Below are 113,752 nucleotides of genomic sequence, written 5' to 3'. Positions count from 1 at the left end.
CGAGCCTGGCGTAGGCCTCGGTGATCTGCTTGTCCAGGTTGGCCAGCTCCGTGGCCACACCCTGACGCGCAGACTGAGGCACGTTCGTCAGCTTCTGACCGACATCGGGGCAGGAGATGGTCGCCACCTGCGCGGCGGCGGCCTTGGTCTGGTTCTGGGACCAGCCGTTGTTGTTGGACTCGTGCGCCGAGGCGTAGAAGTTCGCCCAGATCAGCCCGCCCCCACCGAGCGCTAGGGCCGCCGACGCGGCTATGGCCTTGTTGGCCATCGACGAGCGGCGTTTACGTGTATTGCGTCCCATGGAACTCCTCTGACTTCCTTTTCCGGGCCATCGAGGCGCCCGACAGGAGTGAAGCGGCTCCCTCACTTACGGACGCCGTCCCAGGGGTGTTCAGCCGCCCCACAAACAAATCAGAGGTTTGCCCGGCACCGGGCCGACAACAGCCCGTTGAGCAGCAGGAGTTACAGAGAATGAGGGGTCGCTCACCGGTCTTGGTCGAGATACGCGAGCACCGCCAGAACGCGCCGATTGTCGTCGTCCGACACCTCAAGGCCCAGTTTGGTGAAGATGTTGGCGGTGTGCTTGGCGATCGCCCGTTCCGTGACGACGAGCTTGGCGGCGATCGCCGCGTTCGACCGCCCCTGTGCCATCAGTTCCAGCACCTCCCGCTCGCGGGGCGTGATCCGGGCGAGCGGCTGGTCGTCGGCCGCCCGCCGGGTCAGCAGCTGCTGGATCACCTGCGGGTCCATCGCCGTACCGCCCGCCGCGACCCGTCGTACGGCATCGACGAACTGCTCCGCGTCGAACACCCGGTCCTTGAGCAGATAGCCCACCCCGCCGGTGCCGTCGGCCAGCAACTCGCGCGCGTACAGCTGCTCCACGTGCTGGGACAGCACGAGCACCGGGAGCCCGGGTCTGTCCCGCCGGGCGTTCAGCGCGCACTGCAGCCCCTCGTCGGTGTGCGTCGGCGGCAGCCGTACGTCGACCACGGCGACGTCCGGTTCCAGTTCGGCCAGCGCGCGGGCCAGCTCGGGTCCGCTCTCGACGGCCGCGGCGATCTCGAAGTCGTGCGCCTCAAGAAGCCGTACGAGACCGTCGCGCAGCAGGAAGAGGTCTTCGGCCAGGACTACGCGCAAGGGATCTCCATGGTGACCATGGTGGGGCCGCCCGCGGGTGAGCTGACGGCCAGGACGCCGTCGAATGTACCCAGCCGCCGCTCGACCCCGGCCAGTCCCGAACCGGCCGTGATCAGCGCACCGCCCCGGCCGTTGTCGGTGACGCCGATCCGCAGCATCCCCTCGGTCTGGTGCAGGTCGATCCAGATCCGGTCGGCGCCGGAGTGCTTGACCGCGTTGGTGAGGACCTCGCTGACGGCGAAGTAGGCGGCCGACTCCACGGGCGCGTCCGGCCGGTCGTCGAGCTCCACGGTCACCTCGGTGGCGACCGGCAGCCGCAGCGCCAACGCCCGTACGGCGTCGCCCAGTCCACGCTCGGCCAGCACTGGCGGATGGATGCCGCGCACCAGGTCGCGCAGTTCGGTGAGGGCGTCCACCGAGGACTGACGGGCCTGCGCCAGGAGCCGCTTCGCCTGCGCGGGGTCCTTGTCGAGGAGCATCTCGATGGTGCCGAGATCCATGCCCATGGCGACCAGACGGGCCTGCGCACCGTCGTGCAGGTCCCGCTCGATGCGCCGCAGTTCGGCCGCGGAGGTGTCCACGGCGTCCCGCCGGGTCTCGGTGAGGACCCGGACGCGTTCGGCCAACTCGCCCTGACCGGCGCCGAGTACGGCGCGGGTGAGCCGGAAGTGGGCGGTCAGCAGCCGCGGTGCGAGCGGGACGAGGCCCAGCAGGACGACGGCCAGGGCGCCGGCGGCGAGCGCGGAGGCCTGGTCGGTGACATGCACGAAGCCGTACCAGTAGCCGCCGTCCAGCTCCGCGAGCGGCCGCCACAGCCCGGCCGCGACCGCGAGTCCCTCCAGCGGGTAGAGGACGAGCACCGCCGTCAGCAGCGCCGTCACGAACCCCGCCGTCATGTCCACCTGCAGCCACCGCAGATCCCGCCAGGTCGCCGGGTCGCGCAGCATCGCGTAGGTGCGGGCCCAGGCATGGGCGTTCTCCGGTATCGGCCGGTACGCCGACGGGATCCGCACCCCGCACCACTCGGCCGCGAGCACCCGCCGCCAGTCCGCGAAGACACGCACGCCCGTCAGCACCCAGGGGGTCGTGAAGACCCCGATCCCGACCGGGACGAGGGCGATGGACACCAGGCTGAGTGTGAATCCGAGCAGCGCCCCCGGCAGCGTCACCAGCGCCAGTGCGAGCCCCCGCACGGCCGCGAGCCCGATGCCCCGCGCCCTCGTACTCCAGCTGCCGTTCCGCGTCTCGATGGTCATACGGTCAGTTTCGTCGAGAGGGCGACGCGGGTCACTGGGTCTGGCCGCAGGGCCGGGGGGTGGTGCCAGGTACACCCTCCGCCGGTCTCACACAGTGAATCGCGCCACAGCACCACCCGGTAACACGGGGTTCACATTCGAGCAACGACCGGGAAATCGCCTGTTGACAGGCTCGCGGGCATCAAAGAGGCGGCGTTTCAGTGCCGCAGCGCCGCAGCACCCGCAGTGCGTAGACACATCCCCGAAGGAAGTGGCCCGTGACCTTCAAGGCTGAGTACATCTGGATCGACGGCACCCAGCCGACTGCCAAGCTCCGTTCCAAGACGAAGATCATGGCGGACGACGCCAAGGGCGCGGAACTGCCGATCTGGGGCTTCGACGGGTCCTCCACGAACCAGGCCGAGGGTCACTCCTCCGACCGTGTCCTCAAGCCGGTCTTCTCCTGCCCCGACCCGATCCGCGGCGGCGACGACATCCTCGTCCTGTGCGAGGTCCTCAACATCGACATGACGCCGCACGAGTCCAACACCCGTGCCGCGCTCACCGAGGTCGCCGAGAAGTTCGCCGCCCAGGAGCCGATCTTCGGCATCGAGCAGGAGTACACGTTCTTCAAGGACGGCTACCCCCTCGGCTTCCCCAAGGGCGGCTTCCCGGCCCCGCAGGGCGGCTACTACTGCGGTGTCGGCGCGGACGAGATCTTCGGCCGTGACGTCGTCGAGGCGCATCTGGAGAACTGCCTCAAGGCGGGCCTCGCGATCTCCGGCATCAACGCCGAGGTCATGCCCGGCCAGTGGGAGTTCCAGGTCGGCCCGGTCTCCCCGCTGGAGGTCTCCGACCACCTGTGGGTGGCCCGCTGGCTGCTCTACCGCACCGCCGAGGACTTCGGCATCGCCGCGACCCTGGACCCGAAGCCGGTGAAGGGCGACTGGAACGGCGCGGGTGCGCACACCAACTTCTCCACCAGGGCGATGCGCGAGGGCTACGACGCGATCATCACCGCCTGCGAGTCGCTCGGTGAGGGCTCCAAGCCCCTCGACCACGTCAAGAACTACGGCGCCGGCATCGACGACCGCCTGACCGGTCTGCACGAGACCGCCCCGTGGAACGAGTACTCCTACGGTGTCTCCAACCGTGGCGCCTCGGTGCGTATCCCGTGGCAGGTCGAGAAGGACGGCAAGGGCTACATCGAGGACCGCCGCCCGAACGCCAACGTCGACCCGTACTTGGTGACGCGTCTGATCGTCGACACCTGCTGCTCCGCGCTGGAGAAGGCCGGCCAGATCTGATCCCCGCCTTCGGTTTCCCGAGGGGCGCCCACCGGCCACGGTGGGCGCCCCTCGGCGTGTTGTCGGTGGGGCGGGCACGCCGGGGAAGTGTCCGAGCTGTGAGAGAAGGCTCCTGTCGCGGGCCCGTGTCTGCTTCAATAGGTCCATGGCCAGCTTCCAGAAATGCAGCGCGACGGGTCGCCAAGACCTCGAGCCCTTCTGGCCTTCCCGTCAGCACCACGACTTCGACCGGGTGTGTTGCCGCGCGATGAACGCGCAGGCCCTCTAAAGCCGTATACCCCGGCCTTCGGCCAGCGCGCAGACGTACGTCTCCCGACGACCCTCTCGCGCGAAAGAGCTGATCTCATGGCGACCACCCGTTCTCTCTCCACCGCCCCCCTCGCCACCCCGTCCGAGAGCGGCGCACGGCACCGACTCCGAGCCGTCCGCCCCGACGAGGTTCCCGAAGCGCCGGAGTTCCTCCCCCCGGGTGCCACCTGGCTGCCCGCGCCTCAGCACACCCTGCCCACGCTGCCGGGCCAGCCCCCGATGATCGGCTACCTGGTGCTCGTCCCGGCCGACCAGCACCAGCCCTTCCGGCCGGAACCGACGGTCACGGACGCGGACGCCGGCGCCCCCCTCGTACGGATCGACACCGTGCAGCGCACCGCCGAGGTGAACGGCAAGCAACTCGACCTCACCTACCTGGAGTTCGAGCTCCTCGCCCACCTCGTCCAGAACCCCCACCGGGTGCACACCCGCGACCAGCTGGTCACCACGGTCTGGGGCTACGGCCACGTGGGCGACGGCCGTACCGTCGACGTCCACATCGCCCGGCTGCGCCGCAAGCTGGGCGCGGAATTCCGGGGCGCGATCCAGACCGTGCGCCGGGTCGGCTACAAGTACACCCCGCCGACCGGCGGCTGATCGTCTGCCCAGGGCAGATCCGGGTTCCCTCGCGGCGCTCCGGCGGGCACAGTCACCGGCATGAGACTTCTTCTGCTGGGTGGTACGGAGTTCGTCGGCCGGGCCGTCGCCGAGGCGGCCCTGGAACGCGGCTGGGACGTGACCGTCTTCCACCGGGGACGGCACGCGCCCGTGGCCGGGGTGCGGTCGCTGCACGGCGACCGCACCGCGCCCGGCGGTCTCACTGCCCTGGCCGAAGGAGGCCCTTGGGACCTGGTCGTCGACACCTGGTCGGCCGCGCCCCGCGCGGTCCGGGACGCGGCGCGGCTGCTGCGGGGCCGCGCCGACCGGTATGCGTACGTGTCGAGTCGCTCGGTGTACGCCTGGCCGCAGCCGGCCGGACACACCGAGGACGCGCCCCTGGTCGAGGGCGCCGCGGCCGACGCGGAGCAGACCGACTACGCCCGGGACAAACGGGGCGGTGAACTCGCCGCTGTCGACGCCTTCGGCGCGGACCGCTCCCTGCTCGTACGGGCCGGGCTGATCCTCGGCCCGTACGAGAACATCGGCCGGCTCCCGTGGTGGCTGGGCCGTATCGCCCGCGGCGGGCGGGTCCTCGCACCGGGGCCACGGGACCTCCCTCTCCAGTACGTCGACGTCCGCGACCTGGCCCTGTGGACGCTGAGCGCCGCAGAGGCGGAGCTGAACGGCCCGTACAACCTGGTCAGCCCGCGCGGCCACACCACCATGGCCGAACTCCTCGACGCCTGCGTGGCCGTGACCGGGTCGGACGCCGAACTGCGCTGGACCGACCCGGACATCGTCCTCGACGCGGGCATCGAACCCTGGACCGGCCTGCCGGTGTGGGTCCCGCCGGACACCGACCTGCACACCACCCTCCACTGCGGGGACACCTCCCGGGCCGCCGCGGCGGGCCTGCGCTGCCGTCCGGTCACCGAGACGGTGTCCGACACATGGCGCTGGCTGCGGGAGATCGGCGGGGTGGCGCCGCAGCGCCCCGACCGGCCGGTACTGGGTATCGACGAGGAGACGGAGGCGAAGGCACTCGCGGCCGGCGAACGCTACTGAGTGGAGCGGTCGGTCTGGGCGAGGTCAGGCATCCTCGGCCGCCGCGTCCCGCACCCCCGCCAAGAACCCCCGGATCGCCGACCGTTCCCCCTCGTCGTACCCCTGGAGCAGCTCGACCGCCCGTCCGATCAGCGGTCCGAAGAAGGCCTGCCCCAGCTCCACCGCGCCTTCGTCCACCTCGACGACCACCTTGCGCCGGTCCTCCCGCCCCCGTACCCGCCGCACATGACCGGCCCGCTCCAGCCGGTCGAGCAGCGAGGTCGTCCCCGCAGAGTTGAGCCCGAGCTCCGCGCCGAGCCGCCCCGCCGTCATCTCCTCGTCCGCGCGGGAGGCGTCCATCAGGGCGATCAGGGCACGGACGTCCGTCGGATGCATGGCGTTGCGCTGGGCGAACCGTGCACTGTGCAGGCCGAGTTCGACGGTCACTGCGCGCAGGAGATGGACGATCTCCATCTCCGGTCCCGGGGACGGCATACGTACCCTCCAGTATTATCTCGCTCATTGAGTATCTTGCTGAGCGAGATAATACGGGAGGGATCGATGGGCAGGTATGACGGCGACGCGTTCGAGGCCGCCTACGACAAGGTGCTGGCAAAGTGGCCCACCGACCGGGAGGCGCTACGGGTGTCCACCCCGTTCGGCACCACCCACGTCAACGCATGCGGCCCGGCCGACGCGCCCCCGCTCGTCCTGCTGCCGGGCGGCGGGGGAGCGACCTCCACCTCCTGGTACGCCCAGGCCGCCCACCTCGCCCGCACCCACCGGGTCCTCGCCGTCGACCTGGTCGGAGCCCCGGGCCGCAGCGAACCGGCCGCCGACCGTCACCCCCGTACGGTCGCCGACCTGGCCGCCTGGCTGGACGCCCTCCTCGACGGACTCGGCATCACGGAGGCCGACTTCGGCGGGCACTCCTACGGTGCCTGGATCGCCCTGCACTACGCCGTGCACGCCCCCGACCGGATGCGCCGCCTGTTCCTCCTGGACCCGACCCAGTGCTTCGCCGGGTTCAAGGCGGCGTATCTGCTGCGCGCCCTGCCGATGCTGCTGCGCCCCACGCCGGCCCGGGTCCGCGCCTTCCTGGACTGGGAGACCGGGGGCGCGGCCGGCCTGGACCCCGACTGGCTCCGCCTCCAGGAGGCGGCCGCCGGTTTCCCCGCCGCCGGACCGGTCACCGGTCCCCGCCCCGCCCCGGACGCACTGCGCGTCCTGAACACGCCGGTCCTGCTGCTCGTGGCCGCGAACAGCAGGACCCATGACCCCTACCAAGTGTCGGCCCAGGCCGGCGAACTGCTGCCGCGGGCGGAGATCGACGTCGTCCCCGGCGTCTCCCACCACGCGCTGCCGCAGTACGCACCTCCCGAACTGGCCCGCCGCCTCAGTGAGTTCCTGGCTGAACGTCCGGAATGACCTCACCCCACCTTCTCGATCAGGGCCCGGCGGATGAGGAACTTGCCCGGCTCCCGCACCTGTTCGAAGGCCGCGTTGTTGAGCAGGGCACAGCTGCCGGAGACCGAAGTGACCTCCACCGTCGTGGACTTGTTGTTGTCCAGGTTGGTGACCTTCAGCTTCGTGCCGGCCGGGAACTGGTTGCTGGACGCGGCGGGCGCGCCGGCCTCACCGGAGAGCGTGACGGTCGAGCCGTTGCACACCTGCTGTCCGGAGGTGGCGTTCCCGGCGGGGGGAGCCTGAGAAGCGGGCGCGGACGCGGACGCGGCTTGTGAGGGCTGCCCCGCGGCGGCCTGGGAGCCCTGAGCCGACTCCCCGACCGCGCAACCGGACGCCTCCTGCTGCACCTTGATCTGCGCGATCACCGCTTCCCGGTTGGCGATCCGGGCCGCCGACTGTGCGTCGGGAGCGGTGCGTTGCCCCTCGATGAACCGCTGGTTGTTGCCGAGCGCGGTGGCGAGCCCCTGGCAGACCGTCGATTCCGCCGCCGTCTGCGGACTCTGCGCGGCGTTCGAGGTGCTGGCCATCACAAAGGCCCCACCACCCGCCACCGCCGCCGCGCTCACCAGCAGCGCGACCTTCTTCTTCGTACCGAGTGTTCTCCTGCGCGACATCCGCGCCTCCTGAGAGCTAGGGGAGCGTACGCCGCTATGTACGAGATACCGAACGAGGTTACTCAGTGGTTGCAGGAGTCATCGGACGTAACCTGCGTCACACTCCGCTATTTCCTGGCCAGGGCATCCCGTACGGCGTCCTCGGTGCGCCCGACCACCGCCGAGCCGTCGTCCGCCGTGATGATGGGCCGCTGGATCAGCTTCGGGTGTTCGGCGAGCGCGGTGATCCAGCGGTCGCGCGAACTGTCGTCCCGGGCCCACTCCTTGAGGCCGAGCTCCTTGGCGGCGGCCTCCTGGGTGCGGGTGATGTCCCACGGTTCGAGCCCGAGCCGGTCGAGCACCTCGCGGATCTCGTCCTCGCTCGGGACGTCCTCCAGATAGCGGCGGACGGTGTACTCGGCACCCTCCGCGTCGAGCAGGCTCATCGCGCTGCGGCACTTCGAACAGGCCGGATTGATCCAGATCTCCATGGGGTCCACGGTACGCGAAAACCCGTCTTCCACCTGCGTCACAGCACCCCCGAAAGGCCTTGTGGCCAGGGGCTTTTGTCAGTGGCGGACGGTAGAATGAAACCAGTGTTCGAGGGCGTCGCCGGGTCCCCGGTGGCCGCCCTTACCGCGACAGGAGGATGCCTGTGCCCGCTGCCGCACTGAAGCAGAAGCCGTTCCCGACCCAGTCCACCGCGAAGCACCCCGTGCTGCTCGACCTGCCGTACACCCCCGTGGAGAAGCGCCCGTTGCCGCCGGGCCGTCCCCGCGAGTGGTATGTCACCCACAACCGCCGCCTCAAGGCGATGCGGCTTGCGATCGCCCTGCTCGATTCCGGCGTCCACGTGCCGAACCAGGCCCGCAACGAGACGATCCGGGACACGGCGGAGATGATCGGCGTCCATCCACCGTCGGACACGACGTGCCACATGGTGCGGGCGCTGATGCGCTACTCACGATAGGCCGTGGTGCCGGGCGCCCTCCTGCTCTCCTGGGCGCCCGGCGTTCCGGTCAGCCGGTGGCCCCGGCCAACTCCTTCTCCAACGGCACCCGGAAACGCGGTGTCACGCGTGTCGCCCCCACCCACCCCCGCAGTCGCTCCGCCTCCACCGCGATGGCTGCCTCGGCCTCGTTCCCCACACCCTCCGTGTCCAGCAACCGCCAGACGATCTCCCCGTCGGGCCGCTGACCCCAACCTCCCACCACCCGCCCGTTCCACCACACCGTCGGTCCCACGTTGCCGCTGCGGTCGAACAGGGCGGGGCGCAGCGACGGCGCCAGGTACCAGTCCCGTTGCTGCCAGCCCATCGCCGTCGGATCGAGGCCGGGAAGCAAGGCCGCCCAGGGCTCCACGGGTTCCACGATCGGGTCGGCGTCGCCGTCGACGACGTAGGCCGGGCCTTCGTCGACGGACACCCGGACCGCGCGGATCGTCGTGAGCGCGCGGCGGACGTCGGTCACCCTCCAGCCCGTCCACCACTTCAGGTCGGCCTCGGTGGCGGGGCCGCACACGGTGAGCCAGCGCCGTAGCAACTCGGCCTGGGCCTCGGCCACGTCGAGTTCGGGATGCGGGGGTGCCACCGCCCAGCGGAACTGCGTGGAGATCCAGGAGCCGAGCGGCCGGCCGCGGACCACCTTGCCCTCCACGCCGAGCACCCTCAGCAGGCGGCTCGAGACGGAGTGGACGCCCTCGTAGCTCTTCCCGGCCGCGTACACGAACTGCTCCCGCAGCCGCGGCTCGTCCTCGGCGAGCTCCGCCGCCGTCGCCTGGCCGCGCCGGGCGAGCGCGGCCAGCGCCGCCTCCTCGACCTCCTTCAGCCAGGTCGCGTCCGGGGCACCGGCCTTCGCCATGTCCTTGAGGAGCTTGGCCCGTTCCCGCGCGGCGACCGTGAGGCCGGTCGAGGCGTGCACGACCGCGGTGAGCTCGGTCGGGAACGCGAACACGGTGTGCCGCATCCCGTGCATCCGCACCAACGACCGGTCCTCGTACAACGCCCGCTCGGTCTCGGCGACGGTCCCCGAGGGATCCACGAGCCGCGCGCCGACCGCCAGATACACGGTCGCGGGGTCGGACCCGTGCAGCGCGACCAGAGCACCGGCCACCTCCTCGGGACTTCCCACACGAGCCGCCCCGGCAAGCTGCTGCCGCAACGCCAGCCGAGCCCGCCGCTCGTCCACCCCGATGTGCCGTACTTCATCATCCAAGCCCATACAGCCATCCTGACCCAGGGCACTGACAACGCGCCCGAAGGGGCGCGGGCCGTGGAAGAAAGAGCTTCGCGCAGGGCAGGCATCACTCCGCACCTCGGGGGCTCCTCTTCTACACCACACCCACGCACACGGAGGCCCGTCATGGGCACCATCGTCATTTCCGGGACCGTGGTCCTGGTCATCCTGGGCTTCGGGAACCACACCTGGTGGCTCGTCGCCGTCGCCCTGCTCTTCGTGTACATGCAGTACGGCCGGGGCGGTACCTCGGCGTCCTCGCCGGGCGGTTCGTCCGGCGGCGCTTCGGGGACCGTGCCCGGCAGCTACCGGGCGTACCGCGACCGCCGTGACAAGCAGGCCAGGTGGGACCGCCGTTACCGCCGCGAGCACCCCCTGGAGTCCCGTCGGCAGGCGCGCGAGAGAAAGAGCTAGGGCTCAGAGGCCGGGGGCGCCCCACAGCGGGAACCAGCGGTTCAGGTCCTGCTCGATCCGCAGATCGTTCGTGAGCGCGGCCTTCACCCGCAGCTCCAGCGGGTTGTCGCGCCGCTGACCCTCGCCGGGGAGCGGCGCGAAGGGGTAGAAGCTGCCGCGCTTGTAGAGGTACACCAGCGCGAGGGAGCGGCCCTCGGCGTCCTGGAACCCGGCGAGCGAGCACAGCAGTTGCGGCCCGAAGCCGTTGACCTCCATCGAACTGTTCACCGCGTGCAGGTCGTTGACCAGCTGCGGCAGCTGGTCCGGGGTGCGCTCGGAGACCAGCCAGGAGTATCCGAAGTCGTCCCGCCGCAGTTCCACCGGCGGGCCCTCCCGGTCGGCGTCCGCGTCCAGCAGGGCCTGGACCTCCCGGTGCGTCTGCTCGAAGGCCGCCCCCTCGACCGTGGCGAAGCACACCGCCCCGCGTCCGGTCGGCGTGAAGGAGACGGCCGCCTCCAGCGTGACGGCCGCCGACGGCAGCGCGAAGAGCTGGTCGAGATCGGGCGCGACGGGCTTCGTGCGCCCGAGCAGGATGTCCAGCAGCCCCATCCTCAGCCCGCCTCACCTTTCCCGGGCGTCGCCGCCTCACCCAGCTCCACCGAGATCCGCCCCAGTTGCTCCAGCCGCTGTTCCAGGGACGGGTGGGTCGAGAAGATCCGCTCGATGCCGGGTTCCTTGCCGGTGGCGGGGGTGAAGTAGAAGGCGTTGAAGGCCTGGGCGGTGCGCAGGTCCTTGGTGGGGATGCGGGCGATCTCGCCGGAGACCTTGGTGAGCGCGGAGGCGAGTGCCGAGGGCCGGCCGGTGAGGTGGGCCGCGGCCCGGTCCGCCGCCAGCTCCCGGTACCGGGACAGCGCCCTGATCAGCAGGAAGCTGAGGGCGTACACGGCCGCCGAGACACCCATCACGGCGGCGAAGATCACGGCGGTGTTCTGGTCCTTCCGCCCGCCGAACAGCTGGCTGTAGAAGGCGAACCGCACGATCAGCCCGGCGATCACGCCCAGGAACGAGGCGATGGTGATCACGGCGACGTCCTTGTGCGCCACGTGCGACAGCTCGTGCGCGAGCACACCCTCCAGCTCGGCGGGATCCAGCCGCCGCAGCAGCCCTGTGGTCACACACACCACGGCGTTGTCCGGGTTCCGGCCGGTGGCGAACGCGTTGGGCATGTCCATCGTGGACACCGCGATCACGGGCTTGGGCATGTCCGCGATGGCACACAGCCGGTCGACCACCGCATGCAGCTCGGGATACTCCTCGCGTCCCACGACCTTCCCGCGCATCGCGAACATCGCGATCCTGTCGGAGAACCAGAACTGCGCCACGAACATCACGGCGACCAGCGCCACGACCAGCAGCCAGGACTTCAGCAACACGATCAACGCGGCGAAGAAGGCCACGTACAGCAGACCGAGCAGGAACATGGTGACCGTCATCCGCACGGTCAGCCGCCGGTCGTTCCGGAAACGACTCCGCATCTGCACCACCCCGCAGTCAGGCACTCGTCCCACCGTCCAGTGTGCACCTGGCCCCGCCCATGAAGAGGTCGCGATCAGCCCTGGGGCCGGCAAAGGCTCAGGCCTTCAGCCCGGCCTCCCACAGGCGCCGCTTCAGCACGTGGTCACTGAACAGATGCCGTGCCCGTCCCAACAGCTCACCCACCTCGACCGCCCCGCGCGGCACGTCCGCCGTCGGATGCCAGCGCTGCACCGACTGCCGGGCCCAGTGCCGCAACTTGTCGTCCGGATCGTCGACCAGCGCGACGGCGGCCCGCAGCCGTACGAGCCCGCCGTGCGCGTTGAGCAGCCGGAACGCGGAGACCCGCGTCTCCCGGGCCCGCTCCACCGCCAGCCGCTCCAGCAGCCACCCGTCGTCCAGCATCCGCGCGGACGGCACCAGCGCCAGGGTCGCCTCCCGCACCACACCGGGCGCGGGATCGTCGAGCAGCGCCCGCAGCCGGGGTACGTCCAGCACGTCCAGCGCCCGCAGCCCGCCCACGGCGCGCGCCCTGACCACCGGATCCGGATACGAGGTCAACGCCCACAGCACCTCGGCATCACGCCGGTCCCCGCACTCCGCGAGCCCGCTCACCACCCCCGCCGACAGCGCGGCATCACCGGCCTCGGCACACCGCCGCCGGTACCACTGCACCGGGTCACCCCCGGACTGCCGTACGACATACCGCGCACAGGCCCGCACCACCGCGGCCCGGTCGCCGAGAAACCCGAACGCCCGCTCCCCGCGCCCGGCCCGCCGCAAGGCGGTCACCCCGGCCGACCGCGCCCGCGGATTGCGGGCGGCGAGCAGCGGTTCGAGTACGTCGTCGTCCGCGTCGCCCTCCGCCACGGCGGCCAGGGCGGCCTCCGCGCAGAGTCCCTGGACGACCGTGTCCTCGTCCCGGGCGGCGCCGCGGGCCAGCTCGGCGGGGGAGAGGAAGCCCTCCTCGACGGCGAGCCGGTGAGCGAAGCGGCGCACGGCGCGGTCGGTATGGGTGAGAAGCGGAAGCAGCGCTTCGCGGTCCGCCGAGCGCAGTACCTTGTCGATCAGGCCGAGGGCGAAGTCACCCCGGTACCGGATGCCGATCCGCAGGGCGAGCGGGGCCAGCGCGACCGCGGTCTCCACGGTGACCGCCTCGGCCCACCGCGTCCGGGCCCGGTCCCGCACCGGTTCGGCCCAGTCCGCGCACCGGATCACGACCAACGGCAACAACCCCGGCCGCTCCGCGACCTCCCCCAGCGCCCACTCGCGGATCCTCCCGTCCCGTTGGCACAGGCCGAGCGCGAGTTGGCCGTCGGTCAGCGTCAGCCCCTGTTCGGTCCGCTGCCAGGCCGGCAGCCAGGTGCCGTCGGCCGAGGACCGGGCCCTGTGCCGCACCGCGTCGTCCAGCGCGATCCAGACAGCCGGGTCGGCCACGTCGAACATGGCCTCCCGCAGTGCGGTCCCCTTCGCGAGGCGTACCGCCGCCTGCGCCCCGTTCCAGATACTGCCCCGCACGTCCGCCCCTTACCTGCTCAGCGCGCTAGAACGGACGGAAGTCCGCATACCCCAGCACCAGGATGATCACTGCCACGGTCCCGAGGACGATGGCCGTCGACCTCCAGGACGAGCGGCTCGGTGCCCTCGGCTCCGGGTCGGCGCGGAACGGCTGGGGCTTCGGCGGGTTCTCCTTCCAGCGGGCGGCGAGCATCCGGGCCCGGGCGGACGGCTCTTTGAGCTCGGCTCCGTCGGCCCACTTGATGTCGAACTCCCGCTCGCCGTCCTCGTCCTGCGCGGACATCCCCGTATCCCCCGTCGTCTCCTGTCGAACAGCCGTGCAGGAAACGATACGACGGCGCCCCCGTCCCGGGAAACGGGAACGGGGGCGCCGTAAAACGCCGTAGGACTGGCCTACGGGTCGATCACACGTCGAAGTAGAGCTCGAACTCGTGCGGGTGCGGACGCAGCTGGAGCGGGGCGATCTCGTTCGTCCGCTTGAAGTCGATCCACGTCTCGATCAGGTCCGGCGTGAAGACGTCGCCCTGGAGGAGGAACTCGTGGTCGGCCTCGAGGCGATCGAGGACCGCCGGGAGGGAGGTCGGGACCTGCGCGACGCCCGCGTGCTCCTCGGGAGCCAGCTCGTACAGGTCCTTGTCGATCGGCTCGGCCGGCTCGATCTTGTTCTTGATGCCGTCGAGGCCCGCGAGCAGCAGTGCCGAGAAGGCCAGGTACGGGTTGCCGGAGGAGTCGGGCGCGCGGAACTCGACGCGCTTGGCCTTCGGGTTGGAGCCCGTGATCGGGATACGCATGGCCGCGGAGCGGTTGCGCTGCGAGTACACCAGGTTGATCGGCGCCTCGAAGCCCGGCACCAGACGGTGGTAGGAGTTCACCGTCGGGTTGGTGAAGGCCAGCAGCGACGGGGCGTGCTTGAGGATGCCGCCGATGTAGTAGCGGGCGGTGTCCGACAGGCCCGCGTAACCGGCCTCGTCGTAGAAGAGCGGCTGGCCGCCCGTCCACAGCGACTGGTGGACGTGCATGCCCGAGCCGTTGTCACCGAAGATCGGCTTCGGCATGAAGGTCGCGGTCTTGCCGTTGCGCCAGGCGACGTTCTTCACGATGTACTTGAAGAGCTGGAGGTCGTCGGCCGCGGCGAGCAGCGTGTTGAACTTGTAGTTGATCTCGGCCTGGCCGGCGGTGCCCACCTCGTGGTGCTGACGCTCGACCTGGAGGCCGGACTTGGCCAGCTCGAGGGAGATCTCGGCACGCAGGTCGGCGAAGTGGTCGACCGGCGGGACCGGGAAGTAGCCGCCCTTGTAGCGGACCTTGTAACCGCGGTTGTCCTCCAGCGCACCGGTGTTCCAGGCGCCCGCCTCGGAGTCGATGTGGTAGAAGGACTCGTTCGACGAGGTGGCGAAGCGCACGCTGTCGAACACGTAGAACTCGGCCTCGGGGCCGAAGTACGCGGTGTCGGCGATACCGGTGGAGGCGAGGTAGGCCTCGGCCTTCTTCGCCACGTTGCGCGGGTCACGGCTGTACTGCTCGCCGGTGATCGGGTCGTGGATGAAGAAGTTGATGTTCAGCGTCTTGTCGCGCCGGAAGGAGTCGACCCGGGCGGTCGACAGGTCCGCGCGCAGCGCCATGTCGGATTCGTGGATGGCCTGGAAACCACGGATCGACGAGCCGTCGAACGCGAGCTCCTCGTCCGGGTCGAACGCCTCGACGGGCAGCGTGAAGTGCTGCATGACGCCCGGCAGGTCGCAGAAGCGGACGTCGACGAACTTGACGTCCTCGTCCGCGATGAACTTCTTGGCCTCGTCGGCGTTCTGGAACATCCAGCTCCTCCTACTCCCGACCGTTCCTGGACCGGGGTGGTAGTTCGTTCGTGCGGCCAGTGCGGTGGCACACGCTGTCCACGACCCTAGGGACGGGTGGTTTCTCGGGCGTGACCCATTTGTTTCGCACAAGTTAACCGGACATCGTGGGTCCGGCCCCACCTGTCCGCATCCCGAAACGCTGGCAGTACCGTGGACCCGTGGACAAGAGGGATGCAATCGGATCGTGGCTCTCGGGCCCCCGCGCGGCCGCCGAGGACGCCGGTGTCGACTTCGGATACCGCGGACAGCAGCTCGGCCTGCCGGAGGAGGGGCCGGGCTCGATCGCCCGCCCCGGACGGCGGCTGGGCGCACTCGCCGTGGACTGGGCGATGAGCGTCCTGATTGCATCCCAGTTGATCACTCAGAGCTACGGCGGCCCGTCGACCTCGAACTGGTCGCTGCTGGTCTTCTTCGTGATGGGTGTCCTCACCGTCGGCACCATCGGCTACACCCCCGGCAAGCGCCTCTTCGGCCTGCGGGTGATCGCCCTCGACACCGGTCGCGTGAACCCGGCGCGCGCCCTCCTGCGCACGGTCCTGCTCTGCCTCGCCCTCCCGGCCCTGATCTGGGACCGCGACGGCAGGGGTCTGCACGACCGGCTGGCGAAGACCGTGGAAGTGCGTATCTGACGAGGTCCCTCTCTCACGAGGTCCCTCGTCTTTGTCGCGTCCTGACAGCCGCGGCGAGGAAGACGCGCAGCAGCTGACTACTAGTCAGTAGATCCGGGCTCCTGGCGTCTGGCACCCAAGCAACCGTTCCTGTGGACTGAACGGGAGTGAGCCCGTTCCGCCGCGCGCCCCGAACGGTCTTGGGCGAGCTGGTCCCCGGCGTACTCGACCCCGGAGCGGCGACACGCATCCTGGGCCCGGGAGGCCCCCGCGGCAAGGCCGCTGATGGACACAGCCCTCACGACCCGGCCAGTTCGGTACGGCCAGAGGCGACGGGGAGGCCCCGGACCATCCTCTGGCGGCCTATCCCACGCTGCCCTTCGACTCGCTCCTCAACGACCAGGGCCGGGAGGCCGTGAAGACCGCCAAGTCCGTCTGTCTGGCCGGCACCCTCACCGCCCTCGCGGGCAAGAGCATCAAGGACTTCACCACGGCCGGGATCACCCTCGACCAGCTCTACCGGCAGCGCGGCAGCGACGGCCGCATCTGGGGCCAGGTGCTGGACACCCAGAAGCTCGGCACGGTCCTGCAGTACCGCGGGGCCCTCGACGAAGTCATCCCCACCACCACCGAGGACGCCGTCCGCACCGCCTACTGCGCCGCGGGCGTGCGAACCGGCTGGAAGATCTACGCCGGCGACCATCTCCTCACCGACAACCAGGCCGTCGGCGACGTCGTCTCCTGGCTCGGCGACCGGTTCGCGGGCAGGCCCGCCCGGAGTGACTGCTGATCCACTACGACGATGGGGGCGCCCGGTGTCACACCGGGCGCCCCCATCGTCGTACGAGAGGATTCAGCGGGCCTTGGGTCCACCCTTGGGGAGCTTCATGCCCTTGGGCATGGGGCCCTTCGGCAACGGCATGTTGCTCATCAGGTCGCCCAGCGCCCGCAAGCGGTCGTTCGTGGCCGTCACCTGGGGACCGGTCAGCACGCGCGGCAGCTTGAGCATGGTGGTCCGCACCTTCTTGAGGGGGACCTGGCCCTCGCCCGTGCCGACGAGGATGTCGTGCACCGGCACATCCGCGACGATGCGGTTCATCTTCTTCTTCTCGGCGGCCAGCAGGCCCTTGACCCGGTTCGGGTTGCCCTCGGCGACCAGGACGATGCCGGCCTTGCCGACGGCCCGGTGCACCACGTCCTGACTGCGGTTCATCGCCACCGCGGGGGTCGTCGTCCAGCCCCGGCCGATGTTGTCCAGCACGGCCGCCGCGGCGCCCGGCTGACCCTCCATCTGCCCGAACGCGGCCCGCTCAGCCCGGCGTCCGAAGATGATCGCCGTCCCGAGGAAGGCGAGCAGGAAGCCCAGGATGCCGAGGTAGACCGGATGACCGATCAGGAAACCGATCGCGAGAAAGACACCGAGGATGAGGATGAAGACACCCGCGAGTACCAGGCCGATCTTCTTGTCGGCCTTGCGGGTCATCTTGTACGTCAGGGCGATCTGCTTCAGTCGCCCGGGGTTCGCGGCATCCGCCGCACTGTCACTTCTCGCCATGCCCCGAAGTCTACGTGGCCCCGCAGGCGCCGACGACGGCAGTGCCCACCGTCGAAGGGGACGGTTCAGGAACGGGCGATGACCGTCTCGGTGAGCGTCTGCTCCAGGACACGCTGCGCCTCGACCCTGTCCTTGGCGCGGCGGCGGTCCTCCAGGACGGACGTCCAGGCGTTGCGGCGGGCGGTCCGCTGACCGCTGCTCATGAGCACGGACTCGACGGCACGGAGTGCATCGGTGAAGGACGGGATGGCGGTGGCGCGAACCGGCGCGGCCTGCATGATAGGGGTCCCCCTCGGGAGTGGGCGGCTCTGGTGAGTGGTGCACGGGCTGTACAGCCAGGGTCACTGAATGGTGTTACCAGGGCGTGACCGACCGGTCAAACACCCATGAAGCCTTGATGTGCCGCCCGAAAACACGGACGCGGCCCCGATGGCCCCCCTATCTGCGGGGATGTCCGGGACCGCGTCGATCGGCCGCTACCGAGCGGTAGCTGCTTGTGCTCGGATTCACACGTTTGGAGTGGCACTCCGTGCCATCCGAAGGTGCTCAGAGAGGGCCCAAAGAGGGCTCAGACGGTGCTCAGACGGCCTGCGAAGCGACGTAGGAGCCACGCTTCTCGACGGCCATCTGGTAGAGCCGGCCCGCCCGGTAGGAGGACCGGACGAGCGGTCCGGACATCACACCGGAGAAGCCGATCTGCTCGGCCTCGTCCTTCAGCTCCACGAACTCCTGCGGCTTCACCCAGCGTTCCACGGGGTGGTGGCGCACGGAGGGGCGCAGGTACTGGGTGATGGTGACGAGCTCGCAGCCGGCGTCGTGCAGCTGCTGGAGCGCCTCACTGACCTCCTCGCGGGTCTCGCCCATGCCGAGGATCAGGTTGGACTTGGTCACCAGGCCGAAGTCGCGGGCCTCGGTGATGACCTTCAGGGAGCGCTCGTACCGGAAGCCGGGGCGGATGCGCTTGAAGATCCGGGGGACCGTCTCGACGTTGTGCGCGAAGACCTCGGGACGGGACTCGAAGACCTGCTGGAGCAGCTCCGGCACGGCGTTGAAGTCCGGGGCCAGCAGCTCGACCTTGGTGCGGCCGGCCTCACGGCCCGCGGTCTGCTCGTGGATCTGCCGGACCGTCTCGGCGTACAGCCACGCGCCGCCGTCCTCCAGGTCGTCGCGGGCGACGCCGGTGATGGTGGCGTAGTTCAGGTCCATGGTGACGACGGACTCGCCGACGCGGCGCGGCTCGTCACGGTCCAGAGCCTCGGGCTTGCCGGTGTCGATCTGGCAGAAGTCGCAACGCCGGGTGCACTGGTCGCCGCCGATGAGGAAGGTCGCCTCGCGGTCCTCCCAGCACTCGTAGATGTTGGGACAGCCGGCTTCCTGGCAGACCGTGTGCAGGCCCTCGCTCTTCACGAGCTTCTGCATCGCGGTGTACTCGGGGCCCATTTTCGCCCGGGTCTTGATCCACTCGGGCTTGCGCTCGATGGGGGTCTGGGCGTTGCGGACCTCCAGGCGCAGCATCTTGCGTCCGTCGGGTGCGACTGCGGACACGACCGGCTCCCTAGCGTTTGATTCTTCGGCGTGCTCAAGGGTACGCCCGTGGATTTGAAAGCCCGAGGCGGTGTTCAGGCTGCCGGTGTCTTCTCGATCACTCTCGGCTTCAGTTCCGCGTTCTCGAGTACGTCCTTCAGATGCCGCTCGACGACCGGCAGGACCTCGTCGATGGTGACGTCCCGGCCGAGCTCGCCCGCGAGGGAGGCGACCCCCGCGTCACGGATGCCGCAGGGGATGATCCGGTCGAACCACTTGTTGTCCGGGTTCACGTTCAGCGCGAAGCCGTGCATCGTCACGCCCTTGGCGACCCGGATGCCGATCGCCGCGATCTTGCGGTCCTCGCGGCGCTGCCCGGCGTTGGACGGGGCGTACTCCGGGCCGTTCATGCGGGGGTCGAACTCCTCGTCCATGAGCCGGGGGTCGAAGTCCAGGGAGAGCCCGCCGAGCGCCGGACGCGTCTCGACCGGATCGCCCAGCACCCACACGCCACTGCGGCCCTCGACCCGGCTGGTCTCCAGGCCGAACTCCGCGCATGTGCGGATCAGGGCCTCCTCCAGGCGCCGTACGTGCGCCACCACGTCCACCGGACGCGGGAGCTTCTGGATCGGGTACCCCACCAGCTGGCCCGGACCGTGCCAGGTGATCTTGCCGCCGCGGTCCACGTCGATGACCGGGGTGCCGTCGAGGGGGCGCTCGTTGTCCGCGGTGCGCCGGCCCGCCGTATACACAGGGGGGTGTTCGAGCAGCAGGACGGTGTCGGGGATCTCGTCCTCGAACCGCGCCGCGTGCACCCGGCGCTGCTCGTCCCACGCCTGCTGGTACTCGACCGCGTCCGCACCGAAGCCCATACGGACGAACCGCAACCCACTCACGGCAAGCGCCTCCCTAGAAGGTCGTAAGGCACGAAGGGTGCCCACGCCACTGTACGTCCGGCCCGCAGGCGTCAGCTCCGGGGTCAATCCTCACACGATCGGATGAACGAACGTCGAAGTGTGCGATCACCTGCTCACTCTCCGCTACATTCGCCGTTCGCGCAGGCCATAAGGGCTGCTCACAGGCAATCCGGGCACCACGTGGCCACGTGACAGCCCGAAAGGCAGGAGACCGCACCGCAGATGACGGAACGACCCGCGCAGCGCACTCCCAATCGACAGCTCGCCGCGCTCATCGCAGAAGCGGGGTTCTCCAACGCGGGTCTCGCCCGACGTGTGGACCAGCTCGGTCTCGAACATGGGCTGGATCTCCGGTACGACAAGACGTCCGTGACCCGGTGGCTGCGCGGGCAACAGCCCCGGGGCACCACGCCCGCCCTCATCGCCGAGGTCTTCACCCGGCGTCTCGGCCGCCGGCTCTCCGCGCAGGACCTGGGCCTCGACGCCTGCGCGCCCGTCTACGCCGGGCTGGAGTTCGCCGCGGGTCCCGAGGAGGCCGTCGACATCGTCAGCGGGCTGTGGCGCAAGGACTCCGGCAGCCACGCCGAACTGCGCAAGATCGCCTTCACCCCCGCCGGACTGGTCGTGCCGAGCCGTGACTGGCTGATCGGCCGCCCCGACGACAAGGTCGCCCGCGGCGAGCCGGTCGGGGTCCCTCCCCAGGGGCGCCCGGTGGTGCCACGGCAGCGGGGCCAGGCCGAACGCGTGCCCGGTCAGAAGGTCACCGGGGGCGACATCGCCGCGCTCGGTTCGGTCGGCGAACTCTTCCGCACCCTCGACGACCAGTACGGCGGCGGCCACGCCCGCCAGGCCCTGGTGCGCTATCTGGAGCACGAGTGCGAGCCGATGCTGCGCGGTACCTACGGGGAGACGACCGGCCGCAGGCTGTTCGCCGCGGCGGCGGACCTGACCCGGCTCGCGGGCTGGACGTCGTACGACATTGCGGCGCACGGTCTCGCCCAGCGGTACTTCGTGCAGGCGCTGCGGCTCGCGCAGGCGGCGGGGGACCGGACGTACGGGGCGTATGTGCTGGTCACGATGAGTCGTCAGGCTGTGTATCTGGGGCACGGGCGGGAGGCGATCCAGCTCGCGCGGGTGGCCCAGCAGGGCGTCGGTACGACGGCTCCGCCGGTCGTGCAGGCGCTGCTGCACTCGGCCGAGGCGCGGGGGCACGGGGTGCTGGGGGAGGTGCGGGCGTGCACGGCGTCCCTGGTCCGCGCGGAACGGGCCCTGGAGGCGGCCCGTCCCGTTGACGAAGTCCCGTACTGGGCGCGGTTCTTCGACGAGGCGCAGCTGGCGGACGAGTTCGGGCACTGTCACCGGGATCTGCAGCAGTTCCGGGCGGCGGCGCAACACGCCGAGCGCTCGCTTCAGTTGCGTGCGCCCGCGTATGCGCGGAGCCGGTTGTTCTGCCGGGTGGTCCTTGCCTCCGCGCGTCTCGGTCTGGGGGAACTGGACCAGGCCTGTGCGCTGGCGGCGGAGGCGGCGGGCCAGGCCGCTGAGATGCGGTCGGTGCGGGCGGTGGAGTATGTGCGGGACTTCGAGCGGCGGTTGGAGCCGTACAAGGACGCGGCGCCGGTGCGCGGTTATCGCGACAAGGTCGCGGCACTGATGTAGGGGCCGTCTCGCCGTGACTCCGACGGTCGTGTGTCGAGTGCGGCGTTGTCGTGGCTGATCGCGCGCACGCGGCGCAGCCGCATAGGGATACAGCCCCGCGCCCCAGAGGAGCGCGGGTGATCCTCACGCTGCCTGAGCTGTGGGAGTCGGGTCTGCGCGGTGCATCGAACCCGCAGCCCCCAGGTCTTTCAGGATGGCCGTCGCCGCCCTGTGGGCCGAGTGCAGGGCGCCCTGGACCGTGCTGGTGTCCCGGTGGTCGCCGCACACGTACAGGCCCGCCAGCAGGCGTACCGGGCGGCGCAGGTCGTGCGGGGCGGGCATGGCCGGGACCGCCTCCCGGGTGTGGTGGACCGCGAGGGTCTCCCAGCGGTGCGTCGGCGTGCCGTAGAGGCGGCCCAGGTGGGTGCGTACGGCCGTCTCCAGGTCCGGAGGAGGGTCGCCCAGGACCGTCGAGGAGATCAGGGCCCGGCCGGAAGGGGCCCGGCTCGGGTCGACCTCGCTGATCACCGCCGTGTGGGCCACCGGGCCGCCCCGGTCGGCGTCGAGCAGCAGCGCGGAACCCGTGCGGGGCGGTTCGTCCGTCGTGTGGTGGACGACCGTCACCGGGTGGAAGTCCGGCACCCGCAACCCCGGCAGCAGCTCGGCCGCGGCCCGCGCGTCCGTCGCCAGCAGCACCGCCCGGCACCGGACCTCGCCGTGCTCGGCCGTGGCCACCGATGTCGTCGAGACGGATGTGACCCGCACCCCTGTGTGCACGGTTCCCGTCGGCAGCGTCTGCGCGAGCAGCTCAGGAAGAGCCTCCGCGCCGCCCTCGGGCACGCACAGCCGCCCACCCGCGAAGGCCCGCAGCGCGAGGTCGGCGCATCGGCTGGACGTCGTCAGCGCGGGGTCGCACAGCAGTGCGGCGAGCAGGGGGCGCAGGAAGCCGTCGATCGTGCGCGCGGGCAGCCCCCGGGCCGCGAGCGACTGCCCGGCGGGCAACTCGGGGCGGGCGAGGAGGCGTTCGACGGGCACGGTGGAGAACCGGGTGAGCGCGGCACCGAGCCGGGCCTGGTCGACGGCGCCGCCCAGCGGCGCGGTCGCGCGGGCGGCCCTGGACGCGTTCCCCTGACCGGCACCGGGCAGCACCCGGAACGTGGCCCTCCGTGGTGCCGCCCTCCGGGACGCGGCCCCCAACCGCGGCCCCGGCATCCCCCGAGGGGCGCTCGCCAGGGCGCGCACCGCATGCAGTGCACCCCTTGTGCTCCGGGCGCGCGCCGGAGCGTCCACGCGGTGATGGCGTCCGTCGCCATGCAGCAGGACGCCCGGCGCGAAGGGCCGCAGCACGAGCCCGTCGAGCCCGGGCGCGAGCTGTAGTTCTGGATACGCCGTGGACAGCAGCCGTCCGATCCGGTCGAGCCGGAAGCCGTCGACCTTCTCGGTCGACATCCGGCCGCCCACACAGGGTGCGGCCTCCAACACTGCGACGGTCACTCCTTGGCTGGTCAGCCGATGCGCCGCGGAGAGTCCGGCGACCCCGGCTCCCACGATCACGACGTCCGCCTGGTACGCGGGCTCAAGCACGTGCCCCTCCTCGAGGTTGCGCGGCCGGTGGAGACGTCATGCCCCCAACAGGCTCCGGGGATACCCGAGTTCGGGTCGAGGGTAGGGCGGTGGCCGGTCGGGAACAGTCGCGCATCAACAGGGCACGGTCGCACACCGGTCGCATGCCGTCACAGACGGCCACCAGAGCCCTCACGCCGCCCTGATCGCCCCCTCGATGTCCGGGAACGCGAACGTGAACCCCGACTCCAGCAGCCGCGTCGGCCGCACCCGTGCGCTGCCCAACACGTCCCCGGCCATCTCGCCGAGCACGGCCCGCAGTACCGGCGCGGGGACGGCGAAGAGGGTCGGCCGGTGCAGCACGCGGCCCATGGCCTCGGTGATCTCACGGTTCGTCAGGGGCTCCGGGGCGGTGAGGTTGAAGGGTCCGGACAGTCCGTCGGTCTCCAGGAGATGGCGGATCGCGGCCACCTCGTCGTGCAGCGCGATGAACGACCAGTACTGCCGCCCGTCGCCCATCCGCCCGCCGAGCCCCGCCCGGAACAGCGGGAACAGCTTGCCCCAGGCCCCGCCGCCGCGGCCCACCACGAGCCCGGTGCGGGTGAACGCGGTCCGCACACCGGCCTGTTGGGCGGGCGCCGCCGCCCCCTCCCACTCCACGCACAGCTCGGGCAGGAAGCCCTGGCCGGCGGGGGAGTTCTCGTCGACGATCCGGTCGCCGGTCTCGCCGTAGTACCCCATCGCGCTGCCGTTCACGAAGACCCGGGGCGGCTTGTCCAGGGAGGCGACCGCCTCGGCGAGGGCCCGCGTGCCGTTCACCCGGCTGTCGTGGATCTGGGTCTTGTACGCCTGCGTCCAGCGGCGCGAACCGACCCCCGCCCCGGCGAGGTTGACCACGGCGTCGCACCCGGCGAGCCCGGCCGTGTCGACCCGCCCGGCCTCGGGGTCCCACCGGACCTCGGTCCCGTCCTTGGGCTCCCGGCGCACCAGCCGCACCACCTCGTGCCCGTCCGCGGTCAGGGACCGCGTCAGGGCCGAGCCGATCAGTCCGGATGCTCCGGCCACCGCGATTCTTGAAAGTTGCATGACCTCATCCTGCCTGGTGGGTGCCTAAGAGCGATGTCTGGTTCCGGTACCCCAACCGTAGGGTGGCGGTCATGTCCCAGCTGTCCATACGCCTCGCCCTCCCCGACGACGAAGAGGAACTGGCCCGCCTCGACCGCGCCGAATGGTCGCCCCTGCACGACGTCCTGCCGAAGCAGCAGCCGCCCTACCGGCCGTTCTTCGACGAGCGGCACCTCCCCGACGACTGTCTGGTCGCCGAGGCCGACCGCCGCATCCTGGGGTACATCCGTCTCGGTTCCCCGACCGGGCTCGAGGCGAACGCCCATGTGCGCCAGATCCAGGGTTTCGTCGTCAGCGCCCGCGCCCGGGGCCGCGGTGTCGGACGGGCCCTGATCCGCGCGATCACCGAGGAGGCCCGGCGCCGGGGCGCCCGCCGCCTCACCCTGCGCGTCCTCGGGCACAACACGCCCGCCCGGGGGCTCTACGAGTCCGAGGGTTTCGCGGTCGAGGGCGTGCTGCCCGAGGAGTTCTTGCTGGCGGGGGAGTACGTCGACGACGTGCTCATGGGGCGCCGTCTCTGAGGACCTGGTCGGCCGCGGCGGTCGTACGGCGTCTGCGCACCACGAGGCAGAGCGCGACCCCCGCCACGAGCAGCGAGATCAGGAAGAACACGGGCACGGGAGCCTCCGGGGTGCCATGCGGGACCGGTGCGGGACCGGTGTCATGCGAGACCGTGACCCCATGATCGGGGAGGCTGCCGCGTTACGACGTGACCAGCTCGCCCGTGTCCACCGGCGCCGTGGCGTTCGCAGCCTTCTCGGCATCACCGGCGACCTCGTCGACCGTCAGGACATAGCCCGTCTCGTCGTCGGAGGTGGAGCGGGCGAAGACCACGCCGTAGACCTGGCCCGAGGCGGTCAGCAGCGGGCCGCCGGAGTTGCCGGGGCGGACCGTCGAGCGGATCGAGTAGATCTCGCGGGTGACGGTGGCATCGCTGTAGATGTTCTGGCCGGTCGCCTTCACCCGGTTGGCCACCGTGGCCGCCTGGAGGTTCAGGTCACCGTCCTGCGGATAGCCCGCGACCACCGCGGAGTCGCCCCGCGAGGCGCTGTCGTCGAAGCGCAGCACCGGCGCCCGGAGATCCGGGACGTACAGCACGGCCACGTCCCGGTTCGGATCGAACAGCACCACCCGTGCCTCGTACGACTGCCCGACCCCGCCGACCCGGACGCTCGGTTTGTCGATGCCGGCCACCACGTGGGCGTTGGTCATCACGTGCTGCGGGGCGTACACGAAGCCGCTGCCCTCGCGGCCCTGGGTGCCGGAGGCGCCCTCGATCTTGACGGTGCTGAGCTTGGCCGCGTTGGTGGCGGCGGCCGTGACGCTGTCGCCGGTGGGCCTGGCGACCTCGGCCGTCGACTCGTTCTCGAACGGGTTGAAGACCTGCGGGAAGCCCGCCTCGGTCAGCGCGGAGGTGGCCCGGGAGAACCAGGACGGCGTGGTCTCCGGCATGGAGTCCTGGACGGCGCCGAGCAGGGCGGAGTCCCGGATGGCGGTGGTGACCAGCGGGGACGAGGACGCGCCGAGCACGCTTGCGGCGACCCAGGCCACGATGAGCACGGCCACGGAGTTGGCGGCGGCACCGCCGACCCCGTCCGCGACTCTCAGCGGGCCCTGGTCCAGCTCCCGGCGCAGCCTGAGCGCCAGCCGTCCCGCCAGCTCGTGCCCCACCGCGGCCGGGACCAGCACGGTCAGCACGGCGGTCACCGTCGCGGCCGTGCTCCCCGGTGCCACCAGGTCCATCATCCATGGCAGCACCCACACGCCCACGACCGCGCCGCCGACGAATCCGGCGAGCGAGACGCAGCCGGCCACCAGGCCGCGCCGGTAGCCGGAGGCCGCATAGGCGGCGATCACCAGCAACAGCAGGATGTCGAGCAGGTCCACGTGGCCGCCTTTCTCTCAGATCCTTTAGTACGCGGGCGAGGGTCTCAGTGATCAGTCACGCGCGTGCGTGGCGCCTGGAACCGGCCACGCGTGCGTGCACCTGGAAAAACGTTGCGGACCAGGACGATGGTTCCACCGGGTGGCACAGCACACATCGCGGACGGAGCGGATCCGGCCGAGAGTGGAACCATGCGTGTCCGAAGAGCGCGGGGGATGCGAAGACGGCGGACGGCCCGAATACGTGACGCGAGCCGGACAGGACTCGCGGCCCGAATACGCGACGCGAGCCGTATAGGCCTCGCGCTCCAAAACCATCTGTCCCACAAACGCCGCCCGGCGCCCGCTGCTGCCGGGTCTACGGTTCAGACCGGGGCGGAGGTTTCTGGCAGCCCTGCGGAGCCGGTCGCCCCGACGGCGTCTGCCGGGTCTGTGGCCGCTGCTGGGGAGGGGGTGCCTGCCGGACCTGCGGCCCCCTCACGGCCGGCGGCCGCCGACGGGCCTGTGGTTTCTGCCGGGCCCGCCGCTCCTGTCGGCCCGACGGCGTCTGCTGATCCCGCGAGCTCCTCCCGCCCGACGCCTACCGCCGGGCCTGAGGTTCCTCCCGGGCCTGCGGCTCCTGCCGGGGCGGAGGCTTCGGCCGGGTCCTCGTCCTCCGGTGGGCCCGCCGTTCCTGTCCGTCCGACGGCATCAGCTGGGCATACGGCCCCTGCACGGGTGGAGGCGTCTGCTGGGCCTACGGTCTCTGCAGGGGTGGAGGCGTCTGCTGGGCCTACGGTCTCTGCAGGGGTGGAGGCGTCTGCTGGGCCTACGGTCTCTGCAGGGGTGGAGGGGGCTGCTGGGCCTACGGTCCGTGCAGGGGTGGAGGGGGCTGCTGGGCCTACGGTCTCTGCAGGGGTGGAGGGGGCTGCTGGGCCTACGGTCTCTGCAGGGGTGGAGGGGGCTGCTGGGCCTACGGTCCCCTCACGTCCGGCGGCGGTTTCTGCTGGGGCAGCCGGCCCCGACGGGGTGGAGGCTGCCGGCGGGTCAGCGCTCTCCCCTGGGGCTGCCGCTTCAGTGCGGCCGACGGTCCCTGTGCGTCCCGCGACTCCCGTAAGGTCGGCGGCCTCCGCCGGGCCCGAGAGTCCCGTACCGACGGCGGCCTCCGCCGGGCCCGAGAGTCCCGTACCGACGGCGGCCTCCGCCGGGTCCGCGAATCCCGTACCGACGGCGGCCTCCGCCGGGCCCGAGAGTCCCGTCCGGTCGGCGGCCTCCGCCGGGCCCGCGACTCCCGTCCGACCTGGGGCTCCCGCCGACCCAGCGGCCCCCACCGGGCCCGTGGTCGGCGGCCTACCCGCCGCTCCTGTTCGGTCGGCGCGGTTGCTCCCGTTCGCCGTGCGCGTGTTGCTCGGGTGTGTTCCCGGGCTCGGTGCCGTCCTCGGTCTTGTGCTGTGTGTCAGCGGTGTCGAGCGCGCGGTCGACGCCAGGCCCGCCAGGGCTGCCGAAGTGGCCCGGCACGGGCTCGTCGCGCACCGCGCGGCCAGGCCGCACATCGTGCCGCGGTCGGTGTGGGCCGCCGGCACCGGTGAGGCGAACTCCGCCGCCCGCACCCCACCGCCCCCGCACTACGACGACAAGGTGCTCGCGGTCTTCGTGCACCACACCGACTCGCCCAACGACTACGACTGCGCCGACGTGCCCCGCATCATCCGCTACCTCGCCGCCGGCCAGACCGGCGCCCGGGACTGGGACGACATCGGCTACAACTTCCTCGTCGACCGCTGCGGCACCATCTACGAGGGCCGTGCGGGTGGCGTCGACCGGCCCGTCACCGGTGCCCACACCCAGGGCTTCAACCACCGCACGGCGGGCATCGCCGCCATCGGCACCTTCACCGCGGGCGTCCACGTCCCGCGGGCGATGACCGACGCGATCGCCGCGCTGGCCGCCTGGAAACTCGGCCTCACCGGCATCGACCCGCGCACCACCGTCCGTCTCACCTCCAGCAACAGCCTCAGCCGCTACGCCGCCGGCACCACCGCGGAGCTGCCCGCCCTCGCCGGCCACGGCGACGGCTACATGACGACCTGTCCCGGCGCAGCACTCAGGGCACGGCTGCCGGAGATCAGGGAGACCGCGGCCCGCCTCCAGGGCCGCACCTGAGCCGCCGAGTTATCGCCGAGTGCCGCCGCCGGGTCACCTGCGCCCGAGATACACCCCCAAGGCCCGCTGCAACACCCTGCCCTGGAGCCCCACCGGCCGTTCCCACTCGCCGAGGTACTCCACGACCCGGCCGCCCGCCCCCGTCTTGAAGCGGAGCCGGCCCAGCAGACGGTCCTCGCGGAGGGAGGGGTTCACCGAACGCAGGTCGTACGTCTCGGCACCCCCCGCCCGCGCATCGCACAGCATCCGCCACAACAGCGCGCTGCTGGGGCGCAGTTCCCGCCCCCGGCGACCGGACGCGGCGTAGGAGTGCCAGACTCGGGAACCGACGTTGATCATCAGCGCGGCGGAGAGCACCTCGCCGTCGTACTCGGCGAGATAGAGCCGCAGCCGGTCGGAGTCCTCGGCGTTCATGGCCTCCCACATGCGCCGGAAGTAGACCGGCGGGCGGGCCCGGAAGCCGTCGTGGGCGGCGGTCGCGGCATAGAGGCGATAGAAGTCGGGCAGATCGGCGGCCGTCCCCCAGGAGACCCGTACACCCGCCGACTCGGCCGTGCGCAGGGACTGCTCGAAGTGCGGTGCGAGGGCTCCGCGCAACTCGTCCACCGAGCGGCCCGCGAGCGGGATGTGACAGCCGTAGCGCGGCTGGCCGAGCCCGAAGCCGCTGTCCTCGTCCTGCGCGCACCGCCGCCACCCCAGCCCGCGCAGCCGCTCCCCGGCGTCCAGCGCGAACCCGTCGACGCCGGCCGCGGGCACCTCGCGCACATGGCGTACGTCGGGGTCGGCGATGCCCGCCGTCACCGTCTCCGCGTCCCAGTGCCGCACGACGACGGGTGGACCGATCCGCACCGAGAACGCCCCACGCTTCTCCAGGTGGGCGACCAGGGGATCCAGCAGGCGCTCCGGGCGAGGGCCGCGCCAGTCGATCGCCGGTCCGTCGGGGAGATAGGCGAGACAGCGCCGGGTGCCGGGCAGCGGCCGGTACAGGACGAGTGCCGTCGCGACCCTCGCCTCGCCCTCGAACCAGCCGACGCTCTCCGCCAGCCAGTCGGGCTTCACGTCGGCCCACTCGGGGATCTGGAGATGGCTCGCGTCGGGGTGCAGCCGCAGGTGGGCGAGATGTTCCTCGCGCGTGATCTCGCGCACATACGGGCTGGTCATGGGCGGGGTGCTCCTCTTCGGGGCGGCCACGGTAAGCCGGGAGTCACGCGGGGGCCAAGAGGCCGAGCCCTCACAGGTTTCTCGTAGGCGACTCAAGGACCACTCCGAAACAGCCGCCCTATCGTCATGCACACGCACTGACTGGAGGTGGGGAAGAAATGAACAGCAGTCACACGAACACCACGGAGAAGGCCGACGGATGGACCCGTACCGCGCGCGGCCCCTGGGCGGTCGTCTGCGCCGTCGCGGCCGTGATCCTCGGTCCGGCCGCCGTCACGGCGTCCGCGCTCGACCAGGCCAACGCGGCCCCGATGCACCACGCGGTGAAGGTCGACCAGACACAGGCGTACATCCCGGCGGACACGACCCGGCGCAGGGCCACGACGGCGGCCTGAACACAGCTGGAGCGGCCTGACCGGGACTCAGTTCCTGAACCGCTCCCACAGCTTGGGATACCGCTCCGCCAGTACCCGGTCGCTCTCCAGGTCGACCGGCGCGCCGAGCGGCTCGGAGGCCCCGGGCGGGATACCCAGGTCGGGAGCGACGGTACCGGTGAGCTGCTCGTAGGACTCGTCGGCCGCGTAGCCCAGTTCCTCGCCGTCGCCGTCGATCTCCTCGTCGAAGTCGGCCAGCAGGTCGGCGAGCGAGTCGGGGTCGTGCACGCCACCCTCGTACACCTCGCGCCCCTGGCCGATCAGCCAGCACCGGAAGGAGTCGAAGGCGTCGTCGCTCACCCCGTCCAGCAGGATGCAGGCGGCGCCCCACAGGTCCCAGGTGTACGCACGGTTGAAGCGGGCCTCGAAGTGACGGGCGAAGTCGAGGACCATGTCCGGGTCCAGCGCCAGGAGCCGGTCCACGAGCAGGTCGGCCTGCTCCTCGGGGTCTCCCTCGGCGGCCTCGCGGGTGGCGTCCACCAGCTCCCAGAACTCCGTCTCGTCCATCACGGGTCCAGCATCGGGCCTGGAAGGGTGGGGCGCACGTGGAGTGCGGCGGATTGTTATGTCCCGAACAGAGTCCCGTCCCTGCCGTACAGCCCCGCCAGACGTACGGCGTCCCTCGCGAACCGCGTCCGCAGGCTCTCCGGAGCCAGCACCTCGGCCTCCGGCCCCAGCGACGCGAGCTGAGCGTGGGCGACCTCCTCGGACTCCACCGGGAGGGTCACCGTCACCCACCCGTCGTCGTCCGGCGGTCCGGCGGCTGCCAGCGCCTCCCGGGCGGGACCGGCGGGATCGACGGCGTACGGCAGTCTGCGCGCCCCTGCTCCGGACAGCCGTACGACCACCTCGGCCCGCAGGATCGAGCGCGCGAACTGTTCGGCGCGCTCCTCCCAGAATCCGGGCAGGTCGAACTCCTCGTCGCGCTCGAACCGTTCCTCGGCGGCCGTCACCGCCATGAACCGGTCGATGCGGTACACCCGGAAGGTGCCGTTCCCCGGGATCCGCGCGCACAGGTACCAGACGCCCGCCTTGAGCACGAGCCCGTACGGCTCCAGCTCCCGCTCCACCTCGCGCTCCCGGCCCCGGTAGCGCGCGGTGACCGGTCTGTCGTCCCACACGGCGTCGGCGACGGCGGGCAGCAGCTCGGGGGACTTCGGCTCGGTGAACCAGTTGGGCGCGTCGAGATGGAACCGCTGAGCGGCCGTACGGGAGGCGTCGCTGAGGGAGGGGAGCAGCGCGGCGGACACCTTCAGCCGGGCGGCGGAGGCGGCGTCCTCGAGCCCCATCTCGCGCAGCGCTCCCGGCACACCGGACAGGAACAGCGCCTCGGCCTCGCTGCGCGCCAGGCCGGTGAGGCGGGTGCGATAGCCGCCGATGAGGCGGTACCCGCCCGCCCTGCCCCGGTCCGCGTACACCGGAACCCCGGCCTCTGACAACGCCTGCGCATCCCGCGTCACCGTCCGCTCCGACACCTCCAGCTCCCGCGCCAGCTCGGCGGCGGTCATGGAGGGACGAGACTGGAGGAGCAGCACCATTTTGATGAGGCGGGCAGCACGCATACGGCCATGATGCCGGGGGCCACTGACAGCGAAGGGGTACGGCGGCCGCCGTACCCCTTCATCGAAGCCCGGGCTCTTACAGCCCGTACTTCTCCCGTGCTTCCTTCACGGCCGTCGCCTTCACCTCACCGCGCCGGGCGAGCTGGGCCAGGGCCGCGACCACGACGGACTCCGCGTCGACGCCGAAGTGGCGGCGGGCGCCCTCGCGGGTGTCGGAGAGGCCGAAGCCGTCCGCGCCGAGCGAGGACCAGTCCTGCTCGACCCACTGCGCGATCTGGTCCGGGACCTGACGCATGTAGTCGGAGACCGCGAGGACCGGTCCCTCGGCACCGTGCAGCGCCTGACGGACGTACGGGACCCGCTCCTCGCCGCGCAGCAGGCCGGCGTCGGCCTCCAGCGCGTCACGGCGGAGTTCCGTCCAGGACGTCGCGGACCACACGTCGGCCGCCACGCCCCACTCCTCGGCCAGCATCCGCTGCGCCTTCAGCACCCAGTGGATCGCCGTGCCGGAGCCCAGCAGCTGGATGCGGGCGGCGTTGGCGGCCGGGGAGAGGCCCGCGGTCTCCGCCGTGTTGAAGCGGTACAGACCCTTGACGATGCCCTCGTCGATACCGAGGCCGGAGGGCTTCGCGGGCTGCGGAATCGGCTCGTTGTAGACCGTCAGGTAGTAGAAGACGTTCGGGTCCTCACCGGGCGCCGCCTCGCCGTACATGCGGCGGATGCCGTCGCGCACGATCGTCGCGACCTCGTACGCGAACGCCGGGTCGTACGTCAGCGCCGCCGGGTTCGTCGCCGCGATCACCGGCGAGTGACCGTCCGCGTGCTGCAGGCCCTCGCCCGTCAGCGTGGTACGGCCCGCCGTGGCGCCGACGAGGAAGCCGCGGCCCAGCTGGTCGCCGAGCTGCCACATCTGGTCGGCCGTGCGCTGCCAGCCGAACATGGAGTAGAAGATGTAGAACGGGATCATCGCCTCGCCGTGCGTCGCGTACGCGGTGGACGCGGCGATGAAGTCGGCCATCGAACCGGCCTCGGTGATCCCCTCGTTGAGGATCTGGCCGTTCTGGGCCTCCTTGTAGTACATCAGCTGGTCGCGGTCGACCGGCTCGTACGTCTGGCCCTTGGGGGAGTAGATCCCGAGCGACGGGAACAACGACTCCATACCGAAGGTGCGCGCCTCGTCGGGGACGATCGGCACCCAGCGCTTGCCCGTCTCCTTGTCGCGGACCAGGTCCTTGATCAGGCGGACGAAGGCCATCGTCGTCGCCACGTTCTGCGAGCCGGAGCCCTTGTCGAAGGAGGCGAAGGCCTTCTCGGCGGGGGCCGGCAGCGGAGCCACCGGGTGCACTCGGCGGGCCGGGGCAGGACCGCCGAGGGCCGCGCGGCGCTCCTGGAGGTAGCGGACCTCGGGGGAGTCGGCGCCGGGGTGGCCGTAGGGGACCACGCCGTCGACGAAGTCACTGTCCTTGATGGGCAGTTCAAGCAGGTCACGCATGGTCTTGAACTCGTCCACCGTCAGCTTCTTCATCTGGTGGTTGGCGTTCTTCGACGCGAAGCCCTCGCCGAGGGTGTGGCCCTTGACCGTCTGGGCCAGGATGACCGTCGGCGCGCCCTTGAACTCGACGGCGGCCTTGTAGGCGGCGTACACCTTGCGCGCCTCGTGGCCACCGCGGGAGAGGTGGAAACACTCGAGGATCTTGTCGTCGGACAGCAGCTTCGCCATCTCGACGAGGGCCGGGTCCTTGCCGAAGAAGTCCTGGCGGATGTAGGCGGCGTCGCGCGTCTGGTACGTCTGCACCTGCGCGTCGGGTACCTCGCGGAGCCGTCGTACCAGCGCGCCCGTGGTGTCGAGCCGGAACAGCTCGTCCCAGGCGTTGCCCCACAGCGACTTGATGACGTTCCAGCCGGCGCCGCGGAACTGGGCCTCCAGCTCCTGCACGATCTTGAAGTTCGCGCGGACCGGGCCGTCGAGGCGCTGCAGGTTGCAGTTGATGACGAAGGTGAGGTTGTCGAGGCCCTCGCGGCTCGCGAGCCCGAGTGCCGCCGTGGACTCCGGCTCGTCCATCTCGCCGTCACCGAGGAAGGCCCAGACGTGGGAGTCCGAGACGTCCTTGATGCCGCGGGCCGTCAGGTAGCGGTTGAAGCGCGCCTGGTAGATCGCGGAGAGCGGTCCGAGGCCCATGGAGACCGTCGGGAACTCCCACAGCCAGGGCAGGCGGCGGGGGTGCGGGTACGAAGGGAGACCGTTGCCGCCGGACTCGCGGCGGAAGTTGTCGAGGTGGTCCTCGTTCAGCCGGCCGTCGAGGAAGGCGCGGGCGTAGATGCCGGGGGAGGCGTGGCCCTGGATGTAGAGCTGGTCGCCGGACCCGTCGGCCTCCTTGCCCTTGAAGAAGTGGTTGAAGCCGGTCTCGTAGAGCCAGGCCGCTGAGGCGAAGGTGGCGATGTGGCCGCCGACGCCGTATTTGGAGCCGCGGGTGACCATCGCGGCCGCGTTCCAGCGGTTCCACGCGGTGATCTTCCGCTCCATCTCCTCGTCACCGGGCGCGGACGGCTCGGCGGCGGTGGGGATGGTGTTGACGTAGTCGGTCTCGAGGAGCTTCGGCAGCGCGATGCCGTTGCCCTCCGCCCTCTCCAGCGTGCGGCGCATCAGGTACGCGGCTCGGTGCGGGCCGGCGGCCTTGGCAACCGCGTCCAGCGAGGCCTGCCATTCGGCGGTCTCCTCGGGGTCCCGGTCGTGGAGCTGGTCGAGCTCGCTCGCCTGGATGGCGTGGGGGTCGGTCATGTCGCCGCCTTCCTCAGTCGAAGGGGGTTCCCTCAATCAGGCAGGGTTTCGGGGGTGCCCTTTGTCTTTGGCAGGACAGGGCGGAGGGCCCCGGTAAGGGCCCGTCGGCGACTCTAACTCGCTGATCGATGATCGATCAAAGGGTTGAGGGGCAAAACTTCTCGATGACGAGAAAGTAGGCACGGGGTGTCTCCAACGGAGACACCGGGTGCCTTGTTTTCGAAGGGTTTCCGCAGGTGAGCGCAGGTGCGCTCGGCTGCGTCAGGCCCGCGGCGCGCACCCCAGGACATGCGCCTTCACGATCTCCGGGATCCGCGGGTCCCGGCGCTTGAACGCCGCCACCAGCTCGTCGTGCTCCTCCGCGTACGACTGCTGGACCGTTCCCAGCCAGCGGATCGACAGGGCGGTGAAGACCTCGATGCCCAGGCCCTCCCAGGTGTGCAGCAGCACCGAGTTGCCGGCCGCCCGCACCAGCTCGCGGTGGAAGCCCACCGTGTGCCGCACCTGCCCCGTGCCGTCCGAGTCGCGGTCGGCCTCGTAGAGCGCGGCGACATGCGGTTCCAGGGCCGAGCAGTCCTGCGCCAGCCGCTCCGCCGCCAGCTCCGCCGCGATGGCCTCCAGACCGGCCCGTACGGGGTAGCTCTCCTCCAGGTCGGCCGCTGTCAGATTCCGCACCCGTACGCCCTTGTTCGGCGCGGACTCGATCAACCGCAGCGACTCCAGCTCGCGCAACGCCTCCCGCACCGGCGTCTGGCTGACCTCCAGCTCGGTCGCGATACGGCGCTCCACGATCCGCTCGCCCGGCTGCCAGCGCCCGCTGACGATTCCCTCCACGATGTGCTCGCGGATCTGTTCGCGCAGCGAGTGGACGACGGGCGCGGTCATGAGAGCTCCTTAAGGGCGTTTGACGTTTAGACAATAAGGCCGAGTGCCCGTCCGGGAGGGGCGCACGGGGGCGCTTTCATGCAGGTGAGACGAGGCTTACACGCTCCCAGCCGCACGACTTCTGTCAAGACGCGGAACCCCACGGCTCGGAGAAGTGTCGCGTGCGTCAGGGGTTCCCGCGCGGGGCGCCCCTTCGCACCGCAGGGGGACGGCATGAACGTCGGGGGACAGCGCGGACTGGCGTTCGCGGCCGTGATCGGCGCGATCGTCGCCGTGACGGGCTGCGGTCAGTCCGCCACACGGGCGACGGCCGACGTGACACCGAGCAGTACCGAAACGATCGAAGCGACCGAAGCGATCACCGACATGGCGGGTGCGACCCGGGCAGCGGCGCCGCCCGCGTCTTCGTCAATCCCGACGGGGCCAGAAGTTCGGGCACGTCGGCTGGGGCTTCAAGGTCCCGGGAACCGGCCGCTGGGTCTACGGCGCCGTCGAGAACCCCAGCGAGAAGCTCTCCACCCCACCCGGCGGCGAGATCGGAGCCTGGCCCGCGGACGGGTCGTACGACCGCATGCTCAGCGAGATGAGCCCGGACGCCTACCACCCGGGCACCTCCGAGCACCCCTACAGCCGCTACCGCTGCCCCAGGTCCTCAACCCACGAGGTGAACACCGCCTGGGCCATGATCAGCAAGGTCGAGGCCCGCGGCTTCTTCGTGGGGACAGGACGCTGACGCCCCGGTGAGACGACGGTGCCCCGTCCGGAGAGCTCCGGACGGGGCACCGTACAGGCACTTCCGAGGATTACAGGCCGAGTTCGACCTCGAACTCGCCCGCCTCCAGGATCGCCTTGACCGCGGTCAGGTAACGGGCCGCGTCGGCGCCGTCCACCAGACGGTGGTCGTAGGAGAGGGTCAGGTAGGTCATGTCGCGGATGCCGATGACCGTGCCCTCCTCGGTCTCGATGACCGCCGGGCGCTTGACCGTGGCACCGATACCGAGGATCGCGACCTGGCCCGGCGGCACGATGATCGTGTCGAAGAGCGCACCGCGCGAACCGGTGTTGGAGATGGTGAAGGTCGCGCCGGACAGCTCGTCCGGCGTGATCTTGTTCGCGCGGACCTTGCCCGCGAGCTCCGCCGTGGCCTTGGCGATGCCGGCGATGTTGAGGTCGCCCGCGTGCTTGATGACCGGGGTCATCAGGCCCTTCTCGGAGTCCACCGCGATACCGATGTTCTCGGTGTCGAAGTAGGTGATCGTGCCTTCGCCCTCGTTGATCTTGGCGTTGATGGGCGCGTGCGCCTTCAGCGCCTGGGCCGCGGCCTTGACGAAGAACGGCATCGGGGAGAGCTTGACGCCCTCACGGGCCGCGAACGCGTCCTTGGCCCGGGCGCGCAGCTTCATCAGGCGCGTGACGTCGACCTCGACGACCGAGGACAGCTGCGCCTGCTCGTGCAGCGCCTTGACCATGTTGTCGCCGATGACCTTGCGGATGCGCGGCATCTTGACGGTCTGGCCACGGAGGGGGGAGGCCTCCAGGGACGGCGCCTTCTTGGTGGCGGCGGCAGCGGGAGCGGCAGCGGCGGGAGCCGGAGCAGCGGCGGCGGCCTTCGCGGCCTCGGCGGCGGCGATGACGTCCTGCTTGCGGACCCGACCGCCGACGCCGGTGCCCTTGACAGCTGCCAGGTCGACGCCGTTCTCGGCGGCGAGCTTGCGCACCAGCGGGGTCACGTAGGCGCCGTCGTCACCGGAGGTCGCGGCGGGAGCCGGGGCCGGGGTGACCGGGGCGGGCGCGGGAGCCGGAGCCGCGGGCGCCGGGTCGGGAGCCGGAGCCGTCTGCTGCTGCGGGGCCGGCGCCGAGGGCGCCTGCGGGGCCGGAGCGGGAGCGGGCGCCGGAGCGGCAGGGGCCGGAGCCGGGGCGGGGGCGGGAGCCGGGGCGGGCGCCTCGGCGGCCGGGGCCGGAGCGGCGGGAGCCGGGGCAGCGGCCGGAGCCGCGCCCGGGGCGCCGATGACGGCGAGCTTCGCGCCGACCTCGGCCGTCTCGTCCTCGCCGACCACGATCTCGAGCAGCACACCGGCGGCAGGCGACGGGATCTCGGTGTCGACCTTGTCGGTGGAGACCTCGAGCAGGGGCTCGTCCTCCGCGACCTCCTCGCCGACCTCCTTCAGCCACCGGGTGACGGTGCCCTCGGTGACGGACTCGCCCAGCGCGGGCAGGACGACGTCCGTGCCCTCGGCGGAGCCGCCGCCGGAAGCGGCCTCGGCGGTGGGAGCGGGCGCGGGTGCGGCCTGCTCGGTGGACGGGGCGGCCTGAGCCGGCTCCGGGGCGGGCTCGGCGACCGGCTCGGCGGCCGGTGCCGGGGCAGCGGCGGGGGCGCCGGTGCCGTCGTCGATCACGGCCAGCTCGGCGCCGACCTCGACCGTCTCGTCCTCGGCGACCTTGATGGAGGCCAGGATGCCGGCGGCGGGGGAGGGGATCTCGGTGTCGACCTTGTCGGTCGACACCTCGAGCAGCGGCTCGTCGGCCTCTACACGCTCACCCTCGGCCTTCAGCCAGCGGGTGACGGTGCCCTCGGTGACGCTCTCGCCGAGCGCCGGAAGGGTTACGGAAACCGCCATGGTTTCGGTTGCTCCTTACGAATTGCGGAAGTCTGTGATCGTCGCTTCGTCGACCGAGGGATCAGTCGTGCGCGTGCAGCGGCTTGCCCGCAAGGGCCAGGTGCGCCTCGCCGAGCGCCTCGTTCTGCGTCGGGTGGGCGTGGATGAGCTGGGCGACCTCGGCCGGCAGCGCCTCCCAGTTGTAGATCAGCTGGGCCTCGCCGACCTGCTCGCCCATGCGGTCGCCGACCATGTGGACGCCGACCACGGCACCGTCCTTCACCTGGACGAGCTTGATCTCGCCCGCGGTGTTGAGGATCTTGCTCTTGCCGTTGCCCGCGAGGTTGTACTTCAGAGCGACGACCTTGTCCGCGCCGTAGATCTCCTTGGCCTTGGCCTCGGTGATGCCCACGGAGGCGACCTCGGGGTGGCAGTAGGTCACCCGCGGGACGCCGTCGTAGTCGAGCGGAACGGTCTTCAGGCCGGCCAGACGCTCCGCGACCAGGATGCCCTCGGCGAAGCCGACGTGCGCGAGCTGGAGCGTGGGGACCAGGTCACCGACGGCGGAGATGGTCGGGACGTTGGTGCGCATGTACTCGTCGACCAGGACGTAGCCGCGGTCCATCGCGACGCCCTGCTCCTCGTAGCCGAGACCGGCGGAGACGGGCCCGCGGCCGACGGCCACCAGCAGCACCTCGGCCTCGAACTCCTTGCCGTCGGCGAGGGTGACCTTGACGCCGTCCTGGGTGTACTCGGCCTTCGAGAAGAAGGTGCCCAGGTTGAACTTGATGCCGCGCTTGCGGAACGCGCGCTCAAGAAGCTTCGAGGAGTTCTCGTCCTCGACCGGGACGAGGTGCTTCAGGCCCTCGATGACGGTGACGTCGGAGCCGAACGACTTCCACGCCGAGGCGAACTCGACGCCGATGACACCGCCGCCCAGGATGATCGCGGACTTCGGCACGCGGTCCAGGACGAGGGCGTGGTCCGAGGAGATGATCCGGTTGCCGTCGATCTCCAGGCCCGGCAGCGACTTCGGCACGGAGCCGGTCGCGAGGAGCACGTGGCGGCCCTGGATGCGCCGGCCGTCGACATCGACGGAGGTCGGCGACGACAGCCGCCCCTCGCCCTCGATGTAGTGGACCTTCCGGGAGGCGACAAGCCCCTGGAGGCCCTTGTACAGGCCGGCGATCACGCCGTCCTTGTACTTGTGCACCCCGGCGATGTCGATGCCCTCGAAGGTGGCCTTCACACCGAACTGCTCGCTCTCGCGGGCCTGGTCGGCGATCTCGCCCGCGTGCAGCAGGGCCTTGGTGGGGATGCATCCCCGGTGCAGGCAGGTACCGCCGACCTTGTCCTTCTCGATCAGGGCGACGTCAAGCCCCAGCTGAGCCCCGCGCAGGGCCGCGGCGTAACCGCCACTACCACCGCCGAGGATCACTAGGTCGAAAACGGTGCTGGCGTCGTTCGCCACGTCACGTCCTCCATGCATGTGCGCCGTACGCCGGTCTCCAGTGACCGCGCGGCGGCTGGTGTCCGGCCGCTCTTTCTTCGGCCCTGTGGTGGGGGCCCTGTCCTGCCGAGCCCCATCTTCGCACTTGTCAGCTCTGAACGAGACGCCGGGCCGGGGTGTGAGACACCACACGCTCACATGAGAGGAGAGGGCATGGTGAGAGACACCTCAGGGGCGCGGGGCTGTATCCCTGTGCGGCTCTGCCGCCTGGGCGCGATCAGCCCCACGCCCCTGCACACTCCGTACGACCGATGGCACCGAGCTATCGGGCGACCATCACCCCAGGTCACCCGAGGCAGTCAACTCGGCGAGCCGCACCAACGTACGCACCGCCGACCCCGTGCCTCCCTTGGGCGTGTACCCGAACGGTCCGCCGTCGTTGAACGCGGGACCCGCGATGTCGAGGTGCGCCCAGGTGATCCCCTCGCCCACGAACTCCCGCAGGAAGAGACCGGCGACCAGCCCACCGCCCATCCGCTCACCCATGTTCGCGATGTCGGCGGTGGGAGAGTCCATCCCCTTGCGCAGATGCAGCGGCAGCGGCATCGGCCAGGAAGGCTCCCCCACCTCCTCGGCGGCCTCGTACACCGCGGAGCGGAACGCGTCGTCGTTGGACATGATCCCGAACGTCCGGCTGCCGAGCGCCAGCATCATCGCGCCGGTCAGGGTCGCGACGTCCACGATGGCGTCCGGCTTCTCCTGGGACGCCGCCCAGAGAGCGTCCGCGAGGACGAGCCGCCCCTCCGCGTCGGTGTTGAGCACCTCCACGGTCTTGCCGCTGTACATCCGCAGCACGTCACCGGGGCGCGTGGCCGACCCCGACGGCATGTTCTCGGCGAGCGCCAGCCATCCGGTGACGTTGACCTCGAGGCCCAGACGCGCGGCCGAGACCACGGCCGCGAACACCGCCGCGGCCCCGCTCATGTCGCACTTCATCGTCTCGTTGTGACCCGCCGGCTTCAGCGAGATGCCGCCCGAGTCGTACGTGATCCCCTTGCCGACCAGCGCGAGGTGCTTCTTCGCCTTGGACGAGGTGTACGACAGCTTCACCAGCCGCGGACCCGACGCCGAGCCCGCGCCGACGCCGAGGATGCCGCCGTAGCCGCCCTTCTCCAGCGCCTTCACGTCGAGCACCTGCACCTTGAGGCCGTGCTCCTTGCCCGCGGCCTGCACGATCGAGGCGAACACCTCGGGGTTCAGGTCGTTCGGCGGCATGTTGATGAGGTCGCGCGCGCGGTTGAGCTCCTCGGCGACCGCGGTGGCCCGGGCGAGCGCGGCCTTGTACGCGGCGTCCCGCGGCTTGCCGCCGAGCAGCGTGGCCTCGGCCAGCGGAGCCTTGCCGTTCTTCGCCTTGGCGTCGTTTTTCGAAGGCGCATTCTCCTTGTAGGCGGTGAAGGAGTACGCCCCGAGCAGCACGCCCTCGGCGACCGCGCCGAGATCGGCGGCGTCACCGACCGGGAGCACGAACACGGCCTTCTTCGAGCCGGTCAGTGCGCGGGCGGCGACACCGGCGGCCTTGCGCAGGGCCTCCGGGTCGAAGGAGGAGTCCTTCTCGGGCTCGGCGCCCAGGCCCACGGCCACCACGAGCGGCGACTTGATGCCGGAGGGCGCCGGCAGCTTCGTCACCTCGCCCTCGGCGCCGGAGGCACCGAGGGTCTCCAGAACGCCGGCGAGCCTGCCGTCGTAGGCCTTGTCCACGGCCTCCGCGCCCGGTGCGACGACCAGGTCCCCAGACTTGGACGCAGTGCCCTTGGCGACACCGATCACGATCGCGTCGGCCCGCAGGCCGGGCGCCGCGGAGGTGCTGAGAGTGAGAGCAGTCACGGTGGTGAATTCTCGCTTCCGATGTGAAGTTGCTGGGGTCGAGCGGGTGGGTCGACCGGGCCCGACGGCCGACCCTATTTCGTGTCCGAGCACGGGCCCCGATCGGGGCCTTCACCCCTGTCGGCGACCACCCGGGACGAGCCTACGCTCGGGTCGGCCGAGCGTACCCATGGCCGCGGCACACGAGATCATCCCTGGGTACGCCGTCGCACTGTCTGGAGCCCGTCCGTTGAAGCGCCCTCTCCTGCTGGTCACCGTGATCCTTCTGGTGGCCGGATGCTCGGCCACCCCCGACCCGGAGTCCGGCGACTCCCGTTGGCGGCCCCGCCCCGGCGTCGCCTGGCAGTGGCAGCTGACCGGACGTGTCGACACGTCCGTGGACGTGCCGGTGTACGACATCGACGGCTTCGACCAGTCCAAGGCCGTGGTGTCCTCGCTGCACGGCGAGAACCGCAAGGTCATCTGCTACCTCTCCACGGGCGCGTGGGAGGACTGGCGCCCCGACGCCGGGAGGTTCCCCAAGTCGGTGATCGGGCGCGGCAACGGCTGGGAGGGGGAGCGCTGGCTCGACATCCGCGCCACGGACGTCCTGGAACCGCTGATGGCGGAGCGCCTCGACATGTGCCGCGAGAAGGGCTTCGACGCGGTGGAGCCGGACAACATGGACGGCTACAAGAACCGCACGGGCTTCGTACTGACGGCGGCGGACCAGCTCCGCTACAACCGTCTGATCGCCGAGATGGCCCACGACCGCGGACTGTCGGTCGGCCTGAAGAACGACCTCGACCAGATCCCGGAGTTGGTGGGGGACTTCGACTTCGCGGTCAACGAGCAGTGCGCGCAGTACGCCGAGTGCGCGGACATGGAGCCGTTCATCAAGGCGGACAAGGCGGTCTTCCACGTCGAGTACGAACTGCCCACCAGCCGCTTCTGCGCCGAGTCCCGGCGGCTGAAGCTGAGTTCGATGCTGAAGAAGTACGAACTCGGGGTGTGGCGCGAGGCCTGTTAGACGTTCGAGGCCTGTCAGAAGTCCAGCGACAGGATCACCAGTGCCGTCGTCGCCGCCGTCTCCGCCAGCCCCCCGAACACGTCCCCGGTCACTCCGCCGAAGCGGCGCGTGCAGTGCCGTAGGAGAAGCTCGGCCGCTGCCACGGCGGCGGCGACCGCCAGGAGCGTGCGGACGACGTCGTACGACCCGAGGAGCGCCCCCGCCCCGGCCGCACCCAGCGTCACCGCGACGGCCACCGGTACCGCACCTCGAACGGGAACCACCCCCGCCACCGCGGCCCCCAGTCCCTCCGGCCTGGCCGGCGGGACCCCGGCGCGGGCCGCCAGCGTCAAGGCCAGGCGCGCGACTGTCGCCGAGACCACGGCCGCCGTCGCACCCCGCGCCCACGAGTCGCCGTACATCTGCGACAGCGCGGCCACCTGGGCGAGCAGCACGAACACGAGGGTGAGCACCCCGAACGGTCCGATGTCCGACTGCTTCATGATCCGCAGGGCGTCCTCGGCGGGCTTGCCGCTGCCCAAGCCGTCGGCGGTGTCCGCGAGGCCGTCGAGGTGCAGGCCCCGCGTGAGGACCGCCGGTACGGCGACGCCGGCGACCGCGGCGAGCAGTGCGGAGGAGCCCAGGGCCAGGAGCAGGAGGCCCAGCGCGGCGGACACACATCCCAGTGCCACCCCGACCAGCGGAGCGCACAGCATTCCGCCGCGTGCCGCCTCCCGGTCCCAGCGGGTCACCTTCACGGGGAGCACGCTGAGCGTGCCGAAGGCGAAGCGGAGGCCGTCGAGCGGGGGTGGGGTCATGGACACGTCGGCAGGGTAGCCCGGACGCCGTGGCCGCCGGGCGGCCCACCCCCACCGGTCGGAGACTGGGGACATGGGTCACTGGCTGGAGCGCAACATCGTGGAACCGGGCAAGCTGCCGTTGCTCCTCGCCCTGACCGCGTTCGTCCTGACCTTCCTGATCACGCGGGTCGTCACCCGGCTCATCCGGGCGGGCAAGGGTCCCTTCGGCAACGTCAGCTCCGGAGGGGTGCACATCCACCACGTGGTGCCCGGAGTCGCCCTCACCGTCGTCGGCGGCTTCGGCGCGGTCGCGAGCGGGCGGCACGGCTTCGTGGCCGGGCTGTGCGCGGTCGTCTTCGGCATGGGCGCGGGTCTGGTGCTGGACGAGTTCGCGCTGATCCTGCATCTCGACGACGTCTACTGGACCGAGGAGGGCCGCAAGAGCGTCGAGGTCGTCGTCCTCACCGCGGCGCTGGTCGGTCTGATGCTCGCGGGATTCTCGCCGTTCGGCGTCAACGACGTCACGCAGGAGGAGGCCCAGGACCGCGGCGGTGTCATCACCAGCGTGGTGGTCAACTTCCTCTTCGCGATACTCGTCCTGCTCAAGGGCAAGACCCGGATGGCGATCTTCAGCGTGATCGTCCCGCTCATCGGCCTGATCGGTGTCATCCGCCTGGCCCGCCCGGGTTCCCCCTGGGCCCGGCGCTTCTACCGCCGCCGCCCGCGCGCCCGCGCCCGGGCCACCCTGCGCGCCTACCATCGCGACAAGCGCTGGTCGGGCCCCCGCCGGAGGTTCCAGGATCTGATCGGCGGCAAACCGGACCCGACGCCGTCGCTGGAACGCCGCTGACGCGCCGCGGGGATCTTGGTCAGTGACGCGGGGCGGTCGGCGTCAATGCCGGTTTCCGGGGCCCGGGGCCGCACGGGCTGCGCAGGGAGAAGAGCGTCGTCCGGTCACCGACCGGGAAGGCGGCCGTGACCTACCGGGTCGTCAGCGGGGTCTCGCCGGTCTCCGGCGATCCGATCGGCGACCCGGAGGCCTGGCCGGGGGCGATCGGGCCGCTCGCCGAGGCGCGGGCGCATGGGTCGCTGCCGGCGGTGATGGACGCGGGACGTGGTCCGCGTCGGTGCCCGTCTCAGTGCTCGCCGGGCGGCAGCCCCGACCCGGCCTCTTCCCTCGCACGCCGCCGACGTGTCGCCGGGATTCCGCACAGCACCAGCATCGCCGCGATCGCCGCCAGGTGTTCCCTGCCGGCGAGGTTCTCCTTCACCAGCACCTCCGCCACCATCGACGCGATCACGGCGCCCGCGGTGACCCGGGCGCCGTAACGCAGGCCGAGGAAGACGGCAAGACCCACCACGGCCGCCGACGGGCCGGTGTCGACGACGTGCGCGTCCGAGGCGGACAGGCCGAGTGGGCTGTCGGGGCCCAGCCAGATACCCACCCGCGCGTACAGCGTTCCGGCGAGCGTGGCCGCGTAGGCCAGGGCGAGCGTCCGCCACCGGCCCAGACAGATCTCGGCGATCCCGAACACGAACAGGATCTGCACCAGCGCGCCCCACACCGGCAGGTCCAGGGCCGGCACGAACAGGGAGAGGGGAGTGCGGAGCAGGGCGAGCCACAACGGGTCCGCGGCGCGTACGGCACCGACGTCCTGGACGACGTCGTAGCCCCACGACTGGTTGTGCACGAAGTGCAGGGCCGCCGTCAGCCCGACGGCCGTCAACGCCAGGGGGACCGCCCGCCACTTCCGCCGCAGCAGCGGTCCGCGCACGGTGACGTACAGCGGCCCCCACTCCGCGCGGGCCCAGCGGGCGAGCGTCTTCATCCCATGGTCCTCATCTGTGCGTACTCAGGTGCTCCCGCCGCCGTAGCCACCCGGGCAGTCCCGGCACCTCCAGGAACCCCTCCGCGCGGGCCGAGGCGATGCCGATGCGCGGCAGGTCCGCGCTCTTCTCGAAGAGCAGGAACCGCGGTTCCCAGATGGGCCGGTACTTGGCGTTGGCCCGGTACAGGGACTCGATCTGCCACCAGCGCGAGAAGAAGCTGAGCAGCGACCGCCACAGCCGCAGCACCGGCCCGGCACCAAGACGCGCACCACGTTCGAAGACCGAACGGAACATGGCGAAGTTGAGCGAGACCTGGGTGATCTGGATCTCCTGGGCCCGGTTCAGCAGCTCGATGACCATGAACTCCATGAGCCCGTTGTCCGCGTCGCGGTCCCGGCGCATGAGGTCGAGGGACAGCCCGTGCGGCCCCCACGGCACGAAGGAGAGCACCGCCTTCAGCTCACCGTCGCCGGCCCTGCACTCCAGCGCCACGCACCGGCCGTCCTCCGGATCCCCGAGCCGCCCCAGCGCCATGCTGAACCCGCGCTCGGTGGCCCCGTCCCGCCAGTCGTCCGCATGCCGCACGAGAGCCGCCATCTCCTCGGCGGGGATGTCCTCGTGGCGCCGGATCCGTACGGTGTACCCGGCCCGTCCGACCCGGTTGTAGGCCTGCCGGACGGTCCGCATCGCCCGCCCCTCCAGCGTGAACTCGGCGACCTCGACGATCGCCTCGTCGCCCAGCTCCAGCGCGTTCAGGCCGTGCCGCGCGTACACCGTCCCCGCGTCCTCACTCGCGCCCATCACCGCCGGCAGCCACCCGTGCGCCCGGGCCTCGGCGAGCCACGGCTCGATCGCCCCCGGCCAGGCCTCCGGGTCGCCGATCGGATCGCCGGAGGCCAGCGAGACCCCGCTGACGACCCGGTAGGTCACCGCCGCCTTCCCGGTCGGCGACCAGACGACGCTCTTCTCCCTGCGCAGCGCGAAGTACCCGAGCGAGTCCCGTTCGCCGTGCCGCTCCAGCAGCTCCCTCAGGCGCCGCTCGTCGTCCTCGGTGATCGGGTCGACCGCACGCCGGGAGCGGAAGGCGGCGTAGAAGACGGCGAGGACGAGGATCGTGCTGAGCACGTTGATGACGACGTTGACCCAGTTCGGCGTCAGGATCCCGTCGAAGCGGGAGTCGTCGGCGGCGACCGAGACCAGCCGCAGCGTGCCGTACCACCACCGCTCCCCGAAGGCCGAGGACCTCGAGGCCTGGTTGGTGACGGTCACCAGCAGCGCGGCCAGCAACGAGGACACCAGCAGTCCGCCCACGGCCACGGCGGCGGCGAGCCGCGGATTGGACCGGTCACCCTTGGCGTAGAACTCCCGCCGGCCGACGAGCAGCGCGGCGACGAACGCGGCCGTGAGGCCGAGCGAGATCCAGTTCTGCGCGTACCGCCGGATCTCCGGGAACGCCATCGCGAGGACGAACAGCGCGAGGAACGCCCCCGACAGCACCAGGTTCAGGATCCACGCCGCGCGCTTGCGCCGCCGCATGGTGATGGCGAGGAAGGCCGTGAACACCCCGGAGGCGAAGCCCGCCGTCAGCAGATACGGCGTGAAGAAGTCCTCCTGGTTGTGCCGCCGCACGTCCTGCCCCAGCGAGACCCACACCGCGCTGAGGAAGTTGACGAACGCGACGACCCGCAGGTACCAGACGGCGAAACCGGCGGCCCGCCGCGAGGCGCCGGTGGACCGGCGGACATTCCGAACAGGTGCAACTCGGACATCTCCCATGAAGGGCGATCATGCCCTTTGCGCCGGCGATTCTGTCGCAAGGGCGCCCACCCGTCCTGGACTACTCCTCGTCGGACACCTTCTCCGGCTCCTCCTCGGAAACCGCGGGCTTCTCCGGCAGTTCGGCGGCCAGCGCCGCCGCGGCCTGCACCAGCGGCAGCGCCAGCAGTCCGCCCGCACCCTCGCCGACCGTCACACCGTGGTCGAGCAGCGGTTCCAGGGCCATCCGGTCCAGCGCCTTCGTCTGTCCCGGCTCACCGCTTTTCTGCCCGGCCAGCCACCAGTCCGGCGCCCGGAACGCGATCCGCTGACCCACCAGCGCACAGGCGGCCACGACCACCCCGTCCAGCACGACGGGCAGCTTGCGCACCGCGCTCTGGAGGAGAAAACCCGTGATCGCGGCGAGGTCGGCCCCGCCGACGGCCGCCAGCAGTTGCAACTGGTCCCCGAGCACCGGCCGCGCCCGCCGCAGCGCGTCCCGGATCGCCGCGCACTTGCGCATCCAGGCCAGGTCGTCGATCCCGGTCCCGCCCCGCCCGGTCACGACGGACGCGTCGGTCCCGCACAGCGCCGCGACCAGCACCCCGGCCGCCGTGGTCCCGCCCACGCTCACATCGCCGAGCACCACGAGATCGGTACCGGAGTCGGCCTCCTCGTCGGCCACCGCGACCCCGGCCCGGAAGGCGGCCTCCGCCTCCTCGAGGGTCAACGCGTCCTCGACATCGATACGACCGCTCCCGCGCCGCACCCGATGCCGTACGACGTCCTCCGGCAGCTCGGCCGGATCGCAGTCCAGCGCCATGTCGACGACCCGTACCGGCACACCCAGCCGCCGCGCGAGGATCGACACCGGACGGCCGCCCTCCAGGACCTCCCGCACCAACTCCGAGGCGCTGCCCGCGGCCCGCCCCGAGACGCCCAGTCCGGCGACACCGTGGTCACCGGCGAAGAGCACGACCCGCGGCCGTTCGACCGGCCGTACCGGTACGGCCGACTGCGCCGCGGCCAGCCACTCACCCAGGTCGTCGAGGCGGCCCAACGCCCCGGGCGGCACGATCTGACGCTCCCGGCGCGCCTCGGCGTCGCGACGCACCCCACCGTCGGGGCGCTCGATCAGGTCGGTGAAGTCGTCGAGATTAAGCGAGCTCATTCGCCGAACAGTACCGGCCCTGATCGAACACGGGGGCGCCACATGGCCATGACGTCGTTGCACCCGGGGTCGGCATCCCATACGTTCCGCTTTATAGCGAATTGCCGTACATCCTCGGGAGGTCTCATGCCCGCACCGACCGCCCCTTCCGTACGGCGTCTTCGCTCCACCGCCCGCGCGATGCTGCCGTTCCCCGAACCGGAGAGCTGGCTGGACGTGGAGACGGGGGACGCGGACTTCCCCGAGGCGGCGAGAAGGTTCTTCCCCTACACGGCCTTCGACGGCCTGGACCCCAGCCCCCGCGTTCTGCACGCCCAAGCGGTCGAACGCCTGGAGGAAGGCCACCTCGGCCGGCTGACGGACCCGCAGATCACCGCCCGTCTCCGCGCCCGCTACGACGTGGTCAGCCTGCTGAACCAGCGGCCCCGCACCCAGGATTTCCAGGCGGCCCTCGCCGTTCTGCGCCCCGGCGGTCACCTGCTCGTGGAATGCCCGGGCGACCCCCGCGCCGAGTTGGAGTCCCAGGGCTGCACGATCATCGCCACGGCCCGCAGGTCCGCGCACATCCCGGGCCGCGTGACGACCCGCCTGCCGAGGGCGACCGGACCGGTGGCCTCCGCCGCGAGAGGGCTGGACCACGCCCTGGCCCTCCTCCTCGCCGGCACCCGCTTCGCGAGGGCGTACCGGGTGATCGCCCGCAAAGACCGCGAGGGCACCGACACCTCAGCCCCGTAGCACCATCGCCTGCCCCGCCACCACCAGCACCACCTGCTCGCACTCGCCCGCGAACGCCGCGTTCAGCCGCCCCAGCTCGTCCCGGTACCGGCGCCCGGACGCGGTGGCCGGCACGATCCCCGAGCCCACCTCATTGGACACGGCCACCACGGTCCGCCGCGCGCCCCGCACCGCCTCCGTCAACTCCCGCACCCGCGCCCGCAGTTCGCGCTCCCCGCCGTCGGCCCACTCCGCGTCGTCCCACGCTCCCACGGCGTCCATCGCGTCCGTCAGCCACAGCGACAGACAGTCGATCAGCAGCGGTGCCCCGTCGTCCTTCAGCAGCGGCACCAGATCGCACGTCTCGGCCGTACGCCACGAGCCGGGCCGCCGCTCGCGATGGGCGAAAACCCGGGAGGCCCACTCGGTGTCCCCGTTCCGCGAGCCACCGGTCGCCACGTACAGCACCTCGGGGAAAGCCTCCAGCCGCCGCTCGGCCTCCACCGACTTCCCGGACCGCGCCCCGCCCAGCACCAGCGTCCGCCGCGGCACATCCGGTACGTCCTCGTAGGCTCCGACGACCAGAGTCGTCCCGTCGGGCACGGCCCGCGCTCCCGCCGCGGCCAGCCGCCGCCGCACCTCGGCCCCCGGTGGCACGTCGTGATCGATATGCACGGCGACGACATCCGTCGTGTGCCCGACCGCGCCCACGGCCCGCAGCCGGGACAGCGCGTCCGGCCGCCGTACGACATCGGCGAGCACCATGTCGTACGACTCGACGGCGCCCTCCTCCAGCCCGGCGGGCGAACCCCCCGGCGGCAGATACAGCGCCCGCTGCCCGTCGGGCCCGGTGACGGCGTACCCGGTCCCCGGCGCGTCCATCGCCACGGCCCGCACCCGATGCCCCGTCGACAACGCCAACTCCTGCCCGTCCGGCACCCGCCCCGGCTGCGGAAGCCCGGCGGGCACCTCGACCGGGGGCCCGTCGTGGGGGTGCGACAGCAGAACCTGCCGTACGCCACCGAGCGAGTGCCCGGCGCGGGCGGCCGCGAAGGCGGCGCCGGGGGTGAGATCGAGCAGCAGGGCCTCGTCGATGAGGACGGCGGTGGCACCACGGGCGTCCGCTCCGACGGCGACCGCACAGGCGGCACAGGGACAGCCGGGTCGGGGAAGGCCGTTGGGGGCACCGGTACCGAGCAGAGTGAGTTCCACGGGAACGATTCTCGCCGCTACCCGTTGATCTTGCGCGAGCGGAGGCGTCCCGAGCGGGTGCGGGGCTGTATCGATATGCGGCTCCGCCGCGGGGCGCGAGCAACCCCCACAGGCCCGCGGCCGACGAACTACCGCTTAGGGTGCTCTTCGTGACGGATCAAACACGGGAGGCTCGCATGGCGACATGGACCTGGCGATTCGAGAAGGCCGACGGCGCGGAGACCCAGCCCGCCGTGGAGCCGGAGGAGTTCACCACCCAGGGCGACGCCGAGTCCTGGCTCGGCGAGTACTGGAAGGCCCTGCTCGCAGGCGGCGCGGAACAGGTACGCCTGTTCGAGGACGCCACGGAGATCTACGGTCCGATGAGCCTGCGCGCGGCCGAGGAGGCCTGACCCTGACGGGCGAGGGTGCCATGGCCCCCTCGCCCCCCTCCGCACGGCGACGGAGCACACGAGCGCCGTCCCCGTAAGGGCTCAGCCCCGCACTCCGCACAGGTGCAGCAGCGCGGCGACCCCCCGATACGGGTCCGTCCGCCCGGCCCGCTCCTCGCAGGCCAGCAGCGCCTCCACATCGGCCGGGGCCTCGGTGTCGTCCGCCGCCGTGTCCGTGAACACCCGCACTCCGTACCAGGCCTGGAGAGGTGCCCCGATGCCGGCGAGCGTCGCGGTCAGCGTGCTCAGCCGGTCGGCCCGCACATCGAGCCCCAGGCGGTTGCGGTAGGCGGTGCTGTCGAAGGCGCCCAGCGTACCGGCCCAGTCCCCGGTCAGCCCCGGCCGCATCGCCAGAGCGTCACCGTTGCGCACGAGCAACGACAGCAGCCCGCCCGGTGCCAGCATCCGCGCCAGCCCCGCGAGAAGCGGATCCGGCTCCTCGACGTACATGAGCACACCGTGGCACAGCACCACGTCGAAGCTGCCCGGCAGGAAGTGCACCCCGGTGTCCCGGCCGTCGCCCTCGATGATCCGCATCCGCTCCCGGATGCCCTCGGGCTCGGCGGACAGGGCCTCCCGGGCCGCCGCGACCATCGTGGGGTCCTGTTCGAGACCGGTCACCTCGTGCCCGGCCCGGGCCAGCCGCAGCGCCTGGGTGCCCTGGCCCATGCCCACATCGAGCACCCGCAGCCGCTGCCCGACGGGGTACCGCGCGACTATCTGCTCATCGAGCTGCCGGGCCATCAGCTCCTGCCGTACGACATTCCGCAACCCGCCCAGCTTGTTCAGCCAGGCATGCGCCGCGCCCCCGGAGAAAGACGTCGTACTCAGGGCCGCTCTCCGCGCTTGACCTGCGGCTTGGGCAGCCGGAGGCGACGCATCTGGAGGGAGCGCATCAGGGCGTAGGCGACCGCGCCCTTGCGGTTCTGGTCCGGGAAGCGCTCGGCGAGCCGCTTCTTCAGACGGAAACCGGTGAGGACCGAGTCGAGCACGATGAGCACGATCACGACGAGCCACAGCAGCAGCGCGATGCTCTGCAGCGCACCCACCCGCACCAGGCTCAGCACGAGGATGACCACGGCCATCGGCAGGAAGAACTCCGCCACGTTGAACCGCGCGTCGATGGTGTCGCGGGCGAACTTGCGCACCGGGCCCTTGTCCCGCGCGGGCAGATACCGCTCGTCACCGCCGGCCAGCGCCTGGCGCTGCCTCTCCAGCGCGCTGCGGCGCTCCTCGCGCTGGCGCTTGGCGGCGTCCTTGCGCGTCAGCGACGTATTGGCGACGCTGCGGCGCTGGGACTGGGCCTCACTGCGCTTGGGCGTGGGCCGGCCCTTGGGGGCCTGCGGGTCGCGGGGCTGCTTGGAGTCGGTCAGCTGCGCCTTGTCGGCGACGGCGGCCTTCTCATCCTTGGTGGCACGGCTACGGAACACAAAACCCAAGGGTAAGGGGTGTCCGGGGTTGGACCCCAGCCCGGTGGGGAACGATCCGGCAACACCGGTCGTCATGTAGGGGGACAGAGGGGACGTCCGGTGTCGGTTGCTCACCCTGAAGGTCACCTACTCCTTACGCCGGAGCAAGGGATTGGTCAGTCGTCCTTGGGGATGAGCGCATCCGTCCCGGAACAGTGCGTCAATGGATGCAGGGCCCGTACTGTGGGTTCTGTCGCAGAGCTGGAGCTGGAAGTCCGTCAGAAGGGGGCGCGCGAAGCCCATGAGCGGTGTCATGAAGCGTATGGGGATGATCTTCCGCGCGAAGGCGAACAAGGCCCTTGACCGGGCCGAGGACCCGCGCGAAACCCTCGATTACTCGTATCAGAAGCAGCTGGAGCTGCTCCAGAAGGTGCGCCGGGGCGTGGCCGACGTGGCCACCTCCCGCAAGCGCCTGGAACTCCAGCTCAACCAGCTGCAGTCGCAGTCCTCGAAACTGGAGGACCAGGGCCGCAAGGCGCTCGCGCTCGGCCGTGAGGACCTCGCCCGCGAGGCGCTGTCCCGCCGTGCCGCGCTCCAGCAGCAGGTGACGGACCTCGAGACACAGCACTCGACGCTCCAGGGCGAGGAGGAGAAGCTCACCCTTGCGGCCCAGCGCCTCCAGGCCAAGGTGGACGCCTTCCGCACGAAGAAGGAGACCATCAAGGCGACGTACACCGCCGCCCAGGCCCAGACCCGTATCGGCGAGGCGTTCTCCGGCATCTCCGAGGAGATGGGCGACGTCGGCCTGGCGATTCAGCGGGCCGAGGACAAGACGGCACAGCTCCAGGCCCGGGCCGGCGCGATCGACGAACTGCTCGCCTCCGGCGTTCTGGACGACCAGTCCGGTATGCACAAGGACGACATCCAGGCCGAGCTGGACCGGCTCTCCGGTGGTACGGATGTAGAGCTGGAACTGCAGCGCATGAAGGCGGAGCTGGCGGGAGGGTCGTCGTCGCAGCAGGCCATCGAGGGCGGCACCGGCCAGTCGCAGTCCCAGCAGCAGCCGCAGGACACCCCACGCTTCGACAAGCAGTAGGGCCCACGCCGAGGAGGGCGACATGATCGTACGGATCATGGGGGAGGGGCAGGTGAGGCTGGCCGAGAGCCACCTCGCCGACCTCAACAAGCTGGACGACGAGCTGTTGGCCGAGATCGAGAACGGCGACGGCTCAGGTTTCCGCCGCACCCTCCAAGCCCTCCTCACCAGGGTCCGCGAACTGGGCGAGCCCCTCCCGGACGACTCCCTGGAACCCTCGGAACTGATCCTCCCGTCCCCGGACGCCACCCTGGAGGAGGTCCGGGACCTGCTCAGCGACGACGGCCTCATCCCGGGGTGACCGGGCGGACGGTGCGCTCCCGGGAACGACGGTCACCGGGGCACCGGCCCGGTCACCCGGGACGTACAGGTAGCCTCCGTTCCGCCCCTGCCAGGGGACCCGTACCGTTGCGGACGTGAGCACTCTCCAGCGCGCCAGACAGCAGCTCAAGGCGCATCCCCTGGCCCTGGACGCCGTCCTCGCGGCGGGCGTCCTCGCCTGCATGATGGCCGGCTCCTTCGTCCAGCCTCATGAGAAGGACGCCGTCAGCTGGAGCCTGCGCACCCCGGACCCCCTCAGCCTCGTGCTCATGGTCCTCGCAGCTCTGGCCCTGGTTTTCCGCCGCCGTGCCCCGCTCACGGTCCTCGCCCTCACCGGCACCGCCTCCATCATCGAGTGCGTCACCGGCGATCCCCGTGCTCCCGTCGCGATGGCCGCCGTCATCGCCCTGTTCACGGTCGCCTCCACCACCGACCGCCCCACCACCTGGCGGGCCGGCCTGCTCACCATGACCGTGCTCACCGGCGCGGCAATGCTCGCAGGACCGCTGCCCTGGTACGCCCAGGACAACCTCGGCATCTTCGCCTGGACCGGTATCGGCGCCACCGCGGGCGACGCCGTCCGCAGCCGCCGCGCCTTCATCCGGGCCATAAGAGAACGCGCGGAGAAGGCCGAACGCACCCGCGAGGAGGAGGCCCGCCGCCGCGTCGCCGAGGAACGCCTGCGTATAGCCCGTGACCTGCACGACGTCGTCGCCCACCACATCGCCCTGGTCAACGTCCAGGCCGGAGTCGCCGCCCACGTCATGGACAAGCGCCCCGACCAGGCCAAGGAAGCCCTCGCCCATGTCCGCGAAGCCAGCCGCTCCGCGCTCAACGAACTCCGCGCCACCGTCGGCCTGCTGAGACAGTCCGGCGACCCCGAGGCCCCCACCGAACCCGCCCCCGGACTCGCCCGCCTCGACGAACTCGTCGGCACCTTCCGCAGCGCGGGCCTCCATGTCGAGGTCGCCCGCGCCGACCACGGCACCACCCTTCCCGCCGCCGTCGACCTGGCCGCCTACCGGGTCATCCAGGAAGCCCTCACCAACGTCCAGAAGCACGCCGGCACGGAGGCCAAGGCCGAGGTCAGCGTCGTACGCGTGGGCCCCAACGTGGAGATCACCGTTCTCGACAACGGCGCCGGCGAGGACGACGACCCCGACAGCGGTGGCGGCCACGGGCTGCTCGGCATGCGCGAGCGGGTCACCGCCCTGCGCGGCACCCTCACCACCGGTCCCCGCTACGGCGGCGGTTTCCGCGTCCACGCGATCCTGCCGGTCAAGACCCGCACCCCGGCCGCGGGCGGCGCCGTATGACCACCATCCCTGCCACGAAAGAGCCCGTATGACGATCCGTGTCCTGCTCGCCGACGACCAGGCACTGCTGCGCAGCGCGTTCCGTGTGCTCGTCGACTCGGAGCCGGACATGGAGGTGGTCGGCGAGGCGTCCGACGGTGCCGAGGCGGTCCGGCTGACCAGGCAGGAGCGCGCCGACGTCGTCCTCATGGACATCCGGATGCCCGGCACGGACGGCCTCGCGGCCACCCGCATGATCAGCGAGGACCCCTCCCTCGCCCATGTCCGCGTGGTCATCCTGACCACCTTCGAGGTCGACGACTACGTCGTGCAGTCCCTGCGGGCCGGTGCCTCCGGCTTCCTCGGCAAGGGCAGCGAACCCGAGGAACTCCTCAGCGCCATCCGGGTCGCGGCCGGCGGCGAGGCCCTGCTCTCCCCGGCCGCCACCAAGGGTCTGATAGCCCGCTTCCTCGCCCAGGGCGACGCGGACGACAACGACCCGGTGCGCTCCGAACGCCTCGCCGCGCTCACCGTCCGCGAGCGCGAGGTTCTCGTCCAGGTCGCCGGTGGCCACTCCAACGACGAGATCGCCGAGCGCCTCGAGGTCAGCCCGCTCACGGTCAAGACCCACGTCAACCGGGCCATGGCCAAGCTGGGCGCCCGGGACCGCGCCCAGCTCGTGGTGATCGCGTACGAATCGGGGTTGGTACGGCCGAGAGTGGAATGACCCGACGAGGGCCGCGAAAACAATTCTCCAGGTGATGTCGAGAACCCGTGCCCCGCTCCGTCCCCGTGGTGAGAGCGACCAGAATGGGCCGCATCAGGACCGAGGAGAGACACCATGGCCAAGTACCTGCTGCTGAAGCACTACCGCGGCGCTCCGGCTCCGGCCAACGACGTGCCCATGGAGCAGTGGACGCCTGAGGAGATCTCGGCGCACGTGCAGTACATGCGGGACTTCGCGGACCGGCTGGTGAAGACCGGGGAGTACGTCGACGGGCAGGCGCTCGCTCCCGAGGGGACGTGGGTGCGGTACGACGGCGAGGGGCGCCCGCCCGTCACCGACGGGCCGTTCGCCGAGACCAAGGACCTCATCGCCGGCTGGATGGTGATCGACGTCGACAGCTACGAGCGGGCCCTCGAGCTGGCCGGGGAGCTGTCGGCCGCCCCCGGGGCCGGCGGGAAGCCGATCCACGAGTGGCTGGAGCTGCGCCCGTTCTACGCGGCGTCGCCCACCGACCCGGAGTGCCACCCCGGTGGATGAGGCGCTGCTCAGAAGCCTCACGCCGAGCGTGCTCACCGTCCTCGTCCGCCGCGGAGCCGACTTCGCGGCGGCCGAGGACGCCGTCCAGGACGCGCTCGTCGAGGCGGTCCGGGTCTGGCCGGCCGACCCTCCGCGGGACGCGAAGGGCTGGCTGGTCACCGTGGCCTGGCGCAAGTTCCTCGACGCGACCCGCTCGGACGCCTCTCGCCGCCGGCGAGAGGACCATGTCGAGGAGGAACCGGCGCCCGGCCCCGCGCCCGCCGTGGACGACACGCTCCAGCTCTACTTCCTGTGCGCCCACCCCTCGCTCACCCCGTCCTCCGCCGTCGCCCTCACCCTGCGCGCTGTCGGCGGACTCACCACCCGCCAGATCGCCCAGGCCTACCTGGTGCCCGAGGCGACCATGGCGCAGCGGATCAGCCGGGCCAAGCGCACCGTCTCCGGTGTCCGCTTCGACCAGCCCGGCGACGTCGCCACCGTGCTGCGCGTCCTCTACCTCGTCTTCAACGAGGGCTACTCCGGCGACGTCGACCTCGCCGCCGAGGCCATCCGGCTCACCCGGCAGCTCGTCGCCGCCATCGACCACCCCGAGGTCGCCGGGCTGCTCGCCCTCATGCTGCTCCACCACGCCCGCCGCGCCTCCCGCACGGCCTCCGACGGCAGTCTGGTGCCGCTCGCCGAGCAGGACCGCACCCGCTGGGACACCGCGGCGATCGCCGAGGGCGTCCGCATCCTGCAGTCCGCGCTCGCCCGCGACCGGCTGGGCGAGTTCCAGGCGCAGGCCGCGATCGCCGCCCTGCACGCCGACGCACCCACCGCCGAGGAGACCGACTGGGTGCAGATCGTCGAGTGGTACGACGAACTCGCCCGCCTCACCGACAGCCCCGTAGTCCGCCTCAACCGGGCGGTCGCCGTGGGCGAGGCGGACGGCCCCCGCGCGGGCCTGGCCGCCCTGGCCGCGATCGAGGACTCGCTGCCCCGCCGTACGGCGGCCGCGGCCTATCTCCACGAACGCGCCGGCGACGTGTCGACCGCTGCCGGCCTGTACGCCGAGGCCGCCCACAAGGCTCCCGACCTCGCCGAACGCGACTACCTGACCCGCCAGGCGGCCCGGCTCAACGCCCGTCTGCGGAACTGACCGGGGAAGAGCCGTGTTGCTGAACGCTGGGCTCCACGTCGAGCCACTCGTGCCTGTCGGGCGACCTTGTGCGCGTCCCTGACACCGGCCCCGTGTCTCTTCATCCTCGACCCCGCTCACCCCGAGCGGACCTCCGCATCGGGGTGAGCGCTCCCCACGACGGTTCTACGGCAGCGCCAGCATCCGCTCCAGCGCCAGCTTCGCGAACGCCTCCGTCTCCTTGTCGACCTCGATCCGGTTGACGAGCTTGCCCTCGGCCAGCGACTCCAGGGTCCAGACCAGGTGGGGCAGGTCGATGCGGTTCATGGTCGAGCAGAAGCAGACCGTCTTGTCGAGGAAGACGATCTCCTTGCCCTCGGGGGCGAAACGGTTCGCGAGCCGTCGTACGAGATTGAGCTCCGTGCCGATGGCCCACTTCGAGCCGGCCGGGGCCGCCTCCAGCGCCTTGATGATGTACTCGGTCGAGCCGACGTAGTCCGCCGCGGCGACGACCTCGTGCTTGCACTCGGGGTGCACGAGGACGTTCACACCGGGGATCCGGGCGCGGACGTCCTCCACCGACTCCAGCGAGAAGCGGCCGTGCACCGAGCAGTGGCCGCGCCACAGGATCATCTTCGCGTCGCGCAGCTGCTCGGCGGTCAGGCCGCCGTTCGGCTTGTGCGGGTTGTAGAGGACGCAGTCCTCCAGCGTCATCCCCATGTCCCGCACGGCGGTGTTGCGGCCGAGATGCTGGTCGGGCAGGAACAGCACCTTCTCGCCCTGCTCGAAGGCCCACTCAAGCGCCTTCTTGGCGTTGGACGACGTGCAGATGGTGCCGCCGTGCTTGCCCGTGAACGCCTTGATGTCCGCCGAGGAGTTCATGTACGACACCGGCACGACCTGCTCGGCTATGCCGGCGTCGGTGAGCACGTCCCAGCACTCGGCGACCTGCTCGGCCGTCGCCATGTCGGCCATGGAACAGCCGGCGGCGAGGTCGGGGAGGACCACCTTCTGGTCGTCGGACGTGAGGATGTCCGCCGACTCGGCCATGAAGTGCACACCGCAGAACACGATGTACTCGGCCTCCGGGCGCGCGGCGGCGTCGCGGGCCAGCTTGAAGGAGTCGCCCGTGACGTCGGCGAACTGGATGACCTCGTCACGCTGGTAGTGGTGGCCGAGGACGAACACCTTGTCGCCGAGCTTCTCCTTGGCCGCGCGGGCGCGCTCGACCAGGTCGGGGTCGGAGGGCGAGGGCAGGTCGCCGGGGCACTCGACGCCCCGCTCGCTCCTCGGGTCGGCCTCGCGGCCGAGCAGCAACAGGGCGAGCGGAGTCGGCTGTACGTCGAGCTCCGTGGTCTGGGCGGTGGTCACGACACGCACCCTTTCTACTTTTCGTCGAACTGACGCTATCTATCATAACCTGGTTCACGTCACTTTGACGATGGCTATAGCGTCGATGTGACGTGAATCCCGAAGAGACGTTTTCCGCCCGGCACGGCATGTGCGAGCATGAAGAAGGCGCCGGAAAAAACCGGCGTCCGGCCCGGAATGAATCCGCGGCCTTGCCGGTTGCACCAGTCGGCAAGCAGTCTCCGTACAACCCGGGAGAGATGTAGATGTCCGTATCGGACGAGACCGGCACCGTCACCGACGGCATCATCCTGTCCGACGCCGCCGCGGCGAAGGTCAAGGCCCTGCTCGACCAGGAAGGCCGTGACGACCTGGCCCTGCGCGTCGCCGTTCAGCCCGGCGGCTGCTCCGGCCTGCGTTACCAGCTCTTCTTCGACGAGCGTTCCCTCGACGGGGACGTCGTCAAGGACTTCGGTGGCGTCAAGGTCGTCACCGACCGCATGAGCGCCCCGTACCTGGGTGGCGCGTCCATCGACTTCGTGGACACCATCGAGAAGCAGGGCTTCACGATCGACAACCCGAACGCGACCGGCTCCTGCGCCTGCGGCGACTCCTTCAGCTAAGCCTCGGGTTCGACCAAGGCTCGAGCGACAGAAGGCGGCGGCCCCCTCCGACGGGGCCGCCGCCTTCGCGTATCTCCAGGACTACCGGGCTCCGGAGGTCTCCGGCAGCCGCGCCCCCGCCTTCTTCAGCGGGATCTCCTTGCCGTCCGTGCCCACGACCTTGCGGTCACCGATCGGTTCGTTCAGCGGCACGGTCTTCTGCATCTCCTTGGCGATCATGATGCAGACCTTGTCCGGCCACGGCGTATAGGTCACCGTGGCCGTCACCTCGCCCGAGGTCTCGCTCGCCGTCGCCGCGTAGTCCCCGCACACCCCGCCCGTGAAGCTCAGGGTCAGCTCGTCGCCCTCGGCCGAGTAGCCGTCCACCTTGACGTCCCGCGTCTTCGGCGCGGAGGTCGGCTCGTCCGAGGGTGCCGTGGGTGTGGCGGGTGACGTGGGCGTCGCTGTCGCCGTGGAGGCGATGTACGTCGGGTCGACCGCTGGATACGTCACCGTGAAGGTGTCTTTCGCGCCCGTCGCCCGCACCTCGAACAGCCAGGACGGCACGAGCGCCGGCCGGCCGGCCACGAGATGCGACGCCAGCCCGAAGACCGCCTTCTCGACGGTGAGCGTGCTCTTCACGGGGTTCGCCGTCGACTCCCCGCAGGGCGCCTCCAACCGGTCCTTCAGCGGTACGGGACTGGCGCAGCCGCCGATCCCCATGCGGTGGCCGGTCGCGGGCACCTTGTTCAGCAGGCCCAGCGTCTTCTCGGCGCTCAGCACGGGATACGTGTCGCTCTTCACCGGCGCCTTCAACTGACCGGTGCCGCCGACCACTTCACCCTGGCCGTTCACGGTGACGCCGGTCGTCCAGCCGTACGTGGGCAGGCCGCCCACGACCGGATCGGCGTTCACGACCCGCTGGGCGCCCATGACCTGGCTCGCGTCCAGCTTCGCGCCGTCCTGACCCGCCGCCTTCAGCACCAGTGCGGCGGCCTTCTCCGCGACCGCCACACTCACCGGAGAGCCGGTGGGGGTCTGCTCCGCCCCGCACACGGTGGCGCTGTCACAGTGGTCGATGACGCGGGAGTAGCGCTGGAAGGTCCACGCGCCCGGCGCCTGCCGGTTCACCTGGAGACCAGGTCCCGAACCGTCCTTGGCCCCGACCCGCCAGACCTGCCCCTGCGCCACCGGCGTCCCGTCGACCCCGAGGGCCTCGGCGAGCCGCACCACGTCGTCCTCGGTGACCTGCCCCTGGGTCCGGTAGACCGGCGCCGAGCCGGGCCCTGCCGGGAGGCTGCCGTCGACGCGATACGTCACGCCGTACGGATTCGGCTCCCCGGGCGCGATCCCGTTCCCCGCCCCGCCACTCACGCTGTAACCGTCGAGTGCGAGGGGCGGGGGAGTGTCGTCCCGCGACGCGCCGGAGGTCGTGCCGCCGCCGGACCCTCCGGAGGTGCCGGCGGCGAGGTACGCCCCACCACCCCCGACCAGCAGGACGGCAGCGGCGACGGCGGCGATGACGGCGGGGGAGCGGTGCCGACCGGAACGGGGGACGTCGGGGTCGGAGAGGGCGGCGACGGCGGGAACGTGATCGTCCGGCTCGGCGACATCCGCATCGGGGGCGGGGGGCTGAGGCTGATCGAGACCGGTGTCCAGGCCCGCGGGCTCGTCCGGCCCGGCAGCGGCGTCGGGTGCCGGGGGCTTGTCGGGGCCGGTGGGGCTGGGAGTCGCCGGGCTGTCGCCATCGGCGGGGGCCTGTGGAGTGTGGGTGTCGGCAGCGGCGTCGGGTGCCGGGGGCTTGTCGGGGCCGGTGGGGCTGGGAGTCGCCGGGCTGTCGCCATCGGCGGGGGCCTGTGGAGTGTGGGTGTCGGCATGGGCGTCGGGGGCGGCGGGGCCGTCCGGCTCGCCGGCAGTGGCGTCGGCCGCGGGCGCGGTGACGGAGGCCGGGGTGTCGTCCGCTGCTTCCTCGGTGCGCTCCGCCGAGCCTCCGGCGGCACCGGCTTCTTCGGTGCCCTCGGCCCCACCGTCCTGGTCGGCCCCCGCATGGCTCGTCGTCTCGTCGCCGGCAGCGGCGGAACCCCGCGCCCGCTCGGCACCGCTCACTTCCTCGGCGCCGAGCGCCCCCGTACCGCGCGCTTCCGCAGAGCTCCCGTCCCCGCCGCCGGAGGCCTCGTCGTTGTCGGGTCGCTCGGTGTTCACCGCATCGCTCCTTCTGCTGCGCAACTGTCCCTCGACCCTGACCCGAGCCTGTCAAAAAGGTCGGCAAACGGGTCGTATCCCGCATCCCCTTTCCGGGGGACGGCGATGGGACGCAGCAGGGGAGCGCGTGGTTCCCTCGAACGCGCTGACGCGAGCGCCGTGCCTCAGTCGCCGTACTCCGACATCGCCTCCAGCAGCCGCGCGGAGCCCTCGGGAACCGTCACGCCGTGGATGAGTGAGGGAGACACCGGAAGGGAGACGATCCGGTCGGGAACCGCCCAGTGCGGAGCCATCCGGGCGCAGTCACCGAGCAGTGACGCGAGGCCCCCGTCCAGGTCGGCCGGGGCAGAGACGTACAGCTCAAGGTTGGTCATAACCGCACCGTATGCACGACGGAGCCCGCGAAGAAAGATCTACTATCGGGTAGTTTTACCTGCTTCACCGTGCCGTCGGCCGCCTCGCAGTACCCCATACGGACCCGATAGCGTTAACCGTCAACACGCCCTCCCGTCTCCCAGCACCACCCTTCCAACGAGCGCTATCGCGCCCCCCTTCTTTATTCCAGGAGAGCCACGCCGTGCGCATCGCAGTCACCGGCTCCATCGCCACCGACCACCTCATGACCTTCCCCGGCCGCTTCGCCGACCAGTTCGTCGCGGACCAACTGCACACGGTCTCGCTCTCCTTCCTGGTCGACAACCTCGACGTACGCAGGGGAGGCGTCGGCGCGAACATCGCCTTCGGCATGGGCCAGCTCGGCACCAACCCGATCCTCGTCGGCGCCGCGGGCTTCGACTTCGACGAGTACCGCGCCTGGCTGGACCGGCACGGTGTCGACACCGCGTCCGTCCGCATCTCCGAGACCCTGCACACCGCCCGCTTCGTGTGCACCACCGACGCCGACCACAACCAGATCGGCTCCTTCTACACGGGCGCGATGAGCGAGGCCCGCCAGATCGAGCTCAAGACGGTGGCCGACCGGGTCGACGGCCTCGACCTCGTCCTCATCGGTGCCGACGACCCCGAGGCGATGCTCCGCCACACCGAGGAGTGCCGGTCGCGCGGCATCCCCTTCGCCGCGGACTTCTCCCAGCAGATCGCCCGCATGAACGGCGACGAGATCCGGATACTGCTGGACGGCGCCACGTACCTCTTCTCCAACGAGTACGAGAAGGGGCTCATCGAGTCCAAGACGGGCTGGTCCGACGCGGAGATCCTGGCGAAGGTCGGCCACCGGGTCACCACGCTCGGTGCGCAGGGCGTGCGGATCGAGAAGGCGGGCGAGGAGCCGATCGTCGTCGGCTGCGCGGAGGAGGAGCGCAAGGCGGACCCCACGGGGGTCGGCGACGCGTTCCGCGCCGGGTTCCTGTCGGGGCTGTCCTGGGGAGTCTCGCTGGAGCGAGCGGCTCAGGTGGGCTGCATGCTGGCGACACTCGTCATCGAGACCGTGGGCACGCAGGAGTACCGGCTGCGGCGGGGGACCTTCATGGAGCGGTTCACCAAGGCGTACGGGGATGAGGCCGCCGACGAGGTCCGCACCCACCTCAAGTGACCGCCTAGGAGATACGGCGGACCACGTAAGCGGAACCCTGGTCCGCCGGTTCTTCTCCCATGTACTCCTGCTCCCGCATCTCGCACCATGCCGGGATGTCCAGGCGGGCCGCCTCGTCGTCCGACAGGACCCGGACGGTCCCGCCCACCGGAACGTCCCCGATGACCTTGGCCAGTTCGATGACCGGAATCGGGCACCGCTTGCCGAGGGCGTCCACGACAAGTGAGTCGTCCCGCACCGCAGCCGAAGGCGTCGGTGCGCCCAGCTTCTGCCGCACCGCAGTCACCGCTCCCGGCAACACCTCCAGGAAACGCTCCACATCCTCGGACGTCGTGCCCGGCGGCAACGAGACCCGCACATTCCCCTCACTCAGTACGCCCATCGCCTTCAGCACATGGCTCGGCGTCAGCGTGCTGCTCGTGCAGGACGACCCGGAGGAAACGGAGAACCCCTCCCGGTCCAGCTCGTGCAGCAAGGTCTCTCCGTCGACGTAGAGACAGGAGAAGGTGACGATCCCCGGCAGCCGCTTCTCGGGATCGCCCACCACGTCCACGTCCGGCACCAGCCGCGGCACCCGTGCCCGGATCCGCGCCGTCAGCTCCCGCAGTCGTACGGCCTCTTGCGCGGCCTCGGCCCGCACCGCCCGCAGCGAGGCCGCCGCCGCGACGATGGCCGGCAGGTTCTCGAACCCCGGCGCCCGCCCCGACTCCCGCTCGTCGGCGGGTCCCTGGGGTGAGAAGCGGACACCTTTTCTCACGGCGAGCAGGCCGACCCCCGACGGACCGCCCCATTTGTGCGCGCTGGCGGTCAACAGCGACCACTCGCCCTCGACCGGCCCCCAGCCGAGCGACTGCGCCGCGTCCACCAGCAACGGCACCCCCGCCTGACGGCACACGGCGGCCACCTCGGCCACCGGCTGCACGGTCCCCACCTCATGGTTCGCCGACTGGAGACAGGCCAGCGCGGTATCGGGGCGAAGAGCATCGACGTACGACTGCGGGCTCACCGCTCCCGTCCGGCTCACCGGAACCTCGGTCACCTCGAACAGCTCCGTCGAATGGAGTACCGAGGAGTGTTCGACGGCTGACACGATCAGGTGGCGTCCGATGCGACGACGACCGGCAAGCGCCCCCGCGATGCCGCTGTGCACGGCCCGCGTCCCGGAGGACGTGAAGCTCAGCTCGTCGGGACGACACCCCACGGCCTCGGCAGCGGCCTCCCGAGCGGCATCCAGCAGCAGCCGGGCCCGCCGCCCCTCCCGATACAACCGAGAGGGATCAGCCCATCCTTCGTCAAGGGAGGCCAACAGCGCCTGACGAGCGACGGGATGGAGCGGAGCACTGGAGGCAGCGTCGAAGTAGGACACACAGCCACGCTAACCCCCAGGGGCGCGGGGCTGTATCCGGCAGCGGTCCGCCGCAGGGCGCGATCAGCCACAAACAACCCGCAGCCGCCAATTCAGCTAACCGTCCCACCCACTAGGCACCCCTCCCGCTGAACCCTCGGAGAGCGTCGGCTAGGGTTTGGTCCGCATAAACATCCAAACCCCTGCCCGACGCAGGGCGGCGACCGACCACCGAGTAAGGGCAGGCCGCAGCCAATCCGCGCGGGCGAGACTCTCGGGAAGGCGCTACGTGAGTCCCAACGGCTCCGACCGCTCGCCGCGGCGCCCGATGCGGCGGAAGCTGCTGCAGGCAATGACCGCGGGCCTGGTCCTGGCGACCGCCACCGGCTGCACATACAAGGACTTCCCCCGCCTTGGTATGCCCACCCCGACCACGGAAGAGGCTCCGCGGATCCTCTCCCTCTGGCAGGGTTCCTGGGCAGCCGCGCTGGCCACCGGCGTGCTGGTGTGGGGCCTGATCCTGTGGAGCACGATCTTCCACCGGCGCAGCCGCACCAAGGTCGAAGTTCCTCCGCAGACCCGGTACAACATGCCCATCGAGGCGCTGTACACGGTCGTTCCGCTCGTCATCGTCTCGGTCCTCTTCTACTTCACGGCCCGCGACGAGTCGAAGCTCCTCAGCCTCAAGAAGGAGCCCGACGTCACCGTCAACGTCGTCGGCTACCAGTGGAGCTGGGCCTTCAACTACATCGAGCCCGTCGCGGGTTCCACGGGCGACGCGAAGACCGACAAGAACCTGGACGCGATTCCGACCCGGTTCAAGAACGACTTCCCGGCGAACGCCGGCGGTGTCTACGACTTCGGTACGCCCGCCACGAGGAACCCGCAGACCGGCAACCCCGGCCCGACCCTCTGGCTCCCCAAGGGCAAGACGGTCCGCTTCGTCCTCACCTCTCGTGACGTCATCCACTCCTTCTGGGTGGTGCCGTTCCTCATGAAGCAGGACGTCATCCCGGGCCACACCAACGCCTTCGAGGTGACCCCCAACAAGGAGGGCACCTTCCTCGGCAAGTGCGCCGAGCTGTGCGGCGTCGACCACTCCCGGATGCTGTTCAACGTGAAGGTCGTCTCTCCCGAGCGCTACGAGCAGCACCTCAAGGACCTCGCGAAGAAGGGGCAGACCGGTTACGTTCCCGCGGGCATCGAGCAGACCGCCCACGAGAAGGACCGGGAGACGACGAACCTGTGAGCATCCTCAACGAACCCCAGGGTGCCGCGGCGGCAGGGTCCCACTACACGGACGAGCTGCCGGTCCGGCGCCAGAACCGCGGCAGCGTGGTCATCAAGTGGCTCACCACCACTGACCACAAGACGATCGGGACGATGTATCTGGTCACGTCGTTCGCGTTCTTCCTGATCGGCGGCGTGATGGCGCTCTTCATGCGCGCCGAGCTGGCCCGGCCGGGTCTGCAGATCATGTCGAACGAGCAGTTCAACCAGGCGTTCACGATGCACGGCACGATCATGCTGCTGATGTTCGCGACGCCGCTGTTCGCCGGCTTCACCAACTGGATCATGCCGCTGCAGATCGGCGCGCCCGACGTGGCGTTCCCGCGGCTGAACATGTTCGCCTACTGGCTGTACCTGTTCGGCTCGACGATCGCGGTCGGCGGCTTCCTCACCCCCTCGGGTGCGGCCGACTTCGGCTGGTTCGCCTACTCCCCGCTCTCCGACGCCGTCCGCTCCCCGGGCATCGGCGCCGACCTGTGGATCATGGGTCTGGCCTTCTCCGGCTTCGGCACGATCCTCGGCGCGGTCAACTTCATCACCACGATCATCTGCATGCGCGCGCCGGGCATGACCATGTTCCGCATGCCGATCTTCGTGTGGAACGTGCTGCTGACCGCGGTGCTGGTCCTGCTCGCCTTCCCCGTTCTCGCCGCCGCGCTGTTCGCGCTGGAGGCGGATCGGAAATTCGGGGCACACGTCTTCGATGCCGCGAACGGCGGAGCGTTGCTGTGGCAACACCTCTTCTGGTTCTTCGGCCATCCAGAGGTGTACATCATCGCCCTGCCGTTCTTCGGCATCATCTCCGAGGTCATCCCGGTCTTCTCCCGCAAGCCGATGTTCGGCTACATGGGTCTGATCGCGGCGACCATCGCGATCGCGGGTCTGTCCGTGACGGTGTGGGCGCACCACATGTATGTCACCGGCGGTGTGCTGCTCCCGTTCTTCTCCTTCATGACGTTCCTCATCGCCGTACCGACGGGCGTGAAGTTCTTCAACTGGATCGGAACGATGTGGAAGGGGTCCTTGAGTTTCGAGACCCCGATGCTCTGGGCCACCGGCTTCCTGATCACCTTCACCTTCGGTGGTCTGACCGGTGTCATCCTGGCCTCGCCCCCGCTGGACTTCCACGTCTCGGACTCGTACTTCGTGGTGGCGCACTTCCACTACGTCGTCTTCGGCACCGTTGTCTTCGCGATGTTCTCCGGCTTCCACTTCTGGTGGCCGAAGTTCACCGGCAAGATGCTCGACGAGCGCCTCGGCAAGATCACGTTCTGGACGCTGTTCATCGGCTTCCACGGCACCTTCCTGGTCCAGCACTGGCTGGGCGCCGAGGGCATGCCGCGTCGGTACGCCGACTACCTGGCGGCCGACGGCTTCACCGCCCTGAACACGATCTCGACGATCAGCTCGTTCGTGCTCGGCCTGTCGATCCTGCCGTTCCTCTACAACGTGTGGAAGACGGCCAAGTACGGCAAGCCGGTCGGCGTCGACGACCCGTGGGGCTACGGCCGCTCGCTCGAATGGGCGACCTCCTGCCCGCCGCCGCGCCACAACTTCCTCACCCTGCCGCGGATCCGCAGCGAATCCCCGGCGTTCGACCTGCACCACCCCGAGATCGCCGCTCTCGACCAGCTCGAGAACGCCGGTCACGGTGAGAAGGCTCTGGCCGGCAACGGCGGCAAGGAGGCCGGCAAGTGAAGATCCAGGGACGGATGTTCATCTGGCTGAGCGTCTTCATCCTCGTCATGGCGATCGTCTATGGCGTGTGGTCGAAGGAGCCGGCCGGTACCACCGCGCTCTTCCTGGCCTTCGGGCTGTCCATCATGATCGGCTTCTACCTGGGTTTCACGGCCAAGCGGGTGGACGCCGGCGCGCAGGACAACAAGGAGGCCGACGTCGCGGACGACGCCGGCGAGGTCGGGTTCTTCAGCCCGCACAGCTGGCAGCCGCTCGCCCTCGGCTTCGGCGGCGCCCTCGCCTTCCTGTCGGTCGCGATCGGCTGGTGGCTGCTGTACTTCTCGTTGCCGGTGATCCTGGTCGGCCTGTACGGCTGGGTCTTCGAGTACTACCGCGGTGAGAACCGCACGCAGTAGCACGAGCGGAGCTCATCAGGAGCCCGGACACTCCGTGAGGAGGGTCCGGGCTCCTGCTTTTGCCGCAATCCTTGTCCCTCGTACGAGTCACCCAGCGCGCCGTTCTTGACGGGGCTTCCTAGCGTGAAGTCATGAACCACGCACCGCGTACCCGCATCGTTGTGAGCTGCACGCTGCTGGTGATCGCCCTCGGCGCGAGCGCCGCCGCCTGCGGGTCCGACGGGAACCCGCTGGCGGCCACGCCGTTCGACGCGGCGGACCAGATCGCCTTCAACGCGCCCACCGGCGACGGCAAGAAGGCCGACCCGGACAAGCCGCTCGAGGTCACCGCCGAGGAGGACGACGGCCGCATCACCGACGTCACGGCCACGGACGCCACAGGCCGCTATCTGGCGGGCGAACTCTCCACCGACGGCACCCGCTGGCGCAGCACCTCCCCGCTGGCCGCAAACGCCCATTACACCGTCCGGGTGAGCACCGAGGACGAGGACGGGGCACCGGGCCGCAGGGTCCTCGAGTTCGACACCAGCAAGCCGCTGGGCAAGAAGCGTCTGAAGGTCACCTTCGGCCCCAAGTCGGGCACGTACGGCGTCGGCCAGCCCGTCACCGCCAAGCTGGACAGGCCCGTCAAGGACAAGGCTCAGCGGGGCGTCATAGAACGCGCACTCAGGGTCGATTCGACGCCCGCCGTATCGGGCGCCTGGCACTGGGTGGACGACAAGGAACTCCACTACCGGCCCAGGGAGTACTGGCCGGCCCACGCCACGATCCAGGTCCGCAGCGACCTGGAGGGCATCAAGATCGGCGACCGGCTCTGGGGCGGCAAGGCGAAGCCCCTGAAGCTGACCACCGGGGACCGCATCATCGCGGTGACGGACGCCTCGTCACACTCGATGAAGGTCTACAAGAACGGCGACGTCATCAACGAGCTCCCGGTCACCACCGGCAAGCCGGGCTTCGAGACCCGCAACGGCGTCAAGGTCGTGCTGGGCAAGGAGTACTTCGTACGTATGCGCGGCACCAGCATCGGGATCGCCGAGGGTTCCTCGGAGTCGTACGACCTCCCGGTCTACTACGCCACCCGCGTCACCTGGAGCGGTGAGTACGTCCATGCCGCCCCCTGGTCGGTCGGCTCCCAGGGCTACGCCAACGTCAGCCACGGCTGCACCGGCATGAGCACGTCCAACGCCGCGTGGTTCTTCGACACCGTCCACGAGGGCGACGTGGTCCAGGTCGTCAACTCGGACGGCAACACGATGGAGCCCTTCGGCAACGGCTTCGGCGACTGGAACCTCGACTGGAAGAAATGGCGCGACGGCAGCGCCCTGGTGGCCGGCACCCCGGACGCCCCCAGCCCCGACCAGACGGCAAGGCTGAGGCCACAGAGCATCTAGGGGGCCGTGGGAGCGCCTCTCAGGCGCTCAGAGCCTTCCGGTCCCGCAGCAGGGAAGCCAGCGCCGAGGCGAACTCCACCGGATCCACGGGATGGGTCACCGCGGCCTCCGCCCGGCTCCACGTCGCCAGCCACGCATCCTGCGGCCGTCCGATCAGCAGCAGCACCGGCGGGCAGTTGAACACCTCGTCCTTGATCTGCCGGCACAGCCCCATGCCCCCCATCGGCACGGCCTCCCCGTCCAGCACACAGACGTCGATCCCGCCCTTGTCCAGCTCCTTCAGCACCGCCGCAGGCGTGGCGCACTCCAGGAACTCGACCAACGGGACGTCGGGAGCCGGTCGACGGCCCGCGGCGAGCCGTACCTGCTCGCGGGTGTTGGAATCGTCGCTGTAGACCAGCACCGTGGCGGTCGGCTGCATTGTTCCTCCGTGACGTCAGCGTCGTAAGGACAGGCCCGTTGGGCCGGATGCTACTCCCTTGAACACCACGTCAACACCGGTATGAAGGAGGGAGACACTCCGAACGGCACCCCCCGGGGTGAGGGCTGGATAAGCGAGCGACATAATGTCGGTCGTGGCGACAGCAACGACAGTAGAAACCGGGCACGCGCACCCGTCGGTCAACCGGCCGAACCTCACCAGCGTCGGAACCATCATCTGGCTGAGTTCCGAGCTGATGTTCTTCGCGGCCCTCTTCGCGATGTACTTCACCCTGCGATCGGTGACGGGTCCTGATCACTGGAAGGAAATGGCGCACAGCCTGAACTTCCCGTTCTCGGCGACGAACACCACGATCCTGGTGCTCTCCTCGCTCACCTGCCAGCTCGGCGTGTTCGCCGCCGAGCGCGGTGACGTGAAGAAGCTCCGGGGCTGGTTCATCATCACCTTCATCATGGGCGCGATCTTCATCGGCGGTCAGATCTACGAGTACACCGAGCTGGTGAAGAAGGACGGGCTCTCGCTCTCCTCGGACCCGTACGGCTCGGTGTTCTACCTGACCACCGGCTTCCACGGTATGCACGTGACGGGCGGCCTCATCGCGTTCCTGTTCGTTCTCGGGCGTACCTACGCGGCCAAGAGGTTCACCCACGAGCAGGCGACCGCCGCAATCGTCGTGTCCTACTACTGGCACTTCGTCGACGTCGTCTGGATCGGCCTCTTCGCCACGATCTACATGATCAAGTAGCCGGGCCCGCTCCCGACATCGCAAGCATCGACGCAGAAGATCCTGACACCGGGGTAATCCGTGAAAAAGCTCTCCGCACGACGACGCCACCCGCTGGCGGCGCTCGTCGTCCTACTCCTCGCGCTGGCATGCACCGGGGGGCTGTACGCCGTGTTCGCGCCCGCGAGCAAGGCGCAGGCAGATGAAACCGCCCAGTCCCTGGCCATCGACGAGGGCAAGAAGCTCTTCGCCGTAGGCTGCGCCAGTTGCCACGGCGCCGGCGGTCAGGGATCCTCCGACGGTCCGAGCCTCGTGGGCGTGGGCGCCGCGGCCGTCGACTTCCAGGTCGGCACCGGCCGTATGCCGGCCCAGCAGCCGGGCGCGCAGGTTCCGCGCAAGAAGGTCATTTACACGCAGGCCGAGATCGACCAGCTGGCCGCGTTCGTCGCCTCGCTGGGCGCGGGTCCGAACATCCCGACCCAGGCGCAGTACGGCCCCGACGGCGCCGACATCGCCAAGGGCGGCGAGCTCTTCCGTGACAACTGCACGCAGTGCCACAACTTCACCGGCAAGGGTGGCGCGCTGACGCACGGCAAGTTCGCGCCGAGCCTCGAGGGCGTCGACCCGAAGCACATCTACGAGGCCATGCAGACCGGCCCGCAGAACATGCCGTCGTTCCCCGACACCACGCTGTCGGAGCAGAACAAGAAGGACATCATCGCGTACCTGAACGCGGTCAACGGCGACGACACCGTGAGCCCCGGCGGCCTTGAGCTGGGCGGTCTCGGCCCGGTCTCCGAAGGCCTGTTCGCCTGGATCTTCGGCCTCGGCGCGCTGATCGCGGTCGCCGTCTGGGTCGCCGCTCGGACCGCAAAGGCCAAGAAGTCATGAGTAGCCAAGACATTCCAGAAGAGAACCTGCCCGCAGAGCAGGACGCGCACGGCGCGGTAGGCGTCGCGGACGAGAAGGACCCCTTCGCGGACCCCGGCCTCCCGCCCCACGAGCACCGGGTGCAGGACATCGACGAGCGGGCCGCCAGGCGGTCCGAGCGCACGGTGGCCATGCTGTTCACGGTGTCGATGCTGGCCACCGTCGGGTTCATCGCCTCGTACGTGGGCATCCCCCACGACAAGTCGATCTTCGTCTTCCCGATCGGGCACATCAACGCGCTGAACTTCGCGCTGGGCCTGACCCTCGGTCTCGCCCTCTTCTCGATCGGCGCGGGTGCGGTCCACTGGGCCCGCACCCTGATGTCCGACGAGGAGATCGCCGACGAGCGCCACCCGATCGAGGCGTCCCCCGAGGTCCGCGCGAAGGTCCACGCGGACTTCAAGCAGGGCGCCAAGGAGTCGGCGCTCGGCCGTCGCAAGCTGATCCGCAACACGATGTTCGGCGCGCTGGCCCTGTTCCCGCTCTCCGGCGTCATGCTGCTGCGCGACCTCGGCCCGCTGCCCGGCACCAAGCTGCGTCACACCATGTGGCGCAAGGGCCTCCAGCTCGTCAACATGAACACCAACGAGCCGCTGCGTCCCTCCGACGTCGCGGTCGGCTCGCTGACCTTCGCCAAGCCCGAGGGCCTGGAGGAGCACGACGAGGAGTTCCAGACCGAGATCGCCAAGGCCGCCCTGATGATCGTCCGTATCCAGCCGGACAACATCAAGGACAAGCGCGAGCTCGAGTGGTCGCACGAGGGGATCGTCGCGTACTCGAAGATCTGCACCCACGTGGGTTGCCCGATCTCCCTGTACGAGCAGCAGACCCACCACGTGCTCTGCCCCTGCCACCAATCCACCTTCGACCTCTCCGACGGTGCCCGGGTGATCTTCGGCCCCGCCGGTCACGCCCTGCCGCAGCTGCGCATCGGCGTGAACGACCAGGGTTACCTCCAAGCGCTCGGCGACTTCGAGGAGCCCGTCGGTCCTGCATTCTGGGAGCGCGGATGAGCACAAACGAGAGCACCGCGGCCAACGGGTCGCGGCGCGACAAGGCCCCGGCGGGCGAACGCGTCGCCGACTGGGCCGACGGCCGACTGGGGATCTACTCCCTGGCCAAGTCCAACATGCGCAAGATCTTCCCCGACCACTGGTCGTTCATGTTGGGCGAGGTCTGCCTCTACAGCTTCATCATCATCATCCTCACGGGTGTGTACCTGACGCTGTTCTTCCACCCGTCGATGAACGAGGTGGAGTACCACGGCAGTTACGTCCCGCTGCAGGGCCAGCTGATGTCCGAGGCGTTCAACTCGACCATGCACATCTCCTTCGATGTGCGCGGTGGTCTGCTGATCCGGCAGATCCACCACTGGGCGGCGCTGATCTTCCTCGCCGGCATGTTCGTGCACATGATGCGCGTGTTCTTCACGGGCGCGTTCCGCAAGCCGCGTGAGGTCAACTGGCTGTTCGGCTTCCTGCTGTTCGTCCTGGGCATGTTCACCGGCTTCACCGGCTACTCGCTCCCGGACGACCTGCTCTCCGGCACCGGTGTCCGCTTCATGGAGGGCGCGATCCTGTCCGTGCCGATCGTCGGCACGTACCTGTCGTTCTTCCTCTTCGGCGGCGAGTTCCCGGGCGGCGACTTCGTGGCCCGCTTCTACTCGATCCACGTACTGCTGCTGCCGGGCATCATGCTCGGCCTGGTCGTCGGCCACCTGATCCTGGTCTTCTACCACAAGCACACGCAGTTCGCGGGCCCCGGAAAGACGAACAACAACGTCGTCGGCATGCCGCTGCTGCCGGTCTACATGGCCAAGGCCGGAGGCTTCTTCTTCCTGGTCTTCGGTGTCATCGCGGCCATCGCGGCGATCGCCTCGATCAACCCGATCTGGGCCATGGGCCCCTACCGTCCCGACCAGGTGTCGACCGGCGCCCAGCCCGACTGGTACATGGGCTTCTCCGAGGGCCTGATCCGTGTCATGCCGGGCTGGGAGATCAACTTCTGGGGCCACACACTCGTCCTGGGTGTGTTCATCCCGCTGGTGATCTTCCCGCTGGTCCTGGTCGCGATCGCGGTCTACCCGTTCATCGAGGCCTGGGTCACCGGCGACAAGCGCGAGCACCACATCCTGGACCGCCCGCGCAACGCGCCGACGCGTACCGCCTTCGGCGTCGCGTGGATCACCTGGTACATGGTGCTGCTGATCGGTGGTGGAAACGACCTCTGGGCCACCCACTTCCACCTGTCGATCAACGCCATCACCTGGTTCGTCCGGGTCGCGTTCTTCGTCGCCCCGGTCCTCGCGTTCATCGCCACCAAGCGGATCTGCCTCGGCCTCCAGCGCCGCGACAAGGACAAGGTGCTGCACGGCCGCGAGTCCGGCATCATCAAGCGCCTGCCGCACGGTGAGTTCATCGAGGTGCACGAGCCGCTCAGCCAGGAGCAGCTGCACACGCTCACGGCGCACGAGCAGTACGAGCCGGCCGCGATCGGCGCCACGGTCGACGAGAACGGCGTCGAGCGCAAGGTGAAGGGCTCCCAGAAGCTGCGCGCCAAGCTGAGCGAGGCGTACTACGGCGAGGAGTCCCAGATCCCCAAGCCCACCGTCGAGGAGTACAAGGAGATCACGAGCGGCCACGGCCACCACTGATCGCTGCGCTCGCCACGCGCGATGAAGGGCCCCGTCCGAACACCGGACGGGGCCCTTTGCCGTGCCCTGGGCTGGATAGGGTGGGAGCACATTGTTCTACGACATCTGGAGCGGCCCCATGAGCGCTGTGACCCCCGCTGGAGGCGACACCGCGGCGGGCCGTTCCTGGCCCGTTCTGCTCAACGGCCTGCTGGAGGGCCGTGACCTGTCCGCCGACGACACCGCCTGGGCGATGGACCTGATCATGCGCGGTGAGGCCACGGACGCGCAGATCGCCGGGTTCGCGGTGGCGTTGCGCGCCAAGGGCGAGACCGTCCAGGAGATCACCGGGCTGGTCCGGACGATGTACGAGCACGCGAACGTCATCGAGGTGCCGGGCCGGACCGTCGACATCGTCGGCACGGGCGGCGACGGCGCGAAGACCGTGAACATCTCCACGATGTCGGCGATCGTCATCGCCGGCACCGGCGCGAAGGTCGTCAAGCACGGCAACCGGGCCGCCTCCTCCGCGTCCGGCGCCTCGGACGTCCTGGAGAAGCTCGGCGTCAATCTGGAGCTGACGCCGAAGCGGGTGGCCGAGGTGGCCGAGGAGGCCGGGATCACCTTCTGCTTCGCGATCAAGTTCCATCCGGCGCTGCGTCATGTGGCCGCCGCGCGGGGGCAGTTGGGGATCCGGACCACCTTCAACGCGCTCGGTCCGCTGACCAACCCGGCCAAGGTGAAGGCGCAGGCCGTGGGCGTCGCCGACCCCCGCCTGGCGCCGCTCATCGCCGGCGTCCTGGCCGAGCGGGGCAACTCCTCCCTCGTCTTCCGCGGCGACGACGGCTTCGACGAGCTGACCACGACGTCCACGTCCCGGGTGTGGGTCGTGCGCGACGGCAAGGTCACCGAGGAGAGCTTCGACCCGCGGGACGTCGGCATCGAGCTGGTCCCGGTGGAGGCTCTGCGGGGCGCGGACCCGTCGTACAACGCGGAGGTCGCGCGGCGGCTGCTGGACGGCGAGACGGGCCCCGTCCGGGATGCCGTACTGCTGAACTCGGCGGCGGCGCTGGTGGCACTGGACCCGGGTCCGGGGACGCTGGCCGAGCAGATCGGCGCCGCCATGGCGAAGGCGGCCGAGTCGATCGACTCCGGGTCCGCCAAGCGCACGCTGGAGCGCTGGGTGGCCGCGAGCCACGCGTAACGGCACCGCGGTCCCGTCATCCGGACACGGGTTGCGGGACCGCGATCACTTCACGTACGTTCCTGTACCAGGTCATGAGTGACAGTCATGAGGCCCCGGCCGACTGTCCGGCAACCCTCCGTCCGTGGCGGGGTGCCCCGGGTGAAGACCAGGCCGTAGGCAGCGAGGTCTGCGGCAAGCGCGGGCCCCTCTCGAAACCAGGGGTCCTGGTCATCGAGGGAGTCTTCCGTGAGCAAGCGAATGCGATAGGGCGCCGAGCCCCGCCTCCGCACACCCATCTCACCTTTCTTGTCACGGGAGTTCCCCATGTCTGTCTCCACCGCTGCCTCCGCCCTGACCATTTGTGCCCAGCTGCCCGTTCTGGGGCGAGATGTCACCGTCCCTCTCGTCACCGGCGGCGAGGTCACCTACGCGGCCCTCGACTACGCGGCCAGCGCCCCCGCCCTCCAGCGCGTCTGGGACGACGTGGCGGCCTATGCGCCCTACTACGGCAGCGTGCACCGCGGCGCCGGCTACCTCTCGCAGCTGTCGACCGACCTGTTCGAGAACGCCCGCAGGACCGTCACCGAGTTCCTCGACTGCCGGGACGACGACCAGCTGGTCTTCACCCGGTCGACCACCGACTCGCTCAACCTCCTCGCCGCCGCCCTTCCCGCCGACTGCCAGGTCTTCGTCTTCGAGACCGAACACCACGCCTCGCTGCTGCCGTGGAAGGACGCCCGGGTCACCTACCTCGACGCCCCGCGCACCCCGCGGCAGGCCGTGGAGACGCTGGAGAAGGCCCTCGCCGACCGGGACCCCCAGGGCCCGGCCCTGGTGTGCGTCACCGGCGCCTCCAACGTCACCGGTGAGCTGTGGCCCGTACGGGAGCTTGCGGCAGCCGCACACTCCCACGGCGCCCGAATCGTGCTCGACGCGGCCCAGCTGGCCCCGCACCACCCGTTGAGCGTCCGTGACCTCGACGTCGACTGGGTCGCCTTCTCCGGCCACAAGCTCTACGCCCCCTTCGGCTCGGGCGTCCTGGCCGGCCGCGCCGACTGGCTCCGGGCCGCCGACCCCTACCTCGCGGGCGGCGGCGCCAGCCGCAAGGTCACGCGGCGCGAGGACGGCGGAGTGGACGTGGAGTGGCACGAGAGCGCCGCCCGCCACGAGGCCGGCTCGCCGAACGTCATCGGCGCCTACTCCATCGCCTCCGCCTGCCGGGCCCTGACCGAGGCCGGCTTCGACACCCTGGTCGCCCGCGAGCAGCACCTGATCGAGAAGGTGAAGGCGGGCCTCGCCGAGGTGCCCGAGGTCCGCGTCCTCTCCCTCTTCGGCGACGACGCCCCCCGCGTCGGAGTGATCTCCTTCGTCGTCGAGGGCTGGAACAGCTCCCACTTCGCCGCCGCCCTCTCCGCCGAGTACGGAATCGGCGTCCGCGACGGCCTCTTCTGCGCCCACCCCCTCGTCCGCACCCTCCTCGGCAGCGACCCGCAGTCCCAGGGCGAGTGCGGCGCCCCCGAGGCCGCGCCCGGCGAGAAGTCCCTCAACGCGATCCGGGTGAGCTTCGGCGCGGGCACACCGGACGAGCACGTGGAGCGGTTCGTACGCGCCGTCAAGGAACTGGTCGCGGACGGTGCGAAGTGGACGTACCGCACCGAGGACGGCCGCTGCGTCCCGGCCGTCTGACGTACTGACGTCCGGCGCGCGTATACGCTCCCCCTCAGCAGCCGTACGGAAAGCAGGGGGAGCACGGGGTGCAGGAGCTGCGCGAGACGGACCCGCGGACCATCGGGCCCTACGAGGTCCTGGGCAGACTCGGGTCCGGCGGCATGGGCGAGGTGTATCTCGCCGAGGCGCGGGGCGGGCTGCGGCTGGCCGTGAAGGTCGTGCGGGCCGAGCACGCCGAGGACCGTACCTTCCGCGCCCGGTTCCGGCACGAGGTGCGGGCCGCGCAGACCGTCGGCGGGGCGGGCACGTACACCGCGCGGGTCGTGGACGCGGACACCGAGGCCGCGAGGCCGTGGATGGCGACCGAGTTCGTGGCGGGGCCGAACCTGCGGGACGCGGTGCTCGACCGGGGGCCGTTGCCCGCGGACGCGGTACGGCTGCTTGCGGCCGCGCTCGCCGAGGCGCTCGCCGCGATCCACGCCAAGGGGCTGGTGCACCGGGACCTCAAGCCCTCCAACATCCTGCTCTCGCCGGACGGGCCCAGAGTCATCGACTTCGGGATCGTCAGAGCTCTGGAGGGCACGGCACTGACCCGGACCGGCGTGGTCGTCGGGTCGGTCGGCTATCTCTCGCCCGAGCAGATCCGCAACGGCGCCCAGGTGGTGCCGGCCAGCGACGTCTTCTCCCTGGGCGCGGTCCTCGCGTACGCGTCCGGCGGCAAGGAACCGTTCGGCGAGGGGCAGGATTCGGTCGTTCTGCTGCGGATCCTGACCGGGGACGTCGATCTGTCCGCCGTACCGGAGGAACAACTGCCGCTGGTGGAGGCGTGTCTGCGGGACGACCCCGCCGCGCGGCCGACGCCCGCGGAGCTGGTCGCGGCCGCGGGGCACACCGCGGGATCGCTGCGCGAGGGACTGCGGGCGGGGTGGTACACCTCCGGTGCCGCGAAGGAGCCCGAGGCCGCGCAGAGCGGTGCGCGCTGGGTTCCCGCTCACGACTCGGGGGAGCGGGAGAGCCGGGTCGAGTACGTGGCGCCCGTGACCGTCACGGACGTCCCCGCGCCCAGCCATGTCTCACCGACGCCCGCTCGGCCGTCCCGGCGCCGGCTGCTGCGGGCCGCGGTGGGCGGTGCCGGGGTCGTGACGGCCGGCGGTGTGGGCGGGTGGCTGTGGCTGCGGGACTCCTCGGACGGATCCCCGAAGGGCGAGATGGCGGCCGGGGCGACCGGTACGGGGTCCGCGGCCGGCACACCCGCGACGGGCTGGCAGTACAAGGTCCAGGGGCTCGGCGGGCGGCGCGGCCCCTGCGCCGCTCTCTCGCCCGACGGCACACGGGTGTACGTCGGCGGCGCGGACGGCTCGCTGCACGCGCTGGACCTGGACGGGCGGACCGTGTGGCACACCGCACTGGGCGCCGAGGCCATGTCCCCGCTCGCCACCGCGCAGGGCGTGTACTGCCTGCTGGAGGACGACCAGGAGGGCGCCTCCAAGCTGTGCGCGCTCGGCCGGGGCGGCAAGGTCCGCTGGACCAGGGCGTTCGCCGCGAACAGCCAGTTCCTGGTCACCGCGGGGCAACTGATCCTGGTGTCCTACGGCGACGGCTCGGACGCGGGCGGGGTGCGGGCCTACGCCCCCGACGGCAGCGTGCGCTGGTCCACGCCGACCGGGCCGGCGCCCACCGGTGAGCCCATGGTGGCGGACGGGGTGGTCTACGTCGGCACGTTCGGGGACCAGGTGCAGGCGCTGGACGCGAAGACCGGCAAGCTGCTCTGGGCGACGGCGGCCGGCCTCGACACCGGGCGGCCCGCGCTGGTCGGCGACACGCTGGTGGTCGGATCGGGCGGCGAGCAGATGCTGCACGGCATCGGCCGCAAGGGCAAGCCGCTGTGGAACGCGACCAACGACAAGGTGTACGGCAGCCGTTACTTCACCTGCGTGCCCTTCGGCGGCCTGGGCGTCACCGCGTCCGACTACGAACTCGCCGCCCTGGACCCCGCCGACGGGTCGACGGTGTGGTCCTTCCAGTTCACCGACGACGGAACCCAGTACAGCAACCCGACGGTCTTCGGCGACACCGTCTACGCACGCCACGGCTCGACGCTCTACGGCGTCAACCGCAAGGGCAAGCAGATCTGGCGGAAGCGCGTCGAGGGCGGCGCCTCCGTCGGCACCCAGTCGCCTGTCGTCCGGAGCGGCCGCGTGTACGTCGCGACCGCCGACGGCATCACCGTGCTCGCGCTCGACTCCTAGGGTCTAGCCGTCGAGGCCGATCGCGAACGCGGCCTCCAGGTCGTGCTGGGAGTAGGTCCGGAACGCCACGTGCGTGTCCGTTCCCTCCACGCCCGGGATCTTGCTGATGCTGCCGGGGATGACCTCGGCGAGGTCCTCGTGCTGCTTGACCCGGACCATGGCGATCAGGTCGTAGGTGCCCGTGACGGAGAAGACCTCGCTCACGGAGTCCAGCGCGGCGATCCGCTCCGCGATCTCGGGGATCCGGTCCACGCTGGTCTTGATGAGGACGATCGCGGTGATCACGGCTGGTTCTCTCCCTCGGGGGACGGAGCTGGGGCGGACTTCACTCTAGTGGTACGGCCGAAGCGCACCCACGCGAAGACCAGGCCCAGGCCGAAGCCCACCAGGTGGGCCAGGTAGGCCACCCCCGGGCCTTCGGAGGCGCGGCCCGCCGCCAGCCACTGCAGCGCCGCCCAGAAGGGGAGCACGACCCAGGCCGGGAAGCGCAGCGGGAGGAAGAAGAGGAACGGCAGGAGACTGGTCACCCGGGCTCCGGGGAAGAGGAACAGGAACGCGCCGAGGACCGCCGAGATCGCCCCGGAGGCACCGACCAGGGACTGCTCGGAGTCGGCGTTGGCGGCCGCGTAGCCCAGCAGCGCGAGATAGCCGCAGCCGACGTAGAAGAGGAGGAACTGCACCCGGCCCATCCGTTCCTCGGCCATCATCCCGAAGACGTAGAGGAAGAGCATGTTGCCCAGCAGATGCACCCAGCTGCCGTGGACGAACAGCGCGGTGGCCGGGGTGAGGGCGGCACCGGGGGAGTTCGCGAACAGCTCGGCCGGGACCACGCCCCAGCGGTGGAAGTAGGCCCGCTGAGCGGCCAGGGCCGCGTCCCCGGTGCCGTACGCCGGATCGAGCCCCGAGGCAGGGCCGACCAGGAAGATCAGAGAGCACAGGGCGATCAGACCGTAGGTGACCGGTGCCGGCCCCCACAGCGACCTGTTCGCTCCACCGACCGTCACCCTCCAGTTACTGATCACGAACACAGAGCATGGCGTAACAGGACGCACCCGCACAGACCGCCTCGCCGTCGGACAGGCCCTGTGGACGCCCGAGCGGCGAGTACCCGCCAGGCCTTAGGGTTACGAGCCACACGCACCGGGACGCCGGTGTGTCACGGACAATGGCTAGTAGGAAAGAGCACAGTCACGATGACGGTTCCCCTCCCGACCGCCTCGACCCGGTGGCGCTGCACCCTCTGCGGCAACCTCACGCGCTTCGACGTGACCCGCTCGTCGAAGGTCGTCGAGTACGTCCACCTCGATCTGGCCGGAGAGCCGAAGGTCGAGGAGCGCGAGGTGGTCAGTGAGACCATCGAGTCGGTGCGGTGCCGCTGGTGCAACGCCGTGGACCAGGTGGAACTCGTGGACAGGCCGGGCGCCGACTCCTGACAGAGCCGGCCCCGCACAGTGATGGGGTGTGACGGATGGTGGAGACACAAGGCGGGGAGCCGGGCGACGGCGCCGCCGAGGTGCTCGACCGTCCGCTGCCCGACGGTGTGCGCCGCAGGGTCGTGCACATCGTCTCGGAGGGCTTCGGCGGGCTGACCGTCGGCGAACTGCCCGCACAGCTCAGGCAGTACGCGCGCTTCGCGCCGAACCGGCGGGCCAAGTTCGCGGGCAACGCCATGGCGGCCGCGCTGGAGACCGATCCGTTGTTCCGTCAGCGGATCGGGGAGAAGTTCAGAGAGGTCCAGCCGGAGCTGGCCGGTGCGCTCGACTCCGGTGCGCCGCCCCCGGCCGCGGATCCGCTCGATGTGGCGGCCGCGGCCTATGTTCTGCGGCCGACCGGCTGGGTCAAGCTGGTCACCGCGGCGGGCGAGGAGGCCCTGCGGGCGGACGCCGAGCGGGCCGACGAGGAGAGCCGCGCCGAGCTGGAGCGGCTGCGCGAGGAGGTCGCCGCCGCCCGCGACCAGACGCGCGCCGAGACCGAGCGGCTGCGCACCGAGCTGGAGTCCGCCAAGAAGGAAGCCGAATCGCTTCACCGAAAGCTGCGCGCGGCACTCAGTGACGTCAAGCGTGGTGAGGCGGCCCTGCGCAAGCTTCAGGGCGAGATGGAGACCGTACGCACCGAGGCGCAGACCCAGGTGTCCGCCGCCGAGAGCGAGTCCCGGCGCCTGAAGGCTCGCCTCGGGGAGTCGGAGGCCGCTCTGGAGGCCACGCGCAGAGCGGCGCGAGAGGGGCGCAGTGTCGAGGACATGCGCGTGCGTCTGCTTCTGGACACCGTTCTGGACGCGGCCCAGGGGCTGCGGCGGGAGCTGGCGTTGCCGCCGGTCTCCGTGCGGCCCGCCGAGACGGTGGACGCGGTCGAACCGGGCCGCATGACCCCGAAGGACATCGCCGCGCGGGCGCTGTCCGAGAACGACCCCGCGATCCTGGACCAGCTTCTGGCCCTGCCCCAGGCGCACTTGGTGGTCGACGGCTACAACGTCACCAAGACCGGCTATCCCCAGATGCCGCTGGAGAAGCAGCGCCTGAGGCTCCTGGGGCAGCTCTCCCAGCTCGCCGCGCAGACCGGGGCGGAGGTGACCTGTGTCTTCGACGGGGCCGAGCTGGCCGCGCCCGTGCTGCTCGCGCCGCCGCGCGGGGTGCGGGTGCTGTTCTCCAAGGCGGGCGTCACCGCCGACGAGTTGATCCGCCAGCTGGTGCGCGCCGAGCCGCCCGGACGGCCGGTGATCGTCGCCTCGACCGACCGCGAGGTCGCCGACGGCATCGCCAAGGCGGGGGCGCGCCCGGTCGCTTCCGCGGTGCTCCTGAAGCGGCTGTCCTAAACATCAAAGTCCAGGCTGAATGACCGAATTAGCCGTATCGTCACGCAACGTAGTGTCAAGTTGACCTCACTGCATGTGAGTTATGTGCAAAGAATGCAGGGCGTGACGAGATTTTGCTCCTGAGGATTTGAACTGATCACGGGTAGGTCACTAGGGTCTGGGCTCGAACCTCCGAGCGGGTGATCACTCAAAAGAAGGAGTTCACCTCCGTGGCGTCCCACCGTCGACCCAAGCAGCCGAGCCGTACGCGCGTGACCGTGCTCACGACCGCAGCCGCTGCCGCCGTGGCCCTCAGTGCCAATGCCGCCAACGCCGCGCCCAGCGAGAAGCCGAGCAAGGACGAGGTCAAGGCGAAGGTCGACGCCCTCTACGAGCAGGCAGAGCAGGCCACCGAGAAGCTCAACGGCGCCAAGGAGAAGCAGGAGAAGCTCCAGAAGGAGATCTCCACCATCCAGGACAACGTGGCCCGCGGCCAGGACGACCTGAACGAACTGCGGGACTCCATAGGCCTCGCCGCCGCCGCGCAGTACCGCAGCGGCACCATCGACTCCTCGCTCCAGCTCTTCCTGTCCTCCAACCCGGAGGACTACCTGGACAAGGCGTCCACCGCGGACCAGCTCAGCTCCCAGCAGGTCGAGGCGCTGAAGAAGATCCAGGAGAAGCAGCGCGAGCTGGCCCAGGACCGCGCCGAGGCCTCCGAGAAGCTCAAGGACCTCTCGAGCACCCGCACCGAACTGGCCAAGCAGAAAAAGGCCGTTCAGGGCAAGCTCGCCGAGGCGCAGAAGCTCCTCAACACGCTGACGGCCGCCGAGAAGGCAGCCCTCGCCGCCGCCGACGCCCGCGCCAGCCGCTCCGCCAGCGAGCGCGTGGACCTCGGTGACGCCACCGCCGCCTCCTCCCGGGCCCTGGCCGCCTTCCATGCCGCCCAGACCCAGCTCGGCAAGCCGTACGTCTACGGCGCCACCGGCACCGCCTCCTACGACTGCTCGGGCCTGACCTCCTGGGCCTACGCCCAGGCCGGCATCACCATCCCGCGCACCTCCCAGGCCCAGGCCAACGCCGGCACGCGCATTTACAGCATGAGCGACCTCAAGGTCGGCGACCTGGTCATCTTCTACGGCGACCTGCACCACGTCGCCCTGTACGCGGGCAACGGCCAGGTCATCCACGCCCCGCGCACCGGCACGGTCGTGCGCTACGAGTCGATCAACAACATGCCGTTCCAGTTCGGCGTGCGCATCAACTGAGCCTCCTGACCGCTCAAGATCGCGACGACTCGCCGCCCGTTCGGGCGAATCGCGACAACCACAACTGACCGCCCGCCCCGCCCATGACCTGCGTCATAGGCGGGGTGTCACGTTGTGCGCCCCCGGAGGTCGTTGGATACGCCCCCGCCGCGGGGCTACTGTCGGCCGCGTTTCCCCCTCGCCGGGGAACGTCTCTGTCCGCCAGTGGAAGGAGCGCGGCTTCCCGTGGGGTCCCATCGCCGCCTTGTCCAGACGTCCGGGTTCAACCGGGGCGCCGGTGCCGCCCTGTCCGTGCTGTCCGCGGCGGCCGCCGCGCTCGGCGCCGTACCGGCCGTCGCCGCCCCGTCCGACGACACCCGGGCCGAGGTGGACCGTCTCTACGAGGAGGCCGAGCACGCCACCGAGGCCTACAACAAGGCGGACGAGCGCGCCGACTCGCTGCGCGAGGAGGTCGGAACCGCGCAGGACGAGATCGCGCGGCAGCAGGAGCGCATCAACTCCATGCGGGAGGCGCTCGGTTCGCAGGCCGGCGCCCAGTACCGCTCCGGCGGCCTCGACCCGTCCCTCGCGCTGCTGTTCTCCGACGACCCGGACGAGTACCTCGACAAGGCCGCCGTCCTCGACCGGATCAACGCCCATCAGGCGGGTGCGCTCAAGGACCTCCAGGAGGCCATGCGCGAACTCGCCCAGGAGCGCAGCGAAGCGGCACAAAAGCTCGGTGAACTGGAGAAGAGCCGCAAGGCCGTCGCCTCCCACAAGCGGACCGTCGAGAGGAAGCTCGCCAGAGCGCGCGAGCTGCTCAACTCCCTGCCGTCCGACGAACGCGCCGCCTACGACCGGGCCTCCCGCTCCGGCCGCTCCGGGATGTCCGACCTCTCGGGTGCGGTGGCGCCCTCGGGCCGGGCGGCCGCCGCGGTGGCCGCCGCGCAGTCCGCGATCGGCATGCCGTACGTGTGGGGCGCCAACGGGCCCACCGGCTTCGACTGTTCGGGCCTGATGCAGTGGGCCTACGCCCAGGCCGGCGTCTCCCTGCCCCGCACGTCCCAGGCCCAGCGCTACGCCGGCCGCCAGGTCCCGCTCTCCCAGGCGCGCCCCGGCGACCTGGTCACCTACCGGGGCGACGCCAGCCATGTCGGCATGTACGTCGGCAACGGTCAGGTCGTCCACGCCCCCTATCCCGGTGCCCCGGTGCGCTACGACCCGGTGGGCATGATGCCGGGGGCGACGGTCACGCGCCCCTGACCGACGGCTCCGATACCCGTACGATCGGGAAACATGGCTGGTCGAAGGCGGGCGTCGAAACACGGTGTCGTGGTGCTGTGCCTGCTGCTGACCTCGCTGGTGGCCTGCGGCGGGAGGCCGACGGCCACCGACACCGCGAAGGCCGACGTGCAGCGCGTCCTCGACCGGCGGGCCACCGCTGTCCTCGACCGGGACAAGGCGGCGATCGCCGAGACGGGCACCGCGAGTTGGTTCGAGGACGTCAGCGCGGTGCCGCTCGCCTCCTGGTCCTACAAGGTCACCGGCGTCCACCGCAGCGGCTCCACCGCCACCGCCGACGCGGAACTGCGCTACCAGGTCCAGGGCTACGACAGTGCCCCCGTCACCGTCGCCCGCACCCTGGCCCTCTCCCTGGACGCGTCCGACCAGTGGTACGTCGTCGGTGAGGAGCCCGCCAAGAAGGCCCCGCAGCAGCTGTGGGACCAGGGCGAGGTGACCGTCGTCCGCGGAAAGCACAGTCTGGTCCTCGGCGTCGGACAGTCCGGTGAGAAGCTGCACTCCTTCGCGGATCTGGCCGACCATGCCGTGCCCGCCGTGTCGGACGCCTGGGGCACCGCGTGGTCCCGGCACGTCGTCGTTCTCGTACCGAGGTCCGTGGCGGGGATGGGGGGCCTGCTCGGCTCGCCCGCCTCCTCGTACCGTGGGATAGCGGCCGTCACCACCGGCGAGACCGGCGCCCCGGCGCAGGCGCCCGCGGACCGGATCATCGTCAACCCCGACGCCTACGGCCTCCTCGGCACTGTGGGCGGGCAGGTCGTGCTCACCCACGAGACCACCCATGTCGCCACCCGCGCCGACACCACCGCCGCGACTCCGCTGTGGTTGTCGGAGGGGTACGCCGACTGGGTCGGTTACCGCGGCACCGGACGCACCCCGGCCGAGGCCGCACCGGAGCTGGGAGAGGCCGTCGCCGAGCGCCGGGTGCCGACGGTCCTGCCGTCCGACGCGGACTTCGGTTTCGCCGGCAGCGCGACCGCGCTCGCCACGTCCTACGAGAGCGGCTGGATGGCCTGCCGGATGATCGCGGACCGGTGGGGCGAGGCCGAGCTGGGCGAGTTCTACCGGGCCGTGGGCACGCACACGAAGCGGCCGGGGGCGGTGGAGGAGGCCATGGCGAAGGTGCTCGGCACCGACCTGAAGGCATTCACGGCCGAGTGGCGGGAGTATCTGCGGGCTCAGCTCGGCTGATCCAACCGCTCGATGGCTTCCGCCAGCCACGCCCGCTCGGCCTGGCCGGTCGCCCGCGCCACCCGCAGCATGCCCTGCCGGAACAGGTCGTCCGTCTCCTCCGCGCCCACCGGTTCGCCGCCGTCGTAGAAGAAGCTGGTCGGCGTCTGGAGGAAATCCAGCCGCCGGCGCAGTACGGCTGCCTGCTCCCGCCGGTCCGGCAGGTGCCGCAGGAACGCGAGGACGGTGTTGAAACGGACCTGGTCGGTGATCTCGGCCTGTTTCGGGTGCCGCAGCCGCTCCAGCAGTTCCTCGCGCCCCAGACCGGTCAGTGACAGCGTCCGACGAGGGGCCGCACTCGCGCCCGGCTCCGCCCGCTCGTCGAGCTTGCCCGCCGTGACGAGACGCGTGATCGCCGGATAGAGCGCGCCGTCGCTGACCGGGCGGACATGGCCGGTGAGCGCCTTGATGCGCTCCTTGAGTTCGTAGCCGTGCAGGGGTTCTTCGGCGAGGAAGCCGAGGATCGACAGCTCCAGCACTGCATTCCTCCTTGCGGGGGTCGTGACGTCATGCTACCTCTTATCGAGCTATCTCTATTCGAGGTAGCTCGAATAGAGGGGGACTCCGGATGAACAGCCATCGCAAACAACTCGTCGTGCTCGCCCATCCCGTCTACCTCGGCCTGCTGGCCTCCGTCGCCGCCGGGATCATCAACACCGTGTGGGTCTCCCGGCTCGGCGGGCCCGCCGTCGCCGCCGTGGCCGTCGCCACCAACACCGAGAACGTGCTGCTCGGCGTGGCGCTCGTCTTCGCCTCCGGGACGACCGTGCTGGTGGCGCACGCCCGGGGCGCGCGGGATCCCGGCGGGGTGCGGGCGGCCGTGCGCGGCGGCGTGGCGCTGTGGGCGCTGGTCACCCCGGTGGTCGCCGTGGGCGGCTTCCTGCTGCGCGAGCCGCTGGCCCGGCTGGTGCTCGACGGCGGGCGGGCCGTGTCCCTGGCCACCGCCTACTTCGCGATCTCGATGCCCGGCATCGCCGTCTTCTTCGCCCAGCAACTCGTCGACGGCATCCTCAAGGGCGCCGGCGACACCCGGACCCCCATGCGGCTCGCTCTCCTCGCGAACGGGCTGATCCTGGTGGGCGATCCGTTCCTGATCCACGGGTACGGCGTCCAGGGCGCCGCGACCTCCACCGTGCTGTGCCGGGGCCTGACCCTCGGGGTGGGACTGCTCGCCCTGCGCCGGAACACGCTGCTCCGATCGCGCCCGGGTGGCCCGGCCGGTGTCCCGCTGCGCGCGACGCTGACCACCGGGCTGCCCATGGCCGCCGACTTCACCGTGCGCCAGGGCGGCGCGCTCGTGCTGATGGCGATCGTTGCGCGGCTCGGGGTGACGGCGGTGGCCGCCTACTCCCTCGCGTACAAGGTCATGTACGTGGCAACCATGGCCTTCTACGCCGTTCGGCAGGCCGCCTCCATCCACACCGCGCACCTGCGGGGCGCCGGACGGGACGCGCGGCGGGTGATCGGGCGGGAGGCGGCGGTCGTGTCCGGCGCGGTGGGGCTCGTGGCGGCGGTGCTGCTCTTCGTGACCGCCCCCTGGATCATGGCCGCCTTCGGCGCGGGCCCCGAAGTCGCCCACGACGGCGTGCTCTTCCTGCGCTGCGTAGGGCCGTACCTGCTGCTGATGGCGTGCTTCATCGCGCTCGGCGGGGTCTTCGAGGGCAGTGGACAGGCGCGGGCGCTGCTGCGGGTGACGCTGCTCGGCACGGTGGCCCAGCTGGTGCTGGCGTACGGCTGCACGGGCCTCGGACTGCCCGGCGTGTGCCTGGCGATGGCGCTGGCCATGGCCCTTCAGTGCGGAGTGGTGACGGTGCTGTTCCGGCGGACGCGTGCCGGGGTTCAGGAAGAGGCGGAGGCCTCCTGGGCGGGAGCCTCGGCCTGATCCGGCACCGGGACCGCCAGGGCGGGCTTGTGGACCGTCGCCTTCCACAGCTCGCGCATGCCGATGACGGTGGCGAGAACCAGCAGGCCGTTGCGCGCGATCAGGAGGACGATGCCGCGTGGGGTGCTCCCCACGACGTCCGCGAACCAGATCGGGAACTCCAGGACCGTCACGAAGCACGCCATGAGCACCATGACGGCCGGCACGCCCATCCGGCTCGCGCGAAAGCACAGACAGGCCGCCGCGAGACCGACCAGCCACACCATGTACTGCGGGCTGATCACGCGGCTGGTGGTGGTGAACATCAGCACCGCCACCAGCGCCGCGTCGGCCGCCGTGTGCGCCTCGAACCGGGTGGCCGCGAGCCGCCACAGCAGCAGCAGTCCGAAGGCCATGCCGGTCAGCGCGAGCGCGGCGGTGCTGACCATGGTCACCCAGGGGCCGAGGAACTCGACCGAGCCGTAGTTGAGCAGGACCGAGCCCTCCCAGCCGTGGTGCCGGGCGATGTGGAAGACCAGCGAGCCCAGCGACTCCACCTCGGTGCCCCGCTCCCGCTGGAAGGTCAGGAAGGCGAAGGCCCCGGGCATCGCGACGGAGAACAGTCCGGCCACCACCACGACCGTCACCGTCGCCGCGGCCCAGACGCTCCGCCTGCGGATCCCGACGAGGATCAGCGCGGGCCACACCTTCAGCAGCGCCCCGAACCCCACCAGCGCCCCGGCAACCTTCGGATGCCGGGCGGCCGCCAGGACCGCGGCGACGGCCACCACGGTCACCATCACGTCGTAGCGGGAGTAGACGGTCGGGCCGAGCAGGGGTACGCCCGCCACCCACACCCAGGCTCCCCGCAGCCGCCGTCCGGGGCGCACGCCCGCGTACAGCAGCAGGAGGAGGGCGGCCAGGTCCGCGGCGAAGGCCATGAGGAAGAAGGCCTGCGTGTACTCCAGGAAGGGCAGCAGCGCGGGGGAGAGGATCGCGAGCGCCGCGGCGGGCGGATACTGCCAGGTCACGTCGGACTGCGGGAACGTTCCGGTGCGCAGGACGTCGTACCAGCCCTGGTAGATGACCGACACGTCACTGGTGACGTCCGGCCCGGGGAAGGCGTACACCTTGAAGACGAACAAAAGCAGCAGCAGCCTGGTCACGCCCCAGGTCAGCAGCAGCCACGTCAGGCACCGCCGCACGCCCGTCGTCTCCACGTGGTTCCCCGCCGTTCGCCGTCGCCCTGAAATGGTTGCTTGAGGAGAACATGATGTCCCGCTCTCCTGTGAGGGTGCCATAAGAGCAGCCGTCCCCGGCTGTGAGCTGCCGGTTCGGTAGGGTCGGCGGCGATGCACAAGACCCTGATCGTGACGAACGACTTCCCGCCCCGCCCGGGTGGCATCCAGGCGTTCCTGCACAACATGGCGCTGCGGCTCGACCCCGAGCGCCTGGTCGTCCACGCCTCCACCTGGAAGCGGAGCCGGGAGGGCGTCGAGGCGACCGCCGCCTTCGACGCGGAGCAGCCCTTCACCGTCGTACGGGCTTCCACGACCATGCTGCTGCCGACGCCCGGGGCCACCCGCAGGGCCGTCGGGCTGCTGCGTGAGCACGGCTGTACGTCGGTGTGGTTCGGGGCGGCCGCGCCGCTAGGGCTGATGGCGCCGGCGCTCAGGAGGGCGGGTGCCGAGCGACAGGTCGCCACGACCCACGGGCACGAGGCCGGGTGGGCCCAACTGCCCGCAGCGCGGCAGCTGCTGGGCCGGATCGGGGAGTCGACCGACACCATCACCTACCTCGGCGAGTACACCCGCTCGCGGATCGCCGGCGCGCTGACGCCGCAGGCGGCCGGGCGGATGGTGCAGCTGCCGCCGGGCGTCGACGAGAAGACCTTCCATCCCGGCTCGGGCGGCGACGCCGTGCGGGCGCGGCTGGGGCTGACGGAGCGGCCGGTGGTCGTGTGCGTGTCCCGGCTCGTGCCGCGCAAGGGGCAGGACACGCTGATCCTCGCCATGCCGCGGATCCTCACGAAGGAGCCCGACGCCGTTCTGCTGATCGTCGGCGGCGGGCCCTACGAGAAGGAGCTGCGCCGGCTCGCCCGCGAGACCGGTGTCGCCGACTCCGTGCGCTTCACCGGAGCCGTGCCCTGGGCCGAGCTGCCCGCCCACTACGGCGCCGGGGACGTCTTCGCGATGCCGTGCCGGACCCGCCGGGGCGGGCTCGACGTCGAGGGGCTCGGGATCGTCTACCTGGAGGCCTCCGCGACCGGCCTGCCGGTCGTCGCCGGGGACTCCGGAGGTGCCCCGGACGCGGTCCTCGACGGCGAGACCGGCTGGGTCGTGCGCGGCGGATCGGTCGAGGAGACCGCCGAGCGGATCGTCGTCCTCCTCGGCGACGCGGAACTGCGGAGGCGCATGGGGGAGCGGGGACGGGAGTGGGTCGAGGAGAAGTGGCGATGGGATTTGTTGGCGGAAAAGTTGAAGACCCTGCTATAGCCGGAGGCCGATAATCCGCCGATGCTGCGCGCATGACAGTAAAACTGATACAGCGTCATCTGACTAGACGTCAGATCCTTGGTATGGCCGCCCTCCAGACGGCGGCCACTCTCGGCTTCACCCGTGTCGGGCTCCAGTCGGCCCGCGCGGACGAGCCCGCCGCGGTCGAGTCCGCGCCCGCCATCGTCGTCGGATCCGGTTACGGCGCCTCCGTCGCCGCCCTGCGCCTCGGCCAGGCCGGCATCCGCACCCTCGTCCTCGAGATGGGCCGGCTCTGGAACACCGCCGGCCCCGACGGCAACGTCTTCTGCAACACCGCCAACCCCGACCAGCGCTCCATGTGGTTCCGCACCCGCACCGAGGCGCCGCTGGCCACCTTCCTGTGGCTGGACGTCGTCAACAAGGACATCACGCCCTACCCCGGCGTCCTGGACCGCGTCCGCTTCTCCCACATGTCTGTCTTCGTGGGCCGCGGGGTCGGCGGCGGCTCCCTGGTCAACGGCTCGATGGCGGTCACCCCGCTCCAGTCCTACTTCGCCGAGCAGTTCCCGGGCGTCGACACCGCGGAGATGTACAACACGTACTTCCCGCGCGCCCGCGCCATGCTCGGCGTCAACACCGTCGACCCGGCCTGGTTCGAGTCGACCGAGTGGTACCAGTTCAGCCGGGTCTCCCGGAAGCACGCCGGCAACACCGGCCTGAAGACCACCTTCGTGCCCAGCGTCTACGACTTCGGCTACATGCAGCGCGAGGCCGCCGGTACCGCCACCAAGTCCGCCCTCGGCCAGGAGGTCATCTACGGCAACAACCACGGCAAGAAGAGCCTCGACAAGACGTATCTGGCGTCCGCGCTCGGCACCGGCAACGTCACCATCCACACCATGGAGAAGGTCACCGGGATCAGCCGGGCGGGCGACGGCAGTTGGGTGCTGACCGCCGACCGGATCGACTACACCGGCGCGGTCGTCGAGACCAAGCAGTACGGCTGCACCTATCTGTTCCTGGGCGGCGGCAGCCTGGGCACGAGTGAACTGCTGCTCCGGTCGAAGCAGTCGGGGACCCTCCCGGCGCTGGACGCGAGCGTCGGGGCCGGCTGGGGCCCCAACGGCAACGTGATGCTCGGGCGGGCCAACCATCTGTGGGACACCGTCGGCGCCAACCAGTCGACCATGCCGGTCATGGGCATCGACGACTGGGCCAACACCGACAACCCCGTCTTCGCCGAGATCGCGCCTTTGCCCACGGGACTCGAGCACTGGGTCAGCCTCTATCTGGCGATCACCAAGAACCCGCAGCGCGCCAGATTCTCGTACGGCAGCGGGGGACTGGGCCTCGACTGGAGCAGCGCGCAGAGCTCGGTCTCCTCCGGCATGGCCAAGAAGCTCTTCGACCGGATCAACTCCGCCAACTCGACCATCTACCGGTACGACCTCTTCGGCTCCCCCAGCAGGGTCTTCGCCGACGACTTCACCTACCACCCGCTGGGCGGCTGTGTGCTGGGCAGGGCCACCGACAACTACGGCCGGGTGAAGGGCTATCCGAAGCTCTACGTCACCGACGGCTCGCTGATCCCCGGCAACATCGGGGTCAACCCGTTCGTCACCATCACCGCGCTCGCCGAACGCACGATGGCGCGGGTCCTCGCCGAGGACACCGCGCCATGACGCTCTTCCCACAGGCGTTCTACTTCGCGTAGATCGCCTCGATCTCGTCCGCGTAGTCCTTCGCCACCACGTTCCGCTTGAGCTTCAGCGAGGGCGTGAGGTGGCCCGTCTCCTCCGTGAACTGGGAGGACAGAATGCGGAACTTCCGCACCGATTCCGCCTTCGACACCGCGGCGTTGCCGTCGTCGATCGCGGCCTGGATCGCCGCGTTCAGGTCCGCGTCCCCGGCCAGCGACGCCGCGGTGGAACCCGCCGGCTTGCCGTGCTCCTCGGCCCAACGGCCCAGGAACTCCTCGTCGACGGTGATCAGCGCGCCCACGAACGGCCGTCCGTCGCCCACCACCATGCACTCCGCGACCAGCGCGTGCGCACGGATACGGTCCTCGATCACGGCCGGCGCGACGTTCTTGCCGCCCGCGGTGACGATGATCTCCTTCTTGCGACCGGTGATCCTGAGGTAACCGTCCTCGTCGAGGGTGCCGATGTCACCGGTGTGGAACCAGCCGTCGGTCAGCGCCTCGGCCGTGGCGGCCTCGTTGTTCCAGTAGCCCTTGAACAGGTGCTCGCCGTGCAGCAGCACCTCGCCGTCGTCCGCGATCCGGATCACCGAGCCCGGCAGCGGCTGACCGACCGTGCCGATCTTCGTGCGGTCCCACGGGTTGAACGCGGTCGCGGCACAGGACTCGGTCAGGCCGTAGCCCTCCAGGACCGTGAAGCCGATGCCGCGGAAGAAGTGGCCCAGGCGCTCGCCGAGCGGGGCGCCGCCGGAGATGGCGTACTCGCCCTTGCCGCCGAGGACCGCGCGCAGCTTGCTGTAGACCAGTTTGTCGAAGGTCTTGTACTTGATCTTCAGGCCGAGCGACGGACCCGACGGGGTGTCCAGAGCCTTGCTGTAGGCGATCGCCGTGTCGGCGGCCTTGTCGAAGATCTTGCCCTTGCCGTCCGCCTGCGCCTTGGCGCGCGCCGAGTTGTAGACCTTCTCGAAGACACGCGGGACGCCCAGGATCAGCGTCGGCCGGAAGGACGCCAGCTCGTCGGTGAGGTTCTTGATGTCCGGGACCATGCCCAGCTTGATCGGCGCCATCATCGGCGCGATCTGCACGAGCCGGCCGAAGACGTGCGCGAGTGGCAGGAAGAGCAGCACCGAGCACTCACCGGTGCGGAACAGCGGGCGCAGCCGCTCCACGATGTTGCCGCACTCCGCGAAGAAGCTGCGGTGGGTGAGCACACAGCCCTTGGGGCGGCCGGTGGTGCCGGAGGTGTAGACGATGGTCGCCGGGTCGTCGGCCTTCGCCAGCGAGCTGCGCTCCTCCACGGCCGCGTCGCTGATGTCCTTGCCCGCGCGGGCCAGCTCCTCGATCCCGCCGCCCTCGATCTGCCAGACGTGCTTGAGGGCGGGCAGTGAGTCGCGCACCGACTCGACGGCCGCGGTGTGACCGTCCAGCTCCACGACGCAGGCGGTCGCGCCCGAGTCGCCGAGGATCCACTGGATCTGCTCCGGCGAACTGGTCTCGTACACCGGCACGGTGATCGCGCCCGCGCTCCAGATCGCGAAGTCGAGCAACGTCCACTCGTAGCGGGTACGGGACATCAGGCCGACCCGGTCGCCCGGCTGGACGCCGGAGGCGATGAGCCCCTTGGCGGCGACGTGCACCTCGGCCAGGAACGCCGTGGCCGTCACGTCCTGCCACTGACCGCCCACCTTGCGGGCGATGACGGCGACGTCGGGATGCTGCGCGGCGTTTCTACGGACGATGTCGGTGAGATTGCCGTCCGCAGGGACCTCGTACAAAGCCGGAAGGCTGAACTCGCGCAAGACTGCTGCTCCTCATAGGGCGCCGGCGCCACGACGTTGTGTGATGCGACGGTCGGTCCAAGGCTCGGGCAGGTGCTCAGAGATTCAGTAATTGAAAGCTGAGCACGACTGGACTGCCCGGACGTTACCCGCCGGTATGGCTTCTTCGACAGGGGGTCCCGGCGAGATGTTCGCTGCGTCACACGGATTGGGGTTCTTCGCGCACAGTAGTCCACCTGCTTACTGACTGGCCAGTAACCGCAGGACCGGTCGGCTCTGTTCACGTATGCCGCACAGGCTTACTCTTGATCGTCATGGCACCCACACCGGCCGGAAACCGGAAGACGCGCGTACACGTGGTCAGCGATGTGCACGGCAATGCCCGTGCCCTGGCCAGAGCCGGCGAGGGTGCCGACGCCCTGATCTGCCTGGGTGACCTCGTTCTCTTCCTCGACTACGCCGACCACTCGCGCGGGATCTTCCCCGACCTGTTCGGGACGGAGAACGCCGACCTGATCGTGGAACTGCGCACCGCCCGCCGTTTCGAGGAGGCGCGAGAGCTCGGGGCCCGGCTGTGGGGCGGAATCGGCGCCGACCGGGCCTCCGTGATCGAGAAGGCGGTGCGCAAGCAGTACGCCGAGATGTTCGCCGCCTTCCCGACACCGACGTACGCGACCTACGGCAATGTCGACATGCCGCCTCTGTGGCCGGAGTACGCGGGACCCGGTACGACCGTGCTCGACGGCGAGCGGGTGGAGATCGGCGGCTGGACGTTCGGCTTCGTGGGCGGCGGCCTCAGGACCCCCATGCGGACGCCGTACGAGATCAGCGACGAGGAGTACGCGGCGAAGATCGAGGCGGTCGGCGAGGTGGACGTGCTGTGCACACACATCCCGCCGGAGGTGCCGGAGCTGGTGTACGACACGGTGGCGCGGCGGTTCGAGCGGGGGAGCCGGGCGTTGCTGGACGCGATCCGCCGCACCCGGCCCCGGTACTCGTTGTTCGGTCACGTCCACCAGCCTTTGGTCCGGCGGATGCGGATCGGGGCGACCGAGTGCGTGAACGTGGGGCACTTCGCGGGGAGTGGGAAGCCGTGGGCGCTGGAATGGTGAGTCCGGACGCGCGGTAGCCTTCACGCTGCACAGACGTGCGTACCACCCTTCCTCACCGGACCGTATCTGGAGGAGCCACGGCGATGGCGGAACACACCAGTTCGAGCATCACGATCGAAGCTGCGCCTGCCGACGTCATGGCGGTGATCGCGGACTTCGCCCGCTACCCGGACTGGACGGGCGAGGTGAAGCAGGCGGAGGTCCTCTCGACGGACGCCTCCGGCCGGGCCGAGCAGGTCCGGCTGGTCATGGACGCGGGTGCCATCAAGGACGACCAGGTCCTCGGCTACACATGGACCGGCGAGAACGAGGTCTCCTGGACGCTGGTGAAGTCCCAGATGCTGCGGCAACTGGACGGTTCGTATGTGCTGAAGCCGACGGGCGCGGGGGCGACGGAGGTCACGTACCTGCTGACGGTCGACGTCAAGATCCCGATGCTCGGCATGATCAAGCGCAAGGCGGAGAAGGTCATCATCGACCGGGCGCTGGCGGGGTTGAAGAAGCGGGTGGAGTCGGGGAAGTAGGGGTCCGCGAATCGGCTGCGGGCCGGTGGGGGCCGGTCGCGCAGTTCCCCGCGCCCCTGGGTAGGTGCAGTCACGCCGGCTGCAACGCGCCCGCGGCCGCAAGAGCGCGCAACCAGGCACGTCTTTGTGTCCGTTACGGTTCACCCCTATGCGCACCATCCTGATCACCGGCCCCGGCGGCAGCGGTCGTACGACGGTCGCCGCCGCCACCGCCCTACGCGCCGCAGGCGACGGCCTCCGCACCCTGGTGCTGAGTGCCGACCGCACGGACACCCTGGGCACGACGCTCGGCGCGACAACGGGCCCCACCCCTACCCGGATCACCCCGAACCTCACCGCCTGGCGCCCCGACGCCACCGCCGGTTTCCGGGATGATCTCGCCCGCTTCCAGGACCGTGCCTCCCACGTGCTCGACCTGCTCGGCGCCTCCCGCCTGGACACCGAGGAGGTCACCCCCCTGCCAGGCGCCGAGGAACTCACCCTCCTGCGGGCCCTGCGCGACGCGGCGCTCTCCGAGCGGCACGAGCTGCTCGTCGTGGACCTGCCGCCCACCCAGCAGGCCCTCGCCCTCCTCTCCCTCCCCGAGGAACTCCGCCGCTACCTGCGCCGTCTGCTCCCGGCCGAGCGCCAGGCCGCCGCGGGCCTTCGCCCCATGCTCGGAAGGCTCGCCGGCGTCCCCATGCCCTCGGAGTGGCTGTACGAGACCGCCGCCCGCTGGGACACGGAACTCGGCGCGGTCGAGGCCGTCCTCGCCGATCGAGGGACCGTCGTGCGACTCGTCGCCGAACCCGGCCCCGCCGGCACCGACGACGTACGGTCCGCAAGCCTCGCCCTCGCCCTGCGCGGCCTGCGCCCCGACGCCCTGATCGCCAACCGCGTCGTATCGGAGGAGTGGCCCGCCGGCCTGGTCGCCCAGCAGCGCAAGGCCGTGGAGGAGTGGCAGGAGCCGTACGACGTCCATGCCGTCCCTCATCTCGGCCACGACCCGCGCGGCGCCGACGACCTCAGCGCCCTCGCCGTCCCCGAGGTCAACGACACGACGTCCACTGTCGAGTGGCCTGTCGTGGATCACCTCGCCGAGGACGGCGTCCTGGTGTGGCACCTCCCGCTGCCCGGCGCCATACGCGACGAGCTGGAACTGATCCGGCGCGGCGACGAACTCCTCGTCAGCGCGGGGCAGTTCCGCCGGATCGTCCCGCTGCCCTCGGCCCTGCGCCGCTGCACCGTCGCCGGCGCCGCCCTGCGCGAGGGCGAGCTGCGGATCCGGTTCGCGCCGGACCCGGATCTGTGGCCCCGGACCCCGTGAACCGTGTACGCCCGTTCGGGTAACGTCGTAGGGACGAACCGTAGTCAGGAGGTCGTCATGAGCGAAGAGCTCCCCCCGTCCGACGCCGGAGACCGCGAGCCCGTGGACTCCGTGGACGAGGTACGGGCGACCGACGCCGACGCGTGGGCGACGGCGGTCGCGGAGGACCTCGCGGCGGAGAAGGCCCGCCGCCGCACCCAGTACGGCCCGCCCCCGGGCTCGGCCGCCGAGGAGCTGCGCAAGCTCGTCGACAACGTCGCCGAGAAGCTGTCCGGCCTCCAGTCCCCGCTCCTCGGTGGCATCGCCGGACCCGCCGCCCAGCAGGTGGTCAAGCAGGTCGTCCAGCAGGCCAAGGCCGCGGTCGAGCCGGTCATCGAACGCAACCCGGACGTCTTCGACCACCTTGCCGCCGCGGGGGGCGAGCTCCTCGCCGCCTACCGCTCCGCGGTGCAGGCACAGGAGCAGCGCTGGAGCCGCCGCGACGACGACACCCTGCGCGACCGGGGCGAGGACCCCGGCCCCGGCGAGCGCATCGACTTGGACTGAAACCCCCTGACGGCAGGGGCTCGGGTACGGTTGGCCGTAGCGGGGCTCGACCGAAACTGAGGGATTCATGGGACTCACCATCGGCGTCGACATCGGCGGCACGAAGATCGCGGCCGGCGTGGTCGATGAGGAAGGCAACATCCTCTCGACCCACAAGGTGCCGACCCCGGGCACGGCCGAGGGCATCGTGGACGCGATCGCCTCGGCGGTGGAGGGCGCGCGCGCCGGGCACGCGATCGTGGGCGTGGGCATCGGTGCGGCCGGATACGTCAACCGCCAGCGCTCGGAGGTCTACTTCGCGCCCAACATCCACTGGCGCAACGAGCCGCTGAAGGAGAAGGTCGAGACCCGAGTCGGCCTTCCGGTCGTCGTGGAGAACGACGCCAACGCGGCCGCGTGGGGCGAGTACAAGTTCGGCGCGGGCAAGGGCCACCGCAACGTCATCTGCATCACCCTGGGCACCGGCCTCGGCGGCGGCATCATCATCGGCAACAAGCTCCGCCGCGGCCACTTCGGTGTGGCGGCCGAGTTCGGCCACATCCGCATGGTGCCCGACGGTCTCCTGTGCGGCTGCGGCAGCCAGGGCTGCTGGGAGCAGTACGCCTCCGGCCGCGCCCTGGTGCGCTACGCCAAGCAGCGTGCCAACGCCACCCCGGAGAACGCCGAGATCCTCCTCGGTCTCGGCGACGGCAGCCCCGACGGCATCGAGGGCAAGCACATCTCCATGGCCGCCCGCCAGGGCGACCCGGTGGCCGTCGACTCCTACCGCGAGCTCGCCCGCTGGGCCGGCGCCGGCCTCGCCGACCTGGCCTCCCTCTTCGACCCCTCCGCGTTCATCGTCGGCGGCGGCCTCTCCGACGAGGGAGAGCTGGTCCTGGACCCGATCCGCAAGTCCTACAAGCGCTGGCTGGTGGGCGGCAACTGGCGTCCGGTCGCCGACGTCATCGCGGCCCAACTGGGCAACAAGGCGGGTCTGGTGGGCGCGGCGGACCTGGCGAGAGAGCCCGACCCGATCATGTAAACAGGCATGGAGTGGACCTCCTCAGGGGCGCGGGGCCCTCGCACACACCTCGCGCCCCTCCCTCCTGGGCGTAAATTGATCCACATGGTTCCGGTCAAAGTCCTGAGCTACAACATCCGCTCGATGCGAGACGACACAGACGCGCTGGCCCGAGTCATCAAGGCCTGCGAACCCGATCTCGTACTGATCCAGGAAGCCCCCCGCTTCTTCCGCTGGCGCAAGAAGCTGGCAAGGCTGGCGTCAGCCACGGGACTGGTCATCCTGACCGGCGGCGGCACAGCGGCGGGCCCCGCGATCCTCTGCAACCTGCGGGCAACGGTCGAACGTACGGAAGACGTCCTCCTCCCTCTCACTCCCGGCCACCACAGAAGAGGCTTCGCCACAGCCGTCGTACGACTCGGCGGCGCCCGCCTCGGCGTCCTGAGCTGTCACCTGTCGTTGCAGGAGGACGAGCGCTACGACCAGGCGGGGATGCTCCTCGACCGCGTCGCCGGCATGGGCGTGGACCACGTCATCGCGGGCGGCGACCTGAACGACCGCCCCACCGGCCGCACCTTCAGGCGCCTCGCCACGAACCTCCAGGACTGCTGGGCGACCAGCCCGACGGGCGCCGAACACACCTGGACCCACTCGAAACCCCACCAGCGCATCGACGCGATCTTCGCCACGAAGGGCATCGAGGTGCTCGGCTGCGGAGTCCCCACGCACCTCCCCGGGATCACGCAGGCAGACATGAGGGCGGCCACCGACCATCTTCCGGTCCTGGCCGCCCTCGGAATCCCCGCGAACTGAGCCGGACTAGACCACGGCACCCCGCCCGGGATCCTCGTCGTCCTCGTCGTCCGCCCGCATCCGCGTCACCAGCGTGACGAAGCCACCCAGGAACCCGCCGATCCCCGCCGTGGCCAGCCACCACGTCATCTCCCAGCCGAGCAGCACCGCGACCAGCAGCAGAACCGGGCCGCCCAGCACTCCCAGCCAGGCGAACCTCGAGGTGGTGTCGGCGGACGGCAGCGGTGGCGGCTCCGGGGGGACGAAGTGCCCCTCGTCGTCCTCCTCGAAGTCCTCCTCGGACGGCTCGGGCGCGCTGTAGTCACGAGGCCCGACGCCGGGTGCGAAGGCGACGGAACCGCCCAGCGGCTTCGCCGGGTTCTCGTCCTGCTTCGGCGCGTCCTTCTTCGCCCCGTCCTTCGTGGGCTGCGTCTCCGTGATCGTCGGCTCGTCGTTCGTCTCGGTCTCGAGCAGCGCGAGATCCTCGACCGACTTGAACGGCTTCGTGCCCGGCGGGTCTTTCGGCTCCTCGCCGTACCCGGCCACGATGGCCGCCCACGCGGCCTCCTCGTCGAACGGGACGCCCTGCTCGTCCGGCTCGCGGTCCTCGCGGTCGGAGTCGTGCTCAGCCACGTGCGGCCGTCCCTTCGCTGCCGATGCCGGTGGTGTGCCGGCCGATGAACGCGAGGCTCTCGTCGAAAATCCGCTCCGCGTCATGGTCCAACGTCGCCACGTGGTAGCTCTGTTCCAGCACGATCTCAGTTACGTCCGTCGACGACACCCGGCTCAGCACACGCGCGGAATCGGCCGCCGGCACCACATGGTCCTGGGCGCTGCGCAGCACCAGCAGCGGCTGGGTGACCTGCGGCAGCTCGCCGTCGACCTGCCGGAAGAAGGTGCGCAGGGAGTGCGCAGCGTGCAGCGGCACCTTGTCGTACCCCAGCTCGACGCTGCCCTCCTTGGCGATGTCGCTGGCGATCCCGGGCGCCGTACGGACGAAGTGGCGGGCCACCGGAAGGGCGTACGGCGCGAGGCCGTGCATGCGGTTCGCCGGGTTGACGACCACGACGCCGCTCACCGCGTCCCCGTGCTTGGCGGCCAGCCTGAGGGCCAGGGTGCCGCCCATCGACAGGCCGGCCACGAACACGGAGGTGCAGCGCTCGCTGAGGGCGCGCAGCTCGCGGTCCACCTCGGCGTACCAGTCCTGCCAGCCGGTGAGGGCCATGTCCTGCCAGCGGGTGCCGTGCCCGGGCAGGAGCGGCAGGGAGACCGTCAGGCCGTGCTCGGCGAGGTGCTGGGCCCAGGGGCGCAGCGACTGGGGGGAACCGGTGAAGCCGTGGCAGAGAAGGACACCGGCCTCCCCGCCCTCATGGCGGAACGGCTCGGCTCCGGGGAGGACCGGCACCTAGGTCTCCTGTTCATGAAAGAAGCGTGAGCAAGTCCAGGTGAGGTTCACCGTACGCGACCGCACTGACACCGACCAGGGCCGTCGGGCTGTTTGACAGGGCTCCGGGTTAAGGTCTCATCGACGCACACAGGAGGCACTCGGTTGTTGTACGGCACGATGAAGGTCGCCATCGGAGGGCCGCTGAAGGTCGCCTTCAGGCCCTGGGTGGAAGGCCTCGAGAACATTCCCGCCGAGGGCCCCGCCATCTTGGCGAGCAACCACCTGTCCTTCTCCGACTCCTTCTTCCTGCCCGCGGTCCTCGACCGCAAGGTCACCTTCATCGCGAAGGCCGAGTACTTCACCACGCCCGGGGTGAAGGGCCGCCTCACGGCCGCCTTCTTCAAGGGCGTCGGCCAGCTCCCGGTGGACCGCTCCGGCGCGCGCGGCGCGGGCGAGGCGGCCATCAAGAGCGGCCTCGACGTGCTGGAGCGCGGCGAGCTGTTCGGCATCTACCCCGAGGGCACCCGTTCACCCGACGGCCGCCTGTACCGCGGCAAGCCCGGCGGCCTCGCGCGCGTGGCGCTCGCCTCCGGCGCCCCCGTCATCCCGGTCGCGATGATCGACACGGAGAAGATCCAGCCGCCGGGCAAGGTCATGCCCAAGTTGATGCGGCCGGGCATCCGCATCGGCGAGCCCCTGGACTTCAGCCGCTACCAGGGCATGGAGCACGACCGTTTCGTGCTGCGCGCGCTGACCGACGAGGTCATGTACGAGATCATGAAGCTCTCCGGCCAGGAGTACGTCGACATCTACGCGACCGCCGCCAAGCGGCGGATCTCGGAAGCGGCCAAGGCCGAGAAGGCGGCCAAGGCGGCTGCCGCGAAGGCCGAGCAGGACAAGCCCGGGCAGCCGGCGTCCTAGGATCCTGGGACACGGCAGTCGGAGCCCAGGGGTGGGGACATGGTCAAGCAGGTGCGCGTCATGCGCATGTCGGTCGAGCAGCCGCTGTGGCGTGCGCTGACCGGGTACCGGGTGCTCACCATGCTGTACGCGGTCGGGCTCTTCGCCACCGCGTACGACGAGTTCGACCGGCCCGGCATCGCCATCGCCTACTACGTCGTCCTGTGCGTGTGGACGTTCGCCACGCTGCCCCGCGTCCAGAACGCGGCCGCCTGCACCAAGCGCTTCCTCGCCGTCGACCTCGCGATCGCGGTCACCGGGATCGTGCTGACCCCACTGGTCGTCAACGACCACCACATCGACAGCGGCGGCCCCACCCTGCCGTCGATATGGACGGCAGGTTCCGTCCTCGCGTTCGCCATCAAGGGCGGCTGGCGCTGGGCCGCGCTCGCCTCCACGCCGGTCGCCGCCGCCAATCTGTTCGAGCGCGGGCACCCGGCCCGCGACACCGTCCACAACGTGATCCTCGTCTGGGTCGCCTCCATCGCCATCGGCTACGTCGTCGAGGTCGCCCGCGCCTCCGAGCGCACCCTCGCCCGCGCCCTGGAGATCGAGGCGGCGACCCGGGAGCGGGAGCGGCTGGCCCGCGACATCCACGACAGCGTCCTCCAGGTGCTCGCCATGGTGCAGCGCCGGGGCGCGGTCATGGGCGGCGAGGCGGCCGAGCTGGGCCGGATGGCCGGCGAGCAGGAGGTGGCGCTGCGCACCCTGGTCTCCGGCGGCCTGACCTCGGTCTCCCGGGTCTCGCGGGACGCGGCCCAAGGGGCGGTCGTCCACGTCATCGACGACGGGCCGGACGACCGGCCGGACGATGGGCCGCTCGACCTGCGCGCACTGCTCGCCCCGTACGCCTCGGCGAAGGTCTCCCTCGTCGAGCCCGGCGCCCCCGTCCCGCTGCCCCCGCCCGCCGCGCGCGAGCTGGCCGCGGCCGTCGGGGCAGCACTGGACAACGTCCACCGGCATGCCGGTGAGCACGCGCGTGCGTGGATCCTCGTCGAGGACGAGCCCGACGAGGTGATCGTGACCGTACGGGACGACGGACCCGGCATCCCCGAGGGGCGGCTCGCCCAGGCCGAGGGCGAAGGGCGGCTCGGGGTGGCCCTGTCGATCCGGGGCCGACTGCGCGACCTCGGCGGGAGCGCCGAGCTGATCTCGCCTCCGGGACAGGGCACGGAGGTCGAACTGAAGGTACCGAAGGTCTCACGGGGGAAGGCAGGACAGCGATGAACGACAAGGGTCCGATCAAGGTCATGGTGGTCGACGACCACCCCATGTGGCGCGACGCGGTCGCCCGGGACCTGGCCGAGTCCGGCTTGGACGTGGTCGCGACGGCGGGCGACGGCGACCAGGCCGTACGCAGGGCCAAGGCGGCGGACCCCGACGTGCTGGTGCTCGACCTGAACCTGCCGGTGAAGCCCGGCGTCCAGGTCTGCAAGGAGCTCGTCGGGCACAACCCGGCACTGCGTGTCCTCGTGCTGTCCGCGAGCGGCGAGCACGCCGACGTACTGGAGGCCGTGAAGTCGGGCGCGACCGGGTATCTGCTGAAGTCGGCGTCGACCGAGGAACTCCTGGACGCGGTCCGCCGCACGGCCGTCGGAGACCCCGTCTTCACGCCCGGCCTCGCGGGGCTGGTCCTCGGTGAGTACCGCCGCCTCGCCACCGATCCCGCGCCCACCACCGACCCCGACCGGCCCAGGGCCCCGCAGCTCACCGAGCGCGAGACCGAGGTGCTGAGGCTGGTCGCCAAGGGCCTGAGCTACAAGCAGGTCGCCGAACGTCTGGTGATCTCCCACCGCACGGTCCAGAACCACGTCCAGAACACTCTCGGCAAGCTGCAACTCCACAACAGGGTCGAGCTCGTCCGGTACGCCATCGAACGAGGCCTCGACGACGAGTGAGACGCGCGTCACACTGACCCTTCGTCAGGCACCTGCGGCGAAGGGAACTGTCCATGCGCGTCGGAGTACTGACCGGAGGCGGCGACTGCCCCGGCCTCAACGCCGTCATCCGGGCCATCGTCCGCAAGGGCGTTCAGGAGTACGGCTATGACTTCACCGGCTTCCGGGACGGCTGGCGGGGTCCACTGGAGGACGCCACCGTGCGTCTCGACATCCCGGCCGTGCGCGGCATCCTGCCCCGCGGCGGCACCATCCTCGGCTCCTCCCGCACGAATCCGCTGAAGCAGGAGGACGGCATCCGCCGGATCCAGGAGAACCTGGCCGCGCGGGAGATCGAAGCGCTCATCGCCATCGGTGGCGAGGACACCCTGGGCGTGGCCGCGCAACTGTCCGACCGGCACGGCGTGCCCTGCGTCGGCGTACCGAAGACCATCGACAACGACCTCTCCGCCACCGACTACACCTTCGGCTTCGACACCGCGGTCGGCATCGCCACGGAGGCCATCGACCGGCTGCACACCACCGCCGAGTCCCATATGCGCGTACTGGTCTGCGAGGTGATGGGCCGCCACGCCGGCTGGATCGCCCTGCACTCCGGCCTCGCGGGCGGCGCCAACGTCATCCTCATCCCCGAGCAGCGCTTCGACGTCGACCAGGTGTGCGCCTGGATCACCTCGCGCTTCAAGGCGTCGTACGCCCCGATCGTGGTCGTCGCCGAGGGTGCCATGCCGAAGGACGGCGACGTGGTCCTCAAGGACGAGTCGCTCGACTCCTTCGGACATGTGCGGCTGTCCGGCGTCGGCGAGTGGCTGGCCAAGCAGATAGAGAAGCGCACCGGCAAGGAGGCCCGCACGACGGTCCTCGGGCACATCCAGCGCGGCGGCACCCCCAGCGCCTTCGACCGCTGGCTCGCCACCCGCTTCGGCCTGCACGCCATCGACGCCGTCCGCGAGGGCGACTTCGGCAAGATGGTCGCCCTGCGCGGGACGGACATCGTGCGCGTGCCGATCGCGGAGGCGACGGCGAAGCTGAAGACGGTGGATCCGAAGCTGTACGAGGAGGTGGGGGTCTTCTTCGGCTGACGTCGGCGAGTTCAGGGCCGAAGCGGGGTCCGGGGGCAGGCGCCCCCGGACGTGCTGGTGCCCCGCAGCTGACCCACCAGCTCCCGAACGACGGCGGCGCCGTTCAGTGTCAGCACCGACTCGGGATGGAACTGCACCCCCGCGAACCCGGGTCCGCGCAGGGCATGGACCTCGGTGTTGCCGGCCCGGCTGACCTCGATCCCGTGCGCGGCCAGCTCCTCGGCCACCTCGTCGTCGCAGCGCGCCACGAAGCTGTTGTAGAAGCCGACCGTCTCCGGCCGCCCGAACAGGTCGATGGCCGTCTGCGCCCCCTGGTACGGCACCTCCTTCCGTACGATCTCCAGGCCCAGCTCGGCCGCGATCAGCTCGTGGCCCAGGCAGACGCCGAGGACGCCGTGCCGGTGGCCGCGGACGACGAGCGCGGTCAGGTCACGCAGGAACCGCATCTTGGGGTCGTCCAGGTCGGACGGATCGCCGGGACCGGGGCCGAGGACGACGGGCCCCTCGTGCGCGAGCACGGCGTCCCTCAGGCCCGGTTCGTCGTAGCGCCGCACGGTCACGTCCAGTCCGCCCGAGCGCAGCACATGCGCCAGCATCGAGGTGAAGGTGTCCTCGCCGTCGACCACGAGGGCGTGCCCTTCGAGCCCGTACGACCGCTCCTGCATCCGCAGCCAGAAGGGGGCGAGGTTCGTGCGCCGCCCGTCGAGCGCGGCACGCACACGTGGGTCGTCGGCGAGACTCACGCGCGGGTGCTCCGCACGGGGCCGGGACGGTCGTACGCCGAGAGCCGCCAGTACCCCCGCCGCCTTGGCGTGGGTCTCCGCGACCTCGCTCACCGGGTCCGAGCCGCGCACGAGGGTCGCGCCGACGGGGACCTTGAGGCGGCCGTCGGTGGAGATGTCCGCGGTGCGGATGAGGATGGGGGAGTCGAGGGTCTGCGCCCCGCCGGAGTCCCGGCCGAGCAGCGCCAGCGCGCCGGCGTAGTACCCGCGCCCGCCGACCTCGTGCCGCTCGATGACCCGGCAGGCGTTCTGCACGGGCGAACCGGTGACGGTGGCCGCGAACATGGTCTCCTTCAGGACCTCCCGCACGTCCAGCGAGGACTTCCCGCGCAGTTCGTACTCGGTGTGCGCGAGGTGGGACATCTCCTTCAACCGGGGCCCGATGACGACCCCTCCCATGTCACCGACGGTGCACATCATCTTGAGCTCCTCGTCGACGACCATCGACAGCTCCTCGATCTCCTTGCCGTCGGCGAGGAAGTCGAGCAGGTGCTCGGGGGTGGGGCCCTCGGCGGGATAGCGGTACGTCCCGCTGATCGGGTTCATGACGACGGTCCCGCCGGACATCCGGACGTGCACCTCCGGGCTCGCGCCGACCAGGGTCCGCTCGCCGGTGTGCACGACGAAGGTCCAGTACGCGCCCCGCTCGCCCTCCAGGAGCCGCCGGAACAGGGCGAGCGCGTCCGCGCGGGAGAACCCCGGGATCCCGCCCTCGTAGGTTCGCCGGATCACGAAGTTGGCACCCTCGCCGCGCCCGATCTCCTCGTGCAGCACCCGTCCGACGATCTCGGCGTACTCCTCGTCGGCCACGTCGAAGCCGCCGTTCTCGACACGGACGTCGTGGGCGGGAAGCTGCGCGAGGGCCTCCGTGAGAGAGAGGGCGTGGGTCTGCTCGGGCGTCAGCACCGCGAGCGGCGTCCCGTCGTCCCGCACGTCGAAGCCGCGCTCGCGGATCTGACGGAAGGGTACGAGCGCCAGGCCCTCGTCGGGGAGGTCGGCGAGACGGTCGTAGGTGCTGACCGAGCCGACGAGCAGTTCGACGGTGTTCTCGTCGTGGCCCGGGGTGCGGCGGCGGAGCAGGGCGAAAGGGCGGTCGTCGTGCAGGAGCTGGTTCAGGTCCATGATTCCTCGTCCGTCTTCTGTCAATGGCGGTGAGGAACGACCCCGGAAACACCGAAGGCCGCCCCTCGGGCGGCCTTCGCGAAGTCTTGCGTACGCGCTTGTCAGTGGGCCGCCGGATGAGCGGTCCACCACCAGTTCTGGGTCGAGTGCGCGTACATGGCGCGGATCTTACACCCTTTTCCTTCACAGGAATGTCTCAGACTCAACCTTGACGTGCCCATGATCCTTTCGTGACGCTTGGGGCTTTACGGGTGGAGGGGGACTCATGAAGCGTTTTCGGTCATCCTGTGTCGCCGCGGTCGTCCTGGCACTGGGCCTGTCGGGCCTGCAGCCGGTGATCGCCCGGGCCGCACCGGGGCAGACCACCTCGGTCGCCGACGCCGAGAGATCCGTGACCACGATCGACCGCACCGCGTTACGGGCCGGCGCCCGGCTCGACACCAGACCCGTCGACCCCCAGGGCCGACCCCTCGCCGCCGCCAAGGCGGCGAAGGTCGACTGGCCCGAGGCGGGCGAGGACACCGTCAGCGTCGGCACCGAGCCGGCCCGCGCCGCCGGCACCGCCGTGTCGGTCACCGCGCCCCGCAACCGCGGCGCCGCTCCCGACACCGTCGACATCACGGCGTACGGCAACGGCACAGCTCGCCAACTCGGCGGCCACGCCACGGCCTTCACCCTCGAAGCCGCACAGCCCGCCGACCGGGTCGGCGTCCGGGTCGACACCTCCGGCTTCCGTCAGGCCTTCGGCGCCGACTTCGAGACCCGGCTGCGCCTGATCGCCAAGCCCGCCTGCGCGCTGACCACACCGCGCGCCGCGAAGTGCGAGCAGAGTGCGCCGGTCAAGAGCCGCATCGACCTCACCACGCACACGCTCTCCGCCGAGGTGGCCGCCGACCCGGACACGGTGTTCGTGGTCGCCGCCGCGCCCAACGGCGAGACCGGATCGGCCACCGCCACCACCCTCGCCTCCTCCAGCAAGTGGCAGGTCGGCCTCAACTCCGGTGACTTCTCCTGGTCGTTGCCGCTCCCGCAGGTCCCCGCGATCGCGGGCGACGCCCCCGACATCAGCCTCGGTTACTCCTCGCAGGCCGTCGACGGCATGGTCGCCGCCGAGAACAACCAGCCGTCCTGGGTCGGCCAGGGCTGGGACCTCGCCCTGCCCTACATCGAGCGCCGCTACAACGGCTGCGCCGACGACGGCGGTGACACCGGCGACCTGTGCTGGGCGGGAGACGAGTACCGCATCTCCCTCCAGGGCACCTCGTCCGCACTGGTCAAGGACACCGCGGCGGGCGGCGACAGCTGGCGTGCCCAGGAGGACCCGGGCTGGCGGATCCAGCGGAAGACCGGCGCGGACAACGGTGACGACAACGGCGAGTACTGGGTGGTGACCACCCCGCAGGGCACCCAGTACACCTTCGGCCGCGGCAAGCAGGCCACCACCGGCACCGCGACCGACTCCGTCTACACCGTCCCCGTCTTCGGCGACGACGAGGGCGAGCCCTGCCACGCCGGCGGCGTCGAGGACTCGTACTGCACGCAGGCCTGGCGCTGGAACCTCGACGGCGTCGTGGACGCGCACGGCAACTCCAACACCTACTTCTACGAGCAGGAGACCAACCGCTACGCCCGCAACGGCGACCCGGACAAGTCGACCTCGTACGTCCGCGGCGGGCATCTGAAGGACATCGTGTACTCGCAGCGCTCCGGCGCCGAGGACCAACAGGCTCCGGCCCGGCTGCACTTCACGACCGGACTGCGCTGCGTCGAGGCCGCCGACGGCAGCGGAGACTGCCCGGCCTTCGACGCCGACCACGCGACCTCCTACCCGGACGCCCCGCTCGACTCCCTGTGCGCGAGCGGCGACTGCACGGGCGAGGACCAGAAATCGCCGACGTTCTTCACGAACGCGCTCCTGCGCTCCGTCACCGCCCAGCGGTCGAACGCCGACGGCGGTTGGACGGACGTCGACCGGCTCGACTTCACCTACGACTACCCCGAACCCTCCGACGGCACCAGCGCCATGCTGTGGCTGACCAAGGTCCAGCAGACGGGCCTGGCCGGGGACGGCGAACTCAAGCTGCCCGCCGTCGAGTTCACCGGCAAGGAGTACGCCAACCGCGCCGACGCGGCTCCGCAGGAGGGCGCGCCGGAGATGCGCAAGCTGCGCATCAGCGAGTTCGTCGACGAGCTGGGCCGCCGGGTCGACGTGACCTACGGCCAGCCGAACCCGTGCCCGGTCGACGACCTGCCCGAGGGCCGCTTCGACTCCAACACCCAGGACTGCTTCCCGGGTTGGCGCACCAACGGCGAGTCCTCCGGCTTCGGCATCTGGCACAAGTACCTCACCACCAAGGTCACCGTCCGTGACAACGGGGGCGGATCGCCCCCGCAGACCACCGAGTACCGCTACCGGTCCACCCCCGCCTGGCACCACGACGACGACCCCGTCACCAAGGCGGAGCGCCGCTCCTGGAGCGACTGGCGCGGCTACGGCAGCGTCGACGTCGCCAAGATGACCGACCCGGACTACCGGGGCGAGGACACCTCCCGGGCCGCCCAGATCACCCGCACCCTGCACTTCCGCGGCATGGACGGCGACACCAGGGCCGACGGCTCCCACAAGTCCGTCGAGGTCACCGACTCGCAGGGCAACTCCCTGAAGGACCTGGCGTATCTGCGCGGCAAGGAGCGGGAGAGCCGGCAGTTCCAGGTGACCGCCTCCGGCGCGATCGACCACGAGCTCGGCGGCACCCTGCACGGCTACACCTCCGCGCACACCACCCCGGCGAAGGAGGGCGAGAGCGACCCGGAAAACGACGCCCACCAGGTCGTCGAGAACGAGTCGATCACTCGCGAGACGGTCACCGCCGACGCAGGTGCGCGCAGCACTCGTACGACCTCTCTCAAGACGACGTACGACACCTACGGCCAGGTCACCGAGGTCCTCGACACGGCCGGCGAGGACGTGCGCTGCACGAAGACGACGTACGACCGCTCGGCCGCCACCGTCGACAACTGGATGCTCGCCTTCCCGTACCGCGTGCGCGCCTACTCCGGCACCTGCGCTGACCCGAAGGCGCTGATCAACGGCAAGGACCAGTACTACGACGGCTCCGGCGACCTCGGCGGTACGGTCACCAAGGGCGACGTCACGCGCTCGGTCGCGGCGGAGACGGCGAGCGGCCCCGACGCGGTCTCCCGCACGGTCACCACGGCGGCGACCTTCGACGCGTACGGCCGCACGGTCACCGAGACCGACGGGCGCGGCAACACCGACCGCACCGCCTACGCACCGGCCACCGGCCGCCCGGCCACGGTCACCGAGACCAACGCCCTCGGCCAGAGCGAGGTCACCACCCTCGACCCCGACCGCCAGCTGCCGGTCGCGGTCAAGGACGCCAACGGCAACACCAAGCGGAACGCCTACGACCAGCTCGGCCGGGTCGTCTCCGTCCACGAGGCCGACCAGGCCGACGCCGATCCGCCCGCGCAGAAGTACGCCTACTTCCTCGACCCGGAGCACCGGCGGCCTCCACTGGTGACCACCCGCCAACTCCAGTCCGGCGACACCTACTTGACCAACTTCAAGTACCTGGACTCGCTCGGCCGTGACCGGCAGAGCCAGGAGGTCTCGCCCGCCTCGACCGACGACGACAAGAAGAGCGTCGTCATCGACACCCGCTACGACGACATCGGCAACATCGCCGCCGAGTCGCTGCCCGTGGTCGTCGCCGGTGCATCGGGCAGTGCCCTGCTGTCCGTCCCTGCCGACCAGGTCGACGAGACCCGGCGCACCTACGACTCCATGAGCCGCGTCATCCGCTCCGCCCGCTACGGCGACGGCAAGGAGCTGTGGGCGACGAGCGTCGTCTACTACGGCGACCACGTCCGCGCCACCCCGCCGCCCGGCGGCACCGTCACCACCGTGTGGACCGACGCCCGCAGCCGCCAGGTCCGCCAGCAGGAGGGCACCGACGCCAAGCAGGCGACCGTCTACAGCTACACCCCGGCCGACCAGGTCGCCTCGGTGACCGACCCCGCCGGGCATGTGTCCGCCAGCACCTACGACCTGCTCGGCCGCCGCGTCACGGGCGACGACCCGGACGCCGGCAAGTCCCGCACGGCGTACGACGCCAACGGAAACGCGACGGCGGTCTGGGACGCGAAGGCACTCGCGGCGGGCGGCGACACCCCGTCGCTGACCACCGAGTACGACGAGCTGGACCGCCCGGTGACCCGATCCAACGGGGCCGAGAAGACGGCGAGCTGGACCTACGACTCCACCTCCGTCGCCAACGGGGTCGGCCAGCCGGCGTCGATGACCACCCACCGCGACGGCAAGGACTACACGATCGCCGTCGACGGCTACGACAAGCGGGGCCGCGCCACCGGCCGTACCTGGACCTTCCCGGCCGGACTCGGCGGCGCCCTGCACCAGTCGTCGTACAGCGTGAACTACGGCTACGACGACGCCGACCACACGGTGAGCATCGAGTACGAGGACGCCGTGATCGGCGCCCCACGCGAGAAGATCACCACGAGCTACGACGCCCAGGGCAACCCGGACACCCTCACCGGCGTCCAGAAGGACCCGCTGACCGGCAAGGACGTCACGGTCCCGTACGTCTCCGCCACCGGCTTCGCCGCCGACGGCAAGCTCGCCTCGCGTGACTACGCCAACCCGCACCACGACCTGCGGCGCGTGTACGCGTACGAGAGCGACAGCCAGCGCCTGTCCCGCGTACAGACCCTGACGACCGGCCTCACCGGCGACTGGGAGGCCAGGCAGGACGACACCTATGCCTGGGACCAGGCCGGCAATCTCGACTCGATCACCGACAGGACCGGCCACCAGGACGTCGCCAGCTGCTTCACCTACGACGGTCTCGCCCGTCTCCAGCACGCCTGGACGACGTACGAGACCGACTGCTCCGACAGCGACTCCGAGCTCGTCCACGACGGCCCGGCCGGCTTCAACCAGTCCTGGACCTACACCGCCGACGGCAACATCGCCTCCCGGCGGAGCCTCCTGGACACCGACACCTACACCTACGGCGACAGCGAGCACCCGCACGCCGTCACCAAGCAGGGCGCGAGCACGTACGGGTACGACGAGAACGGCGCCCTGAAGAAGAAGACCGACGGGCTCGTCCCGACGACGTACGAGTGGAACGCCAACCAGGAGCTGACCAGGGTCACCAAGGCCCTGCTGGAGAAGACCGACTTCGTCTACGCCCCCGACGGCACCCGCATGGCGCGGATCACCCCCGGCGGCGTGGCCACCCTCTACATCGAGGGCCAGGAGATCACCGTCGCCCTCGGCATCTCCAAGGGCACGCGCTTCTACACCGAGGACGGCATCACCGTCGCCGTCCGGCAGCCGACCGGGGTGCTGGTCTGGCAGCTGAACGACATCCAGGGCTCGGCGCAGGTCGCGGTCGTGGCCGGCACCTCGCTCGCGACCCGGACGTACTACAACCCGTACGGGGACATCCGGCACGGCTCCGCCTCACCACCGACGGACCACGGTTTCCTCGGCAAGGTCCAGGACCCGACCACCGGTCTGAACGCCCTGGGCGCCCGCTACTACGACGCCTCGCTCGGCCGTTTCATCTCCGCCGACCCGGCCGTGGACAGCTCCTCCACCCAGTCCCTCAACCCGTACGCCTACGGCAGCAACAACCCGATCGTCTACATCGACCCGACCGGCCTGTGGTCGCTGTCCGGGGCGTGGAACTCCGTCAAGGAGGGCGCCTCCGCCGCCTGGGACTGGGCCAAGGAGAACAAGGGCCTGATCGCGGACGTCGCCGTCGGCATCGGCGTCGGCATCGCGGTCGGCGCGCTCTGCTCCACCGGCGTGGGCTGCCTCGTCGTCGCCGGGGTCGCCGCCGGTGCGGCAGGTGCCGCCGCCGGATACGGGGTCGACGTCGCCGAGGGCAAGACCGACTTCTCGCTCGGCGGACTCGCCACCCGGGTCGGCATCGGTGCCGCCGCGGGCGTCCTCGGCGGAGCCATCGGCAAGGGCGTCGCGGCCGTCGCGCCGAAGGTCGTCGGCGCCGTCGCCAAGACCGCCGTAGGAAAGGCCGTCGCCTCCAGCAGCTCCAAGGCCGCCTCCGCCATCACCGGCAAGGTCGCCACCGCCGGGCGGGCGGTCGCCAACTCCCGGGCCGGCGCCAAGCTCGCCGAGGTCGGCAAGGCCGCCGCCGACAGGATCAAGGCAGTCGCCGGGCGGGGCGCGCCCAAGGGCGAGACCGTCGACATCCCGCTCACCAAGGCCACCACCCAGGCCGAGATCGACGCCATCCACGAGTACGCCAAGCGCACCAACGAGTGGCTGGCCAAGAACGGGCCCAAGGTCATCCAGAGCACGGCCGGCCAGCTCCGCACCGACGCCAACGCGCTGGCCCGCGCCGAGCGACTGCGAGCGGCCCGCGCCGGAACCCCCTACACCGGCCAAGCCGGACACGTCCCCGACACGGCGATCTCCGGCACCGCCACCCCGCCCGCCGGCTGGCTCGACATGCCCGGCAAGTCCAACAGCATCGCGGGTGGTGTACTGGGTCCCCGGGTCGGAGTACTGCTCCGAGGATTCACGGTCAACGGAGGACCGCCACTGTGATGCCGCACGCCGCGCAACTCCCGTCGCTCGCCGACCACATCGGGCCCCGGCCCGAGCCGTCGGCGGCGGCGGGAACGCCCGCCGAGCACTTTCCGGAAGCCCACCTCGAGCTCCTGCACCACCTCAACGGGTTCACCGTCCACCACGGCGCGTTCCGGCTCCTGGGCATGGGCCATCCGGTGGCCGCGCTCGATGTCGTCGCCTGGAACGCGCCCGACACCTGGCGCTTCGCCTGGGACCACCGGATCGACGAATTCGTGATCTTCGGTGAGACCGCCTTCGGCGACTCCTACGCCTACCGCCGCCTCCCCGGCGGCGGTCTCGCCCCCGAGGTCCACTTCCTCGAGGGTGTCCTGCTTCGCCCGGAGGTGATCGCCCCGAGCTTCGAGGCGTTCCTCGCGGACGAACTGCTGCGCAACGCCAAGGAGCCCTACGACCAGCTCGTCGTCGACGCGGTCCGCCGGCACGGCTCGATCGCGCCGGACCAGCACTGGGCGTACGTCCCCTCCGTCGCTCTGGGCGGCGAGGAGGACGTGGAGAACGTCACCGTGCTGCCGGCAGCGGTCGCCATGACCTTCGCCGGCGACATCGCCACCGCGATGCAGGGCGCCACCCGCGACGCCACGGGCGTACAGCCGTATACGGACGAACGGGGGCGTCCCCGGCTCCGGGTGCTCTTCGACCGCTGACCTGTACGGGGCCGCAGAGGGCGCTCCCGTACGAGCGGAATGCGTCTCACTTGATGAGCAGATGAATGGACCCCGGACACGACCACGTAATGTTGACGAGGTGACCGTGAACGCTAAGACCAGCGCCAGCGCTGGCAACACCTGGCGAGACCTGCCCGCGGCGCAGCAGCCCGAGTACCCCGACACCGAGGCTCTGCGCGCAGTGATCGCGGACCTCGAGTCGTATCCGCCGCTCGTCTTCGCGGGCGAGTGCGACCAGCTGCGCGCCCGGATGGCGGCCGTCGCCAAGGGAGAGGCGTTCCTCCTCCAGGGCGGCGACTGCGCCGAGGCCTTCGACGCCGTGTCCGCGGACCACATCCGCAACAAGCTCAAGACCCTGCTCCAGATGGGCGCCGTGCTGACGTACGCCGCCTCGGTGCCGGTCGTGAAGGTCGGCCGGATCGCCGGCCAGTACTCCAAGCCGCGCTCCAAGGGCACCGAGACCCGCGACGGCGTGACGCTGCCGACGTACCGCGGCGACTCGGTGAACGGCTTCGAGTTCAACGAGAAGGCCCGCATCCCGGACCCCGAGCGCCTGAAGCGGATGTACAACGCCTCCGCCTCCACGCTCAACCTGGTGCGCGCCTTCACCACGGGTGGATACGCGGACCTGCGCCAGGTGCACGCCTGGAACCAGGACTTCGTGAAGTCGTCCCCCTCCGGCCAGCGCTACGAGCAGCTGGCGCGCGAGATCGACCAGGCGCTGAACTTCATGCGGGCCTGCGGGACCGACCCGGAGGAGTTCAAGACCGTCGAGTTCTACTCCTCGCACGAGGCGCTGCTGCTCGACTACGAGTCGGCGCTCACCCGTGTGGACTCGCGCACCGGGCGGCTGTACGACGTCTCCGCGCACATGGTGTGGATCGGTGAGCGCACCCGGCAGCTGGACCACGCGCACATCGAGTTCGCCTCGCAGATCCGCAACCCGATCGGCATCAAGCTCGGCCCGACGACCACGGCCGAGGAGGCGCTGCAGTACATCGAGCGCCTCGACCCCGACCGCGAGCCCGGTCGGCTGACCTTCATCGTCCGCATGGGCGCCGACAAGGTCCGCGACAAGCTGCCCGAACTGGTCGAGAAGGTCTCTGCCTCGGGCGCGACGGTGGCCTGGATCACCGACCCGATGCACGGCAACACCTACGAGGCGGCCTCCGGCCACAAGACCCGCCGCTTCGACGACGTGCTCGACGAGGTCAAGGGCTTCTTCGAGGTCCACAAGGGCCTGGGCACCCACCCGGGCGGCATCCACGTCGAGCTCACCGGTGACGACGTCACCGAGTGCGTGGGCGGCGGCGACGAGATCTTCGTCGATGACCTGCACCAGCGCTACGAGACGGCCTGCGACCCGCGCCTCAACCGCAGCCAGTCGCTCGACCTGGCCTTCCTCGTCGCGGAGATGTACAGGGACCAGTGACGGGGGCACCTGTTACAGGAACGTGAATGGGGCGCGGATCACATACGATCCGCGCCCCGCCCCACTTTTGCGGTTCCTGAGCGCCGGGTAAGGTTAGGTTAT

Annotated in this window: 104 protein-coding genes, 2 pseudogenes and 1 riboswitch (1 of these 107 cut by a window edge); of the genes and pseudogenes, 58 read left to right on the top strand and 48 right to left on the bottom strand. The window is 70.7% G+C overall.

Annotated features, from left to right (window positions below):
- The 3 genes from QF027_RS14040 to QF027_RS14030 form a co-directional block, all read right to left on the bottom strand.
- Positions 1–301: the start of a DUF1996 domain-containing protein gene (locus QF027_RS14040; protein WP_307074801.1), read on the bottom strand. The gene continues 1,274 nt to the left of window position 1, outside the view; the window shows 301 of its 1,575 coding nt (coding positions 1–301); the start codon lies at positions 299–301; its stop codon lies beyond the left edge, outside the window.
- 182 nt (positions 302–483) lie between these two features.
- Positions 484–1,137 (bottom strand): LuxR C-terminal-related transcriptional regulator, encoded by a 654-nt coding sequence (locus tag QF027_RS14035; RefSeq protein WP_266381190.1) that lies wholly within the window; start codon positions 1,135–1,137, stop codon positions 484–486.
- Positions 1,128–2,393: a sensor histidine kinase gene (locus QF027_RS14030; RefSeq protein ID WP_307074797.1), complete on the bottom strand. Its 1,266-nt coding sequence runs from the start codon at positions 2,391–2,393 to the stop codon at positions 1,128–1,130. The genes QF027_RS14035 and QF027_RS14030 overlap by 10 nt, the downstream gene beginning before the upstream one ends.
- A gap of 257 nt (positions 2,394–2,650) precedes the next feature.
- Here QF027_RS14030 and glnII point away from each other — a divergent pair, with 257 nt between their 5' ends.
- The 3 genes from glnII to QF027_RS14015 all read left to right on the top strand — a co-directional run bounded on the left by glnII (position 2,651) and on the right by QF027_RS14015 (position 5,653).
- Complete coding sequence (gene glnII, locus QF027_RS14025) at positions 2,651–3,679, top strand: glutamine synthetase (RefSeq protein WP_306982475.1); 1,029 nt, start codon at positions 2,651–2,653, stop codon at positions 3,677–3,679.
- Positions 3,680–4,024: 345 nt separating this feature from the next.
- Positions 4,025–4,585, top strand: coding sequence for a winged helix-turn-helix domain-containing protein (locus QF027_RS14020; RefSeq protein WP_307074796.1), 561 nt, complete (start codon positions 4,025–4,027; stop codon positions 4,583–4,585).
- Positions 4,586–4,645: 60 nt separating this feature from the next.
- A complete protein-coding gene (locus QF027_RS14015; RefSeq protein WP_307074793.1) occupies positions 4,646–5,653 on the top strand; it encodes an SDR family oxidoreductase in 1,008 nt (335 codons plus the stop codon).
- A gap of 24 nt (positions 5,654–5,677) precedes the next feature.
- Here QF027_RS14015 and QF027_RS14010 read toward each other — a convergent pair whose 3' ends face one another.
- Positions 5,678–6,127 (bottom strand): MarR family winged helix-turn-helix transcriptional regulator, encoded by a 450-nt coding sequence (locus QF027_RS14010; RefSeq protein WP_307074791.1) that lies wholly within the window; start codon positions 6,125–6,127, stop codon positions 5,678–5,680.
- Positions 6,128–6,193: 66 nt separating this feature from the next.
- Here QF027_RS14010 and QF027_RS14005 point away from each other — a divergent pair, with 66 nt between their 5' ends.
- Positions 6,194–7,060, top strand: a complete 867-nt coding sequence (locus tag QF027_RS14005; protein ID WP_306982484.1) for an alpha/beta fold hydrolase — start codon at positions 6,194–6,196, stop codon at positions 7,058–7,060.
- A 2-nt stretch (positions 7,061–7,062) separates the two neighbouring features.
- On the opposite strand, the gene QF027_RS14000 is transcribed toward QF027_RS14005, so the two are convergent.
- Together QF027_RS14000 and QF027_RS13995 are read right to left on the bottom strand one after the other, a co-directional pair.
- Complete coding sequence (locus tag QF027_RS14000) at positions 7,063–7,713, bottom strand: hypothetical protein (protein WP_307074788.1); 651 nt, start codon at positions 7,711–7,713, stop codon at positions 7,063–7,065.
- Positions 7,714–7,820: 107 nt separating this feature from the next.
- On the bottom strand, positions 7,821–8,183 hold the full coding sequence (locus QF027_RS13995; RefSeq protein WP_307074786.1) for an arsenate reductase family protein: 363 nt from the start codon (positions 8,181–8,183) through the stop codon (positions 7,821–7,823).
- A 164-nt stretch (positions 8,184–8,347) separates the two neighbouring features.
- On the opposite strand from QF027_RS13995, the gene QF027_RS13990 reads away from it, so the two are divergent.
- Positions 8,348–8,662: a hypothetical protein gene (locus tag QF027_RS13990; RefSeq protein WP_306982491.1), complete on the top strand. Its 315-nt coding sequence runs from the start codon at positions 8,348–8,350 to the stop codon at positions 8,660–8,662.
- Positions 8,663–8,711: 49 nt separating this feature from the next.
- On the opposite strand, the gene QF027_RS13985 is transcribed toward QF027_RS13990, so the two are convergent.
- A complete protein-coding gene (locus tag QF027_RS13985) occupies positions 8,712–9,911 on the bottom strand; it encodes a winged helix DNA-binding domain-containing protein (RefSeq protein WP_307074784.1) in 1,200 nt (399 codons plus the stop codon).
- Positions 9,912–10,052: 141 nt separating this feature from the next.
- Here QF027_RS13985 and QF027_RS13980 point away from each other — a divergent pair, with 141 nt between their 5' ends.
- Positions 10,053–10,340, top strand: a complete 288-nt coding sequence (locus QF027_RS13980; RefSeq protein ID WP_307074782.1) for a hypothetical protein — start codon at positions 10,053–10,055, stop codon at positions 10,338–10,340.
- 3 nt (positions 10,341–10,343) lie between these two features.
- On the opposite strand, the gene pspAB is transcribed toward QF027_RS13980, so the two are convergent.
- The 5 genes from pspAB to glnA all read right to left on the bottom strand — a co-directional run bounded on the left by pspAB (position 10,344) and on the right by glnA (position 15,184).
- Complete coding sequence (pspAB, locus tag QF027_RS13975; protein WP_306982496.1) at positions 10,344–10,928, bottom strand: PspA-associated protein PspAB; 585 nt, start codon at positions 10,926–10,928, stop codon at positions 10,344–10,346.
- Positions 10,929–10,930: 2 nt separating this feature from the next.
- The gene (gene htpX / locus QF027_RS13970; protein WP_306982498.1) at positions 10,931–11,854 is read right to left on the bottom strand and encodes a zinc metalloprotease HtpX; all 924 of its coding nucleotides are present in this window, start codon (positions 11,852–11,854) and stop codon (positions 10,931–10,933) included.
- 97 nt (positions 11,855–11,951) lie between these two features.
- Complete coding sequence (locus QF027_RS13965; protein WP_373432413.1) at positions 11,952–13,370, bottom strand: hypothetical protein; 1,419 nt, start codon at positions 13,368–13,370, stop codon at positions 11,952–11,954.
- A gap of 25 nt (positions 13,371–13,395) precedes the next feature.
- Positions 13,396–13,653 carry an SCO2583/SCO2584 N-terminal domain-containing protein gene (locus QF027_RS13960; protein WP_057611741.1) on the bottom strand — a complete coding sequence of 86 codons (258 nt, stop codon included), beginning with the start codon at positions 13,651–13,653 and terminating at the stop codon, positions 13,396–13,398.
- Between the two features lie 121 nt (positions 13,654–13,774).
- On the bottom strand, positions 13,775–15,184 hold the full coding sequence (glnA, locus tag QF027_RS13955; RefSeq protein ID WP_306982546.1) for a type I glutamate--ammonia ligase: 1,410 nt from the start codon (positions 15,182–15,184) through the stop codon (positions 13,775–13,777).
- Between the two features lie 200 nt (positions 15,185–15,384).
- On the opposite strand from glnA, the gene QF027_RS13950 reads away from it, so the two are divergent.
- Positions 15,385–15,855, top strand: coding sequence for an RDD family protein (locus QF027_RS13950; RefSeq protein ID WP_306982547.1), 471 nt, complete (start codon positions 15,385–15,387; stop codon positions 15,853–15,855).
- Between the two features lie 337 nt (positions 15,856–16,192).
- A pseudogene (locus tag QF027_RS13945) lies at positions 16,193–16,624 on the top strand (lipase family protein); the annotation flags it as partial.
- A 63-nt stretch (positions 16,625–16,687) separates the two neighbouring features.
- Here the strand turns inward: QF027_RS13945 and QF027_RS13940 are convergent.
- From QF027_RS13940 to lipB, 4 genes are all read right to left on the bottom strand, one after another.
- On the bottom strand, positions 16,688–17,389 hold the full coding sequence (locus QF027_RS13940; RefSeq protein ID WP_057611744.1) for a DUF4191 domain-containing protein: 702 nt from the start codon (positions 17,387–17,389) through the stop codon (positions 16,688–16,690).
- 65 nt (positions 17,390–17,454) lie between these two features.
- The gene (locus QF027_RS13935; protein WP_062037662.1) at positions 17,455–17,667 is read right to left on the bottom strand and encodes an SCO2195 family GlnR-regulated protein; all 213 of its coding nucleotides are present in this window, start codon (positions 17,665–17,667) and stop codon (positions 17,455–17,457) included.
- 301 nt (positions 17,668–17,968) lie between these two features.
- Positions 17,969–18,934 carry a lipoyl synthase gene (gene lipA / locus QF027_RS13930; RefSeq protein WP_266525806.1) on the bottom strand — a complete coding sequence of 322 codons (966 nt, stop codon included), beginning with the start codon at positions 18,932–18,934 and terminating at the stop codon, positions 17,969–17,971.
- Between the two features lie 74 nt (positions 18,935–19,008).
- Complete coding sequence (gene lipB / locus QF027_RS13925) at positions 19,009–19,809, bottom strand: lipoyl(octanoyl) transferase LipB (protein WP_306982553.1); 801 nt, start codon at positions 19,807–19,809, stop codon at positions 19,009–19,011.
- Positions 19,810–20,052: 243 nt separating this feature from the next.
- Here lipB and QF027_RS13920 point away from each other — a divergent pair, with 243 nt between their 5' ends.
- Positions 20,053–21,486, top strand: a complete 1,434-nt coding sequence (locus tag QF027_RS13920) for a regulator (RefSeq protein WP_307074779.1) — start codon at positions 20,053–20,055, stop codon at positions 21,484–21,486.
- Positions 21,487–21,609: 123 nt separating this feature from the next.
- Here the strand turns inward: QF027_RS13920 and QF027_RS13915 are convergent, their stop codons facing one another.
- Together QF027_RS13915 and QF027_RS13910 are read right to left on the bottom strand one after the other, a co-directional pair.
- Positions 21,610–23,049 carry an NAD(P)/FAD-dependent oxidoreductase gene (locus tag QF027_RS13915; RefSeq protein WP_307074776.1) on the bottom strand — a complete coding sequence of 480 codons (1,440 nt, stop codon included), beginning with the start codon at positions 23,047–23,049 and terminating at the stop codon, positions 21,610–21,612.
- A 171-nt stretch (positions 23,050–23,220) separates the two neighbouring features.
- The gene (locus QF027_RS13910; RefSeq protein ID WP_306982560.1) at positions 23,221–24,114 is read right to left on the bottom strand and encodes a TIGR01777 family oxidoreductase; all 894 of its coding nucleotides are present in this window, start codon (positions 24,112–24,114) and stop codon (positions 23,221–23,223) included.
- Positions 24,115–24,185: 71 nt separating this feature from the next.
- Between QF027_RS13910 and QF027_RS13905 the strand changes: the two genes are divergently transcribed.
- On the top strand, positions 24,186–24,674 hold the full coding sequence (locus QF027_RS13905) for a GNAT family N-acetyltransferase (protein WP_306982562.1): 489 nt from the start codon (positions 24,186–24,188) through the stop codon (positions 24,672–24,674).
- A 181-nt stretch (positions 24,675–24,855) separates the two neighbouring features.
- On the opposite strand, the gene QF027_RS13900 is transcribed toward QF027_RS13905, so the two are convergent.
- The gene (locus QF027_RS13900) at positions 24,856–26,040 is read right to left on the bottom strand and encodes a MarP family serine protease (RefSeq protein ID WP_307074774.1); all 1,185 of its coding nucleotides are present in this window, start codon (positions 26,038–26,040) and stop codon (positions 24,856–24,858) included.
- Between the two features lie 1,356 nt (positions 26,041–27,396).
- Here QF027_RS13900 and QF027_RS13895 point away from each other — a divergent pair.
- Positions 27,397–28,179 carry a peptidoglycan recognition protein family protein gene (locus QF027_RS13895; RefSeq protein ID WP_306982568.1) on the top strand — a complete coding sequence of 261 codons (783 nt, stop codon included), beginning with the start codon at positions 27,397–27,399 and terminating at the stop codon, positions 28,177–28,179.
- A 33-nt stretch (positions 28,180–28,212) separates the two neighbouring features.
- Here the strand turns inward: QF027_RS13895 and QF027_RS13890 are convergent, their stop codons facing one another.
- Positions 28,213–29,340 carry a lipid II:glycine glycyltransferase FemX gene (locus QF027_RS13890; protein WP_307074773.1) on the bottom strand — a complete coding sequence of 376 codons (1,128 nt, stop codon included), beginning with the start codon at positions 29,338–29,340 and terminating at the stop codon, positions 28,213–28,215.
- Between the two features lie 158 nt (positions 29,341–29,498).
- Here QF027_RS13890 and QF027_RS13885 point away from each other — a divergent pair, with 158 nt between their 5' ends.
- Positions 29,499–29,735: a hypothetical protein gene (locus tag QF027_RS13885; RefSeq protein WP_307074771.1), complete on the top strand. Its 237-nt coding sequence runs from the start codon at positions 29,499–29,501 to the stop codon at positions 29,733–29,735.
- 27 nt (positions 29,736–29,762) lie between these two features.
- Here the strand turns inward: QF027_RS13885 and QF027_RS13880 are convergent, their stop codons facing one another.
- The 4 genes from QF027_RS13880 to QF027_RS13865 form a co-directional block, all read right to left on the bottom strand.
- The gene (locus QF027_RS13880; protein WP_307082358.1) at positions 29,763–30,281 is read right to left on the bottom strand and encodes a DUF4240 domain-containing protein; all 519 of its coding nucleotides are present in this window, start codon (positions 30,279–30,281) and stop codon (positions 29,763–29,765) included.
- A gap of 56 nt (positions 30,282–30,337) precedes the next feature.
- A complete protein-coding gene (locus tag QF027_RS13875; RefSeq protein WP_307074769.1) occupies positions 30,338–31,336 on the bottom strand; it encodes a helix-turn-helix transcriptional regulator in 999 nt (332 codons plus the stop codon).
- 76 nt (positions 31,337–31,412) lie between these two features.
- The gene (gene aceE / locus QF027_RS13870) at positions 31,413–34,115 is read right to left on the bottom strand and encodes a pyruvate dehydrogenase (acetyl-transferring), homodimeric type (protein ID WP_306982578.1); all 2,703 of its coding nucleotides are present in this window, start codon (positions 34,113–34,115) and stop codon (positions 31,413–31,415) included.
- A gap of 261 nt (positions 34,116–34,376) precedes the next feature.
- Positions 34,377–35,000, bottom strand: coding sequence for a GntR family transcriptional regulator (locus QF027_RS13865; RefSeq protein WP_306982580.1), 624 nt, complete (start codon positions 34,998–35,000; stop codon positions 34,377–34,379).
- Between the two features lie 373 nt (positions 35,001–35,373).
- Between QF027_RS13865 and QF027_RS13860 the strand changes: the two genes are divergently transcribed.
- Positions 35,374–35,733, top strand: a complete 360-nt coding sequence (locus QF027_RS13860) for a hypothetical protein (RefSeq protein ID WP_307074767.1) — start codon at positions 35,374–35,376, stop codon at positions 35,731–35,733.
- A gap of 70 nt (positions 35,734–35,803) precedes the next feature.
- On the opposite strand, the gene sucB is transcribed toward QF027_RS13860, so the two are convergent.
- The 3 genes from sucB to QF027_RS13845 form a co-directional block, all read right to left on the bottom strand.
- On the bottom strand, positions 35,804–37,618 hold the full coding sequence (sucB, locus tag QF027_RS13855; protein WP_306982584.1) for a 2-oxoglutarate dehydrogenase, E2 component, dihydrolipoamide succinyltransferase: 1,815 nt from the start codon (positions 37,616–37,618) through the stop codon (positions 35,804–35,806).
- 61 nt (positions 37,619–37,679) lie between these two features.
- Positions 37,680–39,068: a dihydrolipoyl dehydrogenase gene (gene lpdA / locus QF027_RS13850; RefSeq protein ID WP_306982586.1), complete on the bottom strand. Its 1,389-nt coding sequence runs from the start codon at positions 39,066–39,068 to the stop codon at positions 37,680–37,682.
- A 315-nt stretch (positions 39,069–39,383) separates the two neighbouring features.
- Complete coding sequence (locus QF027_RS13845; RefSeq protein WP_307074765.1) at positions 39,384–40,931, bottom strand: leucyl aminopeptidase; 1,548 nt, start codon at positions 40,929–40,931, stop codon at positions 39,384–39,386.
- A 229-nt stretch (positions 40,932–41,160) separates the two neighbouring features.
- On the opposite strand from QF027_RS13845, the gene QF027_RS13840 reads away from it, so the two are divergent.
- Positions 41,161–41,940: an endo alpha-1,4 polygalactosaminidase gene (locus tag QF027_RS13840; RefSeq protein ID WP_307074763.1), complete on the top strand. Its 780-nt coding sequence runs from the start codon at positions 41,161–41,163 to the stop codon at positions 41,938–41,940.
- Between the two features lie 14 nt (positions 41,941–41,954).
- Here the strand turns inward: QF027_RS13840 and QF027_RS13835 are convergent, their stop codons facing one another.
- Complete coding sequence (locus QF027_RS13835) at positions 41,955–42,737, bottom strand: adenosylcobinamide-GDP ribazoletransferase (RefSeq protein WP_307082357.1); 783 nt, start codon at positions 42,735–42,737, stop codon at positions 41,955–41,957.
- A gap of 73 nt (positions 42,738–42,810) precedes the next feature.
- On the opposite strand from QF027_RS13835, the gene QF027_RS13830 reads away from it, so the two are divergent.
- Together QF027_RS13830 and QF027_RS13825 are read left to right on the top strand one after the other, a co-directional pair.
- Positions 42,811–43,569: a hypothetical protein gene (locus QF027_RS13830; RefSeq protein WP_306982592.1), complete on the top strand. Its 759-nt coding sequence runs from the start codon at positions 42,811–42,813 to the stop codon at positions 43,567–43,569.
- A 65-nt stretch (positions 43,570–43,634) separates the two neighbouring features.
- A pseudogene (locus QF027_RS13825) lies at positions 43,635–43,832 on the top strand (phosphatidylglycerol lysyltransferase domain-containing protein); the annotation flags it as partial.
- Between the two features lie 23 nt (positions 43,833–43,855).
- Here the strand turns inward: QF027_RS13825 and QF027_RS13820 are convergent.
- The 3 genes from QF027_RS13820 to cobT form a co-directional block, all read right to left on the bottom strand.
- Positions 43,856–44,548, bottom strand: coding sequence for a hypothetical protein (locus tag QF027_RS13820; RefSeq protein ID WP_307074760.1), 693 nt, complete (start codon positions 44,546–44,548; stop codon positions 43,856–43,858).
- A 10-nt stretch (positions 44,549–44,558) separates the two neighbouring features.
- Complete coding sequence (locus QF027_RS13815; protein ID WP_307074758.1) at positions 44,559–46,325, bottom strand: phosphatidylglycerol lysyltransferase domain-containing protein; 1,767 nt, start codon at positions 46,323–46,325, stop codon at positions 44,559–44,561.
- Positions 46,326–46,386: 61 nt separating this feature from the next.
- Entirely contained in the window at positions 46,387–47,475 is a 1,089-nt protein-coding gene (gene cobT, locus QF027_RS13810) for a nicotinate-nucleotide--dimethylbenzimidazole phosphoribosyltransferase (protein ID WP_306982600.1), read from the bottom strand.
- A gap of 126 nt (positions 47,476–47,601) precedes the next feature.
- Here cobT and QF027_RS13805 point away from each other — a divergent pair, with 126 nt between their 5' ends.
- Positions 47,602–48,210, top strand: a complete 609-nt coding sequence (locus tag QF027_RS13805; protein WP_306982602.1) for a methyltransferase domain-containing protein — start codon at positions 47,602–47,604, stop codon at positions 48,208–48,210.
- Here the strand turns inward: QF027_RS13805 and QF027_RS13800 are convergent.
- Positions 48,199–49,401, bottom strand: coding sequence for a bifunctional adenosylcobinamide kinase/adenosylcobinamide-phosphate guanylyltransferase (locus tag QF027_RS13800; RefSeq protein ID WP_307074756.1), 1,203 nt, complete (start codon positions 49,399–49,401; stop codon positions 48,199–48,201). The genes QF027_RS13805 and QF027_RS13800 overlap by 12 nt on opposite strands.
- Positions 49,402–49,577: 176 nt before the next feature.
- Between QF027_RS13800 and QF027_RS13795 the strand changes: the two genes are divergently transcribed.
- On the top strand, positions 49,578–49,793 hold the full coding sequence (locus QF027_RS13795) for a hypothetical protein (RefSeq protein ID WP_057611769.1): 216 nt from the start codon (positions 49,578–49,580) through the stop codon (positions 49,791–49,793).
- Positions 49,794–49,874: 81 nt separating this feature from the next.
- On the opposite strand, the gene QF027_RS13790 is transcribed toward QF027_RS13795, so the two are convergent.
- Positions 49,875–50,576, bottom strand: coding sequence for a class I SAM-dependent methyltransferase (locus QF027_RS13790; protein WP_307082355.1), 702 nt, complete (start codon positions 50,574–50,576; stop codon positions 49,875–49,877).
- 83 nt (positions 50,577–50,659) lie between these two features.
- Positions 50,660–51,337: a DUF3043 domain-containing protein gene (locus tag QF027_RS13785; protein WP_306982607.1), complete on the bottom strand. Its 678-nt coding sequence runs from the start codon at positions 51,335–51,337 to the stop codon at positions 50,660–50,662.
- Positions 51,338–51,569: 232 nt separating this feature from the next.
- On the opposite strand from QF027_RS13785, the gene QF027_RS13780 reads away from it, so the two are divergent.
- The 6 genes from QF027_RS13780 to QF027_RS13755 all read left to right on the top strand — a co-directional run bounded on the left by QF027_RS13780 (position 51,570) and on the right by QF027_RS13755 (position 56,355).
- A complete protein-coding gene (locus tag QF027_RS13780; protein WP_373432108.1) occupies positions 51,570–52,337 on the top strand; it encodes a PspA/IM30 family protein in 768 nt (255 codons plus the stop codon).
- Positions 52,338–52,359: 22 nt separating this feature from the next.
- Positions 52,360–52,638, top strand: coding sequence for a PspA-associated protein PspAA (pspAA, locus tag QF027_RS13775; protein ID WP_306982611.1), 279 nt, complete (start codon positions 52,360–52,362; stop codon positions 52,636–52,638).
- Between the two features lie 115 nt (positions 52,639–52,753).
- A complete protein-coding gene (locus QF027_RS13770) occupies positions 52,754–53,974 on the top strand; it encodes a sensor histidine kinase (RefSeq protein ID WP_306982613.1) in 1,221 nt (406 codons plus the stop codon).
- 28 nt (positions 53,975–54,002) lie between these two features.
- Positions 54,003–54,680 (top strand): response regulator, encoded by a 678-nt coding sequence (locus tag QF027_RS13765; RefSeq protein WP_306982615.1) that lies wholly within the window; start codon positions 54,003–54,005, stop codon positions 54,678–54,680.
- A 114-nt stretch (positions 54,681–54,794) separates the two neighbouring features.
- Positions 54,795–55,217 (top strand): YciI family protein, encoded by a 423-nt coding sequence (locus QF027_RS13760; protein ID WP_306982617.1) that lies wholly within the window; start codon positions 54,795–54,797, stop codon positions 55,215–55,217.
- Complete coding sequence (locus tag QF027_RS13755) at positions 55,210–56,355, top strand: RNA polymerase sigma factor (RefSeq protein WP_307074752.1); 1,146 nt, start codon at positions 55,210–55,212, stop codon at positions 56,353–56,355. Before QF027_RS13760 ends, QF027_RS13755 begins: the two co-directional genes overlap by 8 nt.
- A gap of 165 nt (positions 56,356–56,520) precedes the next feature.
- Here QF027_RS13755 and nadA read toward each other — a convergent pair whose 3' ends face one another.
- A complete protein-coding gene (gene nadA, locus QF027_RS13750) occupies positions 56,521–57,705 on the bottom strand; it encodes a quinolinate synthase NadA (RefSeq protein WP_306982620.1) in 1,185 nt (394 codons plus the stop codon).
- A gap of 245 nt (positions 57,706–57,950) precedes the next feature.
- Between nadA and QF027_RS13745 the strand changes: the two genes are divergently transcribed.
- Positions 57,951–58,307 (top strand): iron-sulfur cluster assembly accessory protein, encoded by a 357-nt coding sequence (locus QF027_RS13745; RefSeq protein ID WP_020137379.1) that lies wholly within the window; start codon positions 57,951–57,953, stop codon positions 58,305–58,307.
- 81 nt (positions 58,308–58,388) lie between these two features.
- On the opposite strand, the gene QF027_RS13740 is transcribed toward QF027_RS13745, so the two are convergent.
- Positions 58,389–60,488 (bottom strand): hypothetical protein, encoded by a 2,100-nt coding sequence (locus QF027_RS13740; RefSeq protein ID WP_307074750.1) that lies wholly within the window; start codon positions 60,486–60,488, stop codon positions 58,389–58,391.
- 164 nt (positions 60,489–60,652) lie between these two features.
- On the bottom strand, positions 60,653–60,862 hold the full coding sequence (locus QF027_RS13735; protein WP_306982631.1) for a hypothetical protein: 210 nt from the start codon (positions 60,860–60,862) through the stop codon (positions 60,653–60,655).
- Between the two features lie 203 nt (positions 60,863–61,065).
- On the opposite strand from QF027_RS13735, the gene QF027_RS13730 reads away from it, so the two are divergent.
- The gene (locus QF027_RS13730; protein ID WP_306982632.1) at positions 61,066–62,040 is read left to right on the top strand and encodes a carbohydrate kinase family protein; all 975 of its coding nucleotides are present in this window, start codon (positions 61,066–61,068) and stop codon (positions 62,038–62,040) included.
- A 4-nt stretch (positions 62,041–62,044) separates the two neighbouring features.
- Here QF027_RS13730 and QF027_RS13725 read toward each other — a convergent pair whose 3' ends face one another.
- Positions 62,045–63,406, bottom strand: a complete 1,362-nt coding sequence (locus QF027_RS13725) for a cysteine desulfurase/sulfurtransferase TusA family protein (RefSeq protein WP_306982634.1) — start codon at positions 63,404–63,406, stop codon at positions 62,045–62,047.
- Positions 63,407–63,674: 268 nt separating this feature from the next.
- Between QF027_RS13725 and ctaC the strand changes: the two genes are divergently transcribed.
- From ctaC to QF027_RS13705, 4 genes are all read left to right on the top strand, one after another.
- Complete coding sequence (gene ctaC, locus QF027_RS13720) at positions 63,675–64,634, top strand: aa3-type cytochrome oxidase subunit II (protein ID WP_306982636.1); 960 nt, start codon at positions 63,675–63,677, stop codon at positions 64,632–64,634.
- Positions 64,631–66,373 (top strand): aa3-type cytochrome oxidase subunit I, encoded by a 1,743-nt coding sequence (ctaD, locus tag QF027_RS13715; protein ID WP_306982638.1) that lies wholly within the window; start codon positions 64,631–64,633, stop codon positions 66,371–66,373. Before ctaC ends, ctaD begins: the two co-directional genes overlap by 4 nt.
- A complete protein-coding gene (locus QF027_RS13710; RefSeq protein ID WP_306982640.1) occupies positions 66,370–66,768 on the top strand; it encodes a cytochrome c oxidase subunit 4 in 399 nt (132 codons plus the stop codon). Before ctaD ends, QF027_RS13710 begins: the two co-directional genes overlap by 4 nt.
- A 131-nt stretch (positions 66,769–66,899) precedes the next feature.
- Positions 66,900–68,162, top strand: a complete 1,263-nt coding sequence (locus QF027_RS13705) for a L,D-transpeptidase (protein ID WP_307074748.1) — start codon at positions 66,900–66,902, stop codon at positions 68,160–68,162.
- 19 nt (positions 68,163–68,181) lie between these two features.
- Here QF027_RS13705 and QF027_RS13700 read toward each other — a convergent pair whose 3' ends face one another.
- Entirely contained in the window at positions 68,182–68,583 is a 402-nt protein-coding gene (locus QF027_RS13700) for a hypothetical protein (protein WP_306982644.1), read from the bottom strand.
- A 145-nt stretch (positions 68,584–68,728) separates the two neighbouring features.
- On the opposite strand from QF027_RS13700, the gene ctaE reads away from it, so the two are divergent.
- The 7 genes from ctaE to QF027_RS13665 all read left to right on the top strand — a co-directional run bounded on the left by ctaE (position 68,729) and on the right by QF027_RS13665 (position 77,993).
- The gene (gene ctaE / locus QF027_RS13695) at positions 68,729–69,349 is read left to right on the top strand and encodes an aa3-type cytochrome oxidase subunit III (RefSeq protein ID WP_306982646.1); all 621 of its coding nucleotides are present in this window, start codon (positions 68,729–68,731) and stop codon (positions 69,347–69,349) included.
- Positions 69,350–69,409: 60 nt separating this feature from the next.
- A complete protein-coding gene (qcrC, locus tag QF027_RS13690; protein ID WP_306982648.1) occupies positions 69,410–70,219 on the top strand; it encodes a cytochrome bc1 complex diheme cytochrome c subunit in 810 nt (269 codons plus the stop codon).
- Positions 70,216–71,271, top strand: a complete 1,056-nt coding sequence (qcrA, locus tag QF027_RS13685) for a cytochrome bc1 complex Rieske iron-sulfur subunit (protein ID WP_306982651.1) — start codon at positions 70,216–70,218, stop codon at positions 71,269–71,271. Before qcrC ends, qcrA begins: the two co-directional genes overlap by 4 nt.
- The gene (gene qcrB / locus QF027_RS13680; protein ID WP_306982653.1) at positions 71,268–72,911 is read left to right on the top strand and encodes a cytochrome bc1 complex cytochrome b subunit; all 1,644 of its coding nucleotides are present in this window, start codon (positions 71,268–71,270) and stop codon (positions 72,909–72,911) included. Before qcrA ends, qcrB begins: the two co-directional genes overlap by 4 nt.
- 118 nt (positions 72,912–73,029) lie before the next feature.
- A complete protein-coding gene (gene trpD, locus QF027_RS13675; protein WP_307074747.1) occupies positions 73,030–74,094 on the top strand; it encodes an anthranilate phosphoribosyltransferase in 1,065 nt (354 codons plus the stop codon).
- 70 nt (positions 74,095–74,164) lie between these two features.
- Positions 74,165–74,281, top strand: a riboswitch (SAM riboswitch).
- 119 nt (positions 74,282–74,400) lie between these two features.
- Positions 74,401–75,762 carry an aminotransferase class V-fold PLP-dependent enzyme gene (locus tag QF027_RS13670; RefSeq protein ID WP_307074745.1) on the top strand — a complete coding sequence of 454 codons (1,362 nt, stop codon included), beginning with the start codon at positions 74,401–74,403 and terminating at the stop codon, positions 75,760–75,762.
- 68 nt (positions 75,763–75,830) lie between these two features.
- The gene (locus QF027_RS13665) at positions 75,831–77,993 is read left to right on the top strand and encodes a protein kinase domain-containing protein (protein ID WP_307074743.1); all 2,163 of its coding nucleotides are present in this window, start codon (positions 75,831–75,833) and stop codon (positions 77,991–77,993) included.
- A gap of 3 nt (positions 77,994–77,996) precedes the next feature.
- Here QF027_RS13665 and QF027_RS13660 read toward each other — a convergent pair whose 3' ends face one another.
- Both QF027_RS13660 and QF027_RS13655 read right to left on the bottom strand, forming a co-directional pair.
- On the bottom strand, positions 77,997–78,278 hold the full coding sequence (locus QF027_RS13660) for an Lrp/AsnC family transcriptional regulator (protein ID WP_306982661.1): 282 nt from the start codon (positions 78,276–78,278) through the stop codon (positions 77,997–77,999).
- On the bottom strand, positions 78,275–79,015 hold the full coding sequence (locus tag QF027_RS13655) for a rhomboid family intramembrane serine protease (RefSeq protein WP_306982664.1): 741 nt from the start codon (positions 79,013–79,015) through the stop codon (positions 78,275–78,277). The genes QF027_RS13660 and QF027_RS13655 overlap by 4 nt, the downstream gene beginning before the upstream one ends.
- A gap of 171 nt (positions 79,016–79,186) precedes the next feature.
- Between QF027_RS13655 and QF027_RS13650 the strand changes: the two genes are divergently transcribed.
- The 5 genes from QF027_RS13650 to QF027_RS13630 all read left to right on the top strand — a co-directional run bounded on the left by QF027_RS13650 (position 79,187) and on the right by QF027_RS13630 (position 84,521).
- On the top strand, positions 79,187–79,426 hold the full coding sequence (locus tag QF027_RS13650) for a hypothetical protein (protein ID WP_020137397.1): 240 nt from the start codon (positions 79,187–79,189) through the stop codon (positions 79,424–79,426).
- A gap of 35 nt (positions 79,427–79,461) precedes the next feature.
- Entirely contained in the window at positions 79,462–80,805 is a 1,344-nt protein-coding gene (locus tag QF027_RS13645) for an NYN domain-containing protein (protein ID WP_307074741.1), read from the top strand.
- A gap of 209 nt (positions 80,806–81,014) precedes the next feature.
- Positions 81,015–82,052: a C40 family peptidase gene (locus QF027_RS13640; protein ID WP_307074739.1), complete on the top strand. Its 1,038-nt coding sequence runs from the start codon at positions 81,015–81,017 to the stop codon at positions 82,050–82,052.
- 225 nt (positions 82,053–82,277) lie between these two features.
- Positions 82,278–83,294, top strand: coding sequence for a C40 family peptidase (locus tag QF027_RS13635; RefSeq protein WP_307074738.1), 1,017 nt, complete (start codon positions 82,278–82,280; stop codon positions 83,292–83,294).
- Between the two features lie 33 nt (positions 83,295–83,327).
- Complete coding sequence (locus QF027_RS13630) at positions 83,328–84,521, top strand: hypothetical protein (RefSeq protein WP_307074735.1); 1,194 nt, start codon at positions 83,328–83,330, stop codon at positions 84,519–84,521.
- Here QF027_RS13630 and QF027_RS13625 read toward each other — a convergent pair.
- Positions 84,509–85,039, bottom strand: a complete 531-nt coding sequence (locus QF027_RS13625; RefSeq protein ID WP_306982677.1) for a PadR family transcriptional regulator — start codon at positions 85,037–85,039, stop codon at positions 84,509–84,511. The two genes, QF027_RS13630 and QF027_RS13625, sit on opposite strands and share 13 nt — an antisense overlap.
- An 89-nt stretch (positions 85,040–85,128) precedes the next feature.
- On the opposite strand from QF027_RS13625, the gene QF027_RS13620 reads away from it, so the two are divergent.
- The gene (locus QF027_RS13620) at positions 85,129–86,442 is read left to right on the top strand and encodes an MATE family efflux transporter (RefSeq protein ID WP_306982679.1); all 1,314 of its coding nucleotides are present in this window, start codon (positions 85,129–85,131) and stop codon (positions 86,440–86,442) included.
- Here the strand turns inward: QF027_RS13620 and QF027_RS13615 are convergent.
- Positions 86,400–87,641, bottom strand: coding sequence for a glycosyltransferase 87 family protein (locus tag QF027_RS13615; RefSeq protein ID WP_307074733.1), 1,242 nt, complete (start codon positions 87,639–87,641; stop codon positions 86,400–86,402). The two genes, QF027_RS13620 and QF027_RS13615, sit on opposite strands and share 43 nt — an antisense overlap.
- Positions 87,642–87,773: 132 nt before the next feature.
- On the opposite strand from QF027_RS13615, the gene QF027_RS13610 reads away from it, so the two are divergent.
- Positions 87,774–88,916, top strand: a complete 1,143-nt coding sequence (locus QF027_RS13610; protein ID WP_306982683.1) for a glycosyltransferase family 4 protein — start codon at positions 87,774–87,776, stop codon at positions 88,914–88,916.
- 83 nt (positions 88,917–88,999) lie between these two features.
- A complete protein-coding gene (locus QF027_RS13605) occupies positions 89,000–90,580 on the top strand; it encodes a GMC oxidoreductase (protein ID WP_307074731.1) in 1,581 nt (526 codons plus the stop codon).
- A 19-nt stretch (positions 90,581–90,599) separates the two neighbouring features.
- Here the strand turns inward: QF027_RS13605 and QF027_RS13600 are convergent, their stop codons facing one another.
- The gene (locus tag QF027_RS13600; protein ID WP_307074730.1) at positions 90,600–92,396 is read right to left on the bottom strand and encodes an AMP-dependent synthetase/ligase; all 1,797 of its coding nucleotides are present in this window, start codon (positions 92,394–92,396) and stop codon (positions 90,600–90,602) included.
- A gap of 335 nt (positions 92,397–92,731) precedes the next feature.
- Here QF027_RS13600 and QF027_RS13595 point away from each other — a divergent pair, with 335 nt between their 5' ends.
- From QF027_RS13595 to QF027_RS13570, 6 genes are all read left to right on the top strand, one after another.
- Complete coding sequence (locus QF027_RS13595) at positions 92,732–93,487, top strand: metallophosphoesterase family protein (protein ID WP_306986733.1); 756 nt, start codon at positions 92,732–92,734, stop codon at positions 93,485–93,487.
- Positions 93,488–93,570: 83 nt separating this feature from the next.
- On the top strand, positions 93,571–94,011 hold the full coding sequence (locus QF027_RS13590) for an SRPBCC family protein (protein ID WP_306982688.1): 441 nt from the start codon (positions 93,571–93,573) through the stop codon (positions 94,009–94,011).
- A 148-nt stretch (positions 94,012–94,159) separates the two neighbouring features.
- Complete coding sequence (locus QF027_RS13585; protein WP_307074729.1) at positions 94,160–95,317, top strand: ArsA family ATPase; 1,158 nt, start codon at positions 94,160–94,162, stop codon at positions 95,315–95,317.
- 57 nt (positions 95,318–95,374) lie between these two features.
- Positions 95,375–95,863: a DUF5304 domain-containing protein gene (locus QF027_RS13580; protein WP_057611807.1), complete on the top strand. Its 489-nt coding sequence runs from the start codon at positions 95,375–95,377 to the stop codon at positions 95,861–95,863.
- Between the two features lie 67 nt (positions 95,864–95,930).
- Positions 95,931–96,884 (top strand): ROK family glucokinase, encoded by a 954-nt coding sequence (locus QF027_RS13575; protein ID WP_031061936.1) that lies wholly within the window; start codon positions 95,931–95,933, stop codon positions 96,882–96,884.
- An 84-nt stretch (positions 96,885–96,968) separates the two neighbouring features.
- On the top strand, positions 96,969–97,676 hold the full coding sequence (locus QF027_RS13570; protein WP_307074727.1) for an endonuclease/exonuclease/phosphatase family protein: 708 nt from the start codon (positions 96,969–96,971) through the stop codon (positions 97,674–97,676).
- 6 nt (positions 97,677–97,682) lie between these two features.
- Here QF027_RS13570 and QF027_RS13565 read toward each other — a convergent pair whose 3' ends face one another.
- Complete coding sequence (locus QF027_RS13565) at positions 97,683–98,288, bottom strand: hypothetical protein (protein WP_306982693.1); 606 nt, start codon at positions 98,286–98,288, stop codon at positions 97,683–97,685.
- On the bottom strand, positions 98,281–99,060 hold the full coding sequence (locus QF027_RS13560) for an alpha/beta hydrolase (RefSeq protein WP_059206010.1): 780 nt from the start codon (positions 99,058–99,060) through the stop codon (positions 98,281–98,283). The genes QF027_RS13565 and QF027_RS13560 overlap by 8 nt, the downstream gene beginning before the upstream one ends.
- 144 nt (positions 99,061–99,204) lie before the next feature.
- Here QF027_RS13560 and QF027_RS13555 point away from each other — a divergent pair, with 144 nt between their 5' ends.
- The 4 genes from QF027_RS13555 to QF027_RS13540 are packed head-to-tail and all read left to right on the top strand — an operon-like array spanning position 99,205 to position 102,982.
- Positions 99,205–99,963, top strand: a complete 759-nt coding sequence (locus tag QF027_RS13555) for a lysophospholipid acyltransferase family protein (RefSeq protein ID WP_306982697.1) — start codon at positions 99,205–99,207, stop codon at positions 99,961–99,963.
- A gap of 39 nt (positions 99,964–100,002) precedes the next feature.
- Positions 100,003–101,229, top strand: coding sequence for a MacS family sensor histidine kinase (macS, locus tag QF027_RS13550; protein ID WP_307074725.1), 1,227 nt, complete (start codon positions 100,003–100,005; stop codon positions 101,227–101,229).
- The gene (locus QF027_RS13545) at positions 101,226–101,900 is read left to right on the top strand and encodes a response regulator (protein WP_306982702.1); all 675 of its coding nucleotides are present in this window, start codon (positions 101,226–101,228) and stop codon (positions 101,898–101,900) included. Before macS ends, QF027_RS13545 begins: the two co-directional genes overlap by 4 nt.
- A gap of 53 nt (positions 101,901–101,953) precedes the next feature.
- Positions 101,954–102,982, top strand: coding sequence for a 6-phosphofructokinase (locus tag QF027_RS13540; RefSeq protein ID WP_266380753.1), 1,029 nt, complete (start codon positions 101,954–101,956; stop codon positions 102,980–102,982).
- A gap of 11 nt (positions 102,983–102,993) precedes the next feature.
- On the opposite strand, the gene QF027_RS13535 is transcribed toward QF027_RS13540, so the two are convergent.
- Complete coding sequence (locus tag QF027_RS13535; protein WP_306982705.1) at positions 102,994–104,886, bottom strand: anthranilate synthase family protein; 1,893 nt, start codon at positions 104,884–104,886, stop codon at positions 102,994–102,996.
- 101 nt (positions 104,887–104,987) lie between these two features.
- The gene (locus QF027_RS49600) at positions 104,988–105,044 is read right to left on the bottom strand and encodes a trp operon leader peptide (RefSeq protein ID WP_225886213.1); all 57 of its coding nucleotides are present in this window, start codon (positions 105,042–105,044) and stop codon (positions 104,988–104,990) included.
- Positions 105,045–105,151: 107 nt separating this feature from the next.
- On the opposite strand from QF027_RS49600, the gene QF027_RS13530 reads away from it, so the two are divergent.
- The 3 genes from QF027_RS13530 (at position 105,152) to QF027_RS13520 (ending at position 113,650) form a co-directional block, all read left to right on the top strand.
- Entirely contained in the window at positions 105,152–111,508 is a 6,357-nt protein-coding gene (locus QF027_RS13530) for an RHS repeat-associated core domain-containing protein (protein ID WP_307074723.1), read from the top strand.
- Entirely contained in the window at positions 111,508–112,197 is a 690-nt protein-coding gene (locus QF027_RS13525) for a T6SS immunity protein Tdi1 domain-containing protein (RefSeq protein WP_307074720.1), read from the top strand. Before QF027_RS13530 ends, QF027_RS13525 begins: the two co-directional genes overlap by 1 nt.
- Before the next feature lie 100 nt (positions 112,198–112,297).
- Positions 112,298–113,650: a class II 3-deoxy-7-phosphoheptulonate synthase gene (locus QF027_RS13520; protein WP_306982711.1), complete on the top strand. Its 1,353-nt coding sequence runs from the start codon at positions 112,298–112,300 to the stop codon at positions 113,648–113,650.
- Positions 113,651–113,752 lie beyond the last annotated feature (102 nt).

Origin of the sequence: Streptomyces canus, assembly GCF_030816965.1 — a bacterium.
GTDB classification, from domain to species: Bacteria; Actinomycetota; Actinomycetes; order Streptomycetales; family Streptomycetaceae; genus Streptomyces; species Streptomyces canus_E.
The sequence above is the reverse complement of the archived record's forward strand: the minus strand, read 5'-3'. Positions and strand labels throughout refer to the sequence as shown.

Excerpts from the sequence above, each read along its gene's own strand:
- QF027_RS14030 (WP_307074797.1), bottom strand. The coding sequence starts at position 2,393 with ATGACCATCGAGACGCGGAACGGCAGCTGGAGTACGAGGGCGCGGGGC.
- QF027_RS14020 (WP_307074796.1), top strand. The coding sequence starts at position 4,025 with ATGGCGACCACCCGTTCTCTCTCCACCGCCCCCCTCGCCACCCCGTCC.
- QF027_RS14015 (WP_307074793.1), top strand. The coding sequence starts at position 4,646 with ATGAGACTTCTTCTGCTGGGTGGTACGGAGTTCGTCGGCCGGGCCGTC.
- QF027_RS14010 (WP_307074791.1), bottom strand. The coding sequence starts at position 6,127 with ATGCCGTCCCCGGGACCGGAGATGGAGATCGTCCATCTCCTGCGCGCA.
- QF027_RS14005 (WP_306982484.1), top strand. The coding sequence starts at position 6,194 with ATGGGCAGGTATGACGGCGACGCGTTCGAGGCCGCCTACGACAAGGTG.
- QF027_RS14000 (WP_307074788.1), bottom strand. The coding sequence starts at position 7,713 with ATGTCGCGCAGGAGAACACTCGGTACGAAGAAGAAGGTCGCGCTGCTG.
- QF027_RS13995 (WP_307074786.1), bottom strand. The coding sequence starts at position 8,183 with ATGGAGATCTGGATCAATCCGGCCTGTTCGAAGTGCCGCAGCGCGATG.
- QF027_RS13985 (WP_307074784.1), bottom strand. The coding sequence starts at position 9,911 with ATGGGCTTGGATGATGAAGTACGGCACATCGGGGTGGACGAGCGGCGG.
- QF027_RS13980 (WP_307074782.1), top strand. The coding sequence starts at position 10,053 with ATGGGCACCATCGTCATTTCCGGGACCGTGGTCCTGGTCATCCTGGGC.
- pspAB (WP_306982496.1), bottom strand. The coding sequence starts at position 10,928 with ATGGGGCTGCTGGACATCCTGCTCGGGCGCACGAAGCCCGTCGCGCCC.
- htpX (WP_306982498.1), bottom strand. The coding sequence starts at position 11,854 with ATGCGGAGTCGTTTCCGGAACGACCGGCGGCTGACCGTGCGGATGACG.
- QF027_RS13960 (WP_057611741.1), bottom strand. The coding sequence starts at position 13,653 with ATGTCCGCGCAGGACGAGGACGGCGAGCGGGAGTTCGACATCAAGTGG.
- glnA (WP_306982546.1), bottom strand. The coding sequence starts at position 15,184 with ATGTTCCAGAACGCCGACGAGGCCAAGAAGTTCATCGCGGACGAGGAC.
- QF027_RS13940 (WP_057611744.1), bottom strand. The coding sequence starts at position 17,389 with ATGGCGAGAAGTGACAGTGCGGCGGATGCCGCGAACCCCGGGCGACTG.
- QF027_RS13935 (WP_062037662.1), bottom strand. The coding sequence starts at position 17,667 with ATGCAGGCCGCGCCGGTTCGCGCCACCGCCATCCCGTCCTTCACCGAT.
- QF027_RS13920 (WP_307074779.1), top strand. The coding sequence starts at position 20,053 with ATGACGGAACGACCCGCGCAGCGCACTCCCAATCGACAGCTCGCCGCG.
- QF027_RS13910 (WP_306982560.1), bottom strand. The coding sequence starts at position 24,114 with ATGCAACTTTCAAGAATCGCGGTGGCCGGAGCATCCGGACTGATCGGC.
- QF027_RS13905 (WP_306982562.1), top strand. The coding sequence starts at position 24,186 with ATGTCCCAGCTGTCCATACGCCTCGCCCTCCCCGACGACGAAGAGGAA.
- QF027_RS13890 (WP_307074773.1), bottom strand. The coding sequence starts at position 29,340 with ATGACCAGCCCGTATGTGCGCGAGATCACGCGCGAGGAACATCTCGCC.
- QF027_RS13885 (WP_307074771.1), top strand. The coding sequence starts at position 29,499 with ATGAACAGCAGTCACACGAACACCACGGAGAAGGCCGACGGATGGACC.
- QF027_RS13880 (WP_307082358.1), bottom strand. The coding sequence starts at position 30,281 with ATGGACGAGACGGAGTTCTGGGAGCTGGTGGACGCCACCCGCGAGGCC.
- QF027_RS13875 (WP_307074769.1), bottom strand. The coding sequence starts at position 31,336 with ATGCGTGCTGCCCGCCTCATCAAAATGGTGCTGCTCCTCCAGTCTCGT.
- aceE (WP_306982578.1), bottom strand. The coding sequence starts at position 34,115 with ATGACCGACCCCCACGCCATCCAGGCGAGCGAGCTCGACCAGCTCCAC.
- QF027_RS13865 (WP_306982580.1), bottom strand. The coding sequence starts at position 35,000 with ATGACCGCGCCCGTCGTCCACTCGCTGCGCGAACAGATCCGCGAGCAC.
- sucB (WP_306982584.1), bottom strand. The coding sequence starts at position 37,618 with ATGGCGGTTTCCGTAACCCTTCCGGCGCTCGGCGAGAGCGTCACCGAG.
- QF027_RS13835 (WP_307082357.1), bottom strand. The coding sequence starts at position 42,737 with ATGACCCCACCCCCGCTCGACGGCCTCCGCTTCGCCTTCGGCACGCTC.
- QF027_RS13830 (WP_306982592.1), top strand. The coding sequence starts at position 42,811 with ATGGGTCACTGGCTGGAGCGCAACATCGTGGAACCGGGCAAGCTGCCG.
- QF027_RS13820 (WP_307074760.1), bottom strand. The coding sequence starts at position 44,548 with ATGAAGACGCTCGCCCGCTGGGCCCGCGCGGAGTGGGGGCCGCTGTAC.
- QF027_RS13815 (WP_307074758.1), bottom strand. The coding sequence starts at position 46,325 with ATGGGAGATGTCCGAGTTGCACCTGTTCGGAATGTCCGCCGGTCCACC.
- cobT (WP_306982600.1), bottom strand. The coding sequence starts at position 47,475 with ATGAGCTCGCTTAATCTCGACGACTTCACCGACCTGATCGAGCGCCCC.
- QF027_RS13805 (WP_306982602.1), top strand. The coding sequence starts at position 47,602 with ATGCCCGCACCGACCGCCCCTTCCGTACGGCGTCTTCGCTCCACCGCC.
- QF027_RS13795 (WP_057611769.1), top strand. The coding sequence starts at position 49,578 with ATGGCGACATGGACCTGGCGATTCGAGAAGGCCGACGGCGCGGAGACC.
- QF027_RS13790 (WP_307082355.1), bottom strand. The coding sequence starts at position 50,576 with ATGGCCCGGCAGCTCGATGAGCAGATAGTCGCGCGGTACCCCGTCGGG.
- QF027_RS13785 (WP_306982607.1), bottom strand. The coding sequence starts at position 51,337 with ATGACGACCGGTGTTGCCGGATCGTTCCCCACCGGGCTGGGGTCCAAC.
- QF027_RS13780 (WP_373432108.1), top strand. The coding sequence starts at position 51,570 with ATGATCTTCCGCGCGAAGGCGAACAAGGCCCTTGACCGGGCCGAGGAC.
- pspAA (WP_306982611.1), top strand. The coding sequence starts at position 52,360 with ATGATCGTACGGATCATGGGGGAGGGGCAGGTGAGGCTGGCCGAGAGC.
- QF027_RS13765 (WP_306982615.1), top strand. The coding sequence starts at position 54,003 with ATGACGATCCGTGTCCTGCTCGCCGACGACCAGGCACTGCTGCGCAGC.
- QF027_RS13760 (WP_306982617.1), top strand. The coding sequence starts at position 54,795 with ATGGCCAAGTACCTGCTGCTGAAGCACTACCGCGGCGCTCCGGCTCCG.
- QF027_RS13745 (WP_020137379.1), top strand. The coding sequence starts at position 57,951 with ATGTCCGTATCGGACGAGACCGGCACCGTCACCGACGGCATCATCCTG.
- QF027_RS13735 (WP_306982631.1), bottom strand. The coding sequence starts at position 60,862 with ATGACCAACCTTGAGCTGTACGTCTCTGCCCCGGCCGACCTGGACGGG.
- QF027_RS13705 (WP_307074748.1), top strand. The coding sequence starts at position 66,900 with ATGAACCACGCACCGCGTACCCGCATCGTTGTGAGCTGCACGCTGCTG.
- QF027_RS13700 (WP_306982644.1), bottom strand. The coding sequence starts at position 68,583 with ATGCAGCCGACCGCCACGGTGCTGGTCTACAGCGACGATTCCAACACC.
- ctaE (WP_306982646.1), top strand. The coding sequence starts at position 68,729 with ATGTCGGTCGTGGCGACAGCAACGACAGTAGAAACCGGGCACGCGCAC.
- qcrA (WP_306982651.1), top strand. The coding sequence starts at position 70,216 with ATGAGTAGCCAAGACATTCCAGAAGAGAACCTGCCCGCAGAGCAGGAC.
- qcrB (WP_306982653.1), top strand. The coding sequence starts at position 71,268 with ATGAGCACAAACGAGAGCACCGCGGCCAACGGGTCGCGGCGCGACAAG.
- trpD (WP_307074747.1), top strand. The coding sequence starts at position 73,030 with ATGAGCGCTGTGACCCCCGCTGGAGGCGACACCGCGGCGGGCCGTTCC.
- QF027_RS13670 (WP_307074745.1), top strand. The coding sequence starts at position 74,401 with ATGTCTGTCTCCACCGCTGCCTCCGCCCTGACCATTTGTGCCCAGCTG.
- QF027_RS13650 (WP_020137397.1), top strand. The coding sequence starts at position 79,187 with ATGACGGTTCCCCTCCCGACCGCCTCGACCCGGTGGCGCTGCACCCTC.
- QF027_RS13645 (WP_307074741.1), top strand. The coding sequence starts at position 79,462 with ATGGTGGAGACACAAGGCGGGGAGCCGGGCGACGGCGCCGCCGAGGTG.
- QF027_RS13630 (WP_307074735.1), top strand. The coding sequence starts at position 83,328 with ATGGCTGGTCGAAGGCGGGCGTCGAAACACGGTGTCGTGGTGCTGTGC.
- QF027_RS13620 (WP_306982679.1), top strand. The coding sequence starts at position 85,129 with ATGAACAGCCATCGCAAACAACTCGTCGTGCTCGCCCATCCCGTCTAC.
- QF027_RS13610 (WP_306982683.1), top strand. The coding sequence starts at position 87,774 with ATGCACAAGACCCTGATCGTGACGAACGACTTCCCGCCCCGCCCGGGT.
- QF027_RS13605 (WP_307074731.1), top strand. The coding sequence starts at position 89,000 with ATGGCCGCCCTCCAGACGGCGGCCACTCTCGGCTTCACCCGTGTCGGG.
- QF027_RS13590 (WP_306982688.1), top strand. The coding sequence starts at position 93,571 with ATGGCGGAACACACCAGTTCGAGCATCACGATCGAAGCTGCGCCTGCC.
- QF027_RS13585 (WP_307074729.1), top strand. The coding sequence starts at position 94,160 with ATGCGCACCATCCTGATCACCGGCCCCGGCGGCAGCGGTCGTACGACG.
- QF027_RS13580 (WP_057611807.1), top strand. The coding sequence starts at position 95,375 with ATGAGCGAAGAGCTCCCCCCGTCCGACGCCGGAGACCGCGAGCCCGTG.
- QF027_RS13575 (WP_031061936.1), top strand. The coding sequence starts at position 95,931 with ATGGGACTCACCATCGGCGTCGACATCGGCGGCACGAAGATCGCGGCC.
- QF027_RS13570 (WP_307074727.1), top strand. The coding sequence starts at position 96,969 with ATGGTTCCGGTCAAAGTCCTGAGCTACAACATCCGCTCGATGCGAGAC.
- macS (WP_307074725.1), top strand. The coding sequence starts at position 100,003 with ATGGTCAAGCAGGTGCGCGTCATGCGCATGTCGGTCGAGCAGCCGCTG.
- QF027_RS13545 (WP_306982702.1), top strand. The coding sequence starts at position 101,226 with ATGAACGACAAGGGTCCGATCAAGGTCATGGTGGTCGACGACCACCCC.
- QF027_RS13540 (WP_266380753.1), top strand. The coding sequence starts at position 101,954 with ATGCGCGTCGGAGTACTGACCGGAGGCGGCGACTGCCCCGGCCTCAAC.
- QF027_RS13535 (WP_306982705.1), bottom strand. The coding sequence starts at position 104,886 with ATGGACCTGAACCAGCTCCTGCACGACGACCGCCCTTTCGCCCTGCTC.
- QF027_RS13530 (WP_307074723.1), top strand. The coding sequence starts at position 105,152 with ATGAAGCGTTTTCGGTCATCCTGTGTCGCCGCGGTCGTCCTGGCACTG.
- QF027_RS13525 (WP_307074720.1), top strand. The coding sequence starts at position 111,508 with ATGCCGCACGCCGCGCAACTCCCGTCGCTCGCCGACCACATCGGGCCC.